Origin of the sequence: Paenibacillus sp. FSL L8-0470 (genome assembly GCF_038008625.1) — a bacterium.
Classification (GTDB): Bacteria; Bacillota; Bacilli; order Paenibacillales; family Paenibacillaceae; genus Paenibacillus_AQ.
The window spans coordinates 1,371,397-1,486,739 of sequence record NZ_JBBOZM010000001.1 but is presented as its reverse complement, the minus strand read 5'-3'; the positions used below and the strand labels follow the sequence as shown (position 1 = coordinate 1,486,739).

Here is a 115,343-nt window from a genome sequence, read left to right as displayed (position 1 = left end):
CATATGTAGTGTCCATTGATCCGGATTGAAACGTTCTTGCCGGTAAAAGCAAGCTTTCTTGATATTGGCTTATCACGATACGAAGTTCCCCCTTTTACTGCATTTGACGAAGACGCTTAAGCGACATCAAATTACTATGTATTTGAGTATATGACGAAGCCGCCAGAACATTCGGAAATCGTATTATATTATCCAACCGTTTCAACTATATTCCAATCATATCCAAGAGAAGAAGACAACGCAATCGGAGAAACTGTCGAATCCTAAAAATATTTCTAAAATGATTCTTAAGACACATTAAATATCGTTCCAAAACAAAATTCCGCTCTTTTTCCGTACAAAAAAAAGCCCTCGCTGCCGCGAAGGCTTCCATAATGAAATATTCCAGGGCTATCCCATCGAATTCTTGATGACCTTAAGCTTTCTGCTGCAAGCGATGGCGCCGCTGACTCATTACGGCCAGGCGCTTCTTAAGCTCACGTTCCCATTTGGTATCTTCGATCTGCTTGGCAACAGCCAGCAGGTCAAGCGCCATATCGATCTGATTCTGCACAATGGCGAGAGGATCTTCACTCTCCACATTAATGACGTTTTCGAAGATCGCTTCCTCGTCTTCCATCACATAGTCTTGAAAATCAACATCGGTTACCCCGTCGCCATGAGCATACTCTGCCAGAATCTCATACTCATTTTCGACTTTGTAATGTACCTCTACCCGGTGGCATACCGGACAAAAAAGCAGGGGAACATTATGGACTTGCGTGCGATAATGTTTTAGGGTTCCCTTAGTTCCAACCATACTCGCTCCACAGCAAAAGCTCATACTTGTTCACCCTCCTTGGTAAGTTCCATTGATTTGGTATTATTGTATTACAAGATGCGGGGAGAGATTCCTCTCCTTCAGGCTATATATTAACCTCTGCGCCCGTTTTAAAACGAAATACCGTTAAATAAGGGCTCTTTGTTGCAAAAAACCCCCTTTCCGGGAATTGCTCCCGCAAGGAGGTTCTCATTAGTATATCAAAGAACGCTTAAAGACATAGGCTTACAGGTTCTTGTCGCCTGGTTTCCAGTTCATAGCGCACAGTCCGCCGGATTGCAAGGCTTGCAGAACACGAAGTGTTTCTTCTACGCTGCGGCCTACATCATTGTGGTTAACCACTTGATATTTCAATTCGCCTTCAGGATCGATGATGAACAGTCCACGAAGCGCCACGCCTTCTTCTTCGATCAGGACGCCATAGTCACTGGCAACCTTCTTCGTGATGTCCGAAGCAAGCGGGAAGTTGACTTGTCCAAGACCATTCATATCTTTTGGTGTGGTAAGCCATGCTTTGTGGCTGTGAATCGAGTCGATGCTCACACCCAGAATTTCTGTATCGAGTGCTGCAAAATCAGCAGCAGCATCGCTCAATGCTGTAATTTCTGTCGGGCACACAAAAGTGAAGTCAAGCGGATAAAAGAAGAATACAAGCCATTTGCCGCGATAGTCGGACAAGCTTACCTTACCAAAATCTTTACCGTCGCCCGTTACTGTTTCCATAGTGAAGTCAGGGGCTGGTTTACCTACCAAACGTTCTGCCATTGCTTAAATCCTCCTTTGATTATGTAAGAAAAACAACCACTTGTGACAGCTCCGCGAGGAAACCGGCGCAATATGCTTTTCTTGAATTATGATGGTTGGTCAATTTCTTATTGCTATAGACCAAATGGTATCATCGTACAAAATCAAAGTCAATATTACATTCATTACTTTTTTATAATTATTATAAATAAGCAACTTTCTGTGAAGTTTTTTGTTTTTCTGAGTCAAAGGAGGTAAGCTGTGGTACCTTACACTTTGCGGATCGCCGCAACAATCAGATCGCCCATTTCCGTTGTGCTGATCGCTTTGCTCTTGTCTACTGCAATATCGCTCGTACGGTGGCCTGCATCCAGCACTTCAGCCACAGCGGTCTCAATTGCAGCTGCCGCCTCCTCGTAGCCAAAGGTCATGCGGAACATCAGCGCAAGCGACAGGATGGTCGCGATGGGGTTGGCCAGACCTTGGCCGGCAATGTCAGGCGCGGAGCCGTGGACCGGCTCATACAGGCCGTAGGTGCCCTCACCCAGTGAAGCTGATGCCAGCATACCGATGGAGCCAGTCAGCATAGCCGCTTCATCACTCAGGATATCCCCGAACATGTTCTCGGTAACAATGACATCGAAGCTGGATGGACGGCGCAGCAGCTGCATTGCGCAGTTGTCCACGAGCACATGCTCCAATTCCACCTGCGGATACTCCGGAGCAATTCTGTTCACAACCTCACGCCATAAGCGGGACGTCTCCAGGACATTCGCTTTATCGACACTCGCCAGCTTATTTCGGCGTTTACCGGCAATTTCAAAGGCCTGGCGGACAATACGTTCCACTTCCGTTACGTTATATACGCAGGTATCAACAGCTTCTTCCCCATGCTCACCTTGGCGGCGCAGCTTCTCTCCGAAATAGATGCCCCCCGTCAGTTCCCGTACAACCATGAGGTCAGTGCCTTCCAGCACTTCCGGTTTCAGCGTTGACGCATCCTTCAGGCAATCGAACACAACAGCCGGACGCAGGTTGGAGAACAGCCCCAGTGCTTTGCGGATACCGAGCAATCCTGTTTCCGGACGCAGCTCCTTCGGATTGTTGTCCCATTTCGGTCCGCCGACGGCTCCGAGCAGTACTGCATCTGCACTGCGGCAAATTTCCAGTGTATCTTCCGGCAGCGGGGTTCCCCGTTCGTCAATCGCAATGCCGCCGAACAGCGCATGCTCAGTTTCAAAGGCGTACCCGAATACCTCTTCCGCTTTCTTGAGTACTTTTTCAGCTTCAGCTACAACTTCAGGTCCGATACCGTCCCCGGCAATTACGGCAATTTTTTTAACATCGCTCATTCCAGTCACTCCTTAGATTGCCTGCTTCACGCAGACATAGTTCTTCTTTATATTGTTGTATCATACCGCCGGGAAAAGGACAAAGATATAGATTCTATGGAAGTGATAGGTATCTCCTATAAGTCAACCAGACTTGAAGTAAGCGCTGTATCCACAAGTTCGCACAAAAGGCTCCCCAGTCATCTTCTTCCAGTCTGACCGGAGAGCCCTTTTACCACAAGCTTGTCATTGTGGATTAATGATTATCGAATCTGATCTTAAAAGCATTCTGCGAATTGGCATTGGCGTTCTTTACGGTGACTACCAGAGATGCATTCGGAGCCAGGTAATTGTTGAGTCCGCCGGACAGGCTGGAACCCCCAATCGTTCCCAGGTTTATTGTTTGTCCGTTGGCGTAAACAAGAGAATAGCTGCCTTGAAATTTACCCGTTACCTGGTCGGTTCCCGTATCCATAGCACCTACGTTGGTAATTCTGAAAATTGCGGTTTGCGTTGTACTCGAAGTATTTTTGTACTTGAAGGTGACTGTATCATCATTTTTCAGGCTGTGCTGGACAAAATAATCCAGGTTGGGAATAAGAACGGTGGAAGAGACAGCAAAAACGGAAGACACCATACTGAACATCATTACTAATGCGACTCCAGCAGATAAGATACCTTTTTTTCTCATAATATTCCTCCTTTAGAAAATGTAAGCGTATTTATATGCTTGTCTCCATTCTACCATTAGGGTTAAATTTGTATATACATTTATTACTGATTTCTGCAAGTGCTGCTGTGTTTGCTCTTGTTTCTTGAGTTGTTTACAATTAGTATGCAGTTGTTCGTCAAAATGGATTGAGGGAGGGGTTGCAGAGTGCAATACACGAAGCTTGGCAAGTCCGGTCTGAAGGTCAGCCGCCTGTGTCTGGGAACGATGAACTTTGGTCCGATTACGGATGAGAAGGAAGCCTTTCGCATTATGGATGCTGCGCTGGATGCCGGGGTCAACTTTTTTGATACCGCTAACATTTATGGATGGGGTGAGAACTCCGGAATGACGGAGACGATCATCGGCCGCTGGTTCAAGCAGGGCGGCGGCCGGCGTGAAAAGGTCGTGCTGGCCACCAAGGTCTACGGGGCAATGAGCGACAAACTGGACGGACCCAACGATGAAGCAGGCCTGTCCTCCTATATTATCCGCCGCCATCTGGAAGGCTCACTACAGCGCCTGCAGACTGATCACATCGAGTTGTACCAGATGCACCATATCGACCGTAAGGTTTCCTGGGGCGAGCTGTGGGGTGCATTTGAGCTCGCTGTAAGCCAAGGCAAAATCGGCTATGTCGGCTCCAGTAACTTTGCCGGATGGGATATTGCCGTGGCACAGATGGAAGCGAAAGCCCGCGGTTTCCTAGGTCTAGTATCGGAGCAGCATAAATACAGTCTGACCTGCCGTCTCCCTGAGCTTGAGGTGCTGCCTGCCTCGAAGAATCTCGGCCTCGGCATTATTCCGTGGAGCCCGCTCGACGGCGGTCTTCTTGGCCGGAATGCACTCAAGAAGATTGAGGGCAGCCGCAGCGGCGGCAACTCTGAACGTGTAGAGCAATACAAGAGCCAGCTTACGGCCTTTGCCGATTTAAGCCGTGAGCTCGGGGAGCCACAGGATAATATCGCTCTGGCCTGGCTGCTGGCCAACCCTGCCGTAACGGCGCCGATTATCGGGCCGCGGACGCTTGAGCAGTTCGAAAGCGCCCTGCGCTGCCTGGAGATTGTGCTGGAGGAATCCGTGCTGAAGCGTCTGGATGAAATCTTCCCGGGACCCGGCGGGGAAGCCCCGAAAGCCTATGCCTGGTAGAACGCCACGGCCGTTAACTTCAGCCAATGGGCAGAAGCAGACCGGAAGAACCCTGTCCTTTTATTGATCTTATAAAGCAATAAGGAGCTGTTCTCCCGTAGAGCACAAGGGGGAACAGCTCCTTAATTTAATTATTCAGTCGTATCCACGGTCACTGCACCGTTGCTGGTTGATAAAGATACCTTATGGGTTCCGCTGCCAAGTACGGCAGTTCCATGGTTATCACCGTCGCGCTGCCAATTGATATTCCCCTTCAGCGCACCGTTGCTGGTGTCGGCAGTAATCTTTGCATCGCTTGCTGCCGGCAGGCTGGCGGTAATTTTACCGTTGCTGGATTTGAGATCCCAGTCACCTGTAGCCGCCGAGTCAATGGTAATCCTGCCGTTGCTGCTCTTGGCCGTTAAGGTGCCGTCTATATTCCCCAGGGTAATCGCTCCGTTGGAGCTGACAAGCTTCGCTTCCCCCTTAACATCTTTCACCACCATTGTGCCGTTACTCGTGTGGGCATCTACACCTCCGGCAACATCATGAATATCCAGGGTGCCGTTGCTGGTGTCAATTTCAATACCAGCCTTCAGGTCTGAGGCCTCAACTGAACCATCGCCGGTGTCAACTTGCACAGCCAGATTCATAGGAAGATTGACGTTCAGGTACGGATCCTTGAAATTAAATCCGATTTGAATATCGAGCCAAGTCGTTTCTTCGTCCAGCTCCAGAGTTAGGGTGTCTCCTTCCGTCGTCACCTTCCACTTCTTTTCCAGCGCACTTGCTGCTTCACTTGCCGATTTACCCGGAAGCTCCAGGCTGCCTTCATAATCAAGCGTACTGCCTTCCACACCTTGAACCTTAACCTTCCCGTTCGGCAATTCAATCTTAATTTTTTTGATTTCCGGCTTTACCTCCACGGTTCCGCTGAGCGGAGCCAACTGTGTCTTGCCGAGAATGCGGCTTATTGAGCCGCCGGTCAGCACAGTCTGTGCTCCACTAGCTGCGACCAGCACAATGATTAGGACAACTGCCCAACCACTGACACGGCTCTTAACCTCTGATCTGATGAAAAGCCTGAGCAGCATTTCCAGGCCGAACAGAATGAGCAACGCAGGCCAGATAAAACCCAGTGCGTCATACGTTACCACATCAAATTGGGCAAGTACAATTATGACACCCAGCACGATGCAGCCAATTGCGGCCGTAAAACTGCCGATTTTCCATCTCCCCATGGTTCATTTCCCCATTTCTCTATACTTTAGGATTTTTTCTAAGCATACTAAGCCCGTACCCGATTAAGCCAAGCGACAGCAGAATTGCCCCGATGTTCATATCTGTGAGAATGTGCCAGAGCCATGGGAAAGCAGTAATCAACAGCAGCAAGAAACCCACTACTACACAGCCAATACCCACCCAGACCGGATTCAGATCGTCATGCGGATAATCTGGAGCCGCAGGCATCCCCATCGTCCACGGCGCTCCGAAACTGTCTGGATGAAACATCATCCGCTCATGCTCAGCGGCGGATACTTTCATCCAGGCCGCCTTCTGCAGCGCATCAAACAGCTGGTAGAACCATAAGGCCGCGAGGGCGAATGGAAATACCGTCGGCATGGAAGGAATAAGTATGATGCAGAGCGATGCTCCAATCATATACTGAAGGCCCAACTTTTTGAATCCCAGATATAAATGGCCAATCCCTGGAACCATCGCGAGCAGAAACGTCAGCCAGCGTCTTTTTTTAATCATCTAATATGCTCCTTTAGTGTTAATTTTCTATTCAGCGCTTCCTTGAGCATTAAACCAGGATGAGACTGAAGTTGACATATGCCCATTAATTTCATTGATGCCATAGGCCAGATTCTCAAATACCCCCAATTGAAGCAGCAGGAAGGTTAAGCAAACAGCAAGTCCATAATGCATCCATGAGGTTCCTGGTGCAGTCCGGCGTCTGGACATAGTCGATTTAACGGTACGCTCTCTGCGCCCGGTTTCAAGCTGTTCAATGCGTGACATCACATCGGTGGTAAAGTCGGGATACTCTGGAAGATCCACCAGTTTCCCGCCCGTTTCCATCTCGCTCCACAGCGCCGCCAGCCCTCTGGCTTCTTCCAGCCACTGCGCGCAGTCGGGACAAGATTCAATGTGCAGACGAACATTCAACTCCATTTCAGGAGACAGCCAGCCTTCAATATAATGTGGCATCCATTCTTTTACTGTTGCACAATTCATCGCCATTCCTCCCCGCTTTTACGCATCATCTGTCTGGCCCTGTAGAGCTGCGATTCCACTGTTTTGACTGAAATCCCTTTTTGATCAGCAATTTCCTGATAGGAGTGACGCTGAAAATAATACAACTGCACGACCGACCGGTACGGTTCTGTGAGGTTGTTCAAATTCTCGTCCAGCTCCTGCGAGGCTTCCTTGCGCAGTGCAGCAGATTCAGGCGTCTGCGTCGTTACCCAGTCATTCTCCGTGTAATCTGCCATACTGCGGTGCCGCCACTCCCTGTCATTCGCCCGTTTCCAGTCGAGACAGGTCCGGTAAGCAATCCGGTACAGCCAGGTGGAGAATGAAGACTGCCCCCTGAAGGAGGGAAGTGCCTTGTAGGCTTTTATGAAGACTTCCTGGGCCATATCCTTGGCCGACTCGGCTTCTCCTGTAATTTTGATGCATACTCTGTACACCATGCCTTGATAACGATTGACCAGATGCCCGAAGGCCTGGTGCTCGCCGCTTAGCACAGCAGAAATCCACTCCGTCTCTTCCAGTATTCTCCCCTCCTTCAGCTTCATAAAGTTAGACGCCGGGCAACCGGAGTTCCCTGCAACGTTTTTAAATAATTTTTCTCATGAACATTCAAGCCTATTATGTATATCCTACAACAAGATAAATCCCTTTTTGAAGGATTAATGCCTTTTCTTGTCGAAATCACCTCATTATTATGGCAAAAAGCAAACTTATCCTAGTGATTGCCTTAACACTCGGAACTACAAACTCATAATAAATTGGTGGTGATTCAATGATTCGCGCAGTGCTTGTGGATGATGAGCGGCTTGCTCTCATGAATTTGAAGATGATGCTAGAGGCACTGGGGAATGTTGCGATTGTGGCTACCTTCACAGATTCAAGGAAAGCCGTCAGCGAAGCCGCTTACCTGAACCCTGACGTTATCTTTCTCGACATCGATATGCCCGAATTAAACGGACTGCAGGCAGCAGAAATCATACAAATTCACTGCCCCCGGACAAGCATTGTCTTTGTTACCGCTTATAACAGCTATGCAGTGGATGCCTTCGAGCTTCATGCCCTTGACTATGTTCTGAAGCCTGTGCGAAAGGAACGGCTGATAAAAACTCTCGCTCGCGTGGAGAAGAAAATGCACCATGCGCCGCAAGTGAACAACGGGAGTGAAATGATGATCCGTTGTTTCCAATGTCTCCGGTTCGAACGGAACGGACTGCAGCTGCACGATATCCGCTGGCGTACCGCAAAGGGGCAAGAATTATTCGCCTTTTTATTTCATCACCGAAATCGCTTCATCAGCAAAGACACGCTAATTGATCTGCTGTGGCCTGATTTCAATTTAAAGAAGGCTTCCAACCATCTGTATACAACTATTTATCAAGTGCGTCAATGCCTGAAGCAAGGGAAAACAGATCTGCAGATCAGAAATCTAAGCGGCGGGGAAGGTTATAAGCTGGAAACAGGAAGCATGCTGGTAGACAGTACAGAATGGGAAAAAGGAATCTTATCCCTTGAGCCGATAAATGCTGGTAACTATGGGCAGTACCAGTATTGGTTTGGCTTCTACTCGGGCGATTATTTGGCCGACTATGATTATTTGTGGGCAGAAAGTGAACGCCAGCGCCTGCGAAGCATCTGGCTGCATCATGCGATGGAGATGGCCGAGTTCTATATCGGCTGCGGAAAAATCCCGGAGGCGGTAACCGTGTATCAGCGGATTGTACAGCTGCAGCCTTATTTTGAGCAAGGCCATTTAGGCCTCATGAAGGTCTATGACCGCATAGGAGAACGTTCGGCGGTAGAGGAGCAATACAACATCTTAACGGATTTGCTGAACAGGGAGCTCAGCATTGAGCTGCCCGTCAATATTGAACGCTGGTATCATAATTGGAAGCATCACCTTCTCTGAATCCTCTAGAATGTCCCCCTCCTTTTTTGCAATCAAAAAAGCTGCCGGTACAGCAGACATTATTCCACTGTACTGACAGCTCGATAAGAACTTGTTTAGAGACACTGCACTTCTTTACAGCTGAGCATGATCACGCTGCGTGTAGGTTTTGCGTTTCTCCAGCAGCTTGTTGAGCGCATCCAAATAGGCTCTGGCACTGGCTTCAAGAATATCCGTGCTCAGTCCGCGGCCCTGTGCGGCCACTTCACCCTGCGACAGTACGACATGCACCTCTCCCTGCGCGTCTTTGCCCCGGCTGACCGCTTTAATCGAATAATCTCCGAGTGTCACTTCCTCACCCGTAGCCTGATCAATGGCATTATAAATCGCATCCACCGAGCCGTTACCTTCGGCCACCGCCACAATCGGCTGAGCCTCCTGGCTTTTAATAACAACCTTGGCGGTTGGCGTAGCTTCATTGCCATAGGTAACGTAAATCGTCTGCAGGCTGAAAATTTCCGGCGTATCAATCAGCCTCTCTTCCAGCAGCGCCATAATGTCCTCATCGGACACTTCCTTCTTCTTATCCGCCAGTTCCTTGAACCTTGCGAAGGCAGCGTTCACCTCTTCTTCAGAAACATCGTATCCCAGATCGCTAAGCTTATCGCGGAAGGCATGACGTCCGGAGTGTTTGCCAAGCACTAGCTTGCTCTCTTTGAGGCCGATGGTCTCAGGTGTCATGATTTCGTAGGTAGTCTTCTCCTTCAGCATGCCATCCTGATGAATACCCGATTCATGGGCAAAGGCGTTGGCACCAACAATCGCCTTGTTGCCCGGTACCACCATCCCGGTCAGCTTGCTGACCAGACGGCTTGTGCGTGAAATTTCCGAAAGCACCAGCGAAGTTTTTGCATTAAAAAACTCACTACGCGTCTCCAGCGCCAGCGCGACCTCTTCAATCGCCGTATTTCCGGCCCGCTCACCGATACCGTTGATTGTGCCTTCGATTTGATCCGCACCATTCTGGATCGCAGCAAGCGTATTGGCGGTGGCCATACCCAGATCATTATGACAGTGGGCGCTAAGCTGAACCCGCTCGATGTCCGGTACATTGTCCTTCAGGAATTTGAAAATAGCCCCGTATTCCGAAGGGTTCAAATAACCTACTGTATCGGGAATATTCACTACATTGGCACCCTCACGGATGGCCATAGCCACCATCTCGGCCATGAAGTCACGCTCTGTACGCCCCGCATCTTCCAGTGAAAACTCCAGCTTGGAAAAATATTTCTTGGCATAGCGGATAGCGGACTGCGCTGTCTCCAGCACCTGTGCTTTATCCATGCGCAACTTGTGCTGGCGGTGGATGGGTGAGGTGGCAAGAAAAATATGAATGCAGGGGTCCTGCGCTCCCTTCAGCGCTTCTTTCACCGCATCAATGTCACTCTCTCTGGAGCGGGAAAGACCGATCAGGGTAACATTCTTCACGGCTTTTGCCACTGCGTTTACCGCTGCCAGATCACCCGGTGAAGCCGCAGGGAATCCCGCCTCCATCCGGTCAATGCCCAGCTTTTCCAGCTGGTAAGCGATTTCGACTTTCTCTCGTGTGTTGAGGTTCACACCCGGCGACTGCTCTCCGTCACGCAGCGTCGTGTCGAACACATAAATTTTCCGCATGCTGAGCACCTCCTGAAAATTGTGCTTAAACCCTCAAATGCGGCCCGCAAAAGTTACGGCCGCATCTGAGGATTGCACTATAGTTTCAATAATCTTAAGTATATGAGCTTATTTCTTAATCCAGTGCATCATTTCACGCAGCTGGCTGCCTACTACTTCTACCGGATGAGCAGCTTCGTTGCGGCGGGTAGCTGTAAGGAAAGCACGGCCGGACTGGTTCTCAAGGATAAAGTCACGGGCAAATTTACCTTGTTGAATATCGGTAAGCACAGCCTTCATTGCTTTTTTGGTTTCATCCGTAACAATGCGTGGACCGGTTACATAGTCGCCGTATTCAGCAGTGTTGCTGATGGAATCGCGCATAGTGGCAAGTCCGCCTTCATAAACGAGGTCAACGATCAGTTTAAGTTCATGCAGACATTCAAAGTATGCCATTTCAGGAGCATATCCTGCTTCTGTAAGAGTTTCGAAGCCGGCTTTGATCAGAGCGGATACACCACCGCAAAGTACAGCCTGCTCGCCGAACAGATCGGTTTCGGTTTCTTCACGGAATGAGGTTTCGATAACCCCTGCGCGGGTACAGCCAATGCCTTTGGCATAAGCAAGGCCGATTGCTTTAGCATTTCCGGTTGCATCCTGCTCGATAGCGATCAGACCAGGAACGCCGAAGCCTTCAACATAAGTACGGCGAACCATGTGACCCGGGGATTTTGGTGCTACCAGCAGCACATCTGCATCCTTAGGAGCAACGATTTGACCGAAATGCACATTGAAGCCGTGGGAGAACATCAACGCTGCGCCGCTTTTGAGATTCGGTTCAATTTCATTCTTATATACGGATGCCTGTGTTTCGTCCGGCATGAGAATTTGCACTACATCTGCACGGGATACTGCTTCAGCTACCGGCAATACTTCAAACCCGTCATTTTTGGCGGTTTCGAAGGATTTACCTTCGCGCAGGCCGATGACAACCTGAAGCCCGCTGTCGCGCAGGTTTTGCGCCTGGGCATGCCCTTGGCTACCGTACCCGATTACTGCAATTGTCTTCCCTTTTAACACACTAAGTTCTGCATCCTGTTCATAGTACGTTGTCACTGCCATTGTCAATATCCTCCTTTAATTTGGGACCCATCGTAAAGAGCGGGTACTTCAAGAGCGCCAACTCGCGGTGGTGATCCGGACTGAGATTCAGGCTGCTCCTCAAGTCCCCGCTCTTTAGCGGGAACATTCAAATGATCTCATCAAATTAATGCAAACCAGCAGTAATCCGTTAAAGCCGTAAATTATGACAATTAGGCATTGCCGCGAATCATCGCTGTAACTCCTGTACGGGAAAGCTCCTTGATGCCGTATGGCTTGAGAAGTTCAATCATTGCATCAATCTTCTGAGTGTCTCCCACAACCTGCACCAACACGCTTGTTGTACCGATATCGACTACAGAGGCACGGAAGGTTTCGACTACGCCCATAATTTCCGGACGTTCAGCCGGATCAGCTTTGACCTTAATCAGCGCCAATTCACGGGCAACCATCGGTTTGGCACCAAGATCCACTACTTTAATAACATCAATCAGTTTATAGAGCTGCTTCTCAATCTGCTCCAGAGTATGCTGGTCACCAAGTGTAACAATAACCATCCGGGATAATCCAACCTCCTCGGATTGACCCACGGTAATGCTCTCAATATTGAACCCCCGGCGGCCGAACAACCCTGAAACCCGCTGCAGCACACCTGGCTGGTCATTCACAAGCACAGCAATCGTATGTCTCATCACTGTCATTCATCCCCCATCAGCATTTGATCAATGGTTGACCCTTGAGTTACCATCGGGTAGACATTTTCGTCTTTGGGAACAACGAATTCTACCAGAACAGGTCCCGGCGTTTCCAAAGCTTCCTTCCATGCTGCGCCAGCCTCTTCTTTGTTCGTGGCCCGCAGTCCCTTAACACCATAGGCTTCAGCCAGCTTTACGAAATCCGGGCTGCCGGCGAGGTCGGTATAGCTGTAACGCTTCTCATAGATCAGATTCTGCCACTGCCGGACCATCCCAAGCACCTGATTGTTAATAACTACAATCTTGACCGGAATGTTATTAATAGCACAGATGGCAAGCTCCTGGGAACACATCTGCATGCCGCCGTCCCCATTGATCGAGACAACCAGGCGGTCCGGGTGCGCCATTTGCGCTCCGATGGCTGACGGAAATCCGAAGCCCATTGTTCCAAGTCCCCCGGAGGTGATCCATGAACGGGGATGATTAAATTTATAATATTGTGCAGCCCACATCTGATGTTGTCCTACATCTGTAGTAACGATAGCTTCACCTTTGGTGGTGTCGTTTATCATTTCAATAACCCATTGCGGTTTAAGCTCAGTCTCCGAATCCTTGTAGCGAAGCGGCTGATCCAGCTTCCACTGGGCAATTTGTGTTCTCCAGGCATCAGCACCTGCTGCCCGGCGTGCATCGGGAATCAGCATCTCCAGCACTGTCTTCACGTCGCCAACGATCGGAATGTCAGGCGATACATTTTTGCCGATTTCTGCAGGATCGATATCAATATGAACAATCTTGGCTTTTGGCGCGAAGCCGTCCAGCTTGCCGGTAACACGGTCGTCAAACCGGGCACCGATATTAATTAGCAGATCACACTGTTGAATAGCATTGTTGGCGGTATATGTGCCATGCATGCCCGGCATTCCCATCCATAGCTCATCCGCACTCGGGAAACAGCCCAGTCCCAGCAGAGTTGTTGTAATCGGAATTTCCGTCCGTTTTACGAATTCATACATCTCTTCATGCGCTCCGGAGTAGATGACACCGCCGCCTGCAATAATAATCGGACGTTCTGCAGCATCAATGGCCCGGATCAGCTTATCGAGTTGAAGTTTGTTCGGAACGGTCCGCGGGTTATAACCACGAAGGTTAACGCCTTGCAGCTCCACCGGATTGAATAACATTTTGGCTGCCGAGACATCTTTGGGAATATCAATCAGCACCGGACCTTTACGTCCTGTATTGGCAATATGGAACGCCTCATGAATGATTCGCGGCAGATCCTCAACATCACGTACCAGATAGCTATGCTTCGTAATCGGCATTGTGATGCCTGTAATATCCGCTTCCTGGAATGCGTCGGTTCCAATCAGGCTGGAGAAGACGTTCCCGGTGATGACCACCAGCGGAACAGAATCCATAAAGGCGGTGGCAATGCCGGTTACAAGGTTGGTAGCCCCGGGTCCGGAGGTAGCGATGCATACTCCCGCTTTGCCGCTCGCTCTGGCATATCCGTCAGCCGCGTGAATTGCGCCCTGCTCATGCCGGGTCAGAATATGTTTGAAATCATCGAAGCCATGAAGCGCATCGTAGATGTACAGCACAGCCCCGCCCGGGTATCCGAATACAGTATCAACGCCTTCCAGTACTAGACTGCGCAGCAGGACTTCGGATCCCGTAATCACCTCGGGATTCTTCCATTTCTCACGTAACTGCTCTGTAGACCGCACTTCCGGTATATTCGCGCTCATCAGTATTCCTCCCTTCGATATTTAACATTCATTATGAAAATGACAGACCGTCTTTTATACAGCTGTAAGAATTGGCTATACTCCTTGAAAGTTAGTGTTCACCAACCCAGTGCAGCTAACCATCCTCTTATGGGCAACAAAAAAACCTTCCGCCACCCACGCGCAAAATAGAAGCGCGTGAGGGACGAAAGGTTGATCTTCCGTGGTACCACCCATGTTTGCATTACATCTCGCGATGTAACGCCTTATCAGGTAACAAAAATCCATCGATGTAGGCAGGGCCCAAATCTTTGTACCTGAAGTCCCTAACGCGGACTAAACGATTCCCCCTAATAATTCCACCACTGTTGCCGATGGACCTTTCAGGAAAACAGCTCCGAGGTGAGCTCGTATATAAGGGATTCTGGTGGAGGTTGCAGCAATTCCTCTCACTCTCTGAGCAAAAGAGCCCTTAAAACTTCGTCCTCATCATTGCCGATGCATGTATGTTCGATAAAATGTTTAGACACATTATATGATTCCTCACACGGTTAAGTCAATACCCTTATTTCCGTAACTGACACAAATTGTTGTTCTGGTTTGCCGTAACGCCCACACCGCCCTGGGCATATGATGTACGACAATGCGTGGAAAGGAGGCGCTCTATGATTCGTTACCGTAGACCAAAGCAGGACGACACCGTCATTCTGGATCTGATTGAAAAGCAGCTCGTCCCATTATCCCATCTCCCCCAAACCGTAATTAATCAGGTCAGAAAAGATCTGCCCCGCCGCTTGGGGCAAGGAGTTACACTGGTAGCCTGCCCAGACTATGAGAGCGATCCGCTGGGGTTTGTCCACTTTATGCTGCACGGTGATCTGCTGTATATTGATATGCTGGCCGTAGCCCCTGCAGCAAGGCGCAAACATTGGGGGAATATGCTCATGGACCGCGCAGAGCGGTTTGCATTATCTCGCGGTTGTCAGCGGGCCAAGGTTGCTGTTGATACTGGAAATACTGCCGGTATTTCCTTTTATCAAAAAATGGGCTACAGAGTAGCCCGTTATCAGGCGCAAAACTATTGTTATGAGTTTGAAAAGCAGTTCAATTGACTCTGCTGCTTATAATCTTCTTAAAAAAAGCCAATTGGTGGTACCGGAGCTCCGCCATAAGGTCCAGGAGCATATCCTCCATACTTGTTATAACCATATCCACCATATGGATTGCCTCCATACGGGTACCCCCCATAACCAGGGCCATATCCGCCGGCATAAGGGGCTGTGCCTACGGCAAGCAAATCAAACAGTACCAGCGGGATCAATGCTTTGGTTTGTACTTTCTTACCGCTGACACGCTGTAGGATTAGACGGTTTCCAGAAATGCGGAGCAGCTTGCCCGTCACTTTAGAACCATCTTTTTTCACTGCAACGATATTTCTGCCCACCAGCTTCATTACCTGTTTCTTTGTAACCGGCTGTGCCATAATATCCCTCCTAAAAGTTTAGTAAGCGTCTGCTTACACATCTGTCTCATATGCATTAGCATAAGTTTCAACACAGTTTATTCGGCGCGTCTGCTGTTCGCCTGTACACATGCCCTGTCCAGCGAAAGAGTGGCAATAACTTGTGGTTTAGCCACACTGCAACCTCTGCAGATATGACTCAAAACAAAGTGGAAACGGCTTTGCCGTCCTCAAAAGGACGGCATCCGTTTCAGCGAGAAATAGAAGGATAATTTATAGCATGAAGCCTATAAATTCTTATATTGCACAAAAAAACGCATTTTCGGCAACAGCCGGAAATGCGTTTTTGATTAATACTGCTATTCAAATCAACTGCGGGTCTAACGTTTGCCGGGATCGTATGGCTCACCGAGCGCTTTTGGCGCCGAAGAGCGGCCGACAGCACTTACCAGCACTATAATCGTCAATACATAAGGAATCATAAAGATAAATTCCTGAGGGATACTATTGGACCATTCAAACAACTGCACATAGTTGCGGATAGCCTGGGAGAATCCGAAGAATACTGCGGCTCCAAAGGCACCAAGCGGGTTCCATTTACCGAAGATCATTGCTGCAATGGCAATAAAACCTTGACCGGAGATCGTATTATGCCCAAAGGTACCTGTAGTCGTCAGCGTAATTGTCGCTCCGCCGATACCGGCCAGCAGGCCACTCAGCATAACTCCGATATATCTCATCCGCTTTACATTGACACCCAGCGTATCTGCAGCACTCGGATGTTCGCCAACTGCGCGTAAGCGAAGGCCAAAAGGAGTCTTAAACAACACAAAGTAAATGACAATAACCAGCACAATCGCCAAATAGGTTGTCGGATAGGAATTAAAAATCCCTTCGCCAATAACCGGAATCTTCGAAAGACCTGGCACCGGTATTTTTTTGAAGCCATCCAGCAGCGGTGTTTCACCAGCGCCCTCAAAAAGCAGCTTAACTATATAAAGCGTACTGCCGGCAGCAAGGAAGTTAATTACCGTACCGCTGATCGTCTGATCGGCTTTAAAGGTAATTGCGGCCACCGCATGAATCAATGAGCCAATCACACCCACAGCCATAGCGCAAATCACACCAACCCACGGAGCCCATGCCCCCATTCCGGCATCCTGGGCATAATATCCGCCCACGGCTGCCGCAAAGGCACCAAACATCATCAAACCTTCAAGACCGATATTGACTACCCCGGAGCGTTCAGAGAAGATGCCGCCCAGCGCGGCAAAAATGAGCGCTGTGGAGAATACAAGCGTTGTATTGAGCAGTTGTCCTAACGTCTGCAGATCCATCTATAACACCTTCTCTTTCTTACGCTTGAAGTAAAACGGTTTAAGCACCCAGCGGATAATTCCTTGTGCCGCAATAAAAAATATAATTGAACCGATTACGATACGGATCAGTTCCGGTGGAACATCTGCTCCAAAGCTCATGCCTGCCGAACCATACGTCAGTATTCCATACAGGATAGCGGCCAGTACGACTCCAAGCGGATGAGTCAGTCCAAGAAGCGCGACGGCGATGCCGTCAAATCCATAACCCGGCGAGGCAGCGAAGACGGATTGATAGTGGAATACGCCCAGCACCTCACCTGCTCCCGCCAGCCCGGCGAAAGCGCCACTGATGAACATCGCCTTCACTACATTGCGTGCAACATTCATCCCTGCATATTCTGCGGCATGCGGATTGAGTCCGACCGCACGCATTTCATATCCTTGTTTGGTCTTCCATAAGTACACGTAGAAGAATAGCGCTGCAGCAAGCGCAACTACTGTACCCCAGTGCAGACGGGCGTTATCAAACAGAGAATTCAAGAAGTTCATGGAAAGCGAAGCGGGAATATCCTCCGAACGGCTTTGCTTTGGAAGAAGCAAAAATGTATTTACAATGTAATTTGCCAGATAGAGCGCGATCCAGTTCAGCATAATGGTAGTGATAACTTCATTAATGCCGCGTTTCGCCTTAAGGAAGCCGGCAATTCCAGCCCACAAGCCGCCGCAGAGCCCTGCAGCAATGACAGCAAGCGGGACCAGCAGGAATGGCGGCAGTCCGGCCAGCTTAATACCGACCACTGAAGCGGCGGTCATACCGATAAGCACTTGGCCATCCGCACCAATGTTAAACATTCCTGAGCGGAAGGCAAAGGCTACGGCAAGCCCGGTAAACATCAGCGGCGTCATTTCACGTATTGCCTCACCGAAATCATAAGCACTGCCAAATACACGCTGGAACAGGGATGAATAGGCGAGGATAGGGTCATATCCGCCGACCAGCATTACGACAGCTCCTACCAGGAAACCCATTATTATTGCAACAATCGGCACAATATAGCTGTCTGTCGCAAATATTTTTTTCAGTCTATGCACCCGCTTTTCCTCCCCGCTTCAAGCTGCCGGCCATCATCAGACCCAGTTCCTGGTCATTCGTATCCTGCGGCAATACTTCGCCGACGATTTGCCCTTCATAGATAACGGCAATTCTGTCGGAAACATTCATAATCTCATCCAGTTCGAAAGAAATCAGCAGCACGGCTTTGCCCTGATCACGCTGGGCAATCAGCTGCTTCTGCACGAACTCAATCGCTCCGACATCAAGACCACGTGTCGGCTGAGCCGCAATCAGGAGTGTCGGATTTTTGTCTATTTCCCGCGCAATAATCGCTTTTTGCTGATTACCGCCTGACAAAGAGCGGGCTTTGTTCTCAATCGAAGGCGTACGCACATCAAACTGCTTGACCAAATCCTCGGCATGCTGATTGATTACGTCTTTCTTCAGGAAGCCAGACTGGTTATACGGACTCTTGTAGTACGTTTCCAATACCATATTTTCACTAACACTGAAATCGAGCACAAGCCCGTGTTTATGACGGTCTTCCGGAATATGGGATACATTCATTTCCGAGATTTTGCGTGGAGACAGGTTGGAAATTTCTTTACCGGATACGGTAATAGAACCGGAATCAATTTTGCGGAGTCCCGTGATCGCCTGGATCAGCTCACTTTGTCCGTTGCCGTCAACGCCTGCAATCCCAAGGATTTCACCAGCCTTCACTTCAAAGCTGAGGCCATTCAGCACAGATACGCCTTCCTTGCTCTTGCTGCTGACATTGGACAGCTTAAGGACGCTGGATCCCACATGCGGAGCCTGCTTGTCCACTTTGAATGTCACGCCGCGTCCGACCATTTTTTCAGCTAGCTCATTCGGATTCGTCCCGGCAGTCTTAACGGTATCAATCACCTTTCCACGACGGATGATCGTAACCCGATCGGAAATCTGCATGATTTCTTTAAGCTTATGTGTAATTAGAATAATGGATTTGCCTTCTGCAACGAGCCGCTTCATGATCGCCATAAGCTCAGTAATCTCCTGCGGCGTCAATACAGCGGTAGGCTCGTCGAATATAAGTATATCCGCTCCGCGATACAGGGTTTTCATAATCTCTACCCGTTGCTGCATGCCGACCGAAATGTCATGAATTTTGGCATTTGGATTGACCTGCAGGCCATATTGATCCGATAGTTTGCGAACCTGCTCCGAAGCGGATTTATAGTCGATTTTAAGTCCTTTTTTCGGTTCCATGCCCAGAACAATGTTCTCAGTGACCGTAAAAGGCTCTACAAGCTTGAAATGTTGGTGGACCATACCAATGCCAAGCTCAATAGCTTTATTAGGGCTATCGATAATAACCGGTTTCCCGTCGATTTCGATGCTGCCTTCATCGGGCTGGTATAGTCCGAATACGATATTCATCAAGGTGGACTTACCTGCACCGTTCTCACCGAGCAGCGCATGGATCTCCCCTTTTTCCAGCGTCAGACTTATAGAGTCGTTCGCTACAATACCGGGAAAGCGTTTTGTGATTTGCTTCAACTCTACGACAGGAGCCGCAGCACTCATGGAATCACCCTCATCACAGAATATATAATAGACATACAGACACGGCTGTACCGCCCCTTGCGAGGCGGCACTGCTGTGTTCACGTATAACTTTTAACAGGGAACAAGGCCAGCTTTAGAACCGGCCTTGTTCCTTATACTTTATGGTAAAGCTGCAAGCACGATCTCAACGATTACTCAGATGGAACAGTGATTTTGCCATCGATGATTTGTTTTTTGAAATCCTCAACTTTAGCCAGAATTTCTTCGGATACATTGGCTTTCGATGTTTCAGGAAGGCCTACGCCGTTGTCTTTCAGACCCAGTACGGTTGTAGTGCCGCCTTTGAATGTTCCGTCAACCACTTGTTGGGAAACTTTCTTAACCGCTTCGTCAACACGTTTGATCATGGAAGTCAAAGTTACATCGTCGCCAAATTCTATGGATTGGTCTTTATCTACGCCGATTACCCATACTTTATCGCCGCCTGCATCATTGCGGGATTTAGCTTCATTGAACACGCCGTTGCCAGTTGCGCCGGCAGCAGGGAAGATGATGTCATTACCGGCATCATACAGGGTAGCAGCCAGGGATTTACCTGTATCAGGCTTGTCATAAGCGCCTGCATAAGTATTGGTTACTGTTGCTTCAGGGTTAACTGCTTCTACGCCGGCCTTGAAGCCAACTTCAAAACGTTTGATAACCGGGCTGTCCATACCGCCTATGAAGGCCACTTTGTTAGTTTTAGTTGTCAAACCGGCAACAACACCCACCAGGAAGGATCCTTCATTCTCAGAGAAAGTAACGGACTCAACATTTGGAGCGTCTACAACGCTATCGATGATTGCCAGTTTGGCATCCGGATTGGCTTTAGCTACTTCCAGCAAAGCGTCCCCAAGGTCAAAGCCGATCCCCCAAGTCAGATCGTAGCCGCCCTTTACGAATTGGTTAAGGTTTGGTACATAGTCTGCGTTGGCTTTACTTTGCAGATATTTAATTTCCACACCGGATTCTTTATTAAGAGCTTCCAGGGCTTCCCAGGCAGATTGATTAAACGATTTATCGTTTACCCCGCCTACGTCTGTAACCAGCCCTACCTTAACGTCGGATGCGCCGTCCTTTTTGTTACCGCAACCTGCCAAAATGACACTGGTTGCCATCAACATAACGAGCGACAATTTGAAAACCTTTTTCATCGAATGTGATCCCCCTTAAGAAATTGGATGTCTTCTGTGTTCTGCTTGGACATACCATTAGCTCAAATTATAACTGTAAAAAAACCTAAAATCCAGTCTATAAATGACCTCAGGTCAATAATAATTTGCATTTTTCACCAAGAAAACGCTTACCCTAACACAAAATGTTATATTTATGTCTATTCGATGTTAGAAAAGCTCGAAATAGTTAAACATATTCCTATAACCTTATAAATATTATTGCACACAAATGCATTTTCTATTATCATGATTGTTTATATCTTGCATGAAAAGGGAGTACTGAAAAATATGGATGATCAAAACACCCCACAAGACGCGCCCGCCTTTAAATACAGCCGTGAATCCCGCGTGTTCAAAACCGGCCGTGTCTTCCCGAATGATGTCAACAACCACAAAACCCTGTTTGGCGGCAAGCTGATGAGCACCATTGATGAGGTTGCCTCCATCTCGGCTATGCGCCATTGCCGCACGAATGTGGTAACCGCCTCTGCTGACTCCGTTGACTTCCTTCTGCCAATCAGACCTACGGACTCCGTGTGCTTCGAATCCTTCGTCTCCTGGACAGGACGCACAAGTATCGAGGTCTTTGTGAAGATTATCTCGGAGAACCTATACACAGGCGAGCGTGTTGTCGCCGCTACGTCATTCCTAACCTTTGTAGCGGTGCATGAGGATGGCACACCTGCTCCAGTTCCGGCTATTATCCCCGAGACCGATGAAGAGAAGCTGATCAGCGAATCTGCCAATGAACGTTCAGAGCTGCGCAAACTAAGACGAACCAATAGCAAAAAGCTGGCTTCACAATTGAGCACCACCAAGTACTGGGAATAAAATCCCAACTGCAAGCCCCCTCCCTTACAGAATCTAGCCGGCAGGGGGCTTCTCTGAATGTCGCCGCGCAAAAAAAGCACCACCCGCAGGTGGTGCTTTTCGGTTTATTTATTCCTCTTACGCGTTGATCTTCTCTTTGGCTACAACAGCCAGGGAGTTGAATGCGTTAAGATCGTTTACTGCCAGGTCAGCCAGCATTTTACGGTTCACTTCTACGCCAGCCAATTTAAGGCCGAATACAAGCTTGCTGTAGGACAGGCCGTTCAAACGAGCTGCTGCGTTGATACGAACGATCCACAGTCTGCGGAAGTTACGTTTAGTTTGACGACGGTCACGGTATGCGTAAACCATCGATTTCATTACTTGCTCGTTAGCTGTTTTGAAAATGCGGTGCTTGGAACCGAAATAACCCTTTGCCAATTTCAACACTTTTTTATGTCTACGACGAACTACAAATCCGCCTTTAACTCTTGCCATATTAATAAACCTCCCAAAAATGTGTGATAAAACTATTTCAAGTTAGCGAGTCCTTGTTTCAAACGTCTTACATCCCCAGGGGCCATTACTGGATTGCCGTTCAATACGCGTTTAGCGCGTTTCGATTTGTGGGACAGCAAGTGATTCTTGTGAGCTTTGTAACGCAGTACTTTACCAGTTCCGGTAATTTTGAAGCGGCCTTTCAGGCTGCTATGTGTTTTCATTTTAGGCATGGTGTTTCCTCCTTGAATATTATGCGGCGCCAAATTGCTGTGCAAGTGACTCCAAATTATTGGGCTTTAGGAGCCAGAATCATAATCATGCTGCGGCCTTCCAGCTTAGGCTGGCGCTCAACAACAGAGATATCTTCCACTTCGGTCTTAACACGTTCCAGGATCTTCTGGCCGATGCTAGCGTGGGTAATCTCACGTCCGCGGAAACGAACGGAGCATTTCACTTTATCGCCTTCGCCCAGGAACTTAATCACATTGCGGAACTTGGTTTGGTAATCATGTTCCTCAATGTTGGCACGGAACCAGACTTCTTTAAGATCCACGATCTTCTGGTTCTTGCGTGCTTCCTTCTCTTTCTTCTGTGTTTCATAACGGAACTTGCCGTAATCCATGATGCGGCATACCGGCGGTTTCGCCTGCGGTGCTACGTTGACTAAATCAAGATTAAGATCAATCGCCATTTGCAACGCTTCGCGGATCGGCTTAATTCCGATTTGCTCGCCTTCCGCTCCAACCAACCGAACCTCTTTGGCCCGAATTTCATCATTGATCATATGTTCCTTACTGATAATACTCCACCTCCGGATCTACTTTACAATTATTTTATTTACGGTTCTCCATAAAAAAGGGATGCCGGTAACTCCCCGACACCCCGTTTGATCAACGTTCATGAATTATAACCATTCATAAAGCATTGAGATCAAAACCAGCTGGCGTATTTGCCAGTCAGGTGAGAAGCCGGTGCTTCTGCTTGCAATCCCTATGTTTTGCACACTTGAATACTATACAATACTCCGCAAGGAGTGTCAACATGTTCTTTTGTGAAAATCCGGGCTTATCCTTGCTTGCTCTGAACTTCCTCAAGCCGCACGACACGCGTGTGCTTGGTATGGCTCCATTGTTTGTTGTTCTGCGTGAAGAAGGCATAGAACGTAATTGGATACCAGGAAAGCAGATACACTGGAAAGACCAGCAGGTAAAGATACACTTTTTTGAACTTGACCTTCTCCAGCGCCATGGCCAGCAGGAAGGTGACAACATTGGCGCCGACTGCAAAGAAGCTGAGCCAGAGCGGCAAATAACCGTAAATATTGGCAATATGCGGACCATTAAGCAGCGAAGTGTCTACCCACATTACAGCAGTCATCAGGAACGTCAGCAGCACGATGTAGACATTCACCCCATACAGCGCGAGATCCAGCTTCGTCAGGCTGCGTTCTTTAATGGCTTGCCACAACAAAGGGAAGAAGTAGCGGCGGGCCACTGTAAAGTGTCCCTGCATCCAGCGCAGCCGCTGTCTGGAGGATGCTTTGAACGTAAGCGGCTTCTCATCAAATACCTTGGCATCATAGTTGAACTTTGGAAATACGCCTTTGGATGCGCTCCGCATCGTAAACTCCAAATCCTCAACAAGGCTTGTTGCTCCCCAGCCCATCTCTTTAAGCAGATTGGTTTCGAAGCACATACCGGTTCCGCCCAGGAAGTTGGCCATGTTCAAATTATGGCGCGACAGCTGCCACAAGCGGTTGATGTACCAGTAAGATACGCCGTATGCAGCAGTAATCCATGAATCCTCCGGATTCTTCGTATCAATATAACCTTGAATTACACGCCCGCCTGCGCAGAGATCATTATTCATCTCTGTGAGGAATTCGGTATGTGCAAGGTTGTCGGCGTCGAACATGACAACTGCATCATACTGTCTCGGCATCGCCCATAGTTCCTTGAGCATCCACTCGATTGCGTAGCCCTTGCCCCGAAGGTTGGTATTGGTGCGGACACAGGCATTCATTCCGTGCTCACGCACAATTCTTGCGGTGCCGTCTGTACAATTGTCGCAGATGACAAATACATCGTACAACTCTTGGGGATAATTAAGCTGTTTCAAATTCTCCATCAATGCGCCGACGACTTCTTCCTCGTTGTGCGCTGCAACCAATACAGCAAATGATTTTTCCGGCCCGAACTGTACCTTATTCTTTTTCTTGCGCAGTCCAAACAACGATAATGTGAACTGATAGACTGCGATTGCCGCCAAGATCACTTGGAGCGTAACAAACAATGCGTCTGTCATGATCTTTTGATGCCCCCTTTTTCACTCTTGGTATGCTTTTTCTTTTTCTCTCTCTCTGTCTTATTAAACGTTCTTTCTGACCCTTTTGTTGCATTCCTTACAGTAGACCAAGAGTTTCCCCTTTTTGTGGAGTAGGCTTCAATTTATATATATCCCGTTTATAAAGATGTTATAGAGATCCCAAATGGCGGACTCCCCGATTCTCTGTAACCTTATAAACATGTTTAGCCTACTTGAATCATTGTAAGGTGTAAGGGGTTGTTAAGTCAAAACTGGCATTTTCCGACCTTAACCGAGCTTTTTCTTGAAATGGACTGCTTTAAAAACGTATGATATAGACAGCTTTTAGGTCTTGGATCGAGTGGCTGCTGCTGCGTTTATTATCCTCAGCCGGACTATCGGAGGGACAAAGTATGAAACATTTATTCATGAAACTACATCTCTGGGAACGGCAAATTTTCAAGTGGATCAACGGACGATTGCACAACCCCTTTTTGAACTTTTGGCTTTTCTATCTTACCCATCTGGGCGGAGCAACAAGCGCCATCGGTATCAATGTGCTAATCTGGGCGCTCTCACCCCAGCCTTTGAGAACAACGGGACTCCAGGCTCTCACGGCTCTGGCTGTCAGCCATCTGCCCGTCGCTGTTGCTAAAAAGTTATACCCGCGCATGCGCCCTTATCTGGCGCTGCCGGGAACGAATACGTTTCATAATCCGCTTAAAGATCATTCTTTTCCATCAGGTCATACTACAGCTATCTTCGCCTCAACGGTACCTTATATGGCGGCTTACCCTGCCTTGACCGTTTTCCTGCTGCCACTGGCCGCTATTGTCGGTTTCTCCCGAATTTATTTGGGACTGCATTACCCTTCTGACGTTCTTGCAGGAGCGGTTATCGGCGCTGGCGTTGCGGCAGGCACCGTTGTTTTATGGATCTGAAGCCTGCATCATAAGCCTTAACGGCGAAATCCATCCGGGAACAGGTGAATCCAACATTGCGCAAAAAAAGAGTTTTATTGCTGTCGGAAGGTTTTGGCGCAGGACATACGCAGGCAGCTTACGCGCTGTCGAGCAGCCTGCGCAAGTTATCGCCCCAAGTGCAAACAAAGGTGCTGGAGCTAGGGAATTTCCTGAATCCAAAGCTGGCGCCTCTTGTTGTATCGGCATACCGCAAAACAGTGACGACCCAGCCCCGCTTGATGGGGTACGTGTACCGTCACCAGAAATCATTTAATCGTCTTACCACGCTTGCCTTGCACCGCTTATTTTATACACATACGCAAAATATTGTAAAGCAGCTGAGGCCTGATATTATAGTCTGCACCCACTTTATACCCAGCGCTGTAGTGTCCCGTCTGAAACGGCTGGATCCGGCATTCAAAGCACCGCTCGTTACCGTGATCACGGATTATGATGCCCACGCCACCTGGATCAGCCCTGAGGTAGACCGGTATCTGGTATCCACCCCGGAGGTCAAAGCCAAGCTGCGCCGGCGAAACGTATCCGCTGCCAAAATCCAGGTTACCGGCATGCCGGTTCATCCCAGCTTCTGGGAACATCCCGGAAGAGCGGAAATTCTGGAACAGTTCGGCCTGCAGGACTTGCCGACGGTTATGGTTATGGGCGGGGGCTGGGGTATGATGAACGATGAGGTCGTGAACGAAGCGCTGGCGAGCTGGCGGGAGAAAGTCCAGATCGTCTATTGTCTCGGCACAAATGATAAACTGCTGAGTGAGATGAATGAGGACCACCGGTACATTCATCCCAATATCTCCCTGATCGGGTTTACCCGCGAGATTGACAAGCTGATGGAGGTATCCGATCTGCTCGTTACCAAGCCGGGTGGAATGACCTGCAGCGAAGGTCTGGCCAAGGGTATCCCCATGCTCTTTCATCACCCCCTGCCAGGTCAGGAAGAGGAGAACTGCCGCTACTTCACGGCTGCAGGTCTTGGAGAACCGATTTCATCGCTGGATGTAGTTGACAAATGGATGGAGCGGCTGCTCTACAATTATGAGGACGTGCAGGCCAAACGAAAAAGCCATCTGGAGGAGATCGCCAGGTTTCATCCGCTGCAAAGCGCCCAAAGCATTATTGATATGCTCGAATAACGCCCGCAAGAACAAGGGGACATATATAAATGGCAGTCCGGGAGTTTCACCTTGGACTGCCATTTTTGTATGCTTCTGTTCTGGTAGAGACATAAATCGGCAATAACTGATCTACAGCCGGTATTTGTCCAGACGGGTGGCCTGATACCGCTCCAGCGCCTCTGCCCCGACAATCGCTTCGCAGCGATGGATATTGACGCCACGGCCGTAAAATTTGGTCTCATATTCCGTCATGACATGCTCCTCATTAATGACGCCGTCCGCATGCAGGTCCAGAGAGATATTCTTCATTTGCAGGCCATAGTCGGCAAACGCATTAAGGGAGAACTCAAACAGGCTCCGGGAATCCGTCTTCAGATGAATTTCCCCCAACGGACTGAGTAACCCGCGGTATTTGTCAAGAAAACGCGGATGCGTCAGGCGGCGGCGGGCATGCTTGCTCTTCGGCCAGGGATCGCTGAAGTTCAGATAGATACGCTCCAGCTCTCCTGGAGCAAACACTTCCTCAGCGTAGTTAATATTGGCGAGTGCCACTCTAAGGTTAGGAGGCGTCTCATGTCCTGCCGGCTCCCACACCAAACGGGCTTTCTCAGCCGCGCGCCGGATCAATTCATCGTACATATCAACGCCGATAAAATTAATATCGGGATATTTGAAGCTCATTTGACTAATGAACTGTCCTTTACCCATTCCGAATTCCACATGAATCGGATGATCGTTGCCGAACAATTCAGACCACCGCCCCTTGAGGCTGCGTGGATCGAGGATTACCAGATCGGTCTGTTCCTCCAGGCTTTCACGTATTCCTTTTCTTCCGCGTAAACGCATAGGTATTCCTCCGCTTATTCACTTATTACTATAACTATCACTTGCAATATTGTGCCGAACTTATCTGCAAAAGTAAAGGGATTTCAGTGAAGAGATGCTGATTCCGTCTTTTTCTACATATATTTGCCAAAAGGAAAAGGGAATTCTCCGACGGGGGAAAAAAAATCCGCCGGAGAATTCCCTTTATGTTGTATTTGGAATTGGGGTCCACTAGTTCAACAGTTCATAGTCTACCTTGCCGGTGTATTAAAATCAAATTTCTTCTCGAACGCATTTCTGATCTTGCGCTGCGCTTCTGTCTTAATCTTATGGTTGCCATTAAACTCCACACCTGTAAGCGCAAGCGCTTCATCAGGAGTCAATTGCACATCAATGGAGCCTTTGCCTTCGGCATATGATGTTTGAGAATTCATCGTGATCACCTCTTGGGTTTTATTATGGATCGGACGACACGAAATTATGAATTCAATAAATGAAGATTATGCTTGCTGTATCAGGTTTTTTACAATTTAAATATAACATAATGTGTAAGCATTAACAAGTGAAAACCCTTTATTTTTAGCCTTTTTTTCACAGATTCCGCAAGCGACAATGTTACGCTGGGCGCTGTTTTTTGTTACAATGAATAGGTTAAAATAAAATGGCTCTACGTGGCCTTTCCGGAACACCGTCATTTTAGCGACAATATAAGGATAACTTCAGGGGGAAAGCAGTCATCCAGCCCTAAAAATAAACGTTCTTATATTTAAGAGAGGAGCTGCACCTGTTGAGTCTTCTAGAGACCTCTTCTCCACTGCTGTGGGGAGATAAACGATTTCATACCTGGAACTACGAAATGCGCGAACAGATGGATACCAAAGTATTCAAAGTAATGCTCGACGCCGGTTTTACCTGCCCTAACCGTGACGGCTCTATCGCCAAAGGAGGCTGTACCTTCTGCAGCGCCAGAGGATCAGGCGATTTCGCCGGAAGCCGCCGCGACGATCTGGTTACCCAGTTCAACAATGTGCGCGACAGACAGCATCTGAAGTGGCCGAATGCAAAGTATATCGGTTATTTCCAGGCCTACACCAATACGTACGCTCCGGTCGAGGAGCTGAGGGAATATTATGAAGTGATTCTGCAGCAGCCGGGTGTGGTCGGCCTTGCCATCGCCACACGTCCGGATTGCCTGCCGGATGATGTCGTCGAATATCTCGCCGAGCTGAACCAGCGTACGTACCTGTGGGTGGAGATGGGTCTGCAGACCATTCATGATTCCACTTCCGAACTGATCAACCGCGCCCATGATACCAAGTGTTATATCGAGGCTGTCGAGAAGCTGCGCCGTCACGGCATCCGCGTCTGTACCCATATTATTCACGGGCTTCCGCTGGAAACTCATGAAATGATGCTGGAAACTGTTTCGGCTGTTGCACGCATGGGTGTTCAGGGCATCAAAATCCATCTGCTGCATCTCATGCGCAAAACGCCGATGGTCAAGCAATATGAGGCTGGTCTGCTGCGCTTTTTGGAGCAGGACGAATATGTCAAGCTGATCGCCGACTCGCTGGAAATCCTGCCGCCGGAGATGATTGTTCATCGTCTGACTGGGGATGCCCCGCGCGATCTGCTGATCGGGCCTATGTGGAGCCTTAAGAAATGGGAAGTGCTGAACGCCATTGATGATGAGCTGGTTGCACGCGACACCTGGCAGGGTAAGTACTGGAGGAAGAGCTAATGGGCTTTATGTCTGTCCTTAGCTTTGCTCATAAATTAACCGCCGAGCGCCTAATGTCCGGCGGCAGAGCCATTGACGCCACCGTGGGCACCGGTGCCGATACGCTGTTCCTCGCCAAAGCGGCCGGGCCGCGAGGCGGGGTGTACGGCTTCGACATTCAGCCTGCGGCGCTGAAGCTTGCGGAAGAGCGCCTGCGGCTGGCCCGGGAGGAAGCGCCGTCAGCGCTTTCTCCCGTGACGCTGCTGGAGCGCAGCCATGCAGCGATGGCAGATGCCGTTCCGCCGGAGTGGCGCGGAACGGTGTCGGCGGTGATGTTCAACCTCGGCTACCTGCCTTCCGGCGATGCCGACAAGACCATCATCACCGAGCCGGAGAGCACGCTGGCCGCCTTGGAGGCCGCGCTCTCGCTGCTGCGCCCGGGCGGCATCGTCACGGCGGTGCTCTACCCGGGCCATGACGGCGGAGACCGCGAAGCCTCCGCCGTAGAGTCATGGGCGGCAGGGCTTGCCCAGCAGGAGGCGCAGAGCATTGTGTACCGCCAGCTGCAGCGGTCTTCCGCTCCCTACGTAGTAGCCGTAGAGAAGAAAAAGGGAACTGAAGCCTAAATAGCAATGAGCAATATCGGTATTTTGGCATTCAGGTCACGAAATTCACTCGCTCAAGTAACAGAAGCAAGTAAATATTACAAATTGGAAGGAAGATGTAGTGATGACAAAACCATATCCTTTAAAATTTCAGCCGGAGTTTAAAGAACGCGTCTGGGGCGGCCGCGCACTGGAGAAATTTGGGCTCGAACTGCCGGAGGGCCATATTGGCGAAGGCTGGATGATCGCCGATCACCCGAACGGCACCTCGTCCGTTGTAAACGGCGAACTCGCCGGACAGGGTCTCGATCAAATCCGTGAGCAATTCGGACAGGAATGGTTCGGCAGCAAAGGCATCAGCGAAGAAGGCGGAAGATTCCCCCTGCTGATCAAGCTGCTGGACTGTAATGACAACCTTTCCGTGCAAGTGCATCCTACAGATGACTATGAAGGATTGCCGAAGGGTGAACTGGGCAAGACAGAAATGTGGTACGTGCTGGACGCCAAGCCGGGTGCCAAGATCATTTACGGCCTGAAAGAAAATGTCACCAGGGAAACACTGCGTGATGCACTGGAGAATGGAACCGTTATGGACAGCCTTCAGGAGATCACCGTCTCTGCCGGGGATTCCTTCTATATTCCTGCAGGCACCGTTCATGCTCTCTGCGCAGGAGTCGTTGTTGCCGAAATCCAGCAAAACTCTGATACTACATACCGGATTTATGACTATAACCGTCCGGGACTCGACGGCAAGCCGCGCGAGCTTCATATTGAGGATTCATTAAATGTAACCGCCTATGAAGGTGCGGGAGCCACCTCCATGAAGACAGACGGCGCTGTTCCCGGAGAATGGCTGCAAATCGCCTCCTCTCCTTATTTCATCGTTGAAAAAGGCCTCGTAAACGGAGAATGGGAGCTTGCCACGACTCCGGACAGCTTCACCATTCTCGTCATCTGCGAAGGCAGCGGACACCTGACGTGGGAAGGCGGTTCCCAGCCTTATGCAGCAGGGGAATGTTATCTTCTTCCGGCAACCCTTGGCTCTTACGGAATCGAAGGCCACTCCACCGTGCTGCGTTCTTATTTGCCTTAAAATTCATACTTATAAGGCAATTCCACAGCAGGGAATCAATGTAAAGCGGGCTTTTCTCTCGTTACTCTTTCCGATAAAGAGCTGTATCAGCGATTCCTACAATACTCAGATGTATCACTCACATAACAAGCTAATGCTTCAGAGCGGAGTGGGTACGGCGTATGATCAAGGAAGCAGATGTTTTACAAACTTTTAGGAGGGCAGGATAATGCAGGAAAACAGCTTTACAATGACCGATCCCCTTGGCGTGAATATTCATGTGTACGAATGGCTGCCGGAGCCAGAAGCTCCGGTCAGGGGCATCGTGCAAATTGCGCATGGCATGTGTGAGACGGCTGCACGTTATACCCGCTTCGCATTAGCGCTCACCAGGGCCGGATATGCAGTTTATGCCAATGATCACCGTGGGCACGGCAAAACTGCCGGGAAGGTGAACCTGCTTGGCGATACCGGAGAGAACGGATTCTACTGGATGCGGCGCGATATGCTGCAGCTTGCCGGGATTGCCTCTTCCCGGCATGAAGGTCTGCCGATCTTCCTGCTCGCCCACAGCATGAGCTCCTTCCTGGCACAGAAGCTGATGTGTGAGCATGGCAATGAGATATACGCCGGCTTTATTCTCAGCGGCACCAATGGTCCGCGCAATATGCTGAGAGCCGGGGAAACGCTGGCCGGGATGCAGTTCAGACTGCAGGGGGCCCTTCATCGCAGCGTAATGCTGAACGGCCTCGTATTCGGCCCTTACAACCGTTCCTTCTCTCCGGTAAGAACGGCTTTTGACTGGCTGAGCAGTGACACGCAGGAGGTGGACCGTTACATCGCCGATCCTTTCTGCGGCGCGATCTGCACCACCCGCTTCTTCCGGGATTTCTTCCGGCTGCTGCGCGAAATCCAGTCCCGCGAAACACTGCTGACATTATGCAAAAATAAGCCAGTGTATCTGTTCTCCGGGGCCAAGGACCCTGTAGGCATGCAGGGGCAAGGTGTTCTGCGGTTGGCCAGCATCTACAAGGAGCGAGGGTTAAGCGACGTGGAGTACAGGCTGTATCCTGAAGGCAGACATGAAATGCTGAACGAAGTGAATCATAACGAGGTTACAGCCGACGTGTTAGATTGGCTGGTCCGGCACCTCCCTGCCGAGTCTCTGCTTCAATCGAATGCAATATAAAAGCGATCAAAAACAGGCATTCCAGAAATATGGAATGCCTGTTTTTTTGAACAAACTTTTAGTCAAGCCGTCGAAAGTCCAGCATATGAACAAACAGATTAATGTAGCAGACACTCCGTTAAGAACGTTGTTGCAAAAGCAGCGGACTGCCGGTCAGGCTCTGATCAGCCGCTCCCGCAGCCGTCCCCGTTGTCCATGCCCCCGTCAGAACCTGCGCTGAATTCCTCAAGTGAATACTGCAGAATCATCTGCGATCCTTTTGCACCACTCCTGCGCAGACCGTAATCCCGAAAACCGGCACGCAGATAGAGATTTCCTGCCGGGAGATTGCGCTCATTCACAGCCAGCACCACCTCACGGACTGCCGGAAAATGAATACGGACAAAACCCGGCAGCAAAGCCATTGCAGCCTTGGCAAACCCTTGTCCCTGGCTGGCATAGTCAACAAGGAACGCACGCAGCAGCAACGCTTCGGACCAATGGTTGTAGAAGTCGGCGATACCCTTTCCGGTATGCAGGATAAAAAAACCCACCGGCTTTTCTCCAGCCACAATAACAACCGGAACCTTCCCCTCGTCCTGCAAGGCACCATCTATAGTCTCCTCAGGCAAGCCGGTGAATTCAGCCTGCTCCGCAGGAAGCTGAAACGCCAGCAGCCCTTCCCGCAGCTTCTCTTCATACAAAGTCAATCTGACCGGAGGTTGCTTACTCATGGCTGGAAGAACCCTCCTTCTATAAAGGCAGTGTATAATACTGTGCCCGCTGGCTGTCATCCTGCTGGTACAGCACAATCAGCAGCGTGTTTCCTTCCACTCCTGCCTCAGCTTCGGCCACAGCCGTGGCCTTGTCATTTACCGCTACGGCTGCCGCTGCTGCGTTCGCTTCACCGATACTGCCAGACACACCACTCATCTCCACATTCGCTTCTGCATCAGCCAAGCCTTCATCGGCCCGCAGGCCGCTGATCGAATCCAGTACCGTCTCCAAGCGGAAAGGCAGCACTTCCAGCATCATGAACTTCTGCAGTTCACGTTCACTGTATCCGGCTTCCGCCAGCTGCGGGGATATCAATTCCGGATGAGCAGCAATACCCTTCATATGTTTGGACCAATCCGCTTTATCCAGCAAGACATCCCACCAGATTTTGCGCGGCTTATATTTGTGCCCCAGGAAATAATCAAGCTTCATCAGCCCGGTAATGATGTCCATAGCATCTGTCCCGCGATCTGTAAGGAAGGCATGCAGACGGGTGAACAAATCCTCCAGCTGGTGGCCGATCTTCTGCCAGCCCCGATCTTCCCAGTAATCCCCGAATTCCTGAAAGAAATCGAACGGCGACTGGAACACATGGCGGATCAGGTATTTCACCGTATGGTCGAGCCGATGGCTGTTCCAGTATTTCTCCAGCACATCCTCCAGCCGTTTGAGCCGGATAATATCGGAGAACGGCATCACATGGCTGCTGAGAATCTCATACGGGGCATGTTCCATATAGGTATAGTCATATTTGGCTGCCTGGGCACGCAGTCCGGTGCCGCGCAGCATTTTAAGGAACCCAAGCTGCAGCTCCTCCGGCTCCATGGCAAATACATCGTTGAAGGTTTTACGGAAAGTGGAATAATCCTCCATGGGCAGTCCGGCAATTAAATCGAGATGCTGATCGATGTTGCCGCTGGCTTTAATCTTCATCACCGTACGCGATAGCTTCGTGAAATTCTGGCGTCGTTTGACCAGCTCGTTGGTCTCGTCATTGGTGGACTGCACGCCAATCTCGAATCTAAAAACACCGGGAGGAGCGTTCTGGGCCAGAAAATCCAGGACCTCGGGCCGCATGATGTCCGCCGTAATCTCGAATTGGAACACGCAGCCCTGGTGGTTATCAATCAGAAACTGGAACATCTCCATGGCATAGCTGCGGTTGATATTGAAGGTACGGTCCAGAAACTTGATCACCTTGGCTCCGTTCTCGATCAGATACAGCAAATCGGATTTGACCCGTTCGATATCATAATAGCGTACGCCTACCTCAATGCTGGACAAGCAGAATTGACAGTTGAAGGGACAGCCCCTGCTGGTCTCAAAATAAACGATCCGCTTGCTGAGATCCGGCAGATCATCTGGAAACCGGTGCGGTGTCGGCAGTGTATTCAGATCCGTCTTCGGACGCGGCGGATTGACAATCAACTCCTCGCCCTTTCGGTAAGCCGCACCGTATACAAAATGGAACTTGCGCTCATCCCGCAATTCCTGCAGCAGATGGTGGAAGGTCTCTTCCCCATCGCCGTTTACGACAAAATCAATCCCTGCTTCCCGCTTCATCCAGTACAATGGCTCGTAAGACACCTCCGGCCCGCCTAGGACGATGGTGACCTCCGGCATCACCTGTTTGAGTATGCCAATCAGCTTGACAGTCTCCTCGATGTTCCATATATAACAGGAAAAGCCGATGACATCGGGCTTCTTCTGGAATAGGTCTGACACGATATTCATCACGGGATCTTTGATAGTGTATTCCGCCAGAAGGATATCTTCGAATTCATGCTCGCTGTACGCCTTCAGAAGACGGATGGCGAGCGAGGTATGGATATACTTGGCGTTTAATGTGGCCAGGACGATTCTCATGCCTGATAACCTTCTTTACATTTCATTTTGAAAAAACTCCAGAAACGGCTTGCCGTATTTCCGGTACTTCACTTCCCCGACACCCTTTACCCTCAGCATCTCCGCTTCGGTCTGCGGGCAAACCACACTCATCTCACGCAGGGTCGCATCATTAAAAATGATATAGGACGGGACATGCTCGCGTCCCGCCAGCTCGCGGCGGATCAGGCGCAGCTGCTCGAAGACCGTCTCATTGACGGCCGACGGCGAAAGATCCCGCGACCGGCTGCGGTCCCGCCCGCCGGAGGCTCCGCCGGTGCGTGAAGGACGGGCCACGCGCTGCTGCACCTCACGCTGGCCGCGCAGTACCTCGGCAGCCAGCGGCTGCAGCCGTACCACGGGATATTGGCCTTCTGTCAGGGCCAGATATCCCTCCGAGATCAGCACATTGATGCTCTCGGTAATCTCTTTCTCCGTACGGCTCGACATTGCGCCATGAGTCGGCAGCTGCTCGAAGCCGTATTGCAGCACCTTCTGGTTACGTGAGCCCTTGAGCACTGAAGCAACCAGCGCCACACCGTAACGTTCACGCATGCGGTGGATGCAGGAGAAAATCTTCTGCGCATCCACTGTCATGTCTACCAGTTCACGTTCATCCGTACAGGAGCTGCAGATGCCGCAGGGCTTGTCCCCGTGATCTTCACCGAAATAATTCAGCTGTGCGCTGCGCAGGCAGCGGGTGGTGTAGCAGTAATCGATCATCTGCTGCAGCTTGCGGTATTCATTGGCCTTGCGCTCCGGGTCCTGCGGATTCTGTTCAATCAGAAATTTCTGTGTCATAATGTCCTGTGCGCTGAAGAGCAGGATACACTCGCTCGGCTCACCATCCCGCCCGGCACGTCCGGCTTCCTGAACATAAGCTTCCATATTCTTCGGCATATTGTAATGGATGACATAACGTACGTTGGACTTGTCGATCCCCATCCCGAAGGCATTGGTGGCGACCATCACACGGATGTCGTCATACAGGAAACCTTCCTGGCTCTCTGCCCGTTCCTGGTCATTCATTCCGGCATGATAGCGTCCGGCAGCGATTCCCGAAGCCTGCAGTCTTTGATAGAGATCATCAACCTCTTTGCGGGTAGCCGCATATACAATACCCGGCTGATGAGAATGAGTAGCGGTATAATCCAGAACGAATTCGCGTTTGTTCTCCCCGCGCAGCACAGACATCGCCAGATTATCCCGGCCTAGCCCGGTCATGAAGACGCCCGGCTGGCGCAGACGCAGCAGCCGGACCATATCCTCCATGACCTCCGGGGTAGCGGTCGCGGTAAATGCGGCAAGAATCGGCCGCTGCGGCAGTTCCTCTACAAAAGGGGATACCGCGAGGTAGCTGGTGCGGAAATCATGGCCCCACTGGGATACACAGTGCGCTTCATCCACAGCCACACATGAGATGGATAGCCCCGCCATCTCTAACCGGAACCAGTCCAGCTCCAGCCGCTCGGGTGCAACATATAGCAGCTTCAGCTCACCACGGCGCGCAGCCCGGATGCGCTCATTCACTTCCTTGCCGCTTAAGGTGCTGTTGATATAGGCTGCCGGTATCCCCGCTGTGGTCAGCGCATCCACCTGATCCTTCATCAGCGAGATCAGAGGCGAGATGACCAGCGTCAGCCCCGGCTGCAGCAGCGCCGGAACCTGATAGCAGATCGATTTCCCGCCTCCGGTTGGCATGATGCCCAGCGTATCATGGCCTTCAAGCAAGCTCTCGACAATCTTTTTCTGGCCCTCCCGGAAGTCGGGATAGCCGTAATATTTTTGCAGTTCAGCCTGCGCCTGTTCCATAGTAGGTACTTGCATCTTCATATCTCTCAAAACTCCTTAGAACTTTCTCTCTTTAGTTTACCGGGCAAAAGACTATTGAGCAACAACCGGAGAGGTAAAACCGGAGGTTCATTTTCAAATGATTACATAAAAAACACCGTTCGAAGCAACACTTGATAGGTATCCGCAAATTTCCATTCTAGAAAATTGGCCGTTGTGCTGGGCTGGATCTATGGGACTCTCTCTATCCTCATTATTGACAGGCTAATTCTTGTTATGTAGGGACCCCTCCATAGTATTTCTTCACGGCCCATGGTATATTGAGGAATACAATATTAGAGGACGGAGAATGCAGGCATGAACACCAGACGAAATCCCAAAGAGGCAAGCAAACGGGGCGGCAAGCCCGGAGGCCCCTCCCAATCGCAGCCAAAATCAGGGGTAAGAAACCATAAATCAGGCGCTAAGCCTGGATTCACTGCCAAAGCGAAGGGACAGGCTGCCGTCAAAAGCTATTCCATAACTGAGCCCGCAGAGCTGCTGCCTTTTTTGCTTAGCGTAATCACTAACAAGGGACGGAACTCCGTCAAGTCACTGCTCGCCCGCGGACAGGTCTCCGTAAACGGCAAACCAATAACCCGGCACAATTTCCAGCTGCATCCGGGTCAGACTGTAACCATTGACCAAGAGAAGCAAGTACAGGCCAAAGAGATGACCCTGCTGACCATCGTTCATGAGGACGATGATCTGATTATTATACAGAAGGATGCAGGACTGCTCTCCATCGCCACCGGTGAAGACAACGAATTAACGGCATACCGCCAGCTGATGGAGCATGTCCGCCTCACCAATCCGCGCAACCGTATTTATGTCGTTCACCGGCTGGACCGTGATACTTCAGGCGTAATGATGTTTGCCAAAAGTGAAGCCATTCAGCAGAAGCTGCAAAATACGTGGAAGGAAACCGTAAAGGAACGTTCCTACGTGGCACTTGTGGAAGGGGCCGTCAAAAAGGCCGAAGGGACCATCAGCTCCTGGCTAAAGGAAACTTCGACCCTCAAAATGTATTCCAGTCCCCATGAAGGTGACGGGCTTCATGCCATAACTCATTACAAGCTCATTCAAGCCAACCGCCATTTCTCACTGCTGGAGGTACACCTGGAAACCGGACGCAAAAATCAAATCCGTGTGCATATGGCTGACATCGGCCACCCTATCGCCGGTGACAAGAAATACGGCGCAGAGACTAAGGCCGTAGGCCGCCTTGGCCTTCATGCCCGCGTGCTTTCCTTCGTTCATCCGACTTCGGGAGAACTGCTGACCTTTGAGAGCGCCATTCCCAAGACGTTCCTGAAATACACAGCCCCTGCGCCAACCAACTGATTCCTGTTCCTAAGTGGATTTGCAAAAAGACACCCTCCCGGGTGTCTTTCTTTGTGCTACTCGATCTTTCCGCCTTCAACGACCAAATCATCGGTGTAGCATCCGTATTTTGTGAATTTTCACTCTCATTCCCCACATGGTACAATGTAGAGAAAATCAAGAAGGTGCTTTCGGTGTTCCATCCTACTGTTTTTGAGAATATTAAGGTTTCCTTAGAGAATCAGATCTATGACTATGATAATCTGGATGGAATTCTGGTAGTCACGAACCGTTCCGATCTGCTGGACCTGGCATTGATGTCAAGGGAATTCACCCTTTCCTTCAAGCTGGCCGGCAGCAGCAAGGTAACAAGTGAACTGGTTCTCCGCTCGTCGGTGAAGGATCTCAGTGATGAAATACTGGAAGTCCCGGATTCCGTTCCTGGCTGTAATCTGCTGCTGCGTTTTCATTTGGAAATCGGGGATATCTCCACCCAATGCTCTGCCATCGAACAGATTCTCACCGGGATTTGGGGCCCGGAGCTTACTCCCGTACAATCACTAAGCTTCCCCTTCGGCAGCAATAGCGGCCTATACACCTGCTGCGTCTCTCTCGCATTCAAGAGACAAATTAATGAAGAGCAAATGGACGATCTGCCGGACCTGCTCGAGTTTCTGCTTAGAAGCGCTGAGGAACTGGAGAAGGTCTAATATCACAGTGAGGTGAAGCCATGTTGAAGTTCCTGCCTCCCGCCAAAAGCAATCGCTGGTTCGTCTGGTACCTGATTTATACCTTGATTCTCTGGCTGCTGCTGGCCCTGCACCGGTTTTGGCTGCTCGGGGAAAATTTCGACCTTCCGGTCTTTGCCCGTTTTGCGGCGCTCGCCCTTGTAGTCTCCGGAATTCTGCACAGCTTCGGGTGGTTCGGCGCCAAGCGGGTATGGTTGATCAGTACCATTGGCATTGTTTTCGGACTGGGCACCATGTATCAATACACTTACCAGGACATGTCCGGCTGGGAGGATCTTGCGGGATTCCTGTCTTTGATCGTGTTTACAGCGGGCGGCTTCGTTCTGGGTCTTATCACCGAAGGCAGTTATCTGCTGATCAGGAAACTGCGGAAACCTTAGTCCACGGGGTCCACAAGCGAAACAGATTGAATAATCTGAACAAATGATGAGGTGATATTGCCATGTCCACTTCCTATTTGACCAAAAAAGCGCTGGCCCAGTCGTTAAAGCACTTAATGGAGCACACCCCGCTCAATAAAATCTCGGTAAAACATCTTGTCGACGATTGCGGGCTGAACAGGCAGACGTTCTACTATCATTTTCAGGATATCTTTGAGCTGCTGGGCTGGATTTACAAGACGGAGGCGGTAGAGAGCATTGCTGAATACCGGAGCTACAACACATGGACAGACGGGTTCTACAGAATCTTTTGTTATATTGAAAGCAATACAACCTTCTGCTGCAATACGCTGGATTCTCTCGGCAGATCCCACCTTGATGCTTATCTGTACGACGTAACCAACGGCCTGGTTATGGGCGTCATTCAGGAGCTGTCAAGCGGAATGGAGGTTAGTGCCGAAGACAAGCGGTTCATCGCCAACTTCTACACTCTCGCCTTTACCGGGCTTATCATTCAGTGGATGCGCGACGGGATGAAGGATCAGCCGAAGCATATGATTGAGCAGCTCAGTGTGCTGATTGAAGGGAATTTTCTGAAGGCGCTGCATAAATACGAGAAGAAGCTGTCGTTACCTTAGGGTGCGCAGCTTTTTTGGCTAATTGGAACCAGTTGGCGATTCTATTGGGCAGGAATTGCACAAACGATGCGGAATTCAAGACTTTGGTGTGAAAAATATGCAAAAACCAGGAGGATATGATGACAGAGGACTTTTATTGCGATGAGGTATTGAACGGAAAAACCCAAGTCCATAAGGTGCTGGAGACGGAAAATGTGCTCGCTTATCATCACACAAGACCTTTTTATCCCGTTCATATCGTGGCCATCCCTAAGAAACATATTTCCTCATTGCTTACTCTAGAAGAAGGTGACAATGAATTACTCCTTGAGCTGTTGGAAGTCATTAAGCAGGTTGCCGCCATGGTAACCCAAGAGCACGGAGCTTGCAGAGTTCTCACAAACTTAGGTAATTATCAGGATTCCAAGCACCTGCATTGGCATATCGCCTTTGGCGACCGGCTGAGATAACTCACCTTTCTCGCAAACCCTGTAAATCACTGTAAAAAAACTATACACTTTGCCTAAAGTGACCAAAATCCATACACTCTGGCGGTTTTGATTATACCTTCTGGACCGGGCTAGGGTTACATTAGGGTTAGCAACAGCAATCAGCAACCCTATGGAGGCGAGTATTCAGTGAAAAGAGAGTACGGTAACCAACAGGTTTATTTTGTCGGCGGCGGGATTGCATCCCTTGCGGGTGCGGCATACCTCGTCAGAGACTGCGATTTTCCGGGAAAGAACATCCACATTATTGAAGAGATGAAGATCCTCGGCGGCAGCAATGACGGCGCAGGCAGTGTAGAGCATGGATATGTCATTCGCGGCGGACGGATGCTGAACGATGAAGCCTATGAGAATTTATGGGAGCTTCTCAACACCATCCCTTCGATCGACCATCCGGGAAAGTCCGTCCGGGAAGAAATTACCGAATTCGACGACGCCAACCCTACCCATTCCAACGCCAGACTTGTGAACAGCAAGGGTGAAGTTGAGGACGTATTGTCGATGGGCTTCGATATGGCCGACCGGCTGGCAATGGGCAAGCTGATTATTACACCAGAGGAAAAGATGGGCAAGGCCCGGATTAACGACTGGTTCGCTCCACACTTTTTCGAGACGAATTTCTGGTATATGTGGGCGACCACCTTCGCCTTCCAGCCTTGGCACAGCGCCATTGAGTTCAAAAGATACATGCTGCGCTTTATTCACGAATTCCCAAGAATTCAAACGCTCGAAGGTGTCACCCGCACACCTTATAATCAATACGATTCGATCATCCTTCCGCTGCACAAATATCTGGAGCCTTTCGGTGTAGACTTTACGCTGAAATGTACAGTAACTGACCTGCAGTTCAAAGACGGCGACGGCATTACCGTCACGAAGATGAACGTGCTGCGTCAAGGCGTGGAAGATGTCATTGAAGTGAAAGACGGCGATCTGGTTATCGTCACAAACGGCTCCATGACCGAAGGCTCCAGCCTCGGTTCGATGAGCACCGCACCGCGTCTCAACGGCAAAGGAAGCTCGTGGAAGCTCTGGGAGAACATTGCCGCCAAAAAACCTGGCCTCGGCAATCCATCCTCCTTCGACGATCATGTCGACGGCTCCAAGTGGGAATCGTTCACCGTTACATTCGAAGACTCCAAATTCTTTGATCTGATGGAGAAATTCACACGTAACCGGGCCGGCACCGGCGCGCTCGTCACCTTCAAGGATTCGAGCTGGTTCATGTCTGTAGTGCTGGCGTTCCAGCCGCATTTCCGCGATCAGCCTGAGCATGTTACGGTATTCTGGGGCTATGGGCTGTATCCTGACAAGGTGGGCGATTTCGTCAAGAAGAAAATGAGCGACTGTACCGGGGCAGAAATCATGGAAGAGCTGATCGGACATCTGCACTTTGAAGAGCATAAAGCCGAGATTATGGCAACCGCCAACTGTATCCCGTGCATGATGCCGTATATTACTTCCCAGTTCATGCCGAGACTCGGCAGCGACAGACCGCTGGTCGTGCCAGAGGGCTCTACCAACCTCGCATTTGTCGGTCAATATTGCGAAATTCCGGACGATGTGGTGTTCACCGAGGAATATTCCGTCAGAGCGGCCAGAATCGCCGTCTACACCCTGCTCGGCATCAACCGTCCGGTTGAGCCAATCAATCAGTACCAGTATGATGTTCGGACGTTACTTTCGAGCCTTGTGACTTCATTAAGATAATAAAATCATAGATAATCAAGAAACCTCTCCCTTGATCGGGACTGACCCCCGTACATGAGACAGGGATCAAAACACCTTGCAAGTTTAAGCAGCCAGTCGCCGGAACTCCACTGGCGACTGGTTATTTAGTTTCGCTTGAATTCGAATTGAGTTATAGTAAGTAATGTAGTCTCGAACGGTCTGTTCAACGATTGCCGTCGTTGTACACGTGAGATCTTCGAGGTAGAACGTTTCAGACTTTAGGGTGGAATGAAACGATTCGATGGGGGCATTATCAGCGGGCGTTCCCTTGCGGGACATGCTCATGGTAATGCCTTTTCCTTTTACTGCAGCCTGGTACACCTGAGACGTGTACACGCTGCCTTGGTCGCTATGAAGCAGCATATTTGCCCGTTTTGGAAGTTGATTCAGCGTATCCAAAACCAAAGACGTGTCTTGCTTGTCCGCTATACTGTAAGCCACAATCTCCCCATTGTACAGGTCCAGAATGCTCGAGAGGTACAACATCTTGCCTCCAAACGGTAAATAGGTAATGTCCGTGACGAGCTTTTGCAGATGCCCCTCTGCATGGAATTGCCGCTTTAGCAGATTTTCTACTGGATGTGCGGGCTGCCCCGTGGTCTTGCGTTTCTTCATCCTTACGCGGCACTGTAGCCCTTCACGCTGCATAATCTGTTGAACACGTTTGTGGTTTATGGATTCTTCTGCCCGAAGGAGTGCAGTGATTTTCCGGTACCCATATCGGAATTTATGCTGTGCGCAAACCTGCCTTATCTTCTCTACTGTAGCATCTGAACGCTCGGTTTCTACGGCTGCTTTCCAGCGGTAGTAGGTGGCTCTTGCAATCCCAAGCCATGCGCAGGCCTCAGTCACCGTTACTTCTTCTCGAATGGACTCGATCCAGGCAATGACGATTTGTGGTTCCACCCCCTTTCCAGTTCCCTGTACTTTTTTAGCACGTCCAATTGCTGCTTTAAGAATCGGTTCTCCGCCTTTACTTTTTCTAGCTCCGTAGAGTGTTCTGGACCTTTTCCGTAGCTGTACTGTTTACCCACGGGCTGCTCCAGACGATGTACTTCGCCTTTTCGATACCATCTCATCCATGTCTTTAACTGTGTCTTGTTCCGTATTCCGAGTTGCTCCATTACCTCTCTTACCGGAACTCCTGCCAATCTCATCTCGATGGCTTTCATCTTTAATTCTACCGGGTAACTCACTCTAGTTGCCAACGCAAAAACACCTCCAAGATTATCTCCCTATCTTACGACAGGGTTCCATTCTCTTGAAGGTGTTTTGATATGTCTCACGTTACGGGGTCAGTCCCATCACGCAAGGGAGAGGTTTCTTTGTGCATTCGGGTAACTATGGGGGTATGGACCCTAACGCGCTCAATCAGATGCTGCAAGAACCGTCATCGCAGCCTTCGGCATCCGGTGCCTGTGACTGTGGTTTGCCTACAACCTGCAGTACCGGAGCGGTCTTCTCCTCCGCCCATACTGTCTCCAGCACCTCGGAAAATACCGGGCCGGGCTGTGCACCGGATACCGCATATTTATTGTTGAAGACGAAGAAGGGTACACCGGTAATGTTCAGGCGTTGCCCTTCTTCAATATCTTCATTCACTTCAGCCGCGTAGGCATCGCTTTCCAGCATCGCTGCGGTTTCGGCAGCGTCCAGTCCAACCTCGCCGGCCAGCGAAACCAGAACACTGCGCTCTCCAATATTAACCGTATCGGTAAAATAAGCGCGCAGCAGCCGCTCGGTCATTGCCGCTGCCTTTCCTTGAGCAGCGGCATAATGGCTCAACCGGTGGCTGTCGAAGGTATTGGTATGCACCACCGTATCGAAGTTGAACTCCAGGCCGACACCTCTGGCTTGCTCCGCCAGCTGTTCGTTCATCGCTTTGGCCTTCTCGCGGGTCATACCGTATTTGGCGGCCAGCTGATCATGAATATCCCTGCTTGCATCTGCACGGGCATTCGGATCCAGCTGAAAGCTGCGGTACACCACTTCCACCTTGTCGCGGTCAGGAAATTGGCTCAGCGCGTGTTCAAGCCGTCTTTTGCCGATATAACAGAACGGACAGGCGTAATCGGACCATATATCTATTCTCACATTGAATTCCTCCTAATGGGATTGTGAATACATTGATATTACCATTAACAAATAATACGTCACTTACAATTATATAGTTAAAAACCAAAAAACACAAATGCTAAATAAAAGTAAACGAAAGTGGTATATACGCCCTACTTATGGGGGAGTAAAATTAGATCAACACGTACTTTCGGTGCTTTACCTCATTACTACTATTACTAGCGGACGATAGGCGTCCCAGAAGGAGCCAGCGGCATGCATGATGTGTCTATAGTAATTCCCACGCGCAACCGGATCAGCGATCTTACGCTGTGTATTGAATCCATCGGCAGGCAGACAGAGCTGGAAGACGTCTCGATCGAGCTATTGATTGTTGATGATGGCGATATTGAGGAGAATGTCCTGGACTATTTGCGCAAGGTGCTGGCGCAGATGCCAAGTGCTGAGCTGCGTTATTACCGCAAAACCAAACCTGGCGTCTGGCTCTCCCGTTACGAAGCGCTGAACCTGATCGACGGAGACATTGTGCTCAGCTTCGATGATGACGCCGAGCTGGATGATCCGCTGTATATCCGCCGGATGCTGGACACCTATGCGGCCGATCCGGCGATTGTCGGAGTAGGCGGCATCGCCAAAGGCCTCTCCAGCAGCAAATCCGGCAAGCTGCTCGGCGTGCTTACCTGCCAAATGTCGGCTTCGCCCGGCAGACTGTCGGCCAGCACGCTGGCAGGCTCACTGCTGCTCTGGGGAGAAACGGAGGATACCTTTGAAACGGATTTCTTCCACGGCTGCAATATGTCTTTCAAACGTGAGGCGCTCAGGGATATGAAACCTTACCCCTGGATGACCAGCTATGCCGTGGCTGATGATATTTATATGTGCCATCTGGCCAGCAAATACGGCAAGCTTGTAATCAACCCGGATATGAAGATTACCCATCATGAATCCCCAAGCTCCCGTGATAAAGCGGGACGCGTCGCCCGTGCAACCGCGGTGAACCATTATTACCTGCTCAATCTGCGCAAGGCCCCGGTGAAGAACTACGCTGCCCTGCTGTGGACGCTGACTTATTTGACCGGCAAATCAACTCTGAAGCGCAACTTCAATGCGGTTTCAGGCTATATCAGCGGCATCCTCTTTGTACTGAATCCCCGCAAGAATAAATACAGCGAATATATGCTGGACTAACGCTCCCCACACAAACTTCATAATGGACAACAGCAGAAACACCTGCCTGCCCTTTCGGGAAGCGGGTGTTTCTGCTGTTTCTGCGGACTGCTTCTTCCTGTCTTCTTAATCCGCAAAATGTCATGAAAGTAGTATCCATTGCCATTCTTTCTGGGGTATGATAGTAAAGATGAGTTCAAGAAACTACTTTTATGGATGGTGGAATATGTTTAAAAACAAAAAAACGACGCTAATTCTGGTCGCTATCGTCATCATTATCGTTGCCGTTGTCGGCGGCATCTGGATGCTTACAGGCAACAAAGATAAAGACGCTGCCAGTACTTCCGATACCCCAGGCGTTGCAAAAGTTTCGGAACAAGGCGGAACGAAATCCCTTGAGCAGACTTTTTACATTTATAATACTGTCGTTAACATTAAGGTCTTCGGTGATCATGCCGAGCAGAAAAATATGGACGACATTCAGGCCATGCTGGAACGGATGGATATAGAGTTCAGCCGCACTAAGGAGAATGGAGAAATCTTCGCGGTCAACCAGGCTGCAGGCAAGGAAGCTGTTACTGTATCTGATGAAACCCTGCACATTGTCAAGCTTTCGATTAAATATGCCGAAGAGATGGACGGGCTGTTCGATCCGACGATCGGTCCGCTGGTGGATCTGTGGAATATCGGCAACGGCGGCAAGCAGGTTCCTCCGCAAGCAGATATCGAACAAGCCAAGAGCCTGACCAATTACAAGGACATTATTGTAGATGAAGCCGCGAAGACTGTTAAGCTGGCTAAAGAAGGCATGGTGCTCGATATGGGCGGAATCGGCAAAGGTTATGCCGCTGACCGGATCGCCGATTATTTGAAGGAGCAAGGTCTGGACAGCGCGATGATCAACCTCGGCGGCAGCAGCATCATTGCCCTCGGCAACAAGCCGAATGGATCACAGTGGAACATCGGCCTGCAGGACCCCGATCAGGCCCGCGGCACACAGCTGGGCACCATCAAGATTTCCAATGAGGTCATCGATGCTTCCGGCGTTTATGAGCGTTACTTCATGCAGGATAATGTCCGCTATCACCATATACTTGACCCGCGTACAGGGTTTCCTTCCCAGAACGGCTTAAAGAGTATTACAATTATGAGCCCGAACGCAACGGATGCAGATGCCTTGTCCACCGGCGTATTCCTGATGGGGCTTGAGGAAGGCATGGCCTACCTTGAAGCTCTGCCGGAGGACGTGGAAGCCTTCTTCATTACCGATGACAACAAAATCTATGCCACTCCAGGCATTAGAGAGAGACTACAGCTCACGGATCCAACGTATAGCTTTGCGGAGTAACTAAGAAGAAGATAAGGGGCTTTCATAATCCGAAGCCTATATCCCCTTGTCTTTCGGAACCATAGAACGAATAAGCGGCGGAGCTGAGGCTCCGCCGCTTATTCGTATTCCGTATCGCTTACTCCTCAGATCAGCGGAAGCTCGCTGAATTCTTGGTAACTGGCAAAGGTGAAGCTTGGGCTATGACCGGTTCCCGGCTGTCTGCCGCGCGGATTGTACCAGCATACTTTCCAGCCTGCTGCAAGCGCGCCAACTACATCATTGTCCCAGGTATCTCCGACATACAGCGAGTTCTCCGCTGTTGTTCCGCTCACGCGGTTAACATGGGCAAAGATCTCCGGGTCCGGCTTGGCCAGCCCAACGGCATCCGAGATGAAGATCATCTCTTCCGGAATCAGCTTGTCGATGCCAAGTCCGCGCAGCTTGCTCATCTGGTGAGCCTTCGGGCCATTGGTAATAATCCCAACCTTGTGCCCAAGAGCGATGAACCGCCGCAGCTGCTCTTCTACACCGTCTATGAACTGAATGGAATACTGCCGGCCAATGTAGGACGCCTGAACTTGGGCTGCCTGCTCCCGGCTAAGGTCCATCCCGTATTCGGCAAAAGCCAGCTCCAGACGCTGCACCCGCGTCTCCTCCAGCTCAAGCTCACCCCGCAAATACTTTGGCCAGAGCTGGTCACTGTGATGCCTCACTTTATAAAATAGCTCCGCATAGTCCAGGCTGTCCTCATCCGGGGCCAAAACCTCGCGTACCGCTTCCCGGAAAGGCACCAAATGATCGTACAAAGTATCATCCAAATCAAAAAAAACCGCCAGTTTATTGCTGTTATCCATAATAACGCCCCTTACTATTCCTGCTTGGTATTCAAAAATAGATTATAAGTGTAGAACTCATCATCCCGGACATAGCCTTTCGCAACGTATAGACGCTGCGCAGTAGTATTATCTGTCATCGTAGTCAAGGTCAGCCCTTTGCTTCCAGTGCTCAAAGCGAACTCCCGGGCACCGTCCAGCAGTAAGGAGCCCAAACCCTGTCCGCGCAGCTCCGCGGCCACATACAGATCATTCAGTATCCAGAGCCGCTGCATGCTCACCGAGGAGAAGGATGGATAGAGCTGGGCAAACCCTCCGGCCTGCTTATTAGCGCCGTTCCCCGTTACAGCCATCCAAATTGCGGACTCATCCGCCTCCAGTCTGGCCTTCAGGAAAAACTGGACGCCTTGAAGATCGGAAACCTGACCATAATACACGCGATATTCATCAAACAACAGAGCTATCTGTTCAAGGTCTTCAAGGCCAGCACGTTCCAAACGATACTCCGGCATCATCATTCCAACCTTTCTTATTTCCTTACTTAGTCCCTGGAGTCATAGAAGACATGCCGGGCACTGATTATGCCGTCTTCGATGTCCAGCAGCCCGAATGAATACTGCTTCTCCCGCCGTTTGTCGGTCGGTGATCCGGGATTAAACAGCAGAATGCCGTTTTCCCTGCGCATCAACGACTGATGAGAATGACCGAATAGAATGCAGTCCACTTCATCGCCTTCAAAAGCGAGCAGTGCATTCCCGTCCGTACCTTTGCGCGAATACGGGGCATGTCCGTGGATCATCCCGATACGCACACCTTCCAGCGTAATGATCTTGCGCTCTCCGAACCGCTGAATAATCTCGGCTCCATCATTATTGCCGGCAATTCCCTCGACCGGCGCGAGCTGCGACAGCATTTCATAGATCTCCAGCGCCACCCAATCGCCGAGATGCAGAATCTGGTCAACATGGCGGAATTCCGCCACAAGCGCCTGCGGCAGCGACTTCGCGTTCCGCGACATATGCGTATCCGATACAACTCCTATTTTCATCAGCTTCAGCTCCCTAATCCCCATATTGCCCGCGCAAGTATCGCAAGCAGCCATAATCATTAATATTCTGCTAATTGTACGATTTGCGCGTGGGAGAAGCAAGTAAACCGGTGGTTTCACTTAAGCGATCGAGTCCAAAATGCAGGATTGCCTCAATAGTTCAGTTCCTTATTCCCGCCAGTTCCACAGCCGAACTTCTCCTACCCGGATATTACTGATCCATGTATTCTCCTCGAGCTTCAGCAGCTCCTTTACCGGACCCGTAACAACAACTCCATACAGCTTAACGCCGTGCTCCCCGAGATAACTTATGGATTCATCCAGATTAATGAATGGGGCTACGTTGTTTGATATTTTTTTATGCTGCTGCATCAGCCGCAAGGTATCCATGAAGTTCTCCTCACGCAAAGCGCCGTCCCCGTAGGATTCAACAACTGGAGAGGCCGAACTGCTTGAAGTCACCTTGCTGAACCAGCCGGTTTTCTCCTCCGAGATCTTTGTTACCTTCATGTCATCGGCATGCCACAGCGGTGTATAAGGAAATCCAAGGGGCGTACCGGCAAAACGTTCACGCGAGAATTGACCGGCATCTGCAGCGAACCACACAGGCAGCAGATTCAATGGCTCCAGCTTCTTCAGCAGCTCATCCGTTGTGTATAACCGGTCTAAAGACAGATAAGCCTCAGCCACGGTGCCCTCGTGCAGCTTCTCCAGCATCCGCCACTCCACCCCGTCGCTGCGCAGACTGCCTGAGTTCTTCCCTGCCTCCGGGTATTGAAAGTAATAATTGCCGCCACTCCGTTCATCCGTCCAGGAGAACTTGCCTATACCGCCCAGCCCCAGCAGAAACGGAGTAGAGTAGCTTCCTACGTCCACCGTTTCCCCGCCGATTTGCTTCAGCAGCTTGCCCGACATTTCCATTCTGAAAAAGAACTTCGCGTTGCTGCTCAAATGGACAATCGTATTCGGGCGGGAAACGGCAATCGCAGAAGATACAACGTCCCTGTAAATGTCTCCACGGTCGCCGGTACTATAGAACACTGCGGTGATAATGCTGCTGATGGTCGAAAATACCAAGAATGCCGCTAGGACAGTAAATGTATTGGCAATACGCGCCCTCCATTTGCCGCGGCGGATAATGCCCTTTTCCCTGCCGGACGCAGATTTCCTCTTGCTTTTTCCCTTACCCTTGCTCTTGCCGTTGGAGAGAACTACCTCCTGATGTTCAGACATGTGGTCTTCCCGTTCCATCAGCTCATCTACATAGACCTGATAGGCCTCCAGCTTCTCCAGCTCTTGCTCCAGTTCAGTCCGTTCCTCTTCCGGCAGCGTCCCCTCGCTGTACTTCCGCAGCTTCTCCTTGAACTCCTCACTCATGCCTGCTCCTCCTCCGCTCTGCCTCCCGCAGCCGCTGTCTGGCGCGGAATAACAATATTTTATATTGAGACAGCCCCACATCCATGATCTCCGCCGCTTCCTTGTAAGACATTCCGTGAAAATCGTACAACAGCAGCGCGTGGCGCTGCCCCTCCGGCAGGCTGTCTACAGACAAGGCCATCTCTTCCAGACGTTCCTGCCGCAGCAGGGTGCCTTCGGTCGTATCCGGATGGGCCAGCTCATTGAAATAACCCGCTTCTTTGGTGACACTCCGGCTCTCTTTCCGCTTGTAATCCACAAAAGCATTATAGGCAACGCGGAACAGCCACGGCTTGATGGTGTCTTCACGGCAATTCTCCAGGTACAGATAAGCCCGGTAAAAAGTCTCCTGCATTAAATCTTCGGCCACATGGTGATCATGACAGAGGGAGCGCAAATAGCGGTAAATATCCTGAACATAACTCTGATAAAGATCATCCAGCGAATTTGGCTTCATTCCCTCCCCCCTTACTCTAACCACGTATAAGATTGGAAAAAGTTACATGGTCAGGATAATATTTTTTGCTGATTAAACAGGTGAGGAGCAAAAGGCCAATCAGATATTCATCCAAGATGAATCAATCACGATAAACCCGGCCCATCGATGCAAAAAATACCGCGTACAATCTTTCGGCAGGCAGACGGGCGCCCTAATCAAGATAATAAAACTCAAATACAAAAAGATAGCCCGGTGTCTCCAGGACCCGGGCTTCTTTGCCAAATAAAATCAGTAAAATCCAATCGTGGACGAGCCGTCCTTCATCCATTCGCGCTTGCGTCCTTTGTCCAGCTCCCCGCGCATTCCGCGGACAAGCGCCTCCACATCGGCTCTGCCGTTCTCATGCCATTCCAGTGCCGCACTGACATACAGCTCGCCAAGCTGGGTCAGAGAGAAATCTCCGGTCAAGCGTGCGGCCAGATCAACTCCCTCATCACCGGCAAAGGTGGAGAAGCCGCGCTGCCGCAAATACTCCAGCCTTAGCTCCTCATTCGGCATTTTGATCTCATAGGCCCGGTCAAAACGTCCGGCGCGGTTCATCAGCCCGGGATCTATCTTCTCCGGATAGTTGGTCGTACCGATCAGAAAGATGCCTTCCTTGGAGGTCGCCCCGTCCAAAGTATTCAGGAAAAAGGATCTGACCTCCTGCGGCATAGAGTCGATGTCCTCAATCACCAGCACCATCGGTGCCAGCCGGGCTGCGGCTTCAAACACCTCGCCTACCGACTCGCTGCTTGTATATTCAGTGATCTGCCAATAGATCACCGGTCCGGGCACACTTCCGGCGATGGACTTGACGAGCGTCGTCTTGCCGTTGCCCGGATGCCCGTAGAGCAGAATCCCCCGTTTATAAGGGATGTCATAGGTCACATAGAAGCTTCGGTCCGAATCGAAAAACTGGTCGAGCGAGCGGTAGATTTCCTTTTTGATCGCGACATCCAGCACCACTTCCTCCCGTCCGACAGAACGGGTGATTGGCTCATCTTCCCGGAAAATACCGTTGCGCCGGTCGGTGAATACCGTCACCTTATTGATATTTTGCTCCCGCTGCCGCGTGCGCACGTTGCTTAGGAAAGCCTGCAGCTGCGCGTCGGAGGCAGCAAATACAAAATCCTGAAAGTTGATGCCGTTCTCCTGAAATACGGGCACCCGTGCCAGCGCCACGCCCATGGCAGGATAAGCCAGCACATTGTTACGGATCGACAGGTGAATATTATACTCCGGCTGCTCCTTGTCATCGTCGTAGACAAAGGTACGGTCCTCCAGCCGGTCAAATATCCGCGCCACATGCTCTACTCCGGGATTGCCGGACTGCACATCAATCTCCAGCAGCTTCCAATACTCACTGTTGGGGTCGTCGCTGGCGTACAGCTCATAGCGGACACCATAGCGGGCATAAAGAGCTTCAAGGATACCGTCTACTAGGCGGGCGTAGACGTCGTACCCCTTGATCATGCCACTCGTGCCTCCATCATATTCGTAAATCACAGCCTGTTTCTTGCACTCCTGCTCCATCCTATTTGGTCCCCTTTATCGCTGCGAGCGGCTTGCACTTGGCCACAACGGCAGCCAGGCCGGCGCCCGTAACGCTTTCTATGATCTCATCTACATTCTTATAGGCTTGGGGAGATTCGTCAATGATAGATTCCAGGGAATGCTGGTTTACTACAATCTCATCTTCTTTGCCTACCTTTAGTGACTGGGAAAATTCATGAACAGACACCAGCCGTTTCGTTGCCGTGCGTGAACGGATCCGCCCTGCGCCATGGCAGATGGAATAAAAGTTCTCTTCCCCTCCGGGCTGGCCGACCATGATATAAGAGGCGGTGCCCATTGAGCCGGGAATCAGCGCCGGGTGACCGGTCGCGGCATAGGGCCGCGGATTGTCCGGATGCTGAGCCGGCAAGGCACGGGTTGCCCCCTTACGGTGCACAAATTTGGTCCCCGAAGAGGTCTCTTCCTTCCAGGCATAATTGTGCATCAGGTCATACAGGGTGCGCAGCTCACATTTTGTGCCGAACACCTCACGGAACGCTTCGCGGACACCGTAGGCGATCAGATGCCGGTTCACGACAGCGTAGTTCAAGGCGGAGTACATCAGATTAACATAACGCTGGCCTTGCGGATGTTCCAGCGGGGCAAAGATCAGGCGCGGATCGGCGCTGCCAAGTCCTAGCTGCCCCATCACCTTGGCGAAGGCCGGGGTGCAGAACTGGTTGACCATGCCGCCCCAGGCCCGTGAGCCGGAATGGATCATCACGGCAACCTGCCCGTCCTGCAGCCCCCAGGCTTCCGCCACCTCCCGCTGTTCCTCCGCAATCTCTATCGCCTGAATCTCGACGAAATGATTGCCTCCTCCAAGGGTACCCAACTGACGGTGTCCGCGGTGCCAGGCCATATCGGGCAGCTCATTCAGGATCTCCTCATCAAACGCCAGCTTGCTGATCTCCACATGGGAAAGCGCGCTTGATTTCTTCGGAGTGTAGCTGTCGGGTACATATTTGCTCGGCAGCCCGTGCAGCCCCTTGCGAACCACATTCTCCAGCCGGATATCGCTGTAATGGCCCCGCTGCTGCGCCTCCATCGGCAAATATTTCTCGATGGCGCGGACCAGCTTTCTCCGTAGCTTAACCTCTCGCAGATCATCCTTGTGCAGATTGGTGAGATGCACGCGCATTCCGCAGCCGATGTCGCTGCCCACGATAGAGGGCGACACATATCCTCCTGCCGCATCCCATACCGCAGTTGTGCCGATGCAGGTGCCGACGCCTACATGCACATCCGGTGTATAGCTCATATATTCAATATTCGGGATTTGCAGGTTGTTGTTCGCCATTTCCATGACCTTATAGTCCAATGTGGCAAATAATTGCCCGCTGGCATAGACCTTCAGGTCGCCTCCCGGAAGAGCCACCCGGTGTTTATATTGCGGCTCATCGAAGCCCGCTTGTTGTGAATTACTATTCATAAGTTATTTTCAATTCCTCTCAAGTTCGTTAATAAGTTAAATTAAATTATTTGTCCGTTCGTGAAATCTTCTGTGTTTCAGGTACGCAAAAAAAGCCGCAGATCAGTTTTGATCCACGGCTCCCGAAGAGCTAATCATTGCTTCAAAATTACCTAACATAATTTAAAGCTTACCCATGTGCAAGAATGCGACAGGATGAGCCAAGGGCGCATCATGTCTCCCGGACGAAGGCGATGAGATCAGATGGTTCATATGCGGTTGTAATGTGGCAAGGCAACAATTCCAGTACAATAGTTCCAATCATGGCCCATCGGCCTCCCTTCTCTAAATGATAAACCCAATAATATATGGCTCTGCTGCAGATTGTCAACCCTTATATTGGAAGTCTTGTCCTCCAGGCTGCAAAAAAAGCTGCAAAATCTACTGAATTCTACGGTTCCCTGCGCAAAAAATACATCAAAAGGACTATTTCCCCTGCACGCAAAAAAAGAAGACACCCTCTCAGGCGCCCTCTTCATAGGTTATTTCTTTATTTGAATTTATGCCAATCCTGTTTGCTGTTCTCCAGCAAATGGGCAAAATCATTCTCCAGCCGCTTCTGCTCGGCTTTCCGCTGATCCTCTACCGCTTTGCGGGCTACCTCTTTCTTGTCATTCTCCTCGGCTTTGAGCGCATCGGACTGCGCCTTCAGCTTGTCGAGCACATCACTGCTGAGGAGATCCCGGAGTGTTGCCGGAGCATCCGATGCAGCGGGACGTGGAGCAGGGGTTATTTTCTTTTTTTTGGCCATGTAGCTCATCCTTTCGGGCATTGCATGTAGTTCGAATTTGTTTTAGTTATTGGTCTTTTCGTTTATAATGTTCAGTAAGAGGTGAGCCTTATGAAATCCCTAGATTTGTGTCCAAAGTTACAGAAAAGCATGGATATTATCGGCAGACGTTGGACAGGCTTAATCATCTATCAGCTCCTTCAGGGACCACAGCGCTTCAGTGTTATCGAGTCTTCTCTGCCCGTTAGCGGCAGACTTTTATCCGAACGGCTTAAGGAACTGGAGCTGGAAGGCATTGTCCTCCGCGAAGTATTTCCCGAGACACCCGTAAGAATTCAATACTCCTTGACGGATAAAGGGCGGGCGCTGGAATCGGTCATCCGTGACCTGCAGGAATGGTCAGAATTCTGGATTGAACCGGAAGGCTGCGGGCCTGAAGGAATGCCTCCAGAGTAAGCGTTGGCCCCTCATACTGCACAAACAACGGTGAGCTGTATCTTACAGCTTGCGGCCGATAATGACCAGATCGCGTGGAATGCCCTCCATTTCAGCAACTCCAGGCATCAGTCCCCATTGTTCAAAGCCAAATTTCCGTAGCAGAGCCAGGCTGGGCTCGTTGTGGCCGAATACAAAACCAACTAAATTCTGAAGACCAAGGCGCGGGCATTCTTCCAGTGCCTTGGTCAGCAGGATACTCCCGGCACCGCTGCCGCGGAACTTCCCGCTTACATATACACTGACTTCTGCGGTTCCATTATAGGCGGGACGGCCATAGAACGACTGGAAGCTGAACCAGGCGGCAACCTCGCCACCCTGCTTCAGTACCCACAGCGGGCGGTGATGGCTGTTATGCTCATGGAACCAGTGCAAGCGGTCCTCCACCCGAACCGGCTCCAGGTCGGCAGTAACCATCCGTCCGGCTACCGTCGAATTATAAATCTCCACAATTGCCCCTAAATCCTCTAGTGTTGCATCTTCAATGCTGTAATTGTGCCAAGCCATTCTTCATATCCTCCTAAAAGTTGTGTAAGCCCTTATCTGCTCCGGTCTGTTGCAGGCTCCACTGCCACAAACGCTCGGCATCTTCCTGACTCAGTGCCCGCGGTGACAGTTCTTTGATCTTTCGGCGGTAATAATATTGTCCGGTCACTCCCAGCAGTTCCGGCGCCGTCGCCAGATAGATAGCCGTGTCCGCCCCCTGCTCAGGTGTCAGGAAGAAATAGGACAACAGCTTGAGCACCGAGCGGCCAAAGCCTGTCTCCCGGTTAACCCCGATGTTGGTCCCCACAGCACCCGGATGTACGGCATTAACCGTAACCTCCGTGCCCTGCAGGCGCTTGGCCAGCTCTCTCGTAAAAAGGATATTAGCCAGCTTGGAACGCGCGTAAGCCTTGACCGGATTGAAACCGCCCGACAGAGTATGATCGTTCAAATACAGCTTTCCGATCTTGTAGGCCCCGGAAGCAACGACCACGATCCTGCCTTGCTCTGCCGCCTTTAGCTGATCCAGCAGCAGACGGGTCAGCAAGAAGTGTCCCAAATGGTTCACGCCAAAGTCCTGCTCGAAGCCGTCCGCCGTAAGCTCACGTCTAACGGCCACTACACCGGCATTGTTAATCAATACGTCGAGTATGGGGTGGCTCGCCTTGAATTCCGCTGCAAACCCGCGTATGCTCTGAAACGAAGCCAAATCGCATAACATCAGCGTGATATGGTCAGATCCGCTCTCCCGCTTGGCTTCCGCAAGCGCCTCTTCCCCGCGCTTGCGGCTGCGGCAGGCCATCACCACCGTTGCTCCCTGGCGGGCCATTTCAATCGTCGTTGCCAATCCCATCCCGGAGTTGCCTCCGGTTACAAGCACCGTCTTTCCATTCATGGCCAATCCCCTCTCTAGCAACCTGCCAATTACAACTGCCAGCCTGGCCTTTCCACAGCATATGTTTTAAGATTATGTTACATCAAATCAGGTCCACAAGAAAAGCCTTTCAGTACATATGGCTATTCAGTTGTGTGAATCGCTCGTCCAGATTGCTGCAGTCCTGTAATTGTATCAATTTGAATAAGATACGGTGTCAATCGAAGGAGTACAGGATACATCAGCCGGCAATCAGCATCTAGCGGCTCAGACTGTCTCGCGGACTCAGGAGACATTATTCTGTACAATAAGGACTCCTGACTCTTCGAACGGACACCAGCGCCGCTATCTCATTGAAAATGGGTAGTCTAACCCGTTTTCCAGGCAAATAAGGGCTATGCAGTCCGCGTGGAGTGCTGGTCATTGGATTTGAACCAAATAAAGAACATACAGTCCGCCGAACAGAAACAGCACCAAAACACATGCTCAGGGATATACGATTGGCGGGGTACGCAACGCGTACTCAAAGATACACGATTAGCGGGTTACGCATCGCATGCTCAAAGATACACGATTGGCGGGGTACACATCGCATGCTCAAAGATACACGATTGGTGGGGTACGCAACGCATGCTCAAAGTTTCACGATTGGCGGGGTACGCAACGCATGCTCAAAGATACACGATTTGCGGGGAACCCATCACATGCTCAAAGTTTCACGATTGGCGGGGTACACATCGCATGCTCAAAGATACACGATTGGCGGGGTACGCATCGCATGCGGAGGAAGGCTAGGTCATCCTGCTGGCTCCGGACCGCAAGGTCCCGAACGGAACGCCGATTGCTAACTGAGAAAACTTATATGGAGGTGAATTCGGGAATCCTATTCCCGGAGCTGAACTATGAATATTGGCCCAAATGTTATCGTACTAACTGTCCCCATGATCTCACCCGTAATGGGCCCTACCAAGATTTATCCGGTGCTGCTGAAGGATGGGGAGGACTTGACCCTCATAGACACCGGCATGTTCGGCCAATATGATGCTCTGCTGCAAGCTATAGAGCAAGCGGGCGAACAGCTTTCAAGCATTAAACGCATCATCCTCACCCATCAGGATATTGATCATATCGGCAATCTCCCTTTGCTCGTGCAGAAGCTCCCAGGCGTTGAGCTATTCGCCCATCCGGGCGATATTCCGGCAATCACGAACAGCCAGCCGATGCTGAAGATGAATCCGCAGCGGGTCGCGCAGATGCCGGAGGCATTTCAGGAGCAGTTCCATGCGTTTCTGGAGCAGCTGGCACAGCTCGGCAGCTTCACGGAGCTGCATGACGGCCAGCGGCTGCCGTGGGGCGGCGGCATCGAAATTATTCATACCCCCGGCCATACACCGGGGCATATCTGCCTTTATGTGCAGGAACAAGCGCTGCTGCTGGCAGTCGATGAGCTGCTCGTCGTAGACGGACAGCTGACCGGACCGGCAGTGTCGGCCACACCGGACATGCCGCAGGCGCTGCGCAGCCTGCACAAGCTGGAAGGACGGTTAATCCAGTCCGTCCTGTGTTACCACGGCGGACTCTACGACGGCAGTCCGCAGGAGCTTATCAACCAATTGACGGATGCGCTCTAACAGAGTATCTCCAGCTATAGTCCAGACATAAATCAGGCCCGCAAGTAGAGTAATCTACGAGCGGGCCTGATTTTTGCTCATGACAGGATTTTAAACGAGGAGCGGCACTAGGCTCATTTCCAGTTTGGCTTCAGGGCAATCAGCTTGTCGTCATTGTTTCCGGGCTCGCCCCTGCCATCCCGGTTATTCGTCATTACATATAAGGTACCATCCGGCCCCTCTGCCACATTGCGGAGCCGGCCCCATTTCTCCTGGAACAATGCTGTTGCCTTAGCCTTCCCGCCTCCGGACGACGGGGAAATCCACAGCAGCTGTTCTCCGGCCAGCCCGGCAACCAGCAGTTCGCCGCTCCATGGTCCCTGTGTAATAAAAGCCATTCCCGACGGAGCCCAGGTTTGGCTGCCGCTATGCAGCAGCGGAAGCCTCAGACTCACTGCATCTTTGCCTGCGGTTTCATCGCCTTCAATAAGCGGCCAGCCGTAATTGGCGCCTGCCTCAATGATATTGATTTCGTCATGACTGGACTGGCCATGCTCCGAGCTGTAAAGCACTCCAGTGTCCGGCTGCCAGGCCAATCCTTGCGGGTTGCGGTGGCCCCAGCTGTAGACGGGAGAATCCGGCCAAGGGTTATCCTGCGGGATGGACCCGTCAAGGGAGATTCGCAGGATTTTTCCGCCCAGACTGTGCTTATCCTGTGCCAGCTCCGGCTTATAACGTTCACCGGCAGTGACGTACAGATATCCGTCCGGTCCTACTTTAATCCTTCCGCCGTTATGATTGGTGTCTCCAGGGATGCCATCCAGCATCACCTTGTTAATCTCCGCTTTGCCGCTGCTGATCTTGAGCCGCAGTACACGGTTCTGCACTCCGCCGTCTGCATGGAGATAGGAATGGTAGACGTAGGCATACCCGTTGCTTCCAAACGCCGGATCCAGTGCAAGTCCCAAGAGACCACCCTCCCCCTTGCTGACAAACGGCGCAAGAAGCTCCAGCAGCGGAGCCTTTCTCAGTTTACCGTTCTCTATCACCCGCAGGCTGCCGGGCCGTTCAGTTAAAAAAATCCGCCCATCCGGAGCAAATGCCATTTCCCAAGGGACATTCAGCCCCGTTGCTACTGTTTGAGCGGTATAGGGGAAGGATGCTTTGGACTTTACAGAAGCTGTTGTTGCAGGATCCTCGGATACTGTTATTGGAACCTGCACCTCTGCCTGCTGACCCGATTTTCCATCCGCTGTATTATTTGACGGAGAAACCAAGGATGGATCTGCGCTCTCTGCAGGGTTTCCCAGAGGCGCGGCCCTGCACTCTTCAGCGTTTCCCCCGCATTACTGGTTTCGGAAGAAGCTCTGCATGCTGACAACCCTCCTGTCAGCAGGATCATCATACAGCACCCTAGAAGGCTGTGGTGGACTTTTCTTTTGCCGGAAATGGCTGTCACCTCCTGAAAGAATATATGAGCACTGGCTTTAAAGCTTGTTATGTTCAGTCTACAATCAATTTGGGCAACTATTACCCGGCCTTGCGGTTTGCTAAACCCTTTGGTCAAGCAAATCTACAGAGACGTGCACCCTGCCGGCTAATGATCTATAATGAAAACATTGCTTTTTTTATCGTGATCACGAAAGGGGAACACCTGAAATGAATGAGGCTCTACAAAGTTTGGCTGGGGGAATGGCGGGAGAAGGGCTGGACGCTCTGCTCGTCACCGATCCCAAACATGTCTACTACTTGACCGGGTTTGCCAGCAATCCCCATGAACGTTTTCTTGGCCTGCTGCTGATTCGCGGAGAGGAGCCCGTCCTGATTGTTCCGGCACTGGATGCCGAAGCAGCTCATGCGGCTTCCTCCGTCACGACGATCCTGACACACAGCGATACTGATAATCCGTATGAGCTGCTAAAGTCGCAATTTGGCGGCAAAACACCTGGCACACTCGGCATAGAGAAAGAGCATTTCTCCGTAAGCCGGTATGAGCTGCTCGCCGATTCTGTGCCTGCAGCGCAATTTAGCGATATCGGTCCCCTGCTCCGGGCGATGCGCGCCAAGAAGACACCGGAGGAAGTCAGCCGGATGAAACATGCCGCCGGGCTGGTGGAGGAGGTTCTGCGCCGCGGTCTAAACCATGTGAAAAGCGGAGTCAGCGAAATTGAGCTGGTAGCCGAGCTGGAATATCTGATGAAAAAGGTCGGCGCCTCCGGTCCTTCCTTCGACACTATGGTCCTCAGTGGTTCTAACACTGCCCTTCCGCATGGTGTGCCGGGAGACCGCATCATCCAGCCGGGTGATTTTCTGATGTTCGACCTTGGCGTATATGCCGCCGGGTATGCTTCCGACATCACACGGACCTTTGCCGTGGAGGAAGCGGACAGCAAGCTGACCGAAATCTACAACACGGTGCTGGCCGCTAACCTGTCAGGCATTGCTGCTTCCCGGGCAGGAGCTACCTTCGGCTCAGTGGACCGGGCAGCGCGTGAAGTGATCGAAAATGCGGGGTACGGGGAATATTTCATGCACCGTGTCGGCCATGGACTTGGCATGGATACCCATGAGTATCCTTCCCTTCACGGTTTAAATACGGATATTATCGAGAACGGCAACGTATTCACCGTGGAACCGGGCATCTATGTGCCGGGCGTAGGCGGTGTACGTATTGAAGATGATGTCTTTATTACGGCAGAAGGTCCCGTAACGCTGACCAGCTTCCCGAAAGAGCTGACTATCCTCCATTTGTAACAGCAGTCCAATATAAGATATGTCCATCAAAAAAAGCAGTGAGCCGGCCCCATAACGGGAGACTCACTGCTTTTTTATGGTCACAACCTATGAAATGCTGCGGCTATCCGCAGCCTTCAGGGCCGGCTCTTCCTCTTCGGCAAACTTAAAGGAGCGGGCAATGTAAAGGATTGGCGTGCCTGCACCGGTCAGCAGGAATTTCACTACATAAGTAGTCAGCAGAATTTCGATCCACACCTGCATATCGAATCTGCCGGCAAACGCAATGGTGCAAAAAATCAGCGTATCAACAAACGAGCTGATCATCGTACTGCCGTTGGAGCGGATCCAAAGCTGGCGCGAGGTGCTGTAGTATTTGCGGATCCACGAATACAGGCGCACGTCGAGGAACTGGCTGATGAAATAGGCAGCAAGGCTTCCCAGCGCCAGACGCGGCATCAGTCCAAAGATCGTTTCCAGCGAGGTCTGGAAAATGGGATCTCCCTGCGGTTTGAACACCAGCGCCATCTGCATAATCACCGTAGTCATCAGCAGGGTGAAAAAACCGAACCATACGGCATTGCGCGCTTCCTTCCTCCCGTACCTTTCATTAAGCAAATCGCTGGTCATATACAGCGTCACATACATCGTATTGCCCAGCGTCATCACGATGTCCAGCGGCATAGCAATCGTCTTGGCCACTTGAATATTGGCGATGACCGTAGCAACTCCAACCCAGGCATACAGCCCCTTTTTACCAAAGAGACGGTAACAGAGCAGAAATAGGCCGAAGTTGACAATAACGAACAAAATTCCCCAAAACAAATTAAACATTTTTCTATACTTCCTCCTAGTTTTGGTTACGCGGGATGGTTACGAACCGCGGATATTTTGTTTATAGGAACAAAACATTAATACTCTACCATATAAAAAGCTAACATTCTATGATAATTTTAAATTTTCAGAAAAGAAGAATGATGTCACTTATTTTCGGTAAACTAATGATTCATTCGATAATTATTCATATTTTTCTGAAAAATATGCGTTATAATTCAAAATTTTCACTATTCAACCGAAGGTTAATTCTATAGAATAGTTATCAATCATATCCCCGGAACGATAGCCTGATATATGACCAACATCAATGGAGTATATAGCTGTGTGCCCGCTTATAAGCGTTGGCATGGGATCGATGCATTCAAATAGAAAAGGAGAGAATGGATATGTCACGCTTAAAGAATTCAATCAGCCGCAAATTTACACTTTTGTTGTTTGTCGTCCTATTGCTCACATCTCTTGTGTTAAGTATCAGCTTCTACTTTATATCAATGAGTACCATCGACGGCTACGTAATGCCGCAAATTAACAAGCTTCTGACCGGGGCCGCTCAGGATGTCTACAAGAATTTGAACGCAACCCACGCCCAGCAGACCCTGAGTAAGAGTGCACAGGCCACCACGAATGTCGAATACTATTTCCAGGAAAAAAGAAAGCTGCATGATGTGGAGACCATTTTCCTCATCGAAATGAAAGATGGAAAGGCCACCGTACTGGCCGCAGATCACGGCTCAAAGCTGAAGGCTGAAGAAAGCCTTAAGGTATTGCCCGCTATGGAACAAGCCGCTAAAGGAAAAACGGGGCTCAGTGAAATCTATAGTGACAGTCACGGTATACATAAGACCGCCTATGTCAGTGTTCCCGGCAGCAGGATGGTCATCGGAGTAAGTTCAGACGTTGGTTTTGTTGAAGACAAGATAAACAGCATCGTTTGGGCAAGTATAGGAATTACACTGCTGTCGCTGATCATTGGAACCGCCGCCGCGACCTTCATGAGCCGGAGAATCACGCGGCCGCTCTCTCAGCTTACCGCTTACAGCAATAAGCTCGCTGCCGGTGATTTCACGCAGAATCTCGTTATTAAGGGCAACGATGAGGTCGGCCAGTTGTCAGTGAGCTTCCAAAGTATGGGACAACGGCTTAAGGAAATGATCGGGCAGGTTCTCGATACTTCAGGCAGTGTCGTCGCCGATGCCAATGATCTGAAAGCGCGTGTTGAAGTGCTGGGTGAAATGGCCGAGCGTTCGGCACTATCCGTTACGGAGATCGGCAAAGGCAGTACAACTATTGCCAGCAGCGCACTGGAGAACTCCAGAGCCATGGAAGAAATCAATTTCGGCATTCAGCATATCGCATCCGCAGCCGGTGAAGTCACTGAGCAGATCAGTGAAGCTTCAGCGGAAGCCATGGGCGGCAATGAGATTGCCCAGAGTGCCGTACAGCAAATGCGTCAGGTGGAGCATGCCTCTCAGAAGTCGCTGGAGCAGTTCCGCATCATGAATGAACGTTCCCTGATGATTGGCGGGGTTGTCCAGGGCATCACCGAAATAACCAAGCAGATTCAGATGCTGTCGCTGAATGCTTCCATTGAAGCGGCACGCGCAGGCGAGCATGGCCGCGGTTTTGCTGTTGTAGCTGGAGAAGTCCGCAAGTTGTCCGAGCAGTCCAAGGAATCCAATGAGCAGATCCGTGACTTCCTGCTTAGCCTGCAGGAGGATATGAACCGTTCAGTGGAAGAAATGAATCATGTGAACTTGGAAGTAGCCTCGGGCGTAGGCAAAGTGGTGGAAGCCAGCAATGCCTTTAATCAGCTGCTTATTCTTATTCAGAGCATCAATCACAGCATTCAGTCCGTATCTGCCGCCACCCAGCAGATTTCGGCCGGCACCGAAGAAGTAAGCGCCTCAGTGGAGGAAACTGCACAAATTACCGCCAATTCGCAAGCAAGCGCAGAATTGCTTGCCGAGAACTCCTCACGGCAGCATGAGGAGCTGGATGGCAACTCCCTGACCGTGGAGCATCTGCATGAACAAGCGGTCAAGCTTCAGGAAGCTGTGAAACAGTTCAAGATTTAAAAAGAACCCGCTTCTTTCGAACCCTATCAAAAGGCAGTCCACAGCTTATCAGAGCTTGGACTGCCTTTTTGTCAGGTTGCGCTGCAATTTAAAAAAGCTATTCAGATCAGTGTCTCGGTGCCCACAGAATAACCGATACCCCAATCACACAAATACCTGCACCGATCCAGTCATACAGATCCGGTGTCTTCTTGTCCACCAGCCAGCCCCAAAGAACGGCAAGCACGATGAACACACCGCCATAGGCGGCGTACACCCTGCCGAAAGAAGGGAACTTCTGCAAGGTGGGGACGATGCCGTACGCAATCAGAATTAGTGCACCAACGAGGCCGTACCAGAGCGGCCGCGACTCCCGCAGCCACAGCCAGATTAAATAACCGCCGCCGATTTCAGCCAGACCGGCAACAATAAACAGCAGAACCGCCAGCACCATTCTTACCCCTCTTCTCCGGGAAGACCCATTATTCTGTAAACCGCCCTCATATCAAGGCTTGCTCTTACGGCATCCGCCAGGCGGTCGAATTCCTGCTCGCGGAGCGCTGCCGACGAGAAGGTCCTGGCCAGCGGGGCAAGACCTTTGCCCTGCCGTATCCCGTCAAGCCAGGCTCTGCGCAGGCTATCATTATGAAACAAACCATGCAGATAAGTTCCCCATATCTTGCCGTCCGGCGTACCCCAACCTTCAGGCAACGTCTCCCCTTCCGGTCCCGTCAGGCGGAACAGGCTTCTGACGCCTGCACCTTCATGATTCGTCGTGGTACCCATATGGATCTCATATCCGGCAACGGGAATTTCCTCAGCTGCTCCGGGGTCAAGGCCGCATAATTGCAGCGGATGACCATCAGCCAGCGTGCCGCTTACACGCACCGTCGTCTTATGCGGCAGAAATTCTGTGGACAGGGGCAGATAGCCCAGCCCGTCACTATCCCCCGGCTCCGCATTTTCAACAGCATGCGGATCGAGCAGCTTCCGCCCCAGCATCTGGTATCCTCCGCAAATCCCGGTAAGCTGCAGAGTTCCGTGCTCAAGCGCATACATTATTGCTTCAGGGAAGCCCTGCTCCCGCAAATAATTCAGGTCTGCCGCCGTATTCTTCGTGCCCGGCAGAATGATGGCATCCGGTGTGCCCAGCTCCTCTACAGAGGTCACATAACGTACAGCGGTATCCGGCTCGTCCTCCAGCGGATCGAAATCGGTGAAGTTCGATATTCTCGGATAGCGGATGACCGCAATATCCAGCTCCTTCGCGCTGCCGGGCTGCATACGGCCCGAAGTCCCTTCCAGTACTACGGAATCCTCCGCCTCTATCCGCAGCTGCGGCAGAAACGGCAGCACACCAAGCACCGGGATCCCGGTGCGCTGCTCCAGCCAATCCAGACCGGGCTGCAGCAAGGACAGATCTCCGCGGAATTTATTGATAATGAAACCTTTGACACGCGCCCGCTCATGCGGCTCCAAGAGTTCGAGTGTACCGACCAGAAAGGCGAATACGCCGCCTCTGTCAATGTCTGCGATCAGCAGCACCGGCGCATCCGCCCAGCCTGCGAGATTCATATTGACGATATCCCGCGCCTTCAGGTTGATCTCGGCCGGGCTTCCCGCCCCTTCCATCAGCACGATATCATAAGCTGCCCGCAGACGATCCAGCGCGTCCAGCACCGTCCCTTTGGCTTCCGGCAGAAACTTCTCGCGGTATTCCCGCGCGCTCAGCGCCGTGTGCGGTACACCATGGACGACGATTTGCGCACTCATCTCGCCCGAAGGCTTCAGCAGAATCGGATTCATGTCGCTGGTAGCCGTAATGCCGAACGCTTCGGCCTGCATGCCCTGGGCACGCCCGATTTCTTTGCCGTCCACGGTGACATAGGAATTCAGCGCCATATTCTGCGACTTGAAAGGCGCCGTCCGGTAGCCGTCCTGTGTCATAATCCGCCCGATGGCTGCAGTGACGAGGCTCTTGCCGACATCCGAAGCCGTTCCCTGCATCATTAGCACGGCCGCCCGCTGTTTCCTCTCTTGTGTGTCCGCTTGGTTCTTCATGCTCTTCTCCCCGCTTTCTTCCTGCTGCCGGAGTACTGGCGAAGCAGTTGTTCTTGCTCTAGCATACGCCGGAAATGTAGCTCTCCGCAGAGCCTACCGGCTACATCAGGCCCTTCTGTAGCAGCACCAGCAAGAGCAGCAGCAGGACCTCCAGCAACTCGTTCAGCGCGCCGTACACATCGCCGGTGAGCCCGCCGAGCCGGCTGCTGATCCGCCGCGCCGCGAAGTGTCCGCAGAGCACTGCGGACACCGGGGCAAGGCAGGCCGCCGCCAGATGCTGCGGCCAGGTACCGCTTGCCGCGCCGAGCGCAAGTGGCGCAGCGGCAGCGGCCAGTGAGAGCAGCGCGGCGGTGAGCAGCGCGCGCCGCTCCTGCCGGGGCGGCAGCTCCGCGAAGCTGGCTGCCAACCCCTCATTGCCGCGGGCAACAGGATAGCGGGCCATCGCCCGCACCATATACCAGCGGCTCCAGACCGGCGGCAATAACAGCAGCGGCAGCTCGTAATAGGTGCCGCCTTCAATAAATGCCGCCAGCAAGGCGGCCTTCAGCAGCAATAGCAGCACGCAGGCCAGGACGCCCATCGCCCCTACGCGGCTGTCCTTCATGATCTCCAGCATCCGCTCCCGCGAGCGGTAGCTGAGCAGTGCGTCGGCACTGTCCATCCAGCCGTCCAGGTGCAGCCCGCCGGTCAGCCCTACCCACAGGATGAGGGTGATTACAGCGGCAGGCCAAGCCGGCAGCAACCAAGCCGCTGCAGCGGCGCACAGCGCAGCACTCCCCCCGATCGCCGCGCCGACAAGCGGATAATAGACCACGCTGCGCCGCAGCAAATCACGGGAAAAGTCGCCGCCGCCCTTTACCGGAAAACGCGACAGGAACTGAAAAGCGGCGGCGGCATCCTCCCGCGCACTCATAGCAGGTACTCCCTGCTCTTCAGCTCAACCGGTATTCCGGCGGTGACGAGAAAGACCTGCTGGCACTGCCGGGCCAGCAGCGCATTCATCCGTCCGGCGAGATCACGGTACAGCCGTCCCAGTGCATATTCCGGCACGATGCCGTTGCCAACCTCGTTCGTAACCAGAACGAGCGTCCCCTGGAAAGACGCCACACTGTGCTCCAGCCTGGCGATTTCCTGCTCCACCCGCTCTTGTCTGTCCGCCTGCCCTTCCACCGCCAGCAGCATATTGGAGAGCCACAGGGTCAGGCAGTCTACAAGCACCGCCTTTCCCCCGGAGAGACGCTCCAGCAGAGCCGGCAAATCCAGCGGCTCCTCCAGCGTCTCCCACTGGCCGCCGCTTTCTTCGCGCTGCTGCCGGTGCAGGGCAATCCGCGCCTTCATCTCTTCATCGAACGCTTGCCCGGTCGCCACATAGAAAGCCTGACCGGCCAGAGACAGTGTCAGGCGTTCGGCAAAGCTGCTTTTGCCGCTGCGCGCTCCGCCTGTTACAAGGATGCTCATCGGCTCTCCGCCCCGGATACCCCTGCGCTTTCGAAGGTGGCCATTTCGCGCATAATCCGGCACACCGCTTCAATTAGATGAAGGCATAGGGCGCCCCCTGTTCCTTCGCCAAGACGCAGCCCAAGGTCGAGCAGCGCTTCCAGCCCCAGCCGTTCCAGCATCAGCTTATGCCCCTGCTCCCCTGAGACATGAGAGGCAATCATATAATGGATGGACTCCGGTGCAAGTGCTTTAGCCGCAAGCGCTGCGGCGCCGGAGATGAAGCCGTCAAGCACAACGGGAACCCGTGCAGCGGCTGCACCCAGAATAAGCCCGGCCAGACCGGCGATTTCAAGGCCACCTACCTTAGCCAACACGTCGATAGCATCGTCCGGATCCGGTGCATTGATCTGCAGCGCCCGCTCCACCACTGCGATTTTATGGCGCAGCCGCTCATCGTCAATGCCGGTACCCCGGCCTACAGCGGTCTCTGCAGGGATGCCTTCCAGTGCACACAGCACCGCAGCGCTGGCTGTCGTATTGCCGATGCCCATTTCGCCGGTGATAAGTATCTCCGTTCCGCTCTTCACCGCTTCCTCCGCCACGTTCACCCCGGCCAAAATGGCTCTCAGCGCTTCCTCCCGGCTCATCGCCGGTCCCTGCGCCATATTGCAGGTTCCGCGCCGTACCTTGCGGTCAATCAGCTCCGGATGGCTCAGGTCACCGCCTATCCCGATATCCACCAGCTTCACCTCTGCCCCGCCTTGGCGGGCCAGCACATTCACCGCTGCGCCGCCGCTGAGGAAGTTATGGGCCATCTGCACCGTAACCTCCTGCGGAAATGCGCTGACTCCCTCACTGCAGACACCGTGGTCTGCAGCCATGACCACTACGGTACGTTTACCGTAGCTTGGCTGTTCCACACCGGAGATTCCTGCCAGCCGAACGGCCAATGCCTCCAGCCGGCCAAGGCTTCCCGGCGGCTTGGTCAGGCTGTTCAGCCGGTCCCCGGCGCGCAGAATCGCTTGTTCATCGGCGGGGACAATCCGCCCGATCACTTCTTCCAATGCTGAAGTCATAGTTACTCCTCCTGTTTCTTCTATTACAACTCTATTTGAATAAACGTAGCTCCACGCAAGTGGAAACGGCTTCGCCGTCCTTAAAAAGGACGGTATCCGTTTCAGCGAGAAATAGAAGGATAATTTATAGCGTGAAGCATATAAATTCTTATATTTGCACAAAGCCCCCTTCTCCAAAGAAGGGGGCTTTGTGCTGCCACTGCTGCTGCCGCGAACTATTTTAGTGCATACCCCTATTTCTTCCTTAAGGATTATAGGTGATATAGCGGGATCATACAATTACATTTTTACCTTCATGCACTTGGAAAGCTGTCTATACCGCTGCTTCCGGGTGCAGAGCTTCAATGCTGTCTTGCGGAGAATTTCTTCACACGTATGATCATTTGCATTCACGCTTGCATTTACACTTGCATTCATATTCTTACTTTCATAAACCCTTCCATCCGCTCCAGCGCTTCGGTCAGCCTCTCTGTGGATGTCGAATAGGAGCAGCGGATATGCCCCTCGCCGCCGCTTCCGAACACATGTCCCGGAACTGCGGCGACTCCAGCCTCCCGCAGGAGGCGTAAAGCAAATTCCTCCGATTTCAATCCGGTATGAGCGATCGAAGGGAAGGCGTAGAACGCACCTTGCGGCTGATGGCAGTGAAGTCCAATTGTTCTGAGCCCTTCGACAAACAGAGTTCTGCGCTGCCGGAAACATGCCTTCATCCGGTCTTTATCGGGCAGTCCGCTGCGCAGGGATTCGATCGCGGCAATCTGGCCCAGCACCGGCGCGCACATCGCGGTATACTGATGTATCTTCAGCATCGCTGCCAGCAGCTCATGGTTCCCGCAGACATAACCGACACGCCAGCCGGTCATGGCGAATGCCTTCGAGAAGCCGCTGATCACTATCGTCCGCTCCTGCATGCCGGGGAGCGAAGCGATACTAACATGAGTGCTGTCATAGGTAAGCTCCGCATAGATTTCATCTGAAAGCACGAGCAGATTATGCTCTTTTACAACTTCTGCAATCGGCAGCCAGTCCTCGTAGGACATGACCGCTCCCGTAGGATTATTCGGGAAATTCACTACCAGCAGCTTCGAGCGTGGGGTAATGGCCTTACGCAGCATTTCCGCTGTAAGCTTGAAGCCCTGCTCTGCCGTAGCCTCCACCTCAACCAGCGTCCCTCCGTTTAAGTGGGCAATTGGCGAATAGGCAATATAGCTGGGAGAAGGGATGATGATCTCATCACCCGGAGCCGTGAAAGCGCGCAGTGCCAGATCAAGGGCTTCGCTGCTGCCCACCGTAACCATGATCTCGTCCGCCGGATGATACTGCAGTCCAAAGCTGCTCCCCAGATATTGGGCGATCTCTTCTCTAAGCTCCATGAGTCCGGCATTCGAGGTGTACATCGTCTCCCCGCGGTTCAAAGCGCGGACGCAGGCAGCTCTTACATGCTCAGGTGTAGCGAAATCCGGTTCACCTACGCCCAGTGATATAATATCGTTGTTACCGGCAGTAAGATCAAAAAAAGCCCGGATACCCGAAGGTGCAATCTCCCGCACACGGGGAGCTATCCAATCCTCTGCCAGCTTGCGGTTCTCCTTAAGCATGACCTGCTACCTCTTGCCTTTCTTCTTCCCTCTGCATCTCCGTTAACTCTTGTGTTACTTGGACTGCCTGATTCGCACGCTGTTCCTTCAGAGAACCCGCGATAATCTCATCCAGCAGATTGCTGAAGGTGAATCCGGCCGCAAGTGCGCTTTTGGGCAGCAGGCTGGTTTCGGTCATACCCGGCAGCGTGTTGACCTCCAGTACGTAGGGATTCCCATCCTTCAGCAGTATATCCACCCGTGCATATACCGAGCATTTCAGCGTATGATAACAGGTCAGCGCCGCCGCTTGCACCCGCTCCAGGATCTCGGCAGGCAGCTGAATAACCTGTTCGTCGGCTCCGCCCTGCTCATATTTGGAGCTGTAATCGAACCAGTCCGCGCCAAGCGCATTGATGCCGATAACGGGCAGCAGGGTTCCGCCGAGGATCGGGCAGGTAATCTCCTGGCCTTCGGTATATGCTTCGACAAGCACAGACTGGTCCGCCCCAAAAGCTTTCTCCACCGCACTCCGCAGCTCCTGCACGCTATTCACCTTGGTCATCCCGATGCTGGAACCGCCTGAGTTCGGCTTCACCATCACCGGGTAACCGAGCTGTTCCACGGCTTCCGGCGCAACATCCTCCGCCCGGTCCCAGCACAGCCAGTCAGGCGTAGGAACACCTTTGCTGCGAAGAATTGTTTTGGACAGATGTTTATCCATGCATAGGCTGCTGGACAGCACGCCACTCCCGGAATATGGGATGCCAAGCGTCTCCAGCGTACCCTGAACTGTTCCATCCTCGCCATAGGTTCCATGAAGGGCCAGCAGCGCAAAATCCAGACCTTTTACCTGTCCGATCAGCTGTTCACGCTCTGTAATAACCACCGGGACAACCTCATATTTGCTCCGGTCCAGGTGCTTCAGCATTTCTCTGCCGGTATTCAGCGACACTTCATATTCAGAGGAAACCCCGCCCATTATTACGCCTACTTTTATCATCCCCATAACCCCTTTTCATCCCAGTAGTTGCCGTGCTGCCCTGCCGATAATCTCAATTCCCCTGCGGATATCCCCGTCAGCCACCCTGGAGAAGCCCAGGCGCAGCGTGTTTTGTCCTGTTCCATTCGTGAAGAAGATATCCCCCGCTGTAAAAATAACCCCCCGCTCACGGCAGGCATCCAGCAGTTCTCTTGTACTAAAGCCTTCGGGAAAGGTTACAAAAAGATGCAGTCCGCCATCTCCACTTATCCCAAAATATGGCAAGTACTCCTTGCAGCATTCCAGCGTCAGCTCGTATTTCCGTTTATATTCCGTTCGCGCTCGTTTGAGGTATTTTTCCAGATGTCCGCCGAGCAGATATTGATACAGAATGGATTGATCCAGCGTTGAAGTATGAATACTGCGGGCTCTTTTGACACTTTCCAGATAGTAGATCAGCTCCTGATCAGCCAGCACCCAGCCTACCCGCAGTCCGGGAAACAACACCTTGGAGAAGCTGCCAAGATAGACGACGCTGTTCCCGCCGCCCGCCGCCGCGATTAACGGAGCCACATGTGAGCCCGAATAGCGCAGCTCTTCGTTGAAGCCGTCCTCGATGACCGGCACCCTGTACTCTGCCATCAGCTTCATCAGCCCTTGTCTTTTTTCGGGGGACATGACGATGCCGGTAGGATTGTGATAGGAAGGCACAAAATACGCGCAGTCATACTCCCGCTCCTCCAGCGCCCGTTTCAGTTCACCGAGGTGGATACCATCCCGCTCCATGGTTACTCCAGTGATCGCAAATCCATTCAGCCGCATATTTTTGATCGCCGTATGATGGGTCGGATTCTCGCAGAGCACACGCCCATGCTTCTGGCCAAGTGCGGATAGCACCAAATCGAAGCCTTCCGTAAAACCATTCGTAATCAGCATATCCTTGCCGCGCATATCCACGCCCTTATGCTCCATATATTGCCGCAAATAGTCTATTAAAGGCTTATACCCCTTGGCATAGCCATAGTTCAGCAGAACGTTGCCCTCTACGGACATGCGGTCCAGAAAGGCCCGCTTTACATTATCCAGATCAAACAGGCTCTCATCGGGCGCAATACTGGTAAAAGAAATCGTGCCCTTCTCCGCGCGGATTCCGCGCTTCATTATATCCAGTTCCTCCGCCAGCAGCGCGCGGCTGTTCATCCGCTCTTTCCAGTCCACAGTCCAGGAGGGGGCCGCCGCACTCTCAGTAGAGGCAGCAAGCGAAACATAACTTCCTTGACCCTGCACCGTATACGCAAAGCCGTCATCCGTAAGCCCCGCATAGGCGGAAATAATTGAATTGCGGCTGACTTTCAGCAGTGTGCTGAGCTCGCGTGTCGACGGAAGCTTCTGGCCACCTTGGAGGGCGCCTTTTAGAATGAGATGCTTCAAATAATCCTTCACCTGAATATATACCGGACGTCCGGCAATGAGCTTGAAATCCTTAAACATGCTTCAATCGCCCCCATAGCTATCATGGCACAGTCGCCAGCGTAAAAAAAGAACCACAACCCCGGGATTTTCTTCCGGTGTGGTTCTATGACGGGATAACCCAAGCGTCCCGCAGTGATATAGCTTTTTAATTACATAATGTGGGTACTTTTCTGTGCATCCAGTTTCTGCGGACCCACAGCTTCCCAGCTGTATACACGGCTCATGGACTAATCAACGCCTGCATCATGGGATTTCTTCTAGTGCTTACAGATGCGTTTGGCAGAACATTTTTTTTGAATAAGGATTACCACTGCCACTTGCCTGCGCTCCGTACCAGTGTAAGTACTACCGCTGTTCCAGGCGGCGGAGCGGCGGCAGTACGGAAAGTCACGTCCTCCAAAGCCCGTGCCAGCAGCTGGCGGATTACACCGCCGTGGGTCACCAGCAGCACACGCAAATGCAGCGGTTCTTCACTAGGATGGTGGCCCGGGGCGGCAGTTTGGCCGGTACCGTCTTCAGGGGGCAGGCTTAATTCAGCCTCATCCCCGCTTGCTGCGGCTGACTGCCTTAGTTCCTGTAAAAAAGAGTCCAGCCGCGCTTCGAACGCCTGCCAGGATTCCCCGTCAGGCGGCGTGACCTCGGCAGGATCATCAATCCAGCTTCGATAATCGGGATTATTCTGCAGCTGCTCATAAGTACAGCCCTCCCACGCGCCGAAGCTCATCTCACGCAAACGGGAATCATAAATGGCCGACGCCTCAAGACCTGGTGCGATGCAAGCCAATGTCTCCCGGCATCTGCGCAAATCGCTGCAATATACCCGCCAGAAAACACCGCGCAGTTCAGGCTGCTCCCTGCGCGCAGTCATCTCCTCCCGTGCTCCGGGCAGTAGAGGAATATCCGTACTCCCCAGATAACGGCGTTCCTTATTCCACTGCGTATGGCCATGGCGGAGAAGAACTAACTGGAGCTGGAGTACTTTGGGCAGCACTTTGGGCAGCACTTTGGGCCGAACTTGATCCAGTTTTGGAGCCAGCACCTGTGCTTTCTCATCCCTCGGCCTTGGCTCTTTTCTTATCTCCTGCTCTAGCACTTGTTTTAGTTTTGACTCTTTTCCGTGCTTTTGCCCTTGCTGTTGTTCTTGCTCTTGCCTTTGATCTTGCCCTTGCCTTTGATCTTGCCCTTGCCTTTGTTCTTGCTCTTGCCGTTGTTCTTGCCCTTGCCTTTGTTCTTGCCCTTGCCTTTGTTCTTGCCCTTGCCTTTGTTCTTGCCCTTGCCTTTGTTCTTGCCTTTGTTCTTGCCTTTGTTCTCGCTCTTGTCTTTGTTGTTGCTCTTGCTCTTGCTCATGCTCATGTTCGCGCACATGCCCATGCTTAAGTTCTTGTCCATGTTCTTGTCCATGTGTTAGATCTGTCATGCCCGCCGCTCAGCCTCCGATCCAAATCCATGCCAATGCCGCACAGAAGCAGACGAATATTGCCGAAGAGAGCAGCATCAGTCGGGAGGTCACAATGATATCCTCCGGTTCCAAAGGACGCAGCGGGTCTCCCATGTAAGCCCGGAACGAAGTGATGCCGTGATAGACATTTTCGCCCCCCAGCCGAATGCCCAGTGCTCCGGCAACTGCTGACTCCGGGTAGCCGCTGTTCGGACTTGGATGAAGGCGGGCATCGCGAAGTACGGTGCGCCAGCAGCCCTGCCAATCCAGCCGCAGCAGCCAGGCGCATAAGGTTAACAGCAGCGCAGTGATTCGCGCCGGTATGTAATTGGCCACATCATCGAGCCGGGCGGATGCCCAGCCGAGGTCGCGGTATTTGTCGTTCTTGTAGCCGACCATGGAATCCAGCGTGTTCACTGCACGGTAAGCCATGGCCAGCGGTGCACCGCCCAGCAGGGCAAAGAACAGCGGGGAAATAATCGCATCGACGATATTCTCCGCTACGGTTTCCACAGTGCCGCGGACAATCTCCGGGCTTTCCAGCCCAGCCGTATCGCGGCCGACGATCATCCCCAGCGCCTTGCGCGCTGCGGGAAGATCACCCTTGCGCAGCTCGACATATACGGCAAGCCCTGCCTCCTTCAATCCTTTGGCGGCAATCGTTGTGGAGATCAGCCAAGCCCCGGCTGCCCAGCCGAGCCAGGGAGATACCCAGGACAGCAGTCCGACGAGGAGTGCTGTCAGCCCCCAGGCTCCGCCCGCCACCAGCAGCGGCAGCAGGACCCCGGCCCGCTTCAGACTCCGCGGCTGCAAGACAAAGCGGCGGATCAGCCGCTCGATCGCAGAAATCGCCTTCCCCATATACACTACGGGATGGGGAAGACTCCTTGGATCGCCTACGATAAGGTCCAGCATATAGGCTGCCAGCAATATTAACGCAAGACTCACAGGCACTCACCCCGCCGGGTTATCAGGAATAGGCTGCTCATTGCCCGCCCGTCCTAGCCTGCTCCTGTGGAGCAGATGGCACAGCTTGGGTCAGTCGAGCGGATGACACAGTTTGAGCCAGTGGAGCAGGTGGCACAGCTTGAGCCATGGAGGCGCTTTGGATGGCTTTCGCCTTGGAATCATATCGCACAACTTGATCTGTTTGAACCGATATTACTGGTTCAGCCAATTGTTCCACCTTAGCTGGCTGCACAGATTGCGCCGGCTGAACGGATTTCACCGACTGCAGGCTGCCGGTAACAGCGGCATACACCAGCCTGCCAATCGCGCCGCCAAGATCAGTAGCTGTTCCAGCGTAGACATGCTCCGCGCCGTAGCGCCCGCTTTGGCTCACGGCAAGCACAACCGCATCCGTGGTTGTGCCGGTTGCAATCAGGCCGTTCTCGGGATCGGTGACGCCGAGATCGGCCAGGGCGGCAGCTTTGGCTTCGGCTGCCGTCATTACGGCATTGACCATCGCCGCCGGAGTCAGCCGTCCATCAATGCCGAGCATAATATTGATCGTGCCGGGGCGGTAAGCCGCCAGCACGGGGCGCTCCACCCCGGCGCGCGCGGCATTGCCTGAAGCGGCCGTCACACAGCAAAAGATACCTGCCGAGCCGGTATCTTCTTCTATCACAGCTGCGTGCTCCAGCGGCACAGCGGTCATAAGGCCCGCACAGCCTTCTTGCGGGTAGCCCCATTCGCGCAATTTAAGCTCCATATCCCGCACAGGATCGCTGCACTCGTAATCACGACTGACAAATTGGTTGACGGCCCGCTGTAGTCGCCCCATTCCCCCGCCGTACACCGCACTCGAAATCCCATCCGCCTCAGCCGGGAACTCCAGCAGCAGATGTCCTTCCTTCCATTCCAGTACAAGCCCCGGCCATACCCTGCTCAGATACACAGTTTCCCCGCCGGTAAGATTAAAAGGGATTTTCACTTCGTCCATCTTCTACCATCTCCCCTCACAGTTTTTTTCCACAATCTATGCACAGCATCAGCCTTGTTCGCAGTTTCAACCTGGTTCGTACTTCAGCTCCATGTTCGCAGCTTACTACGGCTCGTAACTCCTACTGTAATTGTACTCAAAAAGCGGGCAAGAAGAAGCATGCCATCCAGCCGATCTCACTAAACATTGCCGCACAAGGAATGAATAACATAAAACTCTCATCAACGTTGATTCTTGCTAAGTATTGAAGGGCAGCCAGATCACTATGACTTTTTATAGTAATAACCTTAGCTCTCTAACAAACTTTTTCTCAACTAACATACTACTTCTCCTTTAACCTACCTCTTCTTAGCTAACATACTACTTCTCCTTTAACCTACCTCTTCTTAGCTAACATACTTCTTCCCCTCTAACCTACCTCTTCTCAGCAAATCTACCTCTTCTCAGCTAACTTATTACTTCCCCTCTAACCTACCTCTTCTTAGCTAACATACTTCTTCCCCTCTAACATACCTCTTCACATCCTCAACTATAGAGATAACTGCATACTGTACAACTAAAAGCTCTCATTTCAGGAGGAAATTTGATTTAGTTGCACTCCGTACATCTAAAAAGCCTGTTTCAGCAGAAATGCCCATTTCAGCTACTTTTAATTGCACAAAATACAAGTAACTCTCAAACTACCCTGCAGCCGCACCTGATAGTTGCAGAAAATACATCTATTCCATAATCTCATCACACTCATATTCGCTGCTACAGTCAGCAGATCCGCAAGCAAGCACATTGCAAATAGTTACAACTCTGATCGCTATGACTGGCCGCCACTGCTATTCTCCGCAGATTAATAATCTTCGCCAGCTTATGCCTCCTGCATATATCTGTCTGAGCAAGCAGCCCAGCCGATCATAAAAATTCCCCCTGCATAATCTCCGCCATCTGCCGGAGCAGCCGGGCATTGTCGCCCTGCCCCCGGACCGCGACGCGGATATGGCCGGGCCCCAGGCCGGCATACATGGCGCAGCTGCGCACCAGGATGCCGCTGCGGCCCAGCCTAGCCTGCATTTCCTGCGCCGTCCATGGCGCAGGCAGGCCGGCGAGCAGGAAGTTGGCCTCGCCCGGCGGCACAGCGCAGCCAAGGTGCAGCAGCCCCTGCCGCAGCACCTCCCGCTCCCCCGCGATTAACTCGCGGGTGCGCACCTCATAGGCTTGCCCGCTGCGCAGGCAAGCCTCCCCGGCCAGCAGCGCCAGGCCGTTCACGCTCCATGTCACCTGCTTGGCGGTCATTGCCGCTGCAAGCTCGGGATGCGCGACCGTGAATCCCAGGCGCAGCCCCGGGATGGCATAGAACTTCGTCATCGAGCGGATCAGCACCGTCTGACGGTACCCCGCCAGCTCCGGCAGCAAAGATTGCCGCCGCTCCCCGGGAATGAAGTCGATGAACGCTTCATCGACTGCAAAAATGGCCCCGCAGCGCTCCGCCTTGCGTGCCAGCAGACGGAGGTCGTCCAGCGAATACTGGACGCCGTTTGGATTGTTCGGCTGGCCGAGGAACAGCAGATCGACCTGCTCCAGCAGTCTGGCGATGCTCTGCACACCTGCCCGGTAATCCTGCTCCTTCGTTCCCTGAACGGACAAGACCTCCGCACCGAACTGCTCCGCAAGCTGGCGGTACTCGGAGAAGCAAGGCTCAATGATCCCCACCTTGCGCGGTGCTGCAGCCAGCAGTAACAGCGCCATTGACTCTGCTGCCCCGTTGCCCACCGTAATCCAGCTGCTGTCTACTTCAAGACTCTCCGACAGCAGCGACTTTAATCTGCGGTGTCCGGGATCGGGATAAGCCGTGACGGCTTGCCCGGAATCACGCAGCAGCTCAAGTACGCCGGGCGGCGGGCCCAGCGGGTTAATATTGGCGCTGAAATCAAGAAACAGGCCGTCCCCTACCCCATAGAGTTCCGCTGCTGTCAGCAAATCACCGCCGTGGCCATATTTTTCAAGCATAGTTCTGCACTCCCTCTGATCGTTCTCGCGGGTATCTTCTTCATTGACCCAATTATTGCCCCTTTGCCAAGAGTACGTCAATGCCCCGGCATCAGTGAATGCACAGTTAGGTTCTTCAGCACACATAGCTGCTTATATGAAAAATGTTTTCTATTTTGTGAAATGCAAGCTTTTAGTTTAGAATAAATGCAGTAGTTAATCATGCCTAAGCGGAGGAATACACTATGCTTTTTATCGATAACACAGGAATCACAGACGCATCGATTAATCTGGCGATTGAAGAGTTTGCACTTAAAAACCTGCCGATGGACGAAAGCTATCTGCTCTTTTATATCAACAGTCCGTCCATCATCATCGGCAAACACCAGAATACGATTGAAGAGATCAACCAGGAGTATGTAAAAGACAACAACATCCAGGTCGTGCGGCGGTTGTCCGGCGGCGGGGCTGTCTATCATGACCTCGGCAATCTCAACTTCAGCTTTATTACCAAAGACGACGGACAGTCGTTCCATAACTTTCTCAAATTCACTCAGCCGGTGATCGACTACTTGCAGTCCATGGGTGTAAATGCCGAGCTTAGCGGGCGCAATGACCTTCAGGTCGGCGAGCAAAAGATCTCCGGAAATGCCCAATTCTCCACACGCGGACGTATGTTCAGCCATGGAACCTTGATGTTCAACCTCAATTTGGATGATGTGCAGGCATCGCTCAATGTCAATCCGGAGAAATTCAAATCCAAGAGCACCAAATCCGTGCGCAGCCGGGTGGCCAACATTAAGGAGCTGCTCGGCACTGAAATGACGATTGAGGAATTCCGCGAAGGCCTGCTGCGTTCCATCTTTGGCATGGAGCCTTCCGAGGTTCCACAGTACAAGCTGACCATGGACGACTGGGTTCGGATCAATGAAATTTCCAGGGAGCATTACCAGAACTGGGATTGGAACTACGGCCTGTCGCCGAAAAGCAATGTGAAGCATACCCGCAAATTCCCGGCAGGACTTGTCGATATCCGCATGGATATTGAAGATTCCATTATTCAAGAGATCAAAATCTATGGTGATTTCTTCGGCGTCGGCGATGTGGCAGACGTAGAGAACGCGCTGCGCGGCAAACGTTATGAGCAAGCTGAGGTCAGAGACGCTCTGTCCGGGCTCGATCTGAAGCATTATTTCGGCCGCATTGAGCCGGAGGACTTTATCGGGCTTATTTTCCTGGAGGAATAGCTTTTCGCAAGTGGAAACGGCTTTGCCGTCCTTTTTAAGGACGGTACCGTTTCAGCGAGAAATAGAAGGATAAGTTATCGTGTGAAACATATAAATTCTTATATTTGAACAAAAACCAGCCAAGCTCCAATAACGGGAGTCTGGCTGGTTTTTTTAATGAAACAGCGGTTTCCAGCGCCGTTCCTTCCTCTGTTCACATTCAGTTATGCTTTGGAAAGCTTGCGCTTCTGGTACAGCAAAAGTCCTGTTACAAAATATATTATGGTGAGCAGAGCAATCATTGTGAAATCAAACCATACCTCATGCAAGCCTGCTCCATCGTTCAAGATGTGATTAAAAGCATTGGCGGTATGCGTAAGCGGCAATAAATCTGTGATCCCAAAGGAATGCCCGTGGATTGTCAATATACTCATCTTCGGCAGGGGGAACATACTCCCTGAAAAAAACATTAGAATAAAGAAAGGAAAACAGCCGACAGTTAAAACATCAAAAACAGTATTCAGGAAGCTTGCTACCACTAAGCTTATAGCAACCATGGAGAAGCTCGACAGGATCCCAACGACAAGGATGGCACCAAATCCTCCTGCCGGTCTGTAGCCTAATCCAAGCGCCGTCCAGTAGGACAGAACAATGGCCCCTGCTGCTACGATGGCTTGCGTAATACATATACCGGCAAGGAAATTGAAGGCTCCAAGACGGCTGAGCTTCAACCTTATAAGTGTCTTCTTATCATTTTCCTTCACAATGGAAGCTGTGGCTGTAAACAGGATCATTAAAACAGCCAAAGAGATTAAACCCGGAACATAACCTTCAAATTCGTTCAACGGCTGTTTTTTCTCCAGAAAAGTTTCATTTATACTTGCGGGCAATGTTATTTCCGCTGCATCCAACCCCTGTTTGCTTATAGCATCTCCCACCCATACCGCCGCAACCGGATATCGCATATTCCCCATGCTTCCATAAAAGTTTACATGAGCAGAGTCTGCATTGTTCCCGGCAGCCTTGCCGGCTAATTTGTCAGAATAATCTTCTGGGATGAGGATTCCTATATCTACGACCTTTTCCTTTACCTTTGCTCTTAATGGCTCCTCGCCACCAAAACCGGTTACATTAAATAGATGCGAGTTGTCCTGCCCCTTCATATTCTTCAGATTGCTGATTAATTCGATGGATGCATGGCCTGAATCCAAATTCAGAACGCCTAAATGATAAGTGATAGGCCCTCCCCCGTAAAAAAGGTTCATCAGTACTAAAAAGAACGGAGAGAACATCAAGACCATCGCGAGAACTTTCCAATCCCTTATGTTTTCCTTAAAGGATTTGGTAACCGAAGCCGCCAGTCTCATTCCCGCAGCCCCCTTCCAGTCACAGCAATAAATGCATCCTCAAGCGTCCGCTTCCGGATCGTCATATCCTCTATATGTATGTTAAAAGCCTGCAATCTCTGGTTCACCTTCGGAATAAGCTCAAGAACTCCACCCGCCCCCAGCAGAAATAATCCATCCAAATAGGTTCGCTCTGTACATTCATCCGGCATCGACTTCAGGACTTGATGGGCCAAATCTGCGCTTACCCCATTAACCCGTATCTGCAGAAGTTCTCCCTCCCCGGACTTTGCCTTGAGCTTCTCGGGAGTGTCTATCAAAAGCACCTTCCCATGGTCCATGATAGCCACCCTGTCTGAAAGTCTGTCGGCTTCATCCATGTCATGTGTGGTGAGAATCACCGTTCTTTCTTGTGCCAGCTGCCTGATGAAGTCACGTACGAGTATTCTGCTCTGGGGATCAAGCCCTGCCTGAGGTTCATCCAAAATAATCAGCTTCGGGTCATGGACAAGTGCCAGCGCGATATTGAGTCTCCTTTGCATACCGCCTGACAACGTCTTGGCAAGCTTATTTCTTTTCTCCCAAAGTCCAAGCGATTGCAGCAGGCTTTCTGCCTTATTACCGGCTGCTCTGGAACTTAGCCCGTAGGCCATACCGGCAAATTTCAATTGTTCAAGGCAGGTAAGCAGCTCCCAGATGACGATTTCCTGCGGACACAGCCCTATCATCCCTTTTACACGTTCATAGCCGGAAGACATGGAGATTCCATTTACAGTAATACGGCCTGAATCCACTTTGAGAAGACCGCACAGCATTCTTATGGTAGTCGTCTTACCGGCACCATTGGGTCCGAGCAACCCGAATACCTCTCCCTTGCGAACCGAAAAGCTTACATTGTCTACTGCGGGCAGTTCACCATATGTTTTGCTTAATCCTTCTACAGAAAGAAAGTTCTCATGCTCCATACATTGGATTACTCCTTTCGTTTATTTCAGCCAGACCTGTTCAAACCGCTCAACCAGAAGCTCAATATCCTCCTCAGGATGAATCATCACATAAGAAACAACCCCATCGAGTGCCCCCATCAAGGAGATTCCATAGGCTTCGGGGTCCCTCAGATCAGCCTCTCCGGATTCCACTGCTTTTTGAAACATCCCTACAAAGAACGCAGTGCTTTGATTTACATATTCTCTGTAATACTCCATAAGGGCCGGAGCTTGCAAAGCCTTTGACATCGATAAGAAAAAAAAGCTCAATTCTCTTGGCCTGCTTGCCCAATAGTTCAGATATTCTTTAATATATTGTCTTAATCCATCCATAGCACTGCTATTCGAGTAAGCCTTTTCTGCCATTTCCATGACTGGCTCTGAAAGCTTCTGATTCGCCTCCATCAGGAGGACTTCCTTATTGGGAAAATGATGATAAAAGCCGCCCTTGCTGACACCGGCCCGCTTGGCTATAGCATCTACAGATGCGCCATCATAGCCCTTTTCGAGAAACTCTTCTACGGCTGCCAGGAGCAGAGACTCCACTCTATGTTGCTTTAACTGTTTTTTTGTCATATTCGGCTCTCCATTCCGACCGTCGGTATGTTCAATATAACAAGGTCTGTTGGTGATATCTGTGAATTAAATAACACCTTGCTCAAAAAGGACGAGAAAAAAGGCTCCCCGCTGCAAGCAGCGGAAAGCCTTCAGTGCCCCAGGAGGAGCTTCGGCCGTCTCAAGGGGTGAGTACAAATGCATAAATGACCAGTACAAGCGTAAACACAATACAGAGATTCTCTACTGCACTACCCTTCTTCGTGCCGGTGCTCATCAGCTTAAGCCGAAGCTTGAAGGGGATCGGAGGCAGCGGGGTGATCCCGCGCTGGGTCAACGAATCCGCCAGCAGATGCAGCGCATAGGACAGGCCGCCGGCAATCCACAGGCTGCCGCCGTCATTCATTTCCAGGGAGGCAAAATAGAGCAGCGCTCCCCACCCGGCCACCGCGTAGAGCGTATGTGTTAGCCCGCGGTGCGGGACCACGGAGGACACGACCAGCACGCAGGCGGCAATGTAGTTCCACGGGTCGTAATCGTCTGCGAACGCGAACAGCGCCAGCGCAATCAGCAGCATGACGAGATGCCGCAGCCTCCTGCCCGGCAGGAAGGACACGCTGCCCACCAGCAGCGCCAGGGCGATATTCCAGGGCGGAGCTGCAACCTCGGCAAAATAGAGATACACCGCTGCTCCGATCAGAGCCACCTGCAGGATGCGCAGCAGGAATTCGGGAATCGCCTTGCGCACCAGCAATGAATTCGGCTCATCGATATCGGGGAGCAGCGCGCTGACTGCTGCCACGGCGATCGCCGGAATCGTGATTTCATAGCCGAGCAGATTCATAACAGAGAGGGTAACCCCGGTGCTGATTACTAAATGGGATTTGCCCATCATAGAGAACCGCTCCTTTCTAAGTTGTCGAAATAAGAACAAGTGTACGGTTATCGAAGTATACCAAGGTCTGGATTTTTTGTCCAGCCTGGGCTGAATGATTAAGTTTCACTCCTTGTACCAGCTGCCCTTTTGCGCAGTTTCGGCTTGTCCTTCCCCCTGTTTTAGGATACAATTTGGACAACTTGATACAGCAGCTGAACTCTATCTAACCCTTCTTATATTCCAGGAAAGGATGACCACTGTGACCCGCTCCAGAATCGCCGATCTCAGTCTGCTGCTGGTAGCGATAATGTGGGGCTCAACGTTTCTGATTGTACAGCATGCCGTCAGAGTGCTGCCGCCTCTCGCTTTTAACAGTATCCGGTTTACGGGTGCCGCTCTGCTGCTGGCGCTGATTACCGCTGTTTTTTACCGCCATGAATGGAAAAAGCTAAGCTGGCGCATGGTGGGCCACTCCCTGCTGCTCGGCCTTTTTTTGTTTATGGGCTATGGCTTCCAGACGATGGGCCTGCTGTACACGACCACTTCCAACACCGGGTTCATTACCGGTCTGTCGGTGGTGCTTGTCCCTTTCCTGTCCTTGGCGCTGCTGAAACACGCTATATCCCGCTATACCTGGTTTAGTGCAATCCTGGCGGTGGCGGGACTTTATCTGCTGACCTTTACCGGCTCGGCATTCTCCCTGAATAAAGGCAACGGCCTGATTCTGCTCTGCGCTGTCGCCTTTGCGCTGCAGGTTGCCTATACTGGCGTGTATGCTCCGCGTTATCCGGCGCTGCCGCTGGCGACGCTGCAGCTCGCTTTTGTCGGACTGTTCAGCATTGTGGCTTCGCTCCTTGTAGACGGAACCGCACCGCTGGCTCACAGCGGAGAGCTGATCCTGAAACCGGATGTGCTGTGGGCGCTGCTGATATCCATTGGTCCAACGAGCGCGTTTGCCTTCTGGATTCAGACCGCCTGCCAAAAGTACACCACCCCGTCACGGGTAGCCATCATTTACGCTACGGAGCCAGTATTCGCCGTCTTGACCGGCCTTGCCTTCGGCGGTGAGACATTAGGCATCTCCGCTGGTTTCGGCTGCCTTTGCATCCTTGCGGCCATGCTAATGGCGGAGCTCAGCCCTGAACCGGCCAGGAACGGAGTTCTGCAGCAGGATAGAAACTGAGCCTGAAGCAGGACTGAACAGCAGTACAAACCACCGCTACAAGCCGGAAATACAAATACAAATAGAAGACAACTAAGGAGAGAACCACACATGTACAAATTGATTGCTATCGATATTGACGACACCCTGATCAATGATGAGAAAGAAGTAACTCCCGCAACACAGACCGCACTGGAACAGGCCGTTGCCGCAGGCGTTGTCGTAACTCTGGCTACCGGTCGCGCTTATGCTTCAGCACAAGCCATCGCCCGTCAAACGGGACTGAACGTGCCAATCATCACCTATCAAGGCGCATTGGTGAAGAACCTGATGGATGAAAAAGTACTGTACGAACGTTATGTCCCGCAGGATGCCGTACGCAAGCTGTTCACCTACTGTGTAGAGCATGACCTGCATCTGCAGACTTATATTGACGACAAGCTGTATGCCCGTGAAGAGAACCAGAAGCTGATTGATTACTCCGCGCTGAACGGAACCCAATACTATATTGAGCCGGATTGGGAAAAGCTCGTTCCGCAAAAAACGCCAAAAATGCTCATCATCGACGATCCCGCATTCCTGGACGAACTGTCGCCAATTCTGCGTGAGCTGCTGGGTGATTCCGTCCACATCACGAAGTCGAAGCCGCATTTCCTGGAAATCATGCATCATGAAGGCACCAAAGGCCTGGCGCTTGAGTTCCTTGCGGCCCACTTCGGCTGCGAGCTGTCCGAAACCATTGCTGTGGGAGATTCCTGGAACGACCACGAAATGCTGGAAGCTGCCGGACTCGGCGTTGCTATGGCCAATTCCATTCCCGCGCTGAAGGAAATCGCTGATTTCATTACACTCAGCAATAACGAAGACGGTGTAAAATTCGCTATCGATAAATTTATTCTGAATAACGTAGAAGCTTAAGCTGAGGTAAACCTTAGGCAGTGTGCTGTAATGATGGGGAATGCGGATGCTTCTGCGGGAACCGGGAGGTTGAAGTGTGCGATTGAAGATCGCATAAGTAACCCCCTGCTTAAATGTATTTGCTGCAACTATTTGGGGCAAAAACGATTGATTTTGAGAAATAGTTGTATTTCGCGCAATTAAAAAAGACGAAAACCTGCTTTTCAGCCGGAACCCGCCTATTTAAATGTACAAAGTGCAACTATTCCCCAATTGCTACTGAAAAGTAAAGATATAGCTGTATGAAATACAGTTAACCGCAATTGCGATTAAGCAGATCACTCAGTCTGTACGATGAACCGCTCATTACCTGACTGCTGATTACTCAACTAATTAATAGTACGCGTTCTGTCACTCAGGGCCGCATTGGCGCTACTGTATATCGCGTATTAATTCTCCGCCCTGGCCATTATGCAAAAGGGTGCTTAGTCCCGGGTCTGTAGACCTTGACTAAGCACCCTTTTGTTGTCCAGCGGGGCACAGCTAGCAGCATGCCGGGAATTCTACTGGCTCCGCGCCTGTCATGCTCACCCCTGACCCGCCAGCTCTACTATGCGCGCCTTTCATTTACTCCGAACGTGTGAGCGGGAGTCTTAGGCCCGTAACCGCCAGCGTCACATTTTCCGGCAAAATATAAGCTTTTCTCTGATCCACATCATGCGACATATGTGTGTATACGGCGCGTGCCGGCTGAACTGTCCGCAGCAGATCTGCTGCTTCCGTCATATCGTACACAGAGCGGGTCGACAGCTCCGCCGCCTCATAATAAAAGCTTGTACCCAGTACCAGCAGATCCAGGCCATGCATGCGCTCCGTTTCCTGCGGTGTAAGGGAGATGGAGTCCGGACAATATACCCACTTATACCCCTCCTTCTCCAGGCGGAAGGCGTAGGAGTATCCGTTTTTGCCGTGATTCACTTTCCACGTGTCGATTTGCCAGCCATCCAGCTTGATCCCGTCATCGCACGGTATCATCTGTATATTGCGGTCCAGCCATGGATATTGCCGCAGAATCACCGGAATCACCTCCGCAGGCGCGTACAGCTCCCCTTTATATCCCATCCAGCGGCAGGCATCTGCCCATTCGGGCAATCCGCCAATATGGTCGAAATGGGCATGAGTCACCAGCAGCCTGCGCATAGTACGCTGCCCAAGCAATTCCATCTGCCGCCGCCAGTCCGGCCCACAGTCAATTGCCACAAAATCACTGCCGTTATCTATAAGCACGGAAGAGCGAAGCCGCACATTCAGCCCGCCCGCTCTAGCCTCCATACAGGTCTCACAGCTGCAATATACCCGGGGAACGCCCATTGCGTCGCCTGTCCCCAAAAACACCAAGTTATCCATCTCTAATCTCTCCTTCAGTTCCCGGTGCGGAAGTTTAAGTAACCCCCATTATAGTACATCTCCCTCTTCATCTCATTATTATTAAAGCTCTCCATGCAAAAGCATATTTAGCATAGCAGTGAAAGGGGGGAGCTGTTAATGTAAAATGTGGATTTCAAGAACGCATACAGGAGGTTATTTTCATGGAAGACTGTTTGATCTGCAGACGGATTGACATGATTAAAGAAGACACCAATCCCTACTTCGTAGCTGAACTCGAAACCGGCTATGTGGTCATTGGCGACCATCAGTATTTTGAAGGCTACACTCTTTTTCTCTGCAAGGAACATAAACGGGAGCTTCACGAACTGGACAGCGGCTTCAAGCAGAAGTTTCTTATGGAAATGAGTAAAGTCGCCGAGGCGGTCAACATAGCTTTTGAACCGGATAAACTAAACTATGAACTGCTTGGCAACGGTGATTCACATATACACTGGCATATCTTCCCTAGAAGGTTAACAGAACCGAATCCTACTCATCCTGTTTGGTGGACGCCTAGAGAGACGATGTATTCAGAAAGTGTCAGACCGAGCCATGAGGCACTGGAAGAATTGAAGCATAAACTGCGGGGAGCGTTGGAGAAGTTGTAGGCTGACAAAGTATAGGCTTAAAGATTACATATAAAAACAGAGCAAAGACCGCCCTCTGCGGTGAGGTACGGTCTTATTTGCTGCAGCTTTGGTCTGCACAATCCTATCCGTATAAGTTATATTCCGGCCAGTACCTGATACCAGACTCCACGTTTGGCGTAGAGTGTGCTGCGCACTTCATCCCAGCCGCCAAGATACTGAATATCAAAAAGCCCAGCCGGGACAGGATAATGGTCTGCATTCTCCGCATACACCTGCTCATTCACCGGACGGAAGCCGTATTCGGCGAAGACCTCTTGGGCCTCCCGGGTTGTCAGGAAGTCCACCAGCGCCTCCGCTGCCTCGCGGGTTCCATGCTCATCCGCGTATTTGTCCACGACCGCCGCAGGATTCTCGATCAGGATCGTATTCTGTGGAATAACAACCTCATAATTTACACCCTGGGCAATCCGCGCCAGCAGCTCATTCTCATAGGTGACGATAACATCACCCACGCCGTATTCAAAGGCAGCCATCGAAGCCCGCCCGCTTTTGTCCAGAGATTCTACGTTCGCGTGTATGCTCTCCAAAAAAGCTTTAGCGGCAGCAGGGTCTTTCACCCCTCCTTGCGCCTCAGACAGCTTGAGACCCGCCCCATAGATGGCGTTGATGTCCCACTGTGCTCCGCCAGAGGTCTTCGGATTGGGATAAAGCACCTTAACGCCGGGCTTCGCCAAATCAGCAAAGTCGTGAATTCCCTTCGGGTTGCCTTCGCGTGTCCCTAGAGCGACAACCGAGCGGGTCACCATCCCGGCTTCTCCCCGCTCCTTCCAAGTTTTCTCTACCAGCCCTGCCTTTACCAGCTTGTCGACATCGCCTTCCATGGCCAGCAGCGTCACATCGGCTTCGAACCCGCCGGCAATTGCCCGGGCTTGGGTCCCCGAAGCCTCATAGGATTCCTGAAAGGCGATAGTCTGGCCGGTCTCCGCCTTCCACTTCGCTGCGAACAACGGCAGAATATCGCCCATCGCGTCTTTAGCCACACTATAGGCACCGACTACAAGCGTCAGGTCTCCTTGCTGGGGAGTTTCCTCCGCTGCGGTGTCCTGTTCCTTCGCGCAGCCGGCAAGGGCCAGCGCGAGCATTACCAGCATTAAGGCAGCTAGCCATCCGTGCAGTTGTCTGCTCCTTTTGAAAAGCCTCATACCGGCTCCACATCCTTCGGGGTGTTTGGTTTAACAATCTGTGTTGACAGCTTGGCTGGGGGAGGTTGGGGCTAAAGCTGCTGACAGTTCTTTTCAGTCAAGATGAACCCTCCAGTCATCCAATCAAGGTGACGTTCACAACTGCGGTGAATATTTGGACTTCCGGTCGCTGTTATGTTTGGATTTCCTGATTTGAACCGCTGCTAGCGGTAGAAATCCAAACATAAAGGCGAACGCTGTCGCTCCTACAGTTCCAAAGTTCCCCTCCGTTGCTTTCACCCGTTATTGTTGGCTAAAGTTCATCTTACTTCATCGCGGGCGCTATCGCTTCTTCCGCTCCAGCTCTCCTCTTGCCGCCTGACAACAGATTGTTAAACCCTGTTTTTTATTTAATAGAAACTGCACCGTCCTGCTGCGGACGGTTAATGATATAAAATCTAGTGAGTGATTAAATGAATACAGGCATCGGGTCTTCCTTCAGCCCGTTCTCCTGAATCCAGCTCCGCTCATCATTAAACAAATAGGCGCGGTGGACAAGCACGGCGATCTCCTGGCCCGGCTGCAAGGTTTCCTTCTCCAGTGAACGGTAGGTCACCAGCTTGTGGCCGTTCACTTCCACCTCTACCAGCCATTCGCTGCCGCGGAAATGCAGATGCTTCACGACACCTTGCTCCGTGGCCGAAGCCATTTTAAATTCATTCAGATGGCCCACTTCGATATACTCGGGGCGGATCAAGGCTTTGGTCGGCTTGCCGCCGCCCGCATTCTTAAAGCCCTTCAGCTCGGAGGCGCTTTCGATCAGTGTAGACTCGCCGATAAAGGTGGCCACAAACGGCGTCTTCGGCTCCTTGTAAATATCCCAAGGCGTGCCTTTCTGCTCCAGCCGGCCTTGGTTGATGATCATGATCTCATCGGCCACTTCTATCGCTTCGTCCTGGTCATGTGTAACGAAGATGGAGGTGATCCCGACACGCTCGATCAGCTCGCGCAGCCAGGAACGCAGCTCCTGGCGGATCTTCGCGTCAATCGCCGCGAACGGCTCATCCAGCAACAGCAGCTGCGGCTCAGGCGCAAGCGCCCGGGCAAAAGCCACCCGCTGGCGCTGGCCGCCGGAGAGCTGATGGGGATACCGTTTCTCGAACCCCTTCAGTCCTGTGAGCTCCACCAATTCCATAACACGGTTCTGGATCGTATTTTTGTTAACTTTTTTCACCTTAAGACCAAAAGCGATATTCTCATAAACGGTCATGTGCTTGAACAGTGCATAGTTCTGGAAAACAAAGCCGATTTCCCGCTCCTGCGGCGGAAGATTGTTCACCGCCCGGCCGTGAAAAATGATTTCACCGCTGTCTGGTGTCTCCAGTCCTGCCAGCATGCGCAGAATCGAGGTTTTGCCGCCCCCGCTGGGCCCGAGCAGCCCGATCAGATGACCTTTGGTAATCCCGAAACCAACGTCCTTGACGGCATGAAAATCCCCAAAATGTTTATTCAGACCCCGAACCTCGACATGCATACCTAATGCACTCCCTTTCTTCTCTTGCTCCATTCCATCAGCAGCAGCAGACCCGCGGAAAATGCGGCCAGCACCAGCGCTATCCCGCCCGCAGCCGTTACATTGAAATTCTCGACATCCTGGTAGACCAGGGTGGTCGCGGTCTGGGTCTTGTTCATGATGTTGCCGGAAACGACAAGCACCGCACCAAATTCACCAAGCGAGCGCGCAACCGTTAGAATTACACCATAGATTACCGCCCAGCGGATCGACGGCCAGGTCACCTTCCAAAATGTTGTCCAGCCATAGGCTCCAAGCGTTGAAGCCGCCTCTTCCTGCTGTGAACCGATCTCCTGGAGCACCGGCATCACTTCACGCACCATTAAAGGGAAGGTTACAAAGAGCGTAGCAATGACCATCCCGGGAAAAGCGTACACAATCTTCAGTCCGATTTGTTCGAAGATTGACCCCAAAGCGCTGTCCGGGCCCAGCAGCAGCACAATCATCAGCCCGCCGATAACCGGAGATACCGCATAGGGCAAATCTACAATGCTGTTTAGCAGCCCTTTTACCCGTTTCCCCAGCCAGTTTGCCCGCACCAGATAAAGAGCCATCATAATGCCAAACAGCGTGTTCAGCAGCGTAACGACAACTACGACAAACCCGGTCATCATCAGTGCATGCAGCGCCTCCGGTCTGCTCAGGGCGGCCCAGAAGCCGCCGAAGCCTTCACTGAAGGCCCCCATGGCCATCTTGCCCAGCGGCGCAGCAATCAGCAGGAAAAATACTAGGTAAGTTAGTCCAATCCATAATTTTCTCATGACCGTCCCCCCCGCATCTGCAGCAGATTGATCATCCAGAGAATAAGAAAGGACAACGTCAACAGAATGATGGAAACCGCAGCAGCCCCCACCGGATTATCACTCTCCACTTCCCCGAAAATAAAAACGGAAGAGACGAGTGTACGGCCCGGAATATTGCCTGCTACCAATACAACCGCTCCGAACTCCGCAAGCGCACGTGAGAAGGCCAGCATCCCGCCGCTGATCATCCCCGGTGCCATGGAGGGCAGAATGACCTGCCTGAATACGCGGCTGCTTTTGGCTCCCATCGTATAAGCCGCTTCTTCCTCGGAAGGGTCAAGCTCCTCCAGCAGCGGCTGAACCGCACGGATTACGAAGGGGAAAGTTACAAAAACCATAGCGATTACAATCGCCGGTTGATGAAACACAATTTCAAAGCCCAGCGCCTCCGCGAGCCCGCCAATCAGGCTGCCTGGACCCAGCAGCAGGAGAATCATCAGTCCACCTACTGCTGTTGGCAGGGCAAAAGGCAGATCAACAAGACTGTTCAACAGTGCCTTGCCGGGGAATTGATAACGTATAAGGACCCAGGCAATCATCGTGCCGAGTACAACATTAATAACTGTGGCAATAACGGCCAGTTTTAAGGTCAAGAAGACCGACTTCCAGGCAATTGGGTCGCTTATCGCTTCAGCAAAACTGCCGAACCCTAGCGAAAATGAATTGTAATAGACGCCCAGTATAGGCAAAACGATAAGAATTACGAAATACAACAGTATAGTTGAGCGAAATCCCCAAGTCCAACCCTTGTGTCTAAGCAGCGAATTCAAGTTATAAGTCCCCCCACCTCCGGCTTACCGGTCGGTTTACTTGCCTTTATACCCATAATTATTCCTATTAATATACTTGGTTTAATATTATCACTACTTTACCAAATGCCTCTGGTATCGTCAATTACTTTCACAGACTTTTGGGGTAAAATATATTATCATTCCAACTTCTGCAGCACCGAAAGGAGATACAAACTAATGCTTCATACCATGGAGATCACGACCAGCAAGCGGGACGAATTGCGGGATATTACCCGCGAAGTTATTTCCTATGTTAAAAAGAGCGGTGTACAGAACGGGATTATCGTCGTGTATTGCCCGCATACCACCGCAGGAATTGCGATCAACGAAAATGCCGATCCCGACGTGAAGCACGATGTGCTGATGAGACTTGACGAAGTTTTTCCCTGGGAGCATCCCAACTACCGTCATGCGGAAGGAAATACCGCCGCTCATCTGAAATCGATTACGGCCGGTCCCTCACAGAGCATTATTATCCACGAAGGCGCACTACTGCTTGGACGCTGGCAGGGCATCTACTTCTGCGAGTTCGACGGGCCGAGACGGCGGCAGTGTTATCTGAAAATTGTCGAGGGGTAGGCAGACCCGAAAGTTATAGCTATTATTGTATAGAAAAAGCGGCTCCGCCAGTTTCGGGGATCCGCCTTCTATACAATGCATAGCCTCTATAACACTTTCGCCATGCAAAGTTATACCAATGCAACGTTCTAAAGTGTGAAGGGCTAGAAAAACAGTGTTTTTACAAACTGCGGCTTAGTACTTTGACATGTGTCAATGCGGCCACTTTGACATCATCGAAAGAAACTTTATCCTGAATGTAATAAGAAATGAATCCGTGAGCGGATAAAAACAAGGTTAATGGCACGCTCTGCCAATCCTCCGAAACATAACCCTCTTCCTTCATATGGCTGCGTACAATACTTGAGAATAACTCAAAACATCGTCCCTGTTCCGCTCGACAATAAGCAAGCAGCTCTTCATCCCGGATCATGAACATAATCTCATATTGGTAAGGATGATCCAGTCCGAAGCGGATAAACTCCATAATAAGCTGCTCCACCCGGGTCATTCCCGGTTCAGGCGGTTTGTTCATTGCTTCATTAAGCAGTGTTGCCACATGATTGAAATCCTCTACTACAATGGCGTAGAACAACTCCGCCTTTTCCTTGAAATGATAATAAAGAGAGCCGTGGCTATACCCCAAATGCTGACCGATGCTGCGCATGGAAATTGCCCGGTATCCTTTGGTGATAAACAGATGCCTTGCCGCCTCCAATATTCTTTCCCTCGACAACTCTCTCTCCACTGCTCTTCTTGCCATATCTTATTCCCCTTCGCTGTAGTAAAGCCGCCGCCCTTCAGTTACCAGGGATTGCCCCTCAGTAAGATCTGTTATCCATGCCTTAAATGCGTCGCCTTCATCATTTCGCGGGAGACACAGCAGTTTGACCTTATCTGTGAACGAAGTTTCTCCGGTCTTAATGCCTTTATTTCTCAGCTCATTTTCGACCTTGCCCAGCCAGGTGTACTCGATTTCCACGAATACTTCCCGCCTCAGCACACGGGTGATTACTTCTCCAGCTTCGAGTGCCAGCACTGCCCCATCCGTATACGCCCGGATAAGTCCTCCTGCTCCCAGCATGATGCCTCCAAAATAACGGGTAACAACAATTGCGACATTTTTAACACCTTGGTTGCGGATTACCTCCAAAATCGGTTTACCGGCCGTTCCACTCGGTTCCCCGTCATCCGATTGCCTCTGAATCTCGTCCCTCTCACCAATCGTATAAGCAGAGCAGTTATGTGTAGCATTCCAATGCTGCTTCTTGATGTTCTCGATAAATTGCACCGCTTCTTCTTCATTCTCCACCGGCATTACATGACCGATGAAGCGTGATTTACGGATTACGACTTCCCGGAAACCGGGAGAACGCACCGTCCGATATTGTTCCAGCATCCTTATTCCAGTCCTTACCTACGTATGATAACTTGATATAGTTTAGGAGCAGCCCCGGTATAGATTACCTATGGACTGCTCCCTGATGATTACTTAGTATGAATGTTCTGTGTTAGGCAATGGTACTACTCAGTAAGTCTGGCTTCGAGCTCAGCCTTTTCTTTCTCGTAACCCGGTTTGCCCAGCAGCGCGAACATATTTTTCTTGTATGCTTCTACGCCCGGTTGATCGAACGGGTTAACACCCAGCAGATATCCGCTGATACCGCAGGCTTTTTCAAAGAAATACACCAGATAACCGAAAGTATATGGCGTTTGATCAGGGATGGTAACGATCAGGTTCGGCACTTGTCCGTCCGTGTGCGCCAGCATGGTTCCCTGGAAAGCCTTCTTGTTAACGAAATCCATTGTCTTGCCGGTCAGGAAGTTCAGACCGTCCAGATCATCCGGGTCGTTCTCGATCGTTACATGATGCTCCACCTTCTCCACTTGGATAACTGTTTCAAAGATGTTGCGGTTACCCTCCTGAATGAATTGGCCCATCGAGTGCAAATCTGTGGAGAAGTCTACAGAAGAAGGATAGATTCCTTTGAAATCCTTGCCTTCGCTTTCGCCGTAAAGCTGTTTCCACCACTCAGATACAAAATGCAGCGACGGCTCGTAGTTCACGAGAATTTCCGTTGTTTTGCCTTTGCGGTATAGAGCGTTACGTACTGCAGCATATTGATAGCTCTGGTTAGTAGCCACGTCAGGGTTGTTGAACTCATCCGCTGCGGCTGCAGCCCCTTGCATCATTTCTTCGATATTGATTCCTGCTACGGCGATTGGCAGCAAGCCTACCGGCGTCAGCACGGAATAACGGCCGCCTACATCATCAGGAATAATAAACGACTCATAGCCTTCTTCATTCGCCAGCTTCTTGAGCGCGCCTTTCTCCTTATCAGTAGTAGCGTAGATACGTTTGCGTGCTTCTTCCTTGCCGTATTTCTTCTCCAGCGCTGCGCGGAAAATGCGGAAGGCAATAGCCGGTTCAGTGGTTGTTCCGGATTTGGAAATGACGTTCACGGAGAAGTCTTTGCCTTCTACAAGATCAAGCAGGTGCGTGATGTATGTAGAGCTGATATTGTTACCGGCAAAATAAACTTCCGGCGTTTTGCGTTGGTCCTTCGAAAGGTTATTGTAGAAGGAATGCGAAAGTGCTTCAATGGCAGCACGTGCGCCCAGATACGAACCGCCGATACCGATAACGATGAGTACATCGGAATCACTTTGAATTTTCTTGGCAGCTTGTTGAATACGTGCGAACTCTTCCTTGTCATAGGCTGTAGGCAGATCAATCCAGCCAAGGTAGTCGGAACCTGCGCCACTCTTGTTGTGAAGCTGTTCATGAGCCAATTTCACGGGAGCGGCAAAATAATCGATCTCTTGCTGGCTGAAGAAGGAAAGAGCTTTGGTGTAGTCAAAATTAATCTTCTTGGACATCGGTAATGGTAACCTCCTGTTTATCTCTTTAGATTTGACACCGTTTGTTACAACTTTATAATTAGGATACTTTAAATCGCCTTGACTGGCAAGGTCTTAAGGCACATCCCCGGCTTTAGAACCATGTTTTTGGAAGTTTCATGGAAGCGTTTGCCGTGTAATCATGGGAGCCTCTCCTGTGGAACAAGCCCGGGTGCCGTGATAGAATGTAGAAAAACATGGCTAAAGAATCTGAGCCGGGAACTACAGGTTCAATTTCTATAGTTATCTCAAAGAGCGAAGGTGGAAATGGAATGAAACAGATCGGCTTTATTGGACTCGGTACAATGGGAGCCCCCATGGCTTCCAACCTTCTGCGCGGCGGTTTTCAGGTTACGGTATATAATCGTACAGCCTCTAAATGCGAGCCTCTCGTTACAGAAGGCGCGTTGAGTGCATCTACTCCGCAGGACGCCGCAGAGGGTAAGGATGTTATTATGACCATGATCAGCAATGATGATTCGATCCGGGAAGTATTCTACGGCCAGGGCGGCATTCTGGAGGCCCTTAAACCGGGAGCCGTTATCATCGATTCCAGTACGATCTCACCCGGACTGGTGCGGGAAATCGCAGCAGCGGTGGAAGAACGCGGCGGAAAATTCCTCGATGCGCCTGTCACCGGCAGCAAACCAGCGGCTGTCGAAGGCACGCTGGTATTCATGGTTGGCGGCAGCGCAGAGGTGATTGAAGAACACCGCGATATCTTCGACACGCTTGGCCGCAAGCTGCTGCACATGGGTGACAACGGCAGCGGTGCCGTTGCCAAGCTCGCCCATAATGCCATGGTCGGGATTCATAATGTCGCCCTCGCTGAAGGCTTCTCTATCGCCGTGAAATCAGGCGTTCCTGCGGACAAATTCCTTGAGCTCGTCCAGAACGGTTCAGCCGGCAGCAAGCAGGCAGAGCTCAAAGGCCGCAAAATCATCGAAAATGACTTCAGCAACCAATTCTCACTCGCATTAATGCTGAAGGACTTGAAGCTCGCCTCCTCGCTCAGCGATCTCACAGGTGTGCCTTCACCGATGCTTGGCCTTGCCAAAAGTATGTTCCAAGCCGGATATACCCAAGGGTACGGTGATGAAGATCTCTCTGCTGTCGTCAAATGTTATGAAGAGTGGATCGGCCAGAAGATTGGCGCTGGCGCTAGCCAGGAGTAGAAATTTAATATAGCTGAATTTTCAGACGCAGCCGGAAGTACAGGCTGCGTCTGTTTTTGCTGTATGGCCGGGGTTGTCGCACCGCTCTCTGTGAGGCCGTTATTAACCTATTGTAAGGAATATCCATGCAGGAATCTGCCTGTCCATTGACGAATATTGATTGTGAAATTAAGTACATACCATTTCAAGGAGGAACCCCATGCTGAATATTCTTCCGGCTGACCCTTCAGATGCTCCGGTATTGGCTGAAATACAGAAAAGAACATTCGACGAAGATGCACTTAAGTATCGGAATAAAGCGGAAGACGGACCGCCAGGTTACGATTCCATTGCTTGGCAGGCAGAAATGATGAAGAAAGGCCATTATTTTAAGCTTCTTGCTGACGGCGTTATTATCGGCGGAATGATCGTATTCCCTGCTTCCGGGGAAGACGAATTCCTTCTCCTCCGGATCTTTATTGACCCCCTCCAGCAGAATCGCGGATTCGGACAGGAAGCATTTCATTTCCTCTTTGCCAGCTACCCAAGCGCGAAGAGATGGTCACTCGACACCCCTTCCTGGGCCATAAGAAATCATCACTTCTATAAGAAAATGGGATTCGTCCAGACCGGAGTAATCGGGGATCCTGACAGTCAAGACGCATTTTTTGAGTACGAGCGGATCAGCTCCAATATAACAGCATAAATCATCCCTTAAACGATCCAATACGGCAAAAGTGGCGTGAGGTTCCCTATCATTTTTCCAGTGAAGACAAAAAAAGAAGCCCCGCCATAAACGCGGGACTTCCAGGTTGAAGCACTTATTGTTACAGAATCGGGTAAGAACAGCAATAATCAGTTAAGCCGAATACTTCCAGTGCAAACTTGGAATTTCCGGGAACGTGGAACGTCTCCGCTCCTTTAATTTCCTTCCACACCTCTGTGCCGGGAAGCAGCACCTTCAGATCACCGGACAAAATTTCCATGGTCTCGGGACCATCCGTGCCGAATTCATACACACCAGGGAGCATAATGCCGAGTGTCACCTTAGTTCCGTCCTCCAAAATGACTGTACGGCTGGTAACTTTTCCATCGTAATAAATATTGGCTGCTTTTTGAATTGTCGCGTTGGTGAACTGACTCATGTGCTCATTCTCCCCCTTGTCCTTAATGCGTATATTATAGCAGGGCTTTTACGCGGCTGACTACATTTTCCACTGTGAAGCCATATTCTTTAATTACAGTATCGCCAGGTGCAGAAGCTCCGAAGGTTGTGATGCCCAGAATATCGCCTTGGTCACCTGTGTAACGTTCCCAGCCGAAGGTTTGCGCCATTTCGATCGCCAGACGAGCTTTTACTTCAGGCAGAATGACAGAATCCCGGTAGGCTTTATCCTGTTTCTCGAACAGATCCCAGCTCGGCAAGCTGATAACACGCACATCAATACCTTCTTCAGCAAGCGCTGCTTGTGCTTTTACAGCCAGCTGCACTTCAGAACCGGTAGCAATGATTTGTGCTTGCGGTGTGCCATTCTTGGAGTCGGAGACAACATATCCGCCGCGTTTGATATTATCGCGCACTCCTTCAACTGTACCAGGCAGGATTGGCAGGTTCTGGCGGGTAAGCACCAGCGCTACCGGATTCGAGGTGTTCTCCACTGCGTAGGCCCAAGCCGCGGAAGTTTCGTTGGCATCCGCCGGACGAATCACAGTAAGACCTGGAATAATGCGCAGGGAAGCCAGTTGTTCAATCGGCTCATGGGTAGGGCCGTCTTCGCCGACAGCAATACTGTCATGTGTCAGCACGTAGGTTACCGGCAGCTTCATGATCGAAGCCAGACGAACCGCAGGACGCAGGTAATCGGTGAATACGAAGAAGGTACCGCCGAATACTTTGAGACCGCTATGCAGTGCAATCCCGTTCATCGCTGCAGCCATACCGAACTCGCGTACGCCGAAGTAGATGTTGCGGCCGTCATAGGAGTCGGAAGTAAACTGTGTCAGGCCATTCAAATGTGTCATTGTCGAGCTCTCAAGGTCAGCGGAACCGCCCACCAATTGAGGAACACCGGCAGCAAGGGCGTTCAGTGCATTACCTGAAGCTACGCGGGTGGATACCGCTTTGTCTTCTGCTTTGAAGAATGGAAGCTTGGCATCCCAGCCTTCAGGCAGCTCGCCGCTGATTGCAGTTTCGAGCTGTGCTGCAAGCTCAGGGTAAGCCTTTTTGTAGGCAGCGAATTTTTCATCCCAAGCTTTGTTAGCCGCGATACCCTTTTCCTTCACTTCAGCAAAACGGGCGCGCACTTCGTCAGGTACATAGAAATCTTCTTCATATACCCATTTGTAGAAGTCTTTCGTAAGTTTCGCTTCGTCTGCACCGAGCGGGGAACCGTGAGTACCGCCATGGCCGCCTTTACCCTGTTTGTTCGGGCTTCCGTAGCCGATAACAGTCTTAACTTCGATAAGTGTCGGTTTGCTGCTGTCCGCTTGCGCTTCGGCAAGTGCTTTACCCAGCGCCGGAAGATCGTTGCCGTCTTCTACACGAAGAACCTGCCAGCCATACGCTTCAAAACGTTTAGCTACATTTTCGGAGAACGCAAGATTCAGCTTGCCGTCAAGGGAGATATCATTTGAATCGTACATTACAATCAATTTGCCCAGCTTGAGATGTCCTGCAAGCGATGCGGATTCGGAAGAAATTCCTTCCATCAAATCGCCGTCGCCACAGATTGCATACGTATAGTGGTCAATTACATTATGTTCATCTTTATTATAAGTAGCACCAAGCTGAGCTTCAGCCATAGCCATACCTACCGCCATACCGATACCTTGTCCAAGCGGACCCGTAGTAGCGTCAACACCGGCAGTGTGTCCGAATTCCGGATGGCCTGGTGTCAAGCTGCCCCATTGACGGAACTGCTTCAATTCTTCCATTGGCAGATCATATCCGCTGAGGTGCAGCAAGCTGTATAGCAGCATGGAGCCATGTCCTGCAGACAGTACAAAACGGTCACGGTTTACCCAAGTCGGGTGATCCGGGTTGTGGTTCATTGTTTTCGCGAACAGCTGGTAGCCCATTGGGGCTGAACCCATCGGCATTCCTGGATGTCCGGAATTGGCTTTTTCAATTGCATCGATTGCCAAAGTACGGATGGTTGTGATGGCCAGGTTATCCACCGTTGAATTTTCTTCTTTGTGGATCGCTTGTTCTTTTGCCTGTTCTGTCATTACAATAATCCTCCTCTAAATCAAGAATGTCATTTTGACTATTATTGTATCACTAATGTGGAAGCAATTCCAATTGTTTTTGTAAACTCTAGGTTTCAACAGCTTATATTTTGTATCTCCCAAACATCCTATACCTGATTTCCCCCAAAACAAATAATACTTGCATCTTGAAGCATGAACCCTAGCGGCTCTTATGTAAAAAAAATGCTATGCTAACTGGCGGTAGCATTCTGATAAGCGTTTAAGGTGAAGTTTTAACTTATGTCAACTTAGCCTTTGGTCCAGTTTTGAGTTAAGACTAAAGTTTGTTTTACAAAGCTGGATTATACAGTAAGATGAAGATACTTCAATTAACGGTTTAACCGGATGATACAATACTTCCAGAAGAAAGGAATTTCGAACATGACCGCAAATAGAGATATCTATATTGTGCTTACCGGGACGGGTACCGCCTTCAGCGGATTAATCAAATGGTTTACGAAAGCTGAGCTGAATCATGCTTCGATCGCCTTTGACAGTGAATTGCGCGAGGTATACAGCTTTGGAAGAAAAAAAATGTACAACCCGTTTGTTGCGGGGCTCATTCACGAGAACTTTATCGACCCCTTTTACAGCAGTGCGAATTGTGCAATCTATCAGCTCAGAGTCAGCAATACGGAATACGAGACGATGTACAACCATGTGCAGGGCATGATGCAGCATCAAGAGCGCTATAAATACCATCTCCTGGGCCTGATTGGAGTCCTGCTGAATATAAAAATAGACAGGGAGGACGCTTATTTTTGTTCCCATTTTGTCGCCTCCTTGTTTGAAGAAATTACGTTTCAGCCTGTAGATAAGCCCTCTTGCTTCGTGACGCCTGAAGATTTCGCCTCATCGCTGTGCGCTCATAAAATTTACAGCGGCAAACTGTCCTACTATATGCGCAGAACACAAAGATCTTACATAACCCAGGGAACGAAAAACGGATCTGCTGCTTCAACTGCCTCGCTAGGTTCAAGAATGTTAAGAGCAGCAGAAGAACGAGCCGAGGGAATCGTCTAACGATTATCCCTCCGCCCGTCCGGTTTTGTTTTATTTTATCCGGTGATTCTGAAAATATTCGGTCCATTCCCCCATGATAGTTACTGTCACAGTATCCGTTTTGGTATTAAACTCATTTTTAGCGGTAAAAGTGAACGCAACCGGACCATCCGGCAGCTTTTCAAAAGCGGGATCATACAGTTCGCCAGTCCACAGCGTTCTGTCGCTGTTCACCGGACTCAGTTGAATCGTGTAGCCACCCGTCATGGTCACATCAACCGTATCTGGCATACCCGTGGTTTTTGCCTCAAGCACAAAACTCTCTCCCGCCCAAAAGATGTTGTAGCCCCGCGGACTCTCCGCATTCCCGCTCTTTTTTAAATTATAAGCTTGCCTATTCTTGTTCCACTCCCCTGTGTGCTGCACTCCGCCCTTGACCGTCAGCAGATTGACCATAAAATATTTACGTGGGGAAACGTTACTCCAGCTGAAGCCATCATACGCCTCTACCTCCACTGCATACTTCTGATTTTCTGCCAGGATTCCTGCCGGGATCTGCCACTGCTTCGCACTTGAAGTCTGTTCCCCCGACTGTACAGTCACAGCTCCGGTCGTAAGATTAATGATTCGCACTTTATACTGCTGCTGCAGATCTCCATCCTCGTCCTGGTATTCCCACTTCATAATTGGTGTTAGCGTATTGACTACCGTTGGACTCGCCTGACTGCTGCTGGTCGGGTACGTAATGTTAACCGTAGGCAGCCGATTGGCCACAGTGATGGACTGCGTCAATTCCCGGTACAGCCCCAGGGAGTCAGTCACTACCTGCCGCAGCGTAAAGGTGCCATTCGTGGTGAACTGCTTACTGAAATTGCCCTGGGCGCTGGCTAAGCTCTCCGTTCCGCCAGCCGGCTTCAGATAATACTTATGGCTAATGCTGTCGCCCTTCACGATATCCAGATCTGTCGCCTTGTCCTGTATGTTCAAGATATCCGTCCGGTAGATTGGGACCTGCGCTGCATTACGTCCCGTGTCCGTCAGCAAGGTGAAACCCGGCTGCGGCGGATTGTCGAGGATGAAGGCTTTCTCATTCGAAATTTCCGACCAAGAACCTTTGGAGTATGCTCGGCCGTACAGATAAAAGTATACGAACCGCTCAAAAGTCGGGTTCGGAATCTGATACTGCCGCAGCGTGCCGGTGGGATCATTGTTTTGAATGGTTTTAACTAATGATCCGTCCTTGTCATAAAACTCTAATAAATACTTCTCTTGCGCGTCGTTCTCCGGATCGGAGTATGTCCACTTCACTAGCGGATCTCCCAGCAGCTGCGCATCAATGATGGAAGGACTTGCTGCCGTCCCTACCGGAGTGGTGAGTGTCAGCGCTGGCGGCAGATTTGGAATAACACTGACCTCCAAGGTGGCGATATTGGACTTCGCCCCAATCTGGTCAATCGCCCAGTGCTCAAAACGGTAGGTACCTGTCTCTGGAAAACTCACCTCTACATTCGGGGTCGCATAGCTCTTCATTTGGCCGCTGCTGTCCGTAACATTCCAGTAATACCGAAGTGTGTGCTGATCCGCTGTATCTTCGTCTACGTCCCCTGAATTGAATGTAAGTGTGTCATCCTGATAAACTTGTGTCTTCCCGATAATCTTCGCTGTTGGAATATGATTCAGCACGGTGAACGCCCGGGAAACTGTTGAACTCAGCGATCCGTCAGATACGGTTAGCTTCATCTCCCATCGATCCGAGATGGATTGTTTGGGCGAAAGACTGTTCGCGTTAATTAGATTTTGCATGACCACAGTCTGATTTCGATTGGTCCCTACAGCATAATATGGACCTTCACGGTTCGCTGTTTTCCAAACATAGGACAAGCTGTCACCGTCCTTGTCCGGATCTGGAGTCAAGTTTTCTAGGGCAATAACGGTATCCCGGTATACCTCCGAAGGCATATTGAAGTCAGCAATCGGGGGATGATTCATTACCGTCACGCTCTGGCTGTAAGGCTCAGACCATAATCCGCGGTTATCGCGTACTTTTAAGGTCAGTTGATAACTTCCTACTCCATAGCTGGCGATATTCGGTGGTGTACTAGCTCCACCGGTATAGGACCATACCGTCTGAGAACCATTTTTCACGACGGACCATTGATAGGTATCCAGTGGGTCATTGTCGGGATCAAAGGATTTGTCGGTGACCGTGGTTGCCTTCCGGTAGGAAACGGTGCTCGGCTCTACGGTAAACAGTGCTACCGGAGGCAGGTTCCCCGCCGCTGTGCCAACCGTGCGTACACACCAGTCACTCCACACACCCAAAGCATTTTCTCCGTCTATGTCTCGTACCCGCAGGCGGATAACATAGTTTTCGGTAGATGATAACGTCCCTGAAGGAGTACCATCTTTCCATAGCTCTTCGTCACCTTTTTTATATTGCCACTGCCGCTGTGTTACCCCCTTATCCACTCTGGAGATATGATCGGAGTCAAAGGAACTGTCGGTGATCTGCAAAGCTCCTCCGACTAATTTAGCAGTGAATAAGGCAATCGGCTTGCGGTGTACCTGGAAGGAAAGCTTCGTAAAGTTGTCACTGCCCCACATACGGTATTCACTGAATCGATTATCCGCCGTTGGCGTATCCTTGGGCTGATAGGTAACGACATAGTAACCAGTGAATGGAAAGGAATCATACGGCGAATTCCGCCAGGCTCCGGAATCAGCAAGCAGTCCCATACTGTTGTCAAAATAATCGGGATTATGCTGGTACTTAAAGCGCTCCGCGTATTTGGCATCCCCCTCATAATCGCTGTATGATGTGCTGTTCTGGATTTGGCTATTAATAAGCACGAATGCACTACGTTTTAACCGTTGCCTCACTTTAAAGGACATCGAAGCAGAGGCTGAAGCATTTGAGGGATCGACCGCCTTCACAATTACCCTGTAGTCTCCTGGAGGTATCGCATCCTCCAGAACATCAATAGGGATCGAAAACGCTTTGGTATTATGTGCTTTGGGCACGATAATTTTCTTGTACAACACATTAGGGACTTCTACACTAACGGTAACATCATTATTATCCGCATCCTGTACATAGCCCTCCACATTAAGAAGACTTTTACCCGCATCATTTTGCAGCGTTTGGCCACCTGGTGTTGTGAGTGACAAAGTAGGCGTTGAGTTGACTACCAGATCAAAATTCATAACTTTCCTTATTCTAAAAGTTCTAGAATGATTGTAATCAGCTACATCATTCTGCAAGCTTACCTCAACTTCCATTTGTTTTGGTGGGTTGACGATTCGCTTTTGGACCCCCGGATATTCGGCTTCATATTCTTTGAAAGGATCATGACTATCATGTAGAATATCCACCATCGTATCTACTTCTCGTTCATTTTGCTCTGGTGGTTTTTTTTCCGGGAGATAATCTTGAGTGGTAGTAAAATGCATTTCATCCGCTGGATTGTACCAAGGGTAATCCGGAAGATCATCTCTAATCCCCATATACATACCGAACTGAACCTGGTTTCCTATATACATATCTCTAGAAATATTTGTTCTCCTTGCCCGATACTGGGCGGGAAGAATTCTATAATTAAATTCTTTAGTGATTTTATTAAACGTTATATTTGTAAACGTTGTCTCGGATGCATCTAATATCAAAGTACCGTTTCTTATAATTCCGTATTCATCGTCGGAATAAGATAAAGTATCACTCCATGCGGGTATGATTACATCTGCATATTGGATAATATTTGTATCCAGAGCGTTCACTTTAGCTGTTCCCGGAAAAGCTTCCGGGAACACTGAAAGGACCATCAACCAGCAGAGTAGTACAGTTACGATCCGTTTTACCATGTCCAATCCCCTTCGGGTCCAAGATTCACTACCTCCACAATTTTCTCATCAATATGCTGATCCGATGAATCGGCATGTCTCCGATCTGCTGCTGTCACAAATTCATCAATGGTCGGTTGATTGAAGCTTTCATAAGCAGTGTGCCGGATCTCATATCTACCCACATGCGAAAGTTCCAAATTTAGCCGGTGCTCATTTGCATCGCTGAATACCACCCAGGATTCGTCAGCAAAACTCTTATCGTTGTCCGAATCAAAACGATACTCCCACACTCTGCGGCTGATGATATCGCCGTCAGGCGAATAGGACAGATCATCCAGAGTGACTATCGCTTTGTTCCCCTTTTGCGGATCGCGGTAAACTCTCCCCGGTGTGGAGAAATACATGATCGGAGGATCGTCCGGCACAATTTCAAAGGTGACTTCGTTCGTTGCGCTATACCCTAAAGTGTTCTCTACATAAATGGTAGCCTTATATAGCCCCGGCTCCCTAAATAGAACATCTTTTTGATAGATACCATTTAAGCTGCCGCTATACTTGATGGCTGCATTACTGCCTCCAGCCCCGGCCACCGCAGAAATGGTGATTTTCGTTTTATCCGTTTTGATTGGATAATGTTTCGGGCTGGTACTCTTGTCGATCAGCGTCACTTTGCGATTCTGCTTCTTCGTCCCGCCGATCTCCAAGAGTGCTTCCGGAATCGGCTCAATGACCCGGACGAAGGTACCGGCACTGTCGATCATCATGTCCTTGTCCACTACCGTAAGCCCAATGGAATTTTGCCCCACTCGTTCGGAGGGATACCACAGGGTGGCCAAATCTCCTTTTTGAGAGTAGGACACAAAATTCGCTCCCTCTGATGCGAAATAATAACCGATGATGTCTCCATCCGGATCATAAGATCCCGAACCATTAGCAACAAGTTCATCCCCGGCTTTAACGATAGGGTTAGCAAAAATGGAAGCTACAGGAGGCCTACCCTTTGGAGTTGGCGGTTCTTCGATATTAGGAGGGAAGCTAACGGTGGGTTCGCCCTTATAAACTTCCACGGTAGCCTCTAACTTTTCGGAGAGCTGATCAATCTTCCCCTCTTTCGTTTCAATCGGCTTGCTGAAGCGTACCGTAACCCGTAATTCATAAACCTGCTGATAATTATCTTTACTGTTTTCAACTTTCATCTTTGGGATCTTAAATTTACTAAATGCCTGACTGCTTGTTTTACTTTTCTCAAAACTTTTCTTGGTGTCTAACGTACTGGGGCTTTCTTTTTCCTGTGCATAAAACACCCATTCTGCGATGTTAGAGGAATTTTCATACCCCGAAAGTATTCCTTTTAGGGTCAAATTGACCGGCACATCCGCATTAGCATACTTGAACGGATTGGGATCGGGTTTGTTAACGACGACTAATCCGGTAAGGGATGGTCCTTCTTGAAGAGCATATTCAAAGGAGACGTTGCCGGCATAGCTGTAAGAAGTCACTTTTGCCGTTCCAATGAAGTAATAAGGAATTGTGACGTAATACAGTCGGCCGAGTACCCATGTACCTTTATCGAAACTTTCAGGAACAGCTTCATTAGTAAAATTAGCGGTTGGTGTGGTGTAATGGACGCTATATAATTTATCGTTAATTTTACTGACCGTTCCTGAGCCAACCTTCATATTTTCTTGATACATTTCAATGCTGGACTGTACAACGTTGCTATAGGGGACAGTCTGTATTCCGTCTAACTGATACCAAGTGGCTGTACTCGGATCTACTGGCTCAGAATAGGTTGTTACTGGTGTCTTCGGTGGGACTCCGGAGGGAACAGATGAATCATCGGCATTAACGTTATAACTATACTGAGACCTACTCTCAATCCTATAATCATTTATCTGCCACCTTTTACCGTCGGAATAGCGCCAAATGGAATTACCAACTGTTGAGACAAACTTTTCTATAAACATTCCATTTTTACCTTTTACCGGAATGGTATCGGTCTTTTCATCGCCCTTTAGTGTGACTTTTATCTTTCCATTCTCCGTAGTTAGTGATCCAACCACATCATTATTGCCATTGTATTTTAGTGACCCTGATTTTATCGATGCAACAGTTACGCCACTGGGAAGATCTAATAGAAAGGTCTTTGCACTATTATTGGAACCTGTCAGACCTGTTTTTGTGGGGATCGCTACAGATGACGATTTTGCATCAGCAGCTCTTGCTGAGTACGTAAAAATTGGGAATAACAACATAAAGCAAATGAGAATAGTGACTGTTTTCTTCATTTTACTGCACCATAGGTGTAACATACTTATAATCGCGAACCCCTTTGTTTTCAACTCTGATAAAAACCAAATTAAAAGGTCCGTCATAACCATATGCACTATATGATGTAAGTTTCTTACCAGGGGCTAGACTCCATGTCCATAAAGCTTCTGTATTGTTATTAAAATCCGCCATTTTTAATGGCATAGACTTGTATGCTTCCTCTCCAAAATTCAACCTCCACTTATCACTCAAATCTTTCGAAGAAAATTGCACAGCGGCCTTACTGTTATTCGCAATCGTTATTTTCGTCCAAATGAAATACTTCTGGTCACCGGCGTAACCGTATTTCTTTATCAGTGCCTGAGCTGCTGCAGACTTTGTTTCCATGATCATGATCTTCTCAAGTGTATAACTAAAACCCCCAGCCGTGACAGTCACCGGCAGCTCAATATCCTTTTTCAGACCATAACTTGAAAGGTTGTCCCTTACAACTGGAGCAGCTGTAGCTGCCGATTTTGCTGCAGCTGCGTTTGTAACCACAACCTGCCCCAATACTCCGCTAAACAACATCGATCCTGCTAAGGCTACTATAATCATTGTCTTTTTCATTTTGAATTTCCCCTTATATTCATATTTAGTAAGGCATCTATTAACAGGATCGATAACTATACCTGTGGGAGACCTGGATAAGACATCAATAGTCTTATTCAAGTTAAGCTGTCAAATGGCCCTCCCTATCCAACGAATCTATCATCTCAAAACAGTTCGTTGATCTTGTACTTACCGATTACACTGTTGTCTCCGGATTTCTTGATTTGTACCACTCTTTACGGTTGAAATCCGGAGACAAAGGCGCTCGCTATCGCTCCTACAGTTTCAAAATCCCCCTCCTGCTTTAGTCTCTAGCCAGTTCTTTAGTTCAACTGATATAGCAGATATCCTGCATCTGACAAAATCACTCATTCAGCTTATACTCCTGCACCGCCGGTACAATAATGGCCTCCTGAACTTTAGCTCTGGTGACCAGCACCGGATGTTTGGTCTCAATAACAGCGATGACCGAGGGGCCTTGTATGTATTTGGCGATGCCATGAGCGCTGTCTTCGTAAAGGAACGGGAAATTCACTCCAGTCGATTCATCCACAATGTCGAACTTTACAATCTTCACCTGCGTCTGGAGCCTGCTGCCTGCCAGGGGGGAGAGGCCGCCATCGAGGCCCAGATTAATCTGAAGCGACTGCCGGAAGGTGGCGTAAGCTTCAGCAGGGTCGATGATCAGACGGCCTTGTGCCCGTGCGGCTTCATTCAGTTCCTGTGATGCATCGTGGACAGCCATATTGTTGGCATCCTTCAGCATACTGCGCAGCATGTCCCACTCCTGATTCTGGATCTGAAAAAACCAGGAATAAATAAAAATCAGCAGAACAAAGGCCAGCTTAATAATATAATCCATAAATTAGATTCATCCCTTAATCAGTCAAGATACTCACTCATGATCGATCCATGGCCATAATAACGTGTTGGTTGAGACATACCTGAGAAATTATAGGGAAACAGGTTCATCCGCGGTGCGGTCACATACACATCAAGCCGCTGTTTACGCTCCTGCACACTCGTCGTGCTGCTTGTGATTGCAATTGAAGCTTCAGGAAATCCAACTGCCTTCAGATTCGCAATGACCTCACTTCGCAAGGAAGCCGTAACCATGCCCTCTGTTGCCGCTTTTTGCGTAATATAGGAGGTGTTGGCTTTGACCTGCAAATCCAGCAAATAATCGATGTACGTAAAGATCGGCTGCAGGATGATGAACAAGACAAGCCACATAAACAAAGCGCGGAGGACGGTTGCCTTCAAACTTAACGCCCCCTTTTAATACTGCTCCACTTGCTTGGTATGTGTAATGATATCGTCCTGGCTTCCGCCAATGATATCTGTTGCTGCCGCAATAAAGATCCCCGCAATCACAAAACCGATAGCCAGAAACATAGCGACTGAAATGGAGTCTTTTTTCATATCGTCTTAGCCCACTGGATGGGGTAAAATATCACCCAGAGCCATTTGCCCCGGCTGGGCTGGTTGAAGCATAGTTACACCGGGGATATCGGGTCTGTTATCATCTGCCTTAGAGACCACATCACGTACCAAAGGAACCAAAATGGCAATTACAATAGCAACACAGAGAAATCCGATAGCGATGAACAGTCCAGTAGAAATAGCGTCTTTTTTCATTGTTAATATCTCCCTTTTAATTGTATATTTTATAGTGATGCTTGAATATAACAAAAACCTCACTGAAACATCCCCACACCGTTAAAATTGCCCTTAATCAGCATGATGTACTGCATGGCTAGCGAGACGATCATCAGGAAAGTGGCAAGCGACGGGATCACGTTGATAATGGTGGAAACGTCGCCAATAAACGACCATTTTTTGAGATATTGATCGCTGGAGATTTTGGTAATGATCTTGCCTTGTTCCCGCAAATAGTTCGCCGCTTCCGTGTCATCATCCATCCCCTCCGTGGCCAGCAGGATTGAGCGGATATCGTTGATAAAAGCATGGCCGTCTGGGAATTTACCGCAGAACCATTCGATTGCACGCTCGTTACCCTCATCGACTGCCCGTTCGGACAGCTCATATAAATCCTGGCGGATGTATTGGAAATGGCTGGCCGTTCCTGCACAGAAGGCACCAAACTGCATGTACCCCCGCTTGCGCAGCCGGTTGTTCTCGTAGAGGCGGATGAAGGAGATCAGTTCACCGTCTTTTTGAATCAGCGCTTTCTGATGCAGCCAAGCGAGCAGCCAGCCAAACGGCAGATAACGCAGCGGACTGGTGATGAGCAGAATCAGTAAAGCAATCAGCAAATCATAGATAGAAAAGGGAACTGCACGGATGAAATCACCCGTCACCTGAACTGCTAAATAAATCAATGCCGCCGAATAACGAAACAGTGTGATTTTGCTTGCAGATATCGAGAGGCCGCTGCCATGCAGTAATTGCTGCAGCCGCTCATTTTGCACACGTTCCCCCAGCGCCTTCCACTTCACGCCTAACCGGTGAACATATCGTTCCTGCCTGCTGCTGCTGCTCACAAATACCAACAGCGAGAGATATACAACACCAAGTATTGAGATTAATAGCAATAATCTATCCATAGTTCATCACCTTAGTGGTAGTCCAGTTTGGGTCTGGCGAGAATGGTACTAATGATGAAAGAAATAAAAAGCCCGGAGATAATGATCGTCAGAAAAATAATGCCGACTGAAGTTTCAAACTGCAGCTTAAAATAAACATCAGGCTTCAGCATGTAAATAAAAGTTCCGACAGAGGATACGAGCACTATCAGGTTGCCGTACAGCCCCAGGCTGATTGCATCCCTGCTCCCGGCTTTTACCGTCAGAATCGTCTCCCGCTGCTGCTCCATGGACCGATTCAGCATCATGAGCGAGCTTTTTAAATAACGGGTGCCTTCCTTCTCGCAATACAGCAGGTCCGACACGAATTCTACAGCGAAGGTTGTCCCGATCGCCCCGGAGAATCTGGCCGCTTCCTCATTCAGCTCACTTTCATTGCTGTAATTAGCGAATGCCGCGCCCAGTAACCGTAGGGGAGTCTTCAGCACATTATCTTCAGTCAGGAAATCAGACGTTCTGGACAAAATAGCATCTACCGATAAATGCGTGAATTTGGTAGAAATTTTGATGACATCGAGCAAATCGTAGCTTCCGCGCACTTTTCTCTGGGCATAGGTGTATCTCATCCGCAAATAGGGAACGCTCGCTGAGATTGCTGCCACAAATAACGGAAGGCGCCAAGCGCCTTTAACCGGCAGCCGTTCATTGAAGCTGATCCCCTCCAAAAAAGGATTGCTGAAGCTCATCTGTCCCGGCAGCTCTTTTAACGTCAACAAACCGGACAAGAAAACCGCTGTGAACAGAAAGACCGTCCGCATGGAGAAACGCATGACACTGAGACCAGGCTCATATTTCCGGTGTGAGAAATACAGCAGATCATCCAGATGCCGGTACAGCCACATTCTTTTTTTAATCCCGCTGACCTTTTTGCCGAAAAGACTGACCCTAAGGTTCATCCGATAGTCTATTTTTTGTCCGAACTCCCGCAAATGCCGATCCACAAGCGGCTTCACCAATAACCAGATGCCCCAGACAACCAGCACATGAAGAGCAAAGCGGATGATATAAAAGATCAGCTCCACACTCTCCGCCCCCTCATTCGTTCAACACAATCCTCGATTTCAGGCTTTCCTTCAGCGGCCCTTCCATCGGTTTCATAGCGGCCAGATGCCCCAGTTCATGGAGAAGCAGACGTGTTGCCTGCGGATTTTTCTTTTTCATCTTGGTCATCAGGGCTGTTGTCAGCTTGTCATTATAGCTCCAGGCGGATTTCTCATCCTCCCAGCGCATCAGATCATTGGCAAACACCGAATTGCTGCCTTCTTCATAAAAAACCTCGGAAATCCGGGCCAGCCGCTTTTTCCCGTCCGGAACGCTTTCCAGAATAAACACCAGCTCACAGGACTTCAGCGCAGAGATCAGATGTCCCTTCAGACTGCCTCCGATCCGTGTGGACACGGCAAAAGCGCCCTGATAAGGAATATCCTCCGAATCCACCGTATGAAAGGTTCCTGTGATGCCGTCATAGCCCTTTTCCCCGCTCCACAAGTAAAATTCCCATTCGTTATAGCGCATCTCCGTCATATAGAGGATATTGGGATCATGCCGCAGTGACTCTACCCCGACTTCCATCAGCTCTTCGTTGGCAGCCTGGATCGGAATGATCCGGTGACCTTTAATCTGATACGGCAAAATCGACTCCGGATGTTTCTCGATCATCACCACTCCCATACAGGAGGTAGAACCGAGCAGCTGCTCCCCGACAATCGTGTTGGCAAAAGTGGTTTTACCCGAACCTACTGCTCCGGCAATAATCGTGTTGCGGAACGTGCCCGCTAACGCCCGGATCAGTTCAATTGCTTCGGCAGGAATACATTCCGTACCGGCCTGATCCTCCAGATCCAGAAACTCCACAACCTGGCGGCGCAGCGAGATGGTCGTAAAGCCGTCCCACACCCTTGGCGACACCCAGATCGCAAGCCGGATGAACCGTCCGGGCCAGAGCGGATCATCCATTTTGAACTCTACCGAAGGATTGTCCTTGTTCAGCTTTTTGTTGGGATCACTTTTCAGCAGGGAGCGCTTCAGCTGCTCGACCCGGTCAAGTGAAGGCATTTCATACGGATAAGGCACAAATTTCCCGCGATGGTTATAAAAAATTTGCTTACCGATCATCTGCAGCCCGGTAGATTCGCTGTACGCCCGGTCCGTGAACCAGCGGTAGGCTGGCCCAAAGCCCTTCCATTCGTGAAAAAGCGCTTCTGCCGCCGTCCGGTATGCCTCCGGCAGCTTGCCGGTGAACGGTGTTTTGCGCAAGTATTTCTCGATCTCGTTCATAAAAAAGCTAACCGCCTGCGGATCACCGATCAGCGCCTTTCCATTCAGCTCAAAATAGCTGTCATCCTCCCGCTCCAGTCCGGCGTTCATATCGTTTTTCATCTTTTGCAGGAAGCTATAAAAGTCCTCCTTGCCCGGCTTGCTGGTGCGAAGCAGACTCTGCTTCAGCGAGAAGGGCCGATGGGAGTCCAGATAACTGTGCCGGTTATTCGGCTCAAGACCGGACGGACTATTGTCCCCCGTATACGGACGAGGGTACAGGCTACCTTGCTGCTTTCTGTGATCTTGCTTCTGGCCCGGCTTCTGTTCTGTTTGCCACATCTCTTCCCGGTATTCGATCATTGAAAAATCCCTCTCTTTCGGGCTTCCTGCGCCAGTCCAAGACTAACCAACAGGGAGTGGACCTTGTCGTCTACCTGCTGAAGCTCCTTTTTGCCAAGCGGCAGTGATTCCAGAAAAGGCTGATAATACGGCAGCTCAAGCAAAATCTCACTGCCGAACCGCAGCGCCAGATTCTTGGGCGAGGTCATCTCTTCGACATTGCTGCGGTTTATAATCCACTGGAAGTCCTGCGGATAGAGGTCCATGTGTCCGGCCAGTTCCATCAGGGGCTGAAGACGATATTCGTGTTTGGGATGGGTTACGATCATCCGGAGCACTGATTTCTGCATTCCTACGTACCACGCAGCACTTTCAGGAATGGAACCGAAATCGGCAACCACCAGGTCTGCGTTCGCCCTAGCTTCCGCGAGCAAATATTCGATCTCCTCCTCCTGATAATCCTGTGCGCTTAAGTAATCGAAGTTACCCGGCAAATAGCTATAGCCATCCTGCTTAACCAACCCTGCGAAATCCTCAGGGTGGAGCATCTTGCCGGTAATGCGCGGCCGCAGCCTGTCCAGACTTACGGCCGTTTTGGGATCATAGCCTGGATCATACAAATCCAAACCGAGCAAAATCACACGCAGTCCTGCTGCCGAAATCCTCCTGGCGAACAGCTTGGCCACACTTGTACAGCCAATGCCCGGACCCGATCCGAAAAAGCCGACCAGATTTCCGCCCTCCTCGTGTTCCTCCTCCAGAATGTACCGCAGCTTCTCCACCACCGCCGATGATGTTGAGCGGGGCGGAATGAAGAATATGCCAAGACTCTCACACAGCATATGTATAGACTGATAGCCGCGGACTCCCTTTTGCAGATACATATATAAAATAGTTGAACCCGGGTATCCTTGGCGAAGTCCGCTTAAAGCTGCAACAGGTACCTGCTCGCTTGTTACCATCAGCAGGTGCCCTTCGGCATGCTGGGCTTCGGGCAATACACTTTGTGTGATGACGGTGAACCCGGCAAGCTTGATTTCGTTAATGGTTAGCTGATCCATACCGAGACTGAAAATTTTCAAGACTGCCTTCCTCCTTTCTACTCAACTCGTACAATCCATAGCTTCTTCCCTTGCTCCAAATATTGTCCCAGCAGCTCACCGTCGCTTTTCTTCAGCTTCAGTTCCGGTGCTGCAACCTTGCCCGTGGAAGTAAAGCGGTTGTTATTGTTGCCGTTCTCTGTATCCAGCACATCATTGTTATCCTCTGTACGTACATAGTTTACAGTGACACCGCTAAGAAAAACCTGACGGGCAGGCTCAGCCGGCTGGGCGGCCTTATTTGCTGAGTTGCTTGCCGATGAATCAGGCATCACTCCTGCAGAGTACGCCGGACCTCCGGATGCTTTGGGAGCAATAGGAGTGGCGGTTTCGGATTTATCCGGCGGATCCCCTTCCACCAGATAGATATCTACCTTGTCCCTGCTGCGGAGCGATCCGTTGATTGCAAAGATGGCTTCCTTAGGAATAGGGAAAATCCCCTCATCCTGCTGCGGCTCCAAATCACTGACATCGACCAGCGATTCCGTCAGGATACTGCCGTCCATCAAATTCACATTAGTTATCTTGTGTTCCACCTGCCTGACTTCCGTAATAACCCCAGAGGGAATATCCTTGGTCTGGACAGAATCCAGGTAGAGATCTCCCACTTTCAGCTCATAATTTTTGGGTAAAAAACCACCCTCAGCCACCTTCACCTTAACTACTGTCTGCGACAGCACATACGGCTTGAAATAGAGATCATAGCCAAGCAGACCGCCGAAGCCAATGATCAATATAAGAAAGGCGAAGAAATAATTTCGTTTTAACAGATGTCCCCGCTGTGATCCCAAGCGATTTACCTCCTTTGAAATACGGTTATTTGCGCATGACAAAATGCACTTTGGCATACGTAGCCAAAATGCTGGTAAAATGCTTTTTTACCTGATTGAGAATAAGAAGATTATTAGATTATACATATGAGGTAGCAAATCTTGAGGCAACTGCGGGATAAAGTATCCCGGCTGGAGAAAGGATTCCGGTGAAAGTCCGGCCAACACTGCCGTCAATGACAATAGCAATACAGTTTGAATTCCCATTGGGAAGGATTGGCAGGGATATTACAAGCTGGCTTTCACCGGATGAATTCAATTAATTAAATACTACGGTCTTATTGTGATGAACAAGGATTCTATCCTCAATATGCCATTTGACCGCACGGGCCAAAACAACCCGTTCGATGGTGCGTCCAATACGTTTCAGTTCATTCACATCATCGCTATGGGTGACCCGCTGCACATCCTGCTCAATAATCGGACCTCCGTCAAGCTCTTCGGTCACATAGTGGGCAGTAGCGCCGATGATCTTCACCCCGCGCTGATAGGCCTGGGCATAGGGTTTGCCACCCACAAATGCCGGCAGGAAGGAATGGTGGATATTGATGATCCGGTGCCGGTAATGCTCAATAAATGAAGGAGAGATGATCTGCATGTAGCGGGCCAGAATGATGACGTCAATATCATCGCCGATGACTTCCAGCTGGCGTTTCTCTGCTTGCTTCTTGGTATCCGCCGTAACCGGAATATGATGGAACGGAATACCGAAAGACTCAACGTACGACTGCATATCGGTATGGTTGCTGACAACAAGCGCAATATCGGCATCCAGATCGCCTGCCTGCCACTGCCAGAGCAGCTCTACCAGACAATGATCTTCTTTGGAGACGAAAATCGCCAGTTTCTTCTTATGGCTTACATTGAAAATTTGCCAGTCCATCTTGAACCGCTCGGCGACCCCTCCGAAGATGGACCGTACCTCTTCCAGACGTTCTTCCAGCTTTGGCAAGTCAAACTCCACTCTCATAAAGAACATTCCGCCATCCGGGTCCATTGTATATTGATCGGATTGCACGATATTAGCTCCGTGCTGGTATAGAAAATGCGATACAGCCGCAACAATCCCCGGTCCGTCGGGACAAGAAATGAGCATACGTGCCCGGTTTGGAAATTGTCCGCCTGATGAATGATCTCTTTTCACATGTAATTCCATAATCCCCTGTCCATCCTCTCATCTACTTGCACAATCTGTAGTTTAGCTTAAGCGTTCACGAGAACTTGTCTGCCGGCCAGCCAGGCGATCAAACGCTGATTGATGGCTTCCTCGCTAAGCTGCGGGAACAATCCGGCAGAAGCGATATTATCATATAAACGTTCCAGCGGTTCACGCGGATCAGCCTTTTTGGCTTTGGCATCATTCTTCAGCAGCTCCCACACATCAAGCACATACTTGCGGGAATCGAGCTCCTGCTTGGCAAAGAAAGCATGCAGCTCTTCTACCTCCTGCAGGAATTCTGCTCCGAACCGTTCAGCCACATTGCCGCGCAGCAGAGCAATCTCCACCTCGTACATCGGGCGAAGTGTCTTGGCGTCCTTCCCGATCCAAGGGGTCTCCAGAATGAACGGCAAACCTGCCAGAGCTTCATGGTGAACCACATTGTTGATCGTTTCGAAGCCAATCCAGCCAGACCCAATCGGGGTATGACGGTCTTTTCCCGCTCCGCGCGGATTTTTACTGTCGTTAATGTGGACCACGCCAAGCCGTTTCAGGCCAATCACCTCATCGAACTTCCGCAGCACACCATCAAGATCGCCAACGATATCGTATCCGGCATCATGAATGTGACAGGTATCCAGACAAATAGACAGCCGCTCATTATGTACGACCTTGTCAATGATCGAGGCAATTTCCTCGAAGCTGCGGCCGATCTCTGTTCCTTTGCCGGCCATCGTCTCAAGAGCAATGTGTACTTCTGTCTCGTTCGTACCGCCAAGCACCTCGTTCAGGCCATCGGCAATCCGCTGAATGCCGTACCCGGCATCCTTGTCGGTATACGCTCCGGGATGCAATACAATGTGCTTGACCTCAAGTGCATGGGTACGGCGGATTTCTTCCTGCAGGAAATCAACCGCCAATTGATAGGTGTTTTCCTTGTAGGAGCCCAAATTGATAATATATGGAGCGTGAACGACGATTTCCTCGACTCCGTTAGTCTGCATAGCGAGCTTCCCTTCAGCAGGGTACATCGCTTCGATCGGCTTACGGCGTGTATTCTGCGGAGCTCCCGTATATATCATAAACGAGCTTGAACCATACTCATTTGCTTCATTGGCCGCGCTCAGGAGACCCTTGTCCGCGCAGGACACATGTGAACCTATTTTCAGCATGCCTTTTCCCTCTTTCCTTCACGAATTAACCCTTATTCTACCGTGATCGGGAAAATAAATCTAGGCAAGCTCCCGCGGACGTCTTTCGCTTCGCAAAACTGTGGAAATACGCTATACTTTAGAAGAGATTAAGGATTATGACAATCATCATTGTCAAAGGCGGTGTATGCATGTCTTTT

The 115,343-nt window shown here is 50.8% G+C and carries 113 protein-coding genes (2 of these 113 only partly in view); 31 read left to right on the top strand and 82 right to left on the bottom strand.

Going from position 1 to position 115,343, the window contains the following annotated elements; genetic code table 11:
• The 5 genes from NST99_RS06925 to NST99_RS06905 all read right to left on the bottom strand — a co-directional run.
• Positions 1 to 76 carry the beginning of an ATP-binding protein gene (locus tag NST99_RS06925; RefSeq protein ID WP_341090601.1) on the bottom strand. The gene continues 1,028 nt to the left of window position 1, outside the view, so the window shows 76 of its 1,104 coding nt (coding positions 1-76); it begins with the start codon at positions 74 to 76; its stop codon lies off the left edge, out of view.
• A gap of 339 nt (positions 77 to 415) precedes the next feature.
• Positions 416 to 823 carry a hypothetical protein gene (locus NST99_RS06920; RefSeq protein WP_341090600.1) on the bottom strand — a complete coding sequence of 136 codons (408 nt, stop codon included), beginning with the start codon at positions 821 to 823 and terminating at the stop codon, positions 416 to 418.
• 222 nt (positions 824 to 1,045) lie between these two features.
• Positions 1,046 to 1,585 (bottom strand): peroxiredoxin, encoded by a 540-nt coding sequence (locus NST99_RS06915; protein WP_038587292.1) that lies wholly within the window; start codon positions 1,583 to 1,585, stop codon positions 1,046 to 1,048.
• Between the two features lie 248 nt (positions 1,586 to 1,833).
• Positions 1,834 to 2,916: a 3-isopropylmalate dehydrogenase gene (gene leuB / locus NST99_RS06910; RefSeq protein ID WP_341090598.1), complete on the bottom strand. Its 1,083-nt coding sequence runs from the start codon at positions 2,914 to 2,916 to the stop codon at positions 1,834 to 1,836.
• Positions 2,917 to 3,151: 235 nt separating this feature from the next.
• Positions 3,152 to 3,586, bottom strand: coding sequence for a hypothetical protein (locus NST99_RS06905; RefSeq protein WP_341090596.1), 435 nt, complete (start codon positions 3,584 to 3,586; stop codon positions 3,152 to 3,154).
• 186 nt (positions 3,587 to 3,772) lie between these two features.
• Here NST99_RS06905 and NST99_RS06900 point away from each other — a divergent pair, with 186 nt between their 5' ends.
• Positions 3,773 to 4,753, top strand: coding sequence for an aldo/keto reductase (locus tag NST99_RS06900; RefSeq protein WP_341090595.1), 981 nt, complete (start codon positions 3,773 to 3,775; stop codon positions 4,751 to 4,753).
• A gap of 131 nt (positions 4,754 to 4,884) precedes the next feature.
• Here the strand turns inward: NST99_RS06900 and NST99_RS06895 are convergent, their stop codons facing one another.
• Genes NST99_RS06895 through NST99_RS06880 form a run of 4 tightly spaced genes read right to left on the bottom strand, consistent with a single transcriptional unit; the run spans position 4,885 to position 7,536 of the window.
• The gene (locus NST99_RS06895; RefSeq protein ID WP_341090594.1) at positions 4,885 to 5,973 is read right to left on the bottom strand and encodes a DUF4097 family beta strand repeat-containing protein; all 1,089 of its coding nucleotides are present in this window, start codon (positions 5,971 to 5,973) and stop codon (positions 4,885 to 4,887) included.
• A 19-nt stretch (positions 5,974 to 5,992) separates the two neighbouring features.
• Positions 5,993 to 6,490 carry a hypothetical protein gene (locus tag NST99_RS06890; protein ID WP_038587282.1) on the bottom strand — a complete coding sequence of 166 codons (498 nt, stop codon included), beginning with the start codon at positions 6,488 to 6,490 and terminating at the stop codon, positions 5,993 to 5,995.
• 27 nt (positions 6,491 to 6,517) lie between these two features.
• The gene (locus tag NST99_RS06885) at positions 6,518 to 6,973 is read right to left on the bottom strand and encodes an anti-sigma factor family protein (protein ID WP_341090593.1); all 456 of its coding nucleotides are present in this window, start codon (positions 6,971 to 6,973) and stop codon (positions 6,518 to 6,520) included.
• Positions 6,970 to 7,536 carry an RNA polymerase sigma factor gene (locus NST99_RS06880; RefSeq protein ID WP_341090591.1) on the bottom strand — a complete coding sequence of 189 codons (567 nt, stop codon included), beginning with the start codon at positions 7,534 to 7,536 and terminating at the stop codon, positions 6,970 to 6,972. Before NST99_RS06880 ends, NST99_RS06885 begins: the two co-directional genes overlap by 4 nt.
• Positions 7,537 to 7,763: 227 nt before the next feature.
• Here NST99_RS06880 and NST99_RS06875 point away from each other — a divergent pair, with 227 nt between their 5' ends.
• Entirely contained in the window at positions 7,764 to 8,897 is a 1,134-nt protein-coding gene (locus NST99_RS06875) for a response regulator (RefSeq protein ID WP_341090590.1), read from the top strand.
• A 114-nt stretch (positions 8,898 to 9,011) separates the two neighbouring features.
• On the opposite strand, the gene NST99_RS06870 is transcribed toward NST99_RS06875, so the two are convergent.
• The 4 genes from NST99_RS06870 to ilvB all read right to left on the bottom strand — a co-directional run bounded on the left by NST99_RS06870 (position 9,012) and on the right by ilvB (position 14,079).
• The gene (locus NST99_RS06870; RefSeq protein WP_341090589.1) at positions 9,012 to 10,553 is read right to left on the bottom strand and encodes a 2-isopropylmalate synthase; all 1,542 of its coding nucleotides are present in this window, start codon (positions 10,551 to 10,553) and stop codon (positions 9,012 to 9,014) included.
• A gap of 108 nt (positions 10,554 to 10,661) precedes the next feature.
• Positions 10,662 to 11,654, bottom strand: a complete 993-nt coding sequence (gene ilvC / locus NST99_RS06865; RefSeq protein ID WP_038587276.1) for a ketol-acid reductoisomerase — start codon at positions 11,652 to 11,654, stop codon at positions 10,662 to 10,664.
• 191 nt (positions 11,655 to 11,845) lie between these two features.
• On the bottom strand, positions 11,846 to 12,334 hold the full coding sequence (gene ilvN / locus NST99_RS06860; RefSeq protein WP_038587274.1) for an acetolactate synthase small subunit: 489 nt from the start codon (positions 12,332 to 12,334) through the stop codon (positions 11,846 to 11,848).
• The gene (gene ilvB / locus NST99_RS06855; RefSeq protein WP_341090588.1) at positions 12,331 to 14,079 is read right to left on the bottom strand and encodes a biosynthetic-type acetolactate synthase large subunit; all 1,749 of its coding nucleotides are present in this window, start codon (positions 14,077 to 14,079) and stop codon (positions 12,331 to 12,333) included. Before ilvB ends, ilvN begins: the two co-directional genes overlap by 4 nt.
• Before the next feature lie 644 nt (positions 14,080 to 14,723).
• Between ilvB and NST99_RS06850 the strand changes: the two genes are divergently transcribed.
• The gene (locus NST99_RS06850) at positions 14,724 to 15,170 is read left to right on the top strand and encodes a GNAT family N-acetyltransferase (RefSeq protein ID WP_038587271.1); all 447 of its coding nucleotides are present in this window, start codon (positions 14,724 to 14,726) and stop codon (positions 15,168 to 15,170) included.
• Between the two features lie 20 nt (positions 15,171 to 15,190).
• Here the strand turns inward: NST99_RS06850 and NST99_RS06845 are convergent, their stop codons facing one another.
• The 5 genes from NST99_RS06845 to NST99_RS06825 all read right to left on the bottom strand — a co-directional run bounded on the left by NST99_RS06845 (position 15,191) and on the right by NST99_RS06825 (position 20,636).
• On the bottom strand, positions 15,191 to 15,541 hold the full coding sequence (locus NST99_RS06845) for a hypothetical protein (protein ID WP_341090585.1): 351 nt from the start codon (positions 15,539 to 15,541) through the stop codon (positions 15,191 to 15,193).
• 359 nt (positions 15,542 to 15,900) lie between these two features.
• Complete coding sequence (locus tag NST99_RS06840; protein ID WP_341090583.1) at positions 15,901 to 16,857, bottom strand: ABC transporter permease; 957 nt, start codon at positions 16,855 to 16,857, stop codon at positions 15,901 to 15,903.
• Positions 16,858 to 17,931, bottom strand: coding sequence for an ABC transporter permease (locus tag NST99_RS06835; RefSeq protein ID WP_341090581.1), 1,074 nt, complete (start codon positions 17,929 to 17,931; stop codon positions 16,858 to 16,860).
• Positions 17,924 to 19,462: an ABC transporter ATP-binding protein gene (locus tag NST99_RS06830; RefSeq protein ID WP_341090579.1), complete on the bottom strand. Its 1,539-nt coding sequence runs from the start codon at positions 19,460 to 19,462 to the stop codon at positions 17,924 to 17,926. The genes NST99_RS06835 and NST99_RS06830 overlap by 8 nt, the downstream gene beginning before the upstream one ends.
• A gap of 172 nt (positions 19,463 to 19,634) precedes the next feature.
• The gene (locus NST99_RS06825; RefSeq protein WP_341090577.1) at positions 19,635 to 20,636 is read right to left on the bottom strand and encodes a BMP family lipoprotein; all 1,002 of its coding nucleotides are present in this window, start codon (positions 20,634 to 20,636) and stop codon (positions 19,635 to 19,637) included.
• Positions 20,637 to 20,945: 309 nt separating this feature from the next.
• Here NST99_RS06825 and NST99_RS06820 point away from each other — a divergent pair, with 309 nt between their 5' ends.
• Entirely contained in the window at positions 20,946 to 21,488 is a 543-nt protein-coding gene (locus tag NST99_RS06820) for an acyl-CoA thioesterase (protein ID WP_341090574.1), read from the top strand.
• A 117-nt stretch (positions 21,489 to 21,605) separates the two neighbouring features.
• Here NST99_RS06820 and rplT read toward each other — a convergent pair whose 3' ends face one another.
• The 4 genes from rplT to NST99_RS06800 form a co-directional block, all read right to left on the bottom strand.
• Positions 21,606 to 21,965 carry a 50S ribosomal protein L20 gene (gene rplT, locus NST99_RS06815; protein WP_038587257.1) on the bottom strand — a complete coding sequence of 120 codons (360 nt, stop codon included), beginning with the start codon at positions 21,963 to 21,965 and terminating at the stop codon, positions 21,606 to 21,608.
• A 32-nt stretch (positions 21,966 to 21,997) separates the two neighbouring features.
• Complete coding sequence (gene rpmI, locus NST99_RS06810; protein ID WP_036696104.1) at positions 21,998 to 22,198, bottom strand: 50S ribosomal protein L35; 201 nt, start codon at positions 22,196 to 22,198, stop codon at positions 21,998 to 22,000.
• Positions 22,199 to 22,254: 56 nt separating this feature from the next.
• Entirely contained in the window at positions 22,255 to 22,752 is a 498-nt protein-coding gene (gene infC, locus NST99_RS06805) for a translation initiation factor IF-3 (protein WP_038587254.1), read from the bottom strand.
• 281 nt (positions 22,753 to 23,033) lie between these two features.
• Positions 23,034 to 24,272, bottom strand: coding sequence for a glycosyltransferase family 2 protein (locus tag NST99_RS06800; RefSeq protein ID WP_341090569.1), 1,239 nt, complete (start codon positions 24,270 to 24,272; stop codon positions 23,034 to 23,036).
• Between the two features lie 413 nt (positions 24,273 to 24,685).
• Here NST99_RS06800 and NST99_RS06795 point away from each other — a divergent pair, with 413 nt between their 5' ends.
• Both NST99_RS06795 and NST99_RS06790 read left to right on the top strand, forming a co-directional pair.
• On the top strand, positions 24,686 to 25,213 hold the full coding sequence (locus NST99_RS06795) for a phosphatase PAP2 family protein (protein ID WP_341090565.1): 528 nt from the start codon (positions 24,686 to 24,688) through the stop codon (positions 25,211 to 25,213).
• Positions 25,214 to 25,269: 56 nt separating this feature from the next.
• Positions 25,270 to 26,385: an MGDG synthase family glycosyltransferase gene (locus NST99_RS06790; protein WP_341090563.1), complete on the top strand. Its 1,116-nt coding sequence runs from the start codon at positions 25,270 to 25,272 to the stop codon at positions 26,383 to 26,385.
• 111 nt (positions 26,386 to 26,496) lie between these two features.
• Here NST99_RS06790 and trmB read toward each other — a convergent pair whose 3' ends face one another.
• Positions 26,497 to 27,213 carry a tRNA (guanosine(46)-N7)-methyltransferase TrmB gene (gene trmB, locus NST99_RS06785; RefSeq protein WP_341090561.1) on the bottom strand — a complete coding sequence of 239 codons (717 nt, stop codon included), beginning with the start codon at positions 27,211 to 27,213 and terminating at the stop codon, positions 26,497 to 26,499.
• Between the two features lie 230 nt (positions 27,214 to 27,443).
• On the bottom strand, positions 27,444 to 27,626 hold the full coding sequence (locus NST99_RS06780) for a hypothetical protein (protein WP_038587245.1): 183 nt from the start codon (positions 27,624 to 27,626) through the stop codon (positions 27,444 to 27,446).
• Between the two features lie 353 nt (positions 27,627 to 27,979).
• Between NST99_RS06780 and NST99_RS06775 the strand changes: the two genes are divergently transcribed.
• The 4 genes from NST99_RS06775 (at position 27,980) to NST99_RS06760 (ending at position 31,778) form a co-directional block, all read left to right on the top strand.
• On the top strand, positions 27,980 to 28,933 hold the full coding sequence (locus NST99_RS06775) for a TIGR01212 family radical SAM protein (RefSeq protein ID WP_341090559.1): 954 nt from the start codon (positions 27,980 to 27,982) through the stop codon (positions 28,931 to 28,933).
• Positions 28,933 to 29,538 carry a tRNA (mnm(5)s(2)U34)-methyltransferase gene (locus NST99_RS06770; RefSeq protein WP_341090557.1) on the top strand — a complete coding sequence of 202 codons (606 nt, stop codon included), beginning with the start codon at positions 28,933 to 28,935 and terminating at the stop codon, positions 29,536 to 29,538. Before NST99_RS06775 ends, NST99_RS06770 begins: the two co-directional genes overlap by 1 nt.
• Before the next feature lie 103 nt (positions 29,539 to 29,641).
• Positions 29,642 to 30,610 (top strand): type I phosphomannose isomerase catalytic subunit, encoded by a 969-nt coding sequence (locus tag NST99_RS06765; RefSeq protein ID WP_341090556.1) that lies wholly within the window; start codon positions 29,642 to 29,644, stop codon positions 30,608 to 30,610.
• Between the two features lie 208 nt (positions 30,611 to 30,818).
• Entirely contained in the window at positions 30,819 to 31,778 is a 960-nt protein-coding gene (locus NST99_RS06760; RefSeq protein ID WP_341090555.1) for a serine aminopeptidase domain-containing protein, read from the top strand.
• Between the two features lie 164 nt (positions 31,779 to 31,942).
• On the opposite strand, the gene NST99_RS06755 is transcribed toward NST99_RS06760, so the two are convergent.
• From NST99_RS06755 to recQ, 3 genes are read right to left on the bottom strand one after another with little or no spacing between them, the layout of a single operon-like run.
• A complete protein-coding gene (locus NST99_RS06755; protein ID WP_341090554.1) occupies positions 31,943 to 32,491 on the bottom strand; it encodes a GNAT family N-acetyltransferase in 549 nt (182 codons plus the stop codon).
• A 19-nt stretch (positions 32,492 to 32,510) separates the two neighbouring features.
• Complete coding sequence (locus tag NST99_RS06750; protein ID WP_341090552.1) at positions 32,511 to 34,400, bottom strand: B12-binding domain-containing radical SAM protein; 1,890 nt, start codon at positions 34,398 to 34,400, stop codon at positions 32,511 to 32,513.
• A 15-nt stretch (positions 34,401 to 34,415) separates the two neighbouring features.
• A complete protein-coding gene (gene recQ / locus NST99_RS06745; protein ID WP_341090551.1) occupies positions 34,416 to 36,251 on the bottom strand; it encodes a DNA helicase RecQ in 1,836 nt (611 codons plus the stop codon).
• 315 nt (positions 36,252 to 36,566) lie between these two features.
• On the opposite strand from recQ, the gene NST99_RS06740 reads away from it, so the two are divergent.
• The 6 genes from NST99_RS06740 to NST99_RS06715 all read left to right on the top strand — a co-directional run bounded on the left by NST99_RS06740 (position 36,567) and on the right by NST99_RS06715 (position 41,536).
• Positions 36,567 to 37,592, top strand: coding sequence for an RluA family pseudouridine synthase (locus NST99_RS06740; protein ID WP_341090550.1), 1,026 nt, complete (start codon positions 36,567 to 36,569; stop codon positions 37,590 to 37,592).
• A gap of 53 nt (positions 37,593 to 37,645) precedes the next feature.
• The gene (locus NST99_RS06735; RefSeq protein ID WP_341090548.1) at positions 37,646 to 38,281 is read left to right on the top strand and encodes a hypothetical protein; all 636 of its coding nucleotides are present in this window, start codon (positions 37,646 to 37,648) and stop codon (positions 38,279 to 38,281) included.
• Between the two features lie 20 nt (positions 38,282 to 38,301).
• Positions 38,302 to 38,700 carry a hypothetical protein gene (locus tag NST99_RS06730; protein ID WP_341090547.1) on the top strand — a complete coding sequence of 133 codons (399 nt, stop codon included), beginning with the start codon at positions 38,302 to 38,304 and terminating at the stop codon, positions 38,698 to 38,700.
• 62 nt (positions 38,701 to 38,762) lie between these two features.
• Positions 38,763 to 39,338: a dihydroxyacetone kinase transcriptional activator DhaS gene (gene dhaS, locus NST99_RS06725; RefSeq protein ID WP_341090545.1), complete on the top strand. Its 576-nt coding sequence runs from the start codon at positions 38,763 to 38,765 to the stop codon at positions 39,336 to 39,338.
• 116 nt (positions 39,339 to 39,454) lie between these two features.
• Entirely contained in the window at positions 39,455 to 39,787 is a 333-nt protein-coding gene (locus NST99_RS06720; protein ID WP_341090544.1) for an HIT domain-containing protein, read from the top strand.
• 168 nt (positions 39,788 to 39,955) lie between these two features.
• On the top strand, positions 39,956 to 41,536 hold the full coding sequence (locus NST99_RS06715) for an oleate hydratase (protein WP_038587216.1): 1,581 nt from the start codon (positions 39,956 to 39,958) through the stop codon (positions 41,534 to 41,536).
• 84 nt (positions 41,537 to 41,620) lie between these two features.
• Here NST99_RS06715 and NST99_RS06710 read toward each other — a convergent pair.
• Positions 41,621 to 42,765, bottom strand: a protein-coding gene (locus NST99_RS06710; protein WP_341090542.1) for an IS3 family transposase whose coding sequence is annotated in 2 segments (ribosomal slippage) — positions 41,621 to 42,492 and positions 42,492 to 42,765 — 1,146 coding nt in all. Because the reading frame shifts where the segments join, the coding sequence is not laid out codon by codon here.
• Positions 42,766 to 42,928: 163 nt separating this feature from the next.
• A complete protein-coding gene (locus tag NST99_RS06705) occupies positions 42,929 to 43,651 on the bottom strand; it encodes a DsbA family oxidoreductase (RefSeq protein WP_341090540.1) in 723 nt (240 codons plus the stop codon).
• A gap of 237 nt (positions 43,652 to 43,888) precedes the next feature.
• On the opposite strand from NST99_RS06705, the gene NST99_RS06700 reads away from it, so the two are divergent.
• Together NST99_RS06700 and NST99_RS06695 are read left to right on the top strand one after the other, a co-directional pair.
• The gene (locus NST99_RS06700) at positions 43,889 to 44,821 is read left to right on the top strand and encodes a glycosyltransferase (RefSeq protein WP_340894262.1); all 933 of its coding nucleotides are present in this window, start codon (positions 43,889 to 43,891) and stop codon (positions 44,819 to 44,821) included.
• Positions 44,822 to 45,026: 205 nt separating this feature from the next.
• Positions 45,027 to 46,148, top strand: a complete 1,122-nt coding sequence (locus NST99_RS06695; RefSeq protein WP_341090538.1) for an FAD:protein FMN transferase — start codon at positions 45,027 to 45,029, stop codon at positions 46,146 to 46,148.
• A gap of 125 nt (positions 46,149 to 46,273) precedes the next feature.
• On the opposite strand, the gene NST99_RS06690 is transcribed toward NST99_RS06695, so the two are convergent.
• The 8 genes from NST99_RS06690 to NST99_RS06655 all read right to left on the bottom strand — a co-directional run bounded on the left by NST99_RS06690 (position 46,274) and on the right by NST99_RS06655 (position 53,684).
• Entirely contained in the window at positions 46,274 to 46,984 is a 711-nt protein-coding gene (locus tag NST99_RS06690) for an HAD family hydrolase (protein WP_341090536.1), read from the bottom strand.
• Between the two features lie 14 nt (positions 46,985 to 46,998).
• Positions 46,999 to 47,475 (bottom strand): GNAT family N-acetyltransferase, encoded by a 477-nt coding sequence (locus NST99_RS06685; RefSeq protein ID WP_341090534.1) that lies wholly within the window; start codon positions 47,473 to 47,475, stop codon positions 46,999 to 47,001.
• A 29-nt stretch (positions 47,476 to 47,504) separates the two neighbouring features.
• Positions 47,505 to 48,011, bottom strand: a complete 507-nt coding sequence (locus tag NST99_RS06680) for a metallophosphoesterase family protein (RefSeq protein ID WP_341090532.1) — start codon at positions 48,009 to 48,011, stop codon at positions 47,505 to 47,507.
• A 168-nt stretch (positions 48,012 to 48,179) separates the two neighbouring features.
• Positions 48,180 to 49,388 (bottom strand): anti-sigma factor, encoded by a 1,209-nt coding sequence (locus tag NST99_RS06675; protein ID WP_341090530.1) that lies wholly within the window; start codon positions 49,386 to 49,388, stop codon positions 48,180 to 48,182.
• Positions 49,381 to 49,884: a sigma-70 family RNA polymerase sigma factor gene (locus NST99_RS06670; protein ID WP_076112666.1), complete on the bottom strand. Its 504-nt coding sequence runs from the start codon at positions 49,882 to 49,884 to the stop codon at positions 49,381 to 49,383. Before NST99_RS06670 ends, NST99_RS06675 begins: the two co-directional genes overlap by 8 nt.
• A gap of 270 nt (positions 49,885 to 50,154) precedes the next feature.
• Positions 50,155 to 51,441 (bottom strand): ATP-binding protein, encoded by a 1,287-nt coding sequence (locus NST99_RS06665; protein WP_341090529.1) that lies wholly within the window; start codon positions 51,439 to 51,441, stop codon positions 50,155 to 50,157.
• Position 51,442: 1 nt separating this feature from the next.
• Positions 51,443 to 52,894 carry an RtcB family protein gene (locus NST99_RS06660; protein WP_341090528.1) on the bottom strand — a complete coding sequence of 484 codons (1,452 nt, stop codon included), beginning with the start codon at positions 52,892 to 52,894 and terminating at the stop codon, positions 51,443 to 51,445.
• A 529-nt stretch (positions 52,895 to 53,423) separates the two neighbouring features.
• Positions 53,424 to 53,684, bottom strand: a complete 261-nt coding sequence (locus tag NST99_RS06655; RefSeq protein WP_341090526.1) for a YqkE family protein — start codon at positions 53,682 to 53,684, stop codon at positions 53,424 to 53,426.
• Between the two features lie 90 nt (positions 53,685 to 53,774).
• On the opposite strand from NST99_RS06655, the gene NST99_RS06650 reads away from it, so the two are divergent.
• A complete protein-coding gene (locus NST99_RS06650; RefSeq protein ID WP_341090523.1) occupies positions 53,775 to 54,119 on the top strand; it encodes a winged helix-turn-helix transcriptional regulator in 345 nt (114 codons plus the stop codon).
• Positions 54,120 to 54,161: 42 nt separating this feature from the next.
• Here the strand turns inward: NST99_RS06650 and NST99_RS06645 are convergent, their stop codons facing one another.
• Positions 54,162 to 54,665, bottom strand: a complete 504-nt coding sequence (locus tag NST99_RS06645; RefSeq protein ID WP_341090522.1) for a GNAT family N-acetyltransferase — start codon at positions 54,663 to 54,665, stop codon at positions 54,162 to 54,164.
• Between the two features lie 13 nt (positions 54,666 to 54,678).
• Positions 54,679 to 55,539 (bottom strand): SDR family oxidoreductase, encoded by an 861-nt coding sequence (locus NST99_RS06640; protein WP_341090521.1) that lies wholly within the window; start codon positions 55,537 to 55,539, stop codon positions 54,679 to 54,681.
• An 881-nt stretch (positions 55,540 to 56,420) separates the two neighbouring features.
• On the opposite strand from NST99_RS06640, the gene NST99_RS06635 reads away from it, so the two are divergent.
• Entirely contained in the window at positions 56,421 to 57,149 is a 729-nt protein-coding gene (locus NST99_RS06635) for an MBL fold metallo-hydrolase (RefSeq protein ID WP_341090520.1), read from the top strand.
• 113 nt (positions 57,150 to 57,262) lie between these two features.
• On the opposite strand, the gene NST99_RS06630 is transcribed toward NST99_RS06635, so the two are convergent.
• A complete protein-coding gene (locus NST99_RS06630; protein WP_341090519.1) occupies positions 57,263 to 58,405 on the bottom strand; it encodes a PQQ-dependent sugar dehydrogenase in 1,143 nt (380 codons plus the stop codon).
• 382 nt (positions 58,406 to 58,787) lie between these two features.
• On the opposite strand from NST99_RS06630, the gene NST99_RS06625 reads away from it, so the two are divergent.
• A complete protein-coding gene (locus NST99_RS06625; RefSeq protein WP_341090518.1) occupies positions 58,788 to 59,882 on the top strand; it encodes a M24 family metallopeptidase in 1,095 nt (364 codons plus the stop codon).
• An 87-nt stretch (positions 59,883 to 59,969) separates the two neighbouring features.
• Here the strand turns inward: NST99_RS06625 and NST99_RS06620 are convergent, their stop codons facing one another.
• A complete protein-coding gene (locus NST99_RS06620; protein WP_341090517.1) occupies positions 59,970 to 60,695 on the bottom strand; it encodes a queuosine precursor transporter in 726 nt (241 codons plus the stop codon).
• 494 nt (positions 60,696 to 61,189) lie between these two features.
• Between NST99_RS06620 and NST99_RS06615 the strand changes: the two genes are divergently transcribed.
• Positions 61,190 to 62,773 (top strand): methyl-accepting chemotaxis protein, encoded by a 1,584-nt coding sequence (locus NST99_RS06615; protein WP_341090514.1) that lies wholly within the window; start codon positions 61,190 to 61,192, stop codon positions 62,771 to 62,773.
• Between the two features lie 106 nt (positions 62,774 to 62,879).
• Here NST99_RS06615 and NST99_RS06610 read toward each other — a convergent pair whose 3' ends face one another.
• From NST99_RS06610 to NST99_RS06550, 13 genes are all read right to left on the bottom strand, one after another.
• The gene (locus tag NST99_RS06610; RefSeq protein WP_341090513.1) at positions 62,880 to 63,206 is read right to left on the bottom strand and encodes a YnfA family protein; all 327 of its coding nucleotides are present in this window, start codon (positions 63,204 to 63,206) and stop codon (positions 62,880 to 62,882) included.
• Positions 63,207 to 63,208: 2 nt separating this feature from the next.
• Positions 63,209 to 64,813, bottom strand: coding sequence for a cobyric acid synthase (locus NST99_RS06605; protein WP_341090512.1), 1,605 nt, complete (start codon positions 64,811 to 64,813; stop codon positions 63,209 to 63,211).
• Positions 64,814 to 64,913: 100 nt separating this feature from the next.
• Complete coding sequence (gene cobS, locus NST99_RS06600) at positions 64,914 to 65,726, bottom strand: adenosylcobinamide-GDP ribazoletransferase (protein ID WP_341090509.1); 813 nt, start codon at positions 65,724 to 65,726, stop codon at positions 64,914 to 64,916.
• Positions 65,723 to 66,271, bottom strand: coding sequence for a bifunctional adenosylcobinamide kinase/adenosylcobinamide-phosphate guanylyltransferase (cobU, locus tag NST99_RS06595; RefSeq protein ID WP_341090507.1), 549 nt, complete (start codon positions 66,269 to 66,271; stop codon positions 65,723 to 65,725). The genes cobS and cobU overlap by 4 nt, the downstream gene beginning before the upstream one ends.
• The gene (cobT, locus tag NST99_RS06590; protein WP_341090505.1) at positions 66,268 to 67,329 is read right to left on the bottom strand and encodes a nicotinate-nucleotide--dimethylbenzimidazole phosphoribosyltransferase; all 1,062 of its coding nucleotides are present in this window, start codon (positions 67,327 to 67,329) and stop codon (positions 66,268 to 66,270) included. Before cobT ends, cobU begins: the two co-directional genes overlap by 4 nt.
• Positions 67,330 to 67,742: 413 nt before the next feature.
• Entirely contained in the window at positions 67,743 to 68,927 is a 1,185-nt protein-coding gene (locus NST99_RS06585; RefSeq protein WP_341090504.1) for an aminotransferase class I/II-fold pyridoxal phosphate-dependent enzyme, read from the bottom strand.
• Positions 68,920 to 69,909, bottom strand: a complete 990-nt coding sequence (locus tag NST99_RS06580) for a D-alanine--D-alanine ligase (RefSeq protein WP_341090503.1) — start codon at positions 69,907 to 69,909, stop codon at positions 68,920 to 68,922. Before NST99_RS06580 ends, NST99_RS06585 begins: the two co-directional genes overlap by 8 nt.
• Positions 69,910 to 69,924: 15 nt before the next feature.
• On the bottom strand, positions 69,925 to 71,379 hold the full coding sequence (locus NST99_RS06575; RefSeq protein ID WP_341090501.1) for an aminotransferase-like domain-containing protein: 1,455 nt from the start codon (positions 71,377 to 71,379) through the stop codon (positions 69,925 to 69,927).
• 286 nt (positions 71,380 to 71,665) lie between these two features.
• On the bottom strand, positions 71,666 to 72,400 hold the full coding sequence (locus NST99_RS06570) for a histidine phosphatase family protein (RefSeq protein WP_341090499.1): 735 nt from the start codon (positions 72,398 to 72,400) through the stop codon (positions 71,666 to 71,668).
• A 59-nt stretch (positions 72,401 to 72,459) separates the two neighbouring features.
• Positions 72,460 to 72,762: a hypothetical protein gene (locus NST99_RS06565; RefSeq protein WP_341090498.1), complete on the bottom strand. Its 303-nt coding sequence runs from the start codon at positions 72,760 to 72,762 to the stop codon at positions 72,460 to 72,462.
• 25 nt (positions 72,763 to 72,787) lie between these two features.
• On the bottom strand, positions 72,788 to 73,747 hold the full coding sequence (gene cbiB, locus NST99_RS06560) for an adenosylcobinamide-phosphate synthase CbiB (protein ID WP_341090496.1): 960 nt from the start codon (positions 73,745 to 73,747) through the stop codon (positions 72,788 to 72,790).
• A gap of 37 nt (positions 73,748 to 73,784) precedes the next feature.
• Positions 73,785 to 74,741 carry an adenosylcobinamide amidohydrolase gene (locus NST99_RS06555; RefSeq protein WP_341090495.1) on the bottom strand — a complete coding sequence of 319 codons (957 nt, stop codon included), beginning with the start codon at positions 74,739 to 74,741 and terminating at the stop codon, positions 73,785 to 73,787.
• Between the two features lie 903 nt (positions 74,742 to 75,644).
• Positions 75,645 to 76,739 carry a pyridoxal phosphate-dependent aminotransferase gene (locus tag NST99_RS06550; RefSeq protein ID WP_341090494.1) on the bottom strand — a complete coding sequence of 365 codons (1,095 nt, stop codon included), beginning with the start codon at positions 76,737 to 76,739 and terminating at the stop codon, positions 75,645 to 75,647.
• A gap of 224 nt (positions 76,740 to 76,963) precedes the next feature.
• Here NST99_RS06550 and NST99_RS06545 point away from each other — a divergent pair, with 224 nt between their 5' ends.
• On the top strand, positions 76,964 to 77,965 hold the full coding sequence (locus NST99_RS06545) for a lipoate--protein ligase (RefSeq protein WP_341090492.1): 1,002 nt from the start codon (positions 76,964 to 76,966) through the stop codon (positions 77,963 to 77,965).
• Positions 77,966 to 78,168: 203 nt separating this feature from the next.
• Here the strand turns inward: NST99_RS06545 and NST99_RS06540 are convergent, their stop codons facing one another.
• The 4 genes from NST99_RS06540 to NST99_RS06525 form a co-directional block, all read right to left on the bottom strand.
• Entirely contained in the window at positions 78,169 to 79,311 is a 1,143-nt protein-coding gene (locus NST99_RS06540) for an ABC transporter permease (RefSeq protein WP_341090489.1), read from the bottom strand.
• Positions 79,308 to 80,255, bottom strand: coding sequence for an ABC transporter ATP-binding protein (locus tag NST99_RS06535; protein ID WP_341090487.1), 948 nt, complete (start codon positions 80,253 to 80,255; stop codon positions 79,308 to 79,310). Before NST99_RS06535 ends, NST99_RS06540 begins: the two co-directional genes overlap by 4 nt.
• 21 nt (positions 80,256 to 80,276) lie before the next feature.
• Positions 80,277 to 80,852 carry a TetR/AcrR family transcriptional regulator gene (locus NST99_RS06530; protein WP_341090485.1) on the bottom strand — a complete coding sequence of 192 codons (576 nt, stop codon included), beginning with the start codon at positions 80,850 to 80,852 and terminating at the stop codon, positions 80,277 to 80,279.
• A 160-nt stretch (positions 80,853 to 81,012) separates the two neighbouring features.
• Entirely contained in the window at positions 81,013 to 81,726 is a 714-nt protein-coding gene (locus NST99_RS06525) for a metal-dependent hydrolase (protein WP_341090484.1), read from the bottom strand.
• A gap of 241 nt (positions 81,727 to 81,967) precedes the next feature.
• Here NST99_RS06525 and NST99_RS06520 point away from each other — a divergent pair, with 241 nt between their 5' ends.
• Together NST99_RS06520 and NST99_RS06515 are read left to right on the top strand one after the other, a co-directional pair.
• Entirely contained in the window at positions 81,968 to 82,891 is a 924-nt protein-coding gene (locus NST99_RS06520) for a DMT family transporter (protein ID WP_341090483.1), read from the top strand.
• 90 nt (positions 82,892 to 82,981) lie between these two features.
• The gene (locus tag NST99_RS06515; RefSeq protein ID WP_038587139.1) at positions 82,982 to 83,788 is read left to right on the top strand and encodes a Cof-type HAD-IIB family hydrolase; all 807 of its coding nucleotides are present in this window, start codon (positions 82,982 to 82,984) and stop codon (positions 83,786 to 83,788) included.
• A 606-nt stretch (positions 83,789 to 84,394) separates the two neighbouring features.
• On the opposite strand, the gene NST99_RS06510 is transcribed toward NST99_RS06515, so the two are convergent.
• Positions 84,395 to 85,174, bottom strand: a complete 780-nt coding sequence (locus NST99_RS06510) for an MBL fold metallo-hydrolase (RefSeq protein WP_341090481.1) — start codon at positions 85,172 to 85,174, stop codon at positions 84,395 to 84,397.
• Positions 85,175 to 85,356: 182 nt separating this feature from the next.
• Here NST99_RS06510 and NST99_RS06505 point away from each other — a divergent pair, with 182 nt between their 5' ends.
• Positions 85,357 to 85,803 (top strand): HIT family protein, encoded by a 447-nt coding sequence (locus tag NST99_RS06505; RefSeq protein WP_038587134.1) that lies wholly within the window; start codon positions 85,357 to 85,359, stop codon positions 85,801 to 85,803.
• 116 nt (positions 85,804 to 85,919) lie between these two features.
• Here the strand turns inward: NST99_RS06505 and NST99_RS06500 are convergent, their stop codons facing one another.
• The 4 genes from NST99_RS06500 to cysT all read right to left on the bottom strand — a co-directional run bounded on the left by NST99_RS06500 (position 85,920) and on the right by cysT (position 90,112).
• Entirely contained in the window at positions 85,920 to 86,987 is a 1,068-nt protein-coding gene (locus NST99_RS06500; RefSeq protein WP_341090479.1) for a sulfate ABC transporter substrate-binding protein, read from the bottom strand.
• Between the two features lie 448 nt (positions 86,988 to 87,435).
• The gene (locus tag NST99_RS06495; RefSeq protein ID WP_341097579.1) at positions 87,436 to 88,500 is read right to left on the bottom strand and encodes a sulfate/molybdate ABC transporter ATP-binding protein; all 1,065 of its coding nucleotides are present in this window, start codon (positions 88,498 to 88,500) and stop codon (positions 87,436 to 87,438) included.
• A gap of 2 nt (positions 88,501 to 88,502) precedes the next feature.
• On the bottom strand, positions 88,503 to 89,300 hold the full coding sequence (locus tag NST99_RS06490) for a sulfate ABC transporter permease subunit (protein ID WP_038587126.1): 798 nt from the start codon (positions 89,298 to 89,300) through the stop codon (positions 88,503 to 88,505).
• Entirely contained in the window at positions 89,297 to 90,112 is an 816-nt protein-coding gene (cysT, locus tag NST99_RS06485; protein WP_341090478.1) for a sulfate ABC transporter permease subunit CysT, read from the bottom strand. Before cysT ends, NST99_RS06490 begins: the two co-directional genes overlap by 4 nt.
• A gap of 198 nt (positions 90,113 to 90,310) precedes the next feature.
• Between cysT and NST99_RS06480 the strand changes: the two genes are divergently transcribed.
• Entirely contained in the window at positions 90,311 to 90,712 is a 402-nt protein-coding gene (locus NST99_RS06480; RefSeq protein ID WP_076111178.1) for a secondary thiamine-phosphate synthase enzyme YjbQ, read from the top strand.
• 160 nt (positions 90,713 to 90,872) lie between these two features.
• On the opposite strand, the gene NST99_RS06475 is transcribed toward NST99_RS06480, so the two are convergent.
• From NST99_RS06475 to NST99_RS06465, 3 genes are all read right to left on the bottom strand, one after another.
• Positions 90,873 to 91,454, bottom strand: a complete 582-nt coding sequence (locus NST99_RS06475) for a TetR/AcrR family transcriptional regulator (protein WP_341090476.1) — start codon at positions 91,452 to 91,454, stop codon at positions 90,873 to 90,875.
• 3 nt (positions 91,455 to 91,457) lie between these two features.
• Complete coding sequence (locus NST99_RS06470) at positions 91,458 to 92,090, bottom strand: YigZ family protein (protein WP_038587115.1); 633 nt, start codon at positions 92,088 to 92,090, stop codon at positions 91,458 to 91,460.
• A gap of 125 nt (positions 92,091 to 92,215) precedes the next feature.
• Positions 92,216 to 93,571 carry a glucose-6-phosphate isomerase gene (locus NST99_RS06465; protein ID WP_341090475.1) on the bottom strand — a complete coding sequence of 452 codons (1,356 nt, stop codon included), beginning with the start codon at positions 93,569 to 93,571 and terminating at the stop codon, positions 92,216 to 92,218.
• Between the two features lie 293 nt (positions 93,572 to 93,864).
• On the opposite strand from NST99_RS06465, the gene NST99_RS06460 reads away from it, so the two are divergent.
• Entirely contained in the window at positions 93,865 to 94,767 is a 903-nt protein-coding gene (locus NST99_RS06460) for an NAD(P)-dependent oxidoreductase (RefSeq protein ID WP_341090474.1), read from the top strand.
• A gap of 199 nt (positions 94,768 to 94,966) precedes the next feature.
• Positions 94,967 to 95,452 (top strand): GNAT family N-acetyltransferase, encoded by a 486-nt coding sequence (locus NST99_RS06455; RefSeq protein ID WP_341090473.1) that lies wholly within the window; start codon positions 94,967 to 94,969, stop codon positions 95,450 to 95,452.
• A gap of 121 nt (positions 95,453 to 95,573) precedes the next feature.
• Here NST99_RS06455 and ppnP read toward each other — a convergent pair whose 3' ends face one another.
• Positions 95,574 to 95,891, bottom strand: a complete 318-nt coding sequence (ppnP, locus tag NST99_RS06450; RefSeq protein WP_038587105.1) for a pyrimidine/purine nucleoside phosphorylase — start codon at positions 95,889 to 95,891, stop codon at positions 95,574 to 95,576.
• A gap of 34 nt (positions 95,892 to 95,925) precedes the next feature.
• Positions 95,926 to 97,974, bottom strand: a complete 2,049-nt coding sequence (tkt, locus tag NST99_RS06445) for a transketolase (RefSeq protein WP_341090471.1) — start codon at positions 97,972 to 97,974, stop codon at positions 95,926 to 95,928.
• 402 nt (positions 97,975 to 98,376) lie between these two features.
• On the opposite strand from tkt, the gene NST99_RS06440 reads away from it, so the two are divergent.
• Positions 98,377 to 99,018 carry a hypothetical protein gene (locus tag NST99_RS06440; protein ID WP_341090469.1) on the top strand — a complete coding sequence of 214 codons (642 nt, stop codon included), beginning with the start codon at positions 98,377 to 98,379 and terminating at the stop codon, positions 99,016 to 99,018.
• A 30-nt stretch (positions 99,019 to 99,048) separates the two neighbouring features.
• On the opposite strand, the gene NST99_RS06435 is transcribed toward NST99_RS06440, so the two are convergent.
• The 14 genes from NST99_RS06435 to NST99_RS06370 all read right to left on the bottom strand — a co-directional run bounded on the left by NST99_RS06435 (position 99,049) and on the right by NST99_RS06370 (position 115,164).
• Entirely contained in the window at positions 99,049 to 102,501 is a 3,453-nt protein-coding gene (locus NST99_RS06435) for a glycoside hydrolase family 78 protein (RefSeq protein WP_341090467.1), read from the bottom strand.
• Positions 102,502 to 102,848: 347 nt separating this feature from the next.
• Positions 102,849 to 105,125: a hypothetical protein gene (locus tag NST99_RS06430; protein WP_341090465.1), complete on the bottom strand. Its 2,277-nt coding sequence runs from the start codon at positions 105,123 to 105,125 to the stop codon at positions 102,849 to 102,851.
• A 1-nt stretch (position 105,126) separates the two neighbouring features.
• A complete protein-coding gene (locus NST99_RS06425) occupies positions 105,127 to 105,717 on the bottom strand; it encodes a hypothetical protein (protein ID WP_341090464.1) in 591 nt (196 codons plus the stop codon).
• Positions 105,718 to 106,063: 346 nt separating this feature from the next.
• Positions 106,064 to 106,561: a hypothetical protein gene (locus NST99_RS06420; protein ID WP_341090462.1), complete on the bottom strand. Its 498-nt coding sequence runs from the start codon at positions 106,559 to 106,561 to the stop codon at positions 106,064 to 106,066.
• A gap of 20 nt (positions 106,562 to 106,581) precedes the next feature.
• Positions 106,582 to 106,962 (bottom strand): hypothetical protein, encoded by a 381-nt coding sequence (locus tag NST99_RS06415; protein WP_038587089.1) that lies wholly within the window; start codon positions 106,960 to 106,962, stop codon positions 106,582 to 106,584.
• Positions 106,963 to 106,977: 15 nt separating this feature from the next.
• Positions 106,978 to 107,121, bottom strand: a complete 144-nt coding sequence (locus NST99_RS06410) for a hypothetical protein (RefSeq protein WP_156130821.1) — start codon at positions 107,119 to 107,121, stop codon at positions 106,978 to 106,980.
• Positions 107,122 to 107,127: 6 nt separating this feature from the next.
• The gene (locus NST99_RS06405) at positions 107,128 to 107,337 is read right to left on the bottom strand and encodes a hypothetical protein (RefSeq protein ID WP_341090461.1); all 210 of its coding nucleotides are present in this window, start codon (positions 107,335 to 107,337) and stop codon (positions 107,128 to 107,130) included.
• A gap of 59 nt (positions 107,338 to 107,396) precedes the next feature.
• Complete coding sequence (locus tag NST99_RS06400; RefSeq protein WP_341090459.1) at positions 107,397 to 108,266, bottom strand: hypothetical protein; 870 nt, start codon at positions 108,264 to 108,266, stop codon at positions 107,397 to 107,399.
• Between the two features lie 11 nt (positions 108,267 to 108,277).
• Positions 108,278 to 109,327: a hypothetical protein gene (locus NST99_RS06395; RefSeq protein WP_341090456.1), complete on the bottom strand. Its 1,050-nt coding sequence runs from the start codon at positions 109,325 to 109,327 to the stop codon at positions 108,278 to 108,280.
• 13 nt (positions 109,328 to 109,340) lie between these two features.
• A complete protein-coding gene (locus NST99_RS06390; protein WP_341090453.1) occupies positions 109,341 to 110,924 on the bottom strand; it encodes an ATPase, T2SS/T4P/T4SS family in 1,584 nt (527 codons plus the stop codon).
• On the bottom strand, positions 110,921 to 111,985 hold the full coding sequence (locus tag NST99_RS06385) for a hypothetical protein (RefSeq protein WP_341090452.1): 1,065 nt from the start codon (positions 111,983 to 111,985) through the stop codon (positions 110,921 to 110,923). Before NST99_RS06385 ends, NST99_RS06390 begins: the two co-directional genes overlap by 4 nt.
• Before the next feature lie 17 nt (positions 111,986 to 112,002).
• Entirely contained in the window at positions 112,003 to 112,794 is a 792-nt protein-coding gene (locus NST99_RS06380) for a hypothetical protein (RefSeq protein ID WP_341090450.1), read from the bottom strand.
• A gap of 298 nt (positions 112,795 to 113,092) precedes the next feature.
• Positions 113,093 to 113,989, bottom strand: a complete 897-nt coding sequence (gene purU, locus NST99_RS06375; RefSeq protein ID WP_341090448.1) for a formyltetrahydrofolate deformylase — start codon at positions 113,987 to 113,989, stop codon at positions 113,093 to 113,095.
• 47 nt (positions 113,990 to 114,036) lie between these two features.
• Positions 114,037 to 115,164 (bottom strand): deoxyribonuclease IV, encoded by a 1,128-nt coding sequence (locus NST99_RS06370; RefSeq protein ID WP_341090446.1) that lies wholly within the window; start codon positions 115,162 to 115,164, stop codon positions 114,037 to 114,039.
• A gap of 170 nt (positions 115,165 to 115,334) precedes the next feature.
• On the opposite strand from NST99_RS06370, the gene NST99_RS06365 reads away from it, so the two are divergent.
• Positions 115,335 to 115,343, top strand: the 5' portion of a protein-coding gene (locus NST99_RS06365) for a DUF2621 domain-containing protein (RefSeq protein ID WP_341097578.1). The gene runs 456 nt beyond the window's last position; 9 of the gene's 465 nt are visible here — the first part of the coding sequence; its start codon is at positions 115,335 to 115,337; its stop codon lies off the right edge, out of view.

Coding starts and splice junctions, on each gene's coding strand:
- NST99_RS06675 (WP_341090530.1), bottom strand. CDS start 49,388: ATGAGTGAGGAGTTCAAGGAGAAGCTGCGGAAGTACAGCGAGGGGACG.
- NST99_RS06755 (WP_341090554.1), bottom strand. CDS start 32,491: ATGAGTAAGCAACCTCCGGTCAGATTGACTTTGTATGAAGAGAAGCTG.
- NST99_RS06605 (WP_341090512.1), bottom strand. CDS start 64,813: ATGAAGAACCAAGCGGACACACAAGAGAGGAAACAGCGGGCGGCCGTG.
- infC (WP_038587254.1), bottom strand. CDS start 22,752: ATGATCAATGATGAAATTCGGGCCAAAGAGGTTCGGTTGGTTGGAGCG.
- NST99_RS06400 (WP_341090459.1), bottom strand. CDS start 108,266: ATGGATAGATTATTGCTATTAATCTCAATACTTGGTGTTGTATATCTC.
- NST99_RS06480 (WP_076111178.1), top strand. CDS start 90,311: ATGCTTCATACCATGGAGATCACGACCAGCAAGCGGGACGAATTGCGG.
- NST99_RS06495 (WP_341097579.1), bottom strand. CDS start 88,500: ATGCATGTCGAGGTTCGGGGTCTGAATAAACATTTTGGGGATTTTCAT.
- rpmI (WP_036696104.1), bottom strand. CDS start 22,198: ATGCCTAAAATGAAAACACATAGCAGCCTGAAAGGCCGCTTCAAAATT.
- NST99_RS06505 (WP_038587134.1), top strand. CDS start 85,357: ATGGAAGACTGTTTGATCTGCAGACGGATTGACATGATTAAAGAAGAC.
- NST99_RS06685 (WP_341090534.1), bottom strand. CDS start 47,475: ATGCCGGAGTATCGTTTGGAACGTGCTGGCCTTGAAGACCTTGAACAG.
- NST99_RS06555 (WP_341090495.1), bottom strand. CDS start 74,741: ATGGACGAAGTGAAAATCCCTTTTAATCTTACCGGCGGGGAAACTGTG.
- NST99_RS06830 (WP_341090579.1), bottom strand. CDS start 19,462: ATGAGTGCTGCGGCTCCTGTCGTAGAGTTGAAGCAAATCACAAAACGC.
- NST99_RS06530 (WP_341090485.1), bottom strand. CDS start 80,852: ATGACAAAAAAACAGTTAAAGCAACATAGAGTGGAGTCTCTGCTCCTG.
- NST99_RS06920 (WP_341090600.1), bottom strand. CDS start 823: ATGAGCTTTTGCTGTGGAGCGAGTATGGTTGGAACTAAGGGAACCCTA.
- NST99_RS06730 (WP_341090547.1), top strand. CDS start 38,302: ATGTTGAAGTTCCTGCCTCCCGCCAAAAGCAATCGCTGGTTCGTCTGG.
- ilvC (WP_038587276.1), bottom strand. CDS start 11,654: ATGGCAGTGACAACGTACTATGAACAGGATGCAGAACTTAGTGTGTTA.
- NST99_RS06885 (WP_341090593.1), bottom strand. CDS start 6,973: ATGAATTGTGCAACAGTAAAAGAATGGATGCCACATTATATTGAAGGC.
- NST99_RS06420 (WP_341090462.1), bottom strand. CDS start 106,561: ATGGATTATATTATTAAGCTGGCCTTTGTTCTGCTGATTTTTATTTAT.
- leuB (WP_341090598.1), bottom strand. CDS start 2,916: ATGAGCGATGTTAAAAAAATTGCCGTAATTGCCGGGGACGGTATCGGA.
- NST99_RS06425 (WP_341090464.1), bottom strand. CDS start 105,717: ATGAAAAAGACAATGATTATAGTAGCCTTAGCAGGATCGATGTTGTTT.
- NST99_RS06670 (WP_076112666.1), bottom strand. CDS start 49,884: ATGAAGCCAAATTCGCTGGATGATCTTTATCAGAGTTATGTTCAGGAT.
- NST99_RS06545 (WP_341090492.1), top strand. CDS start 76,964: ATGCTTTTTATCGATAACACAGGAATCACAGACGCATCGATTAATCTG.
- NST99_RS06550 (WP_341090494.1), bottom strand. CDS start 76,739: ATGCTTGAAAAATATGGCCACGGCGGTGATTTGCTGACAGCAGCGGAA.
- NST99_RS06800 (WP_341090569.1), bottom strand. CDS start 24,272: ATGACAGACGCATTGTTTGTTACGCTCCAAGTGATCTTGGCGGCAATC.
- NST99_RS06440 (WP_341090469.1), top strand. CDS start 98,377: ATGACCGCAAATAGAGATATCTATATTGTGCTTACCGGGACGGGTACC.
- NST99_RS06770 (WP_341090557.1), top strand. CDS start 28,933: ATGGGCTTTATGTCTGTCCTTAGCTTTGCTCATAAATTAACCGCCGAG.
- NST99_RS06490 (WP_038587126.1), bottom strand. CDS start 89,300: ATGAGAAAATTATGGATTGGACTAACTTACCTAGTATTTTTCCTGCTG.
- NST99_RS06390 (WP_341090453.1), bottom strand. CDS start 110,924: ATGATCGAATACCGGGAAGAGATGTGGCAAACAGAACAGAAGCCGGGC.
- NST99_RS06645 (WP_341090522.1), bottom strand. CDS start 54,665: ATGGCTTGGCACAATTACAGCATTGAAGATGCAACACTAGAGGATTTA.
- NST99_RS06915 (WP_038587292.1), bottom strand. CDS start 1,585: ATGGCAGAACGTTTGGTAGGTAAACCAGCCCCTGACTTCACTATGGAA.
- NST99_RS06500 (WP_341090479.1), bottom strand. CDS start 86,987: ATGAGGCTTTTCAAAAGGAGCAGACAACTGCACGGATGGCTAGCTGCC.
- cobT (WP_341090505.1), bottom strand. CDS start 67,329: ATGACTTCAGCATTGGAAGAAGTGATCGGGCGGATTGTCCCCGCCGAT.
- NST99_RS06410 (WP_156130821.1), bottom strand. CDS start 107,121: ATGAAAAAAGACTCCATTTCAGTCGCTATGTTTCTGGCTATCGGTTTT.
- NST99_RS06780 (WP_038587245.1), bottom strand. CDS start 27,626: ATGAATTCTCAAACATCATATGCCGAAGGCAAAGGCTCCATTGATGTG.
- NST99_RS06510 (WP_341090481.1), bottom strand. CDS start 85,174: ATGGATAACTTGGTGTTTTTGGGGACAGGCGACGCAATGGGCGTTCCC.
- NST99_RS06430 (WP_341090465.1), bottom strand. CDS start 105,125: ATGAAGAAAACAGTCACTATTCTCATTTGCTTTATGTTGTTATTCCCA.
- NST99_RS06660 (WP_341090528.1), bottom strand. CDS start 52,894: ATGAATAGTAATTCACAACAAGCGGGCTTCGATGAGCCGCAATATAAA.
- NST99_RS06740 (WP_341090550.1), top strand. CDS start 36,567: ATGAACACCAGACGAAATCCCAAAGAGGCAAGCAAACGGGGCGGCAAG.
- NST99_RS06475 (WP_341090476.1), bottom strand. CDS start 91,454: ATGGCAAGAAGAGCAGTGGAGAGAGAGTTGTCGAGGGAAAGAATATTG.
- NST99_RS06615 (WP_341090514.1), top strand. CDS start 61,190: ATGAGTACCATCGACGGCTACGTAATGCCGCAAATTAACAAGCTTCTG.
- cobS (WP_341090509.1), bottom strand. CDS start 65,726: ATGAGTGCGCGGGAGGATGCCGCCGCCGCTTTTCAGTTCCTGTCGCGT.
- NST99_RS06905 (WP_341090596.1), bottom strand. CDS start 3,586: ATGAGAAAAAAAGGTATCTTATCTGCTGGAGTCGCATTAGTAATGATG.
- NST99_RS06635 (WP_341090520.1), top strand. CDS start 56,421: ATGAATATTGGCCCAAATGTTATCGTACTAACTGTCCCCATGATCTCA.
- NST99_RS06655 (WP_341090526.1), bottom strand. CDS start 53,684: ATGGCCAAAAAAAAGAAAATAACCCCTGCTCCACGTCCCGCTGCATCG.
- NST99_RS06585 (WP_341090504.1), bottom strand. CDS start 68,927: ATGCTTAAGGAGAACCGCAAGCTGGCAGAGGATTGGATAGCTCCCCGT.
- NST99_RS06795 (WP_341090565.1), top strand. CDS start 24,686: ATGAAACATTTATTCATGAAACTACATCTCTGGGAACGGCAAATTTTC.
- NST99_RS06850 (WP_038587271.1), top strand. CDS start 14,724: ATGATTCGTTACCGTAGACCAAAGCAGGACGACACCGTCATTCTGGAT.
- NST99_RS06870 (WP_341090589.1), bottom strand. CDS start 10,553: ATGCGGAAAATTTATGTGTTCGACACGACGCTGCGTGACGGAGAGCAG.
- NST99_RS06690 (WP_341090536.1), bottom strand. CDS start 46,984: ATGGATAACAGCAATAAACTGGCGGTTTTTTTTGATTTGGATGATACT.
- rplT (WP_038587257.1), bottom strand. CDS start 21,965: ATGGCAAGAGTTAAAGGCGGATTTGTAGTTCGTCGTAGACATAAAAAA.
- NST99_RS06525 (WP_341090484.1), bottom strand. CDS start 81,726: ATGATGGGCAAATCCCATTTAGTAATCAGCACCGGGGTTACCCTCTCT.
- cobU (WP_341090507.1), bottom strand. CDS start 66,271: ATGAGCATCCTTGTAACAGGCGGAGCGCGCAGCGGCAAAAGCAGCTTT.
- NST99_RS06640 (WP_341090521.1), bottom strand. CDS start 55,539: ATGAATGGAAAGACGGTGCTTGTAACCGGAGGCAACTCCGGGATGGGA.
- NST99_RS06720 (WP_341090544.1), top strand. CDS start 39,455: ATGATGACAGAGGACTTTTATTGCGATGAGGTATTGAACGGAAAAACC.
- NST99_RS06890 (WP_038587282.1), bottom strand. CDS start 6,490: ATGATTAAAAAAAGACGCTGGCTGACGTTTCTGCTCGCGATGGTTCCA.
- NST99_RS06895 (WP_341090594.1), bottom strand. CDS start 5,973: ATGGGGAGATGGAAAATCGGCAGTTTTACGGCCGCAATTGGCTGCATC.
- NST99_RS06580 (WP_341090503.1), bottom strand. CDS start 69,909: ATGATAAAAGTAGGCGTAATAATGGGCGGGGTTTCCTCTGAATATGAA.
- NST99_RS06875 (WP_341090590.1), top strand. CDS start 7,764: ATGATTCGCGCAGTGCTTGTGGATGATGAGCGGCTTGCTCTCATGAAT.
- NST99_RS06540 (WP_341090489.1), bottom strand. CDS start 79,311: ATGAGACTGGCGGCTTCGGTTACCAAATCCTTTAAGGAAAACATAAGG.
- NST99_RS06765 (WP_341090556.1), top strand. CDS start 29,642: ATGACAAAACCATATCCTTTAAAATTTCAGCCGGAGTTTAAAGAACGC.
- purU (WP_341090448.1), bottom strand. CDS start 113,989: ATGGAATTACATGTGAAAAGAGATCATTCATCAGGCGGACAATTTCCA.
- NST99_RS06760 (WP_341090555.1), top strand. CDS start 30,819: ATGCAGGAAAACAGCTTTACAATGACCGATCCCCTTGGCGTGAATATT.
- NST99_RS06665 (WP_341090529.1), bottom strand. CDS start 51,441: ATGGAGCAGGAGTGCAAGAAACAGGCTGTGATTTACGAATATGATGGA.
- NST99_RS06565 (WP_341090498.1), bottom strand. CDS start 72,762: ATGGACAAGAACATGGACAAGAACTTAAGCATGGGCATGTGCGCGAAC.
- ppnP (WP_038587105.1), bottom strand. CDS start 95,891: ATGAGTCAGTTCACCAACGCGACAATTCAAAAAGCAGCCAATATTTAT.
- NST99_RS06625 (WP_341090518.1), top strand. CDS start 58,788: ATGAATGAGGCTCTACAAAGTTTGGCTGGGGGAATGGCGGGAGAAGGG.
- NST99_RS06515 (WP_038587139.1), top strand. CDS start 82,982: ATGTACAAATTGATTGCTATCGATATTGACGACACCCTGATCAATGAT.
- NST99_RS06455 (WP_341090473.1), top strand. CDS start 94,967: ATGCTGAATATTCTTCCGGCTGACCCTTCAGATGCTCCGGTATTGGCT.
- NST99_RS06750 (WP_341090552.1), bottom strand. CDS start 34,400: ATGAGAATCGTCCTGGCCACATTAAACGCCAAGTATATCCATACCTCG.
- NST99_RS06825 (WP_341090577.1), bottom strand. CDS start 20,636: ATGAAAAAGGTTTTCAAATTGTCGCTCGTTATGTTGATGGCAACCAGT.
- NST99_RS06435 (WP_341090467.1), bottom strand. CDS start 102,501: ATGGGGATTAGAGATGATCTTCCGGATTACCCTTGGTACAATCCAGCG.
- ilvN (WP_038587274.1), bottom strand. CDS start 12,334: ATGACAGTGATGAGACATACGATTGCTGTGCTTGTGAATGACCAGCCA.
- recQ (WP_341090551.1), bottom strand. CDS start 36,251: ATGAAGATGCAAGTACCTACTATGGAACAGGCGCAGGCTGAACTGCAA.
- NST99_RS06370 (WP_341090446.1), bottom strand. CDS start 115,164: ATGCTGAAAATAGGTTCACATGTGTCCTGCGCGGACAAGGGTCTCCTG.
- NST99_RS06575 (WP_341090501.1), bottom strand. CDS start 71,379: ATGTTTAAGGATTTCAAGCTCATTGCCGGACGTCCGGTATATATTCAG.
- NST99_RS06470 (WP_038587115.1), bottom strand. CDS start 92,090: ATGCTGGAACAATATCGGACGGTGCGTTCTCCCGGTTTCCGGGAAGTC.
- NST99_RS06880 (WP_341090591.1), bottom strand. CDS start 7,536: ATGAAGCTGAAGGAGGGGAGAATACTGGAAGAGACGGAGTGGATTTCT.
- NST99_RS06460 (WP_341090474.1), top strand. CDS start 93,865: ATGAAACAGATCGGCTTTATTGGACTCGGTACAATGGGAGCCCCCATG.
- NST99_RS06840 (WP_341090583.1), bottom strand. CDS start 16,857: ATGGATCTGCAGACGTTAGGACAACTGCTCAATACAACGCTTGTATTC.
- tkt (WP_341090471.1), bottom strand. CDS start 97,974: ATGACAGAACAGGCAAAAGAACAAGCGATCCACAAAGAAGAAAATTCA.
- trmB (WP_341090561.1), bottom strand. CDS start 27,213: ATGCGTTTACGCGGAAGAAAAGGAATACGTGAAAGCCTGGAGGAACAG.
- NST99_RS06680 (WP_341090532.1), bottom strand. CDS start 48,011: ATGAAAATAGGAGTTGTATCGGATACGCATATGTCGCGGAACGCGAAG.
- NST99_RS06700 (WP_340894262.1), top strand. CDS start 43,889: ATGCATGATGTGTCTATAGTAATTCCCACGCGCAACCGGATCAGCGAT.
- NST99_RS06695 (WP_341090538.1), top strand. CDS start 45,027: ATGTTTAAAAACAAAAAAACGACGCTAATTCTGGTCGCTATCGTCATC.
- NST99_RS06535 (WP_341090487.1), bottom strand. CDS start 80,255: ATGGAGCATGAGAACTTTCTTTCTGTAGAAGGATTAAGCAAAACATAT.
- NST99_RS06405 (WP_341090461.1), bottom strand. CDS start 107,337: ATGAAAAAAGACGCTATTTCTACTGGACTGTTCATCGCTATCGGATTT.
- NST99_RS06650 (WP_341090523.1), top strand. CDS start 53,775: ATGAAATCCCTAGATTTGTGTCCAAAGTTACAGAAAAGCATGGATATT.
- NST99_RS06610 (WP_341090513.1), bottom strand. CDS start 63,206: ATGGTGCTGGCGGTTCTGCTGTTTATTGTTGCCGGTCTGGCTGAAATC.
- NST99_RS06820 (WP_341090574.1), top strand. CDS start 20,946: ATGGATGATCAAAACACCCCACAAGACGCGCCCGCCTTTAAATACAGC.
- dhaS (WP_341090545.1), top strand. CDS start 38,763: ATGTCCACTTCCTATTTGACCAAAAAAGCGCTGGCCCAGTCGTTAAAG.
- NST99_RS06465 (WP_341090475.1), bottom strand. CDS start 93,571: ATGTCCAAGAAGATTAATTTTGACTACACCAAAGCTCTTTCCTTCTTC.
- NST99_RS06620 (WP_341090517.1), bottom strand. CDS start 60,695: ATGTTTAATTTGTTTTGGGGAATTTTGTTCGTTATTGTCAACTTCGGC.
- ilvB (WP_341090588.1), bottom strand. CDS start 14,079: ATGAGCGCGAATATACCGGAAGTGCGGTCTACAGAGCAGTTACGTGAG.
- NST99_RS06845 (WP_341090585.1), bottom strand. CDS start 15,541: ATGGCACAGCCGGTTACAAAGAAACAGGTAATGAAGCTGGTGGGCAGA.